At 72.6% G+C, this 114,379-nt stretch carries 96 protein-coding genes and 1 pseudogene (1 of these 97 cut by a window edge); 58 read left to right on the forward strand and 39 right to left on the reverse strand.

Annotation, left to right across the window (positions count from 1 at the left end; all coding sequences use genetic code 11):
- On the reverse strand, window positions 1–605 hold a 605-nt coding region (locus ACPXCS_RS06895), incomplete at its 3' end, for a cbb3-type cytochrome c oxidase subunit I (RefSeq protein ID WP_425970917.1).
- Window positions 602–1,567: an aa3-type cytochrome oxidase subunit II gene (gene coxB, locus ACPXCS_RS06900; protein ID WP_351357685.1), complete on the reverse strand. Its 966-nt coding sequence runs from the start codon at window positions 1,565–1,567 to the stop codon at window positions 602–604. The genes ACPXCS_RS06895 and coxB, both read right to left, overlap by 4 nt.
- A gap of 264 nt (window positions 1,568–1,831) precedes the next feature.
- On the opposite strand from coxB, the gene ACPXCS_RS06905 reads away from it, so the two are divergent.
- Window positions 1,832–3,214 (forward strand): cysteine desulfurase/sulfurtransferase TusA family protein, encoded by a 1,383-nt coding sequence (locus ACPXCS_RS06905; RefSeq protein ID WP_425945382.1) that lies wholly within the window; start codon window positions 1,832–1,834, stop codon window positions 3,212–3,214.
- A gap of 139 nt (window positions 3,215–3,353) precedes the next feature.
- On the opposite strand, the gene ACPXCS_RS06910 is transcribed toward ACPXCS_RS06905, so the two are convergent.
- Window positions 3,354–4,328, reverse strand: coding sequence for a carbohydrate kinase family protein (locus tag ACPXCS_RS06910; protein ID WP_425945380.1), 975 nt, complete (start codon window positions 4,326–4,328; stop codon window positions 3,354–3,356).
- A 132-nt stretch (window positions 4,329–4,460) separates the two neighbouring features.
- On the opposite strand from ACPXCS_RS06910, the gene ACPXCS_RS06915 reads away from it, so the two are divergent.
- The gene (locus ACPXCS_RS06915; protein WP_425945379.1) at window positions 4,461–4,670 is read left to right on the forward strand and encodes a hypothetical protein; all 210 of its coding nucleotides are present in this window, start codon (window positions 4,461–4,463) and stop codon (window positions 4,668–4,670) included.
- A 146-nt stretch (window positions 4,671–4,816) separates the two neighbouring features.
- Entirely contained in the window at window positions 4,817–6,793 is a 1,977-nt protein-coding gene (locus tag ACPXCS_RS06920; RefSeq protein WP_425945378.1) for a hypothetical protein, read from the forward strand.
- Between the two features lie 101 nt (window positions 6,794–6,894).
- On the opposite strand, the gene ACPXCS_RS06925 is transcribed toward ACPXCS_RS06920, so the two are convergent.
- Window positions 6,895–7,251, reverse strand: coding sequence for a HesB/IscA family protein (locus ACPXCS_RS06925; protein ID WP_010037217.1), 357 nt, complete (start codon window positions 7,249–7,251; stop codon window positions 6,895–6,897).
- A gap of 284 nt (window positions 7,252–7,535) precedes the next feature.
- On the opposite strand from ACPXCS_RS06925, the gene nadA reads away from it, so the two are divergent.
- Window positions 7,536–8,720 (forward strand): quinolinate synthase NadA, encoded by a 1,185-nt coding sequence (nadA, locus tag ACPXCS_RS06930; RefSeq protein WP_425945377.1) that lies wholly within the window; start codon window positions 7,536–7,538, stop codon window positions 8,718–8,720.
- An 18-nt stretch (window positions 8,721–8,738) separates the two neighbouring features.
- Here the strand turns inward: nadA and ACPXCS_RS06935 are convergent, their stop codons facing one another.
- The 6 genes from ACPXCS_RS06935 to ACPXCS_RS06960 form a co-directional block, all read right to left on the reverse strand.
- A complete protein-coding gene (locus ACPXCS_RS06935; protein WP_425945376.1) occupies window positions 8,739–10,973 on the reverse strand; it encodes a protein kinase domain-containing protein in 2,235 nt (744 codons plus the stop codon).
- A gap of 115 nt (window positions 10,974–11,088) precedes the next feature.
- Window positions 11,089–14,205 (reverse strand): efflux RND transporter permease subunit, encoded by a 3,117-nt coding sequence (locus tag ACPXCS_RS06940; protein ID WP_425945375.1) that lies wholly within the window; start codon window positions 14,203–14,205, stop codon window positions 11,089–11,091.
- A gap of 160 nt (window positions 14,206–14,365) precedes the next feature.
- Entirely contained in the window at window positions 14,366–15,049 is a 684-nt protein-coding gene (locus ACPXCS_RS06945; RefSeq protein ID WP_425945373.1) for a response regulator, read from the reverse strand.
- Window positions 15,046–16,266: a sensor histidine kinase gene (locus tag ACPXCS_RS06950; RefSeq protein WP_425945372.1), complete on the reverse strand. Its 1,221-nt coding sequence runs from the start codon at window positions 16,264–16,266 to the stop codon at window positions 15,046–15,048. Before ACPXCS_RS06950 ends, ACPXCS_RS06945 begins: the two co-directional genes overlap by 4 nt.
- Before the next feature lie 148 nt (window positions 16,267–16,414).
- Window positions 16,415–16,693 carry a PspA-associated protein PspAA gene (pspAA, locus tag ACPXCS_RS06955; protein WP_425945371.1) on the reverse strand — a complete coding sequence of 93 codons (279 nt, stop codon included), beginning with the start codon at window positions 16,691–16,693 and terminating at the stop codon, window positions 16,415–16,417.
- A 22-nt stretch (window positions 16,694–16,715) separates the two neighbouring features.
- A complete protein-coding gene (locus ACPXCS_RS06960; RefSeq protein ID WP_425945370.1) occupies window positions 16,716–17,501 on the reverse strand; it encodes a PspA/IM30 family protein in 786 nt (261 codons plus the stop codon).
- A 316-nt stretch (window positions 17,502–17,817) separates the two neighbouring features.
- Between ACPXCS_RS06960 and ACPXCS_RS06965 the strand changes: the two genes are divergently transcribed.
- Window positions 17,818–18,417: a DUF3043 domain-containing protein gene (locus ACPXCS_RS06965; RefSeq protein ID WP_425945369.1), complete on the forward strand. Its 600-nt coding sequence runs from the start codon at window positions 17,818–17,820 to the stop codon at window positions 18,415–18,417.
- 83 nt (window positions 18,418–18,500) lie between these two features.
- Complete coding sequence (locus ACPXCS_RS06970; protein WP_425945368.1) at window positions 18,501–19,202, forward strand: class I SAM-dependent methyltransferase; 702 nt, start codon at window positions 18,501–18,503, stop codon at window positions 19,200–19,202.
- A gap of 49 nt (window positions 19,203–19,251) precedes the next feature.
- On the opposite strand, the gene ACPXCS_RS06975 is transcribed toward ACPXCS_RS06970, so the two are convergent.
- Window positions 19,252–19,464: a hypothetical protein gene (locus tag ACPXCS_RS06975; RefSeq protein ID WP_425945367.1), complete on the reverse strand. Its 213-nt coding sequence runs from the start codon at window positions 19,462–19,464 to the stop codon at window positions 19,252–19,254.
- Between the two features lie 222 nt (window positions 19,465–19,686).
- Here ACPXCS_RS06975 and ACPXCS_RS06980 point away from each other — a divergent pair, with 222 nt between their 5' ends.
- Window positions 19,687–20,886, forward strand: coding sequence for a bifunctional adenosylcobinamide kinase/adenosylcobinamide-phosphate guanylyltransferase (locus ACPXCS_RS06980; RefSeq protein WP_425945366.1), 1,200 nt, complete (start codon window positions 19,687–19,689; stop codon window positions 20,884–20,886).
- 12 nt (window positions 20,887–20,898) lie between these two features.
- On the opposite strand, the gene ACPXCS_RS06985 is transcribed toward ACPXCS_RS06980, so the two are convergent.
- Window positions 20,899–21,954, reverse strand: a complete 1,056-nt coding sequence (locus ACPXCS_RS06985; RefSeq protein ID WP_425945365.1) for a class I SAM-dependent methyltransferase — start codon at window positions 21,952–21,954, stop codon at window positions 20,899–20,901.
- Between the two features lie 225 nt (window positions 21,955–22,179).
- On the opposite strand from ACPXCS_RS06985, the gene cobT reads away from it, so the two are divergent.
- A complete protein-coding gene (gene cobT / locus ACPXCS_RS06990) occupies window positions 22,180–23,349 on the forward strand; it encodes a nicotinate-nucleotide--dimethylbenzimidazole phosphoribosyltransferase (RefSeq protein ID WP_425945364.1) in 1,170 nt (389 codons plus the stop codon).
- 212 nt (window positions 23,350–23,561) lie between these two features.
- On the opposite strand, the gene ACPXCS_RS06995 is transcribed toward cobT, so the two are convergent.
- Window positions 23,562–24,326 carry a hypothetical protein gene (locus ACPXCS_RS06995; protein ID WP_425945363.1) on the reverse strand — a complete coding sequence of 255 codons (765 nt, stop codon included), beginning with the start codon at window positions 24,324–24,326 and terminating at the stop codon, window positions 23,562–23,564.
- A 60-nt stretch (window positions 24,327–24,386) separates the two neighbouring features.
- Here ACPXCS_RS06995 and ACPXCS_RS07000 point away from each other — a divergent pair, with 60 nt between their 5' ends.
- Complete coding sequence (locus tag ACPXCS_RS07000; protein ID WP_425945362.1) at window positions 24,387–25,169, forward strand: adenosylcobinamide-GDP ribazoletransferase; 783 nt, start codon at window positions 24,387–24,389, stop codon at window positions 25,167–25,169.
- A gap of 84 nt (window positions 25,170–25,253) precedes the next feature.
- On the forward strand, window positions 25,254–25,865 hold the full coding sequence (locus ACPXCS_RS07005; RefSeq protein WP_425945361.1) for an RDD family protein: 612 nt from the start codon (window positions 25,254–25,256) through the stop codon (window positions 25,863–25,865).
- On the opposite strand, the gene ACPXCS_RS07010 is transcribed toward ACPXCS_RS07005, so the two are convergent.
- The 5 genes from ACPXCS_RS07010 to ACPXCS_RS07030 form a co-directional block, all read right to left on the reverse strand.
- On the reverse strand, window positions 25,825–26,604 hold the full coding sequence (locus tag ACPXCS_RS07010; RefSeq protein ID WP_425945360.1) for an endo alpha-1,4 polygalactosaminidase: 780 nt from the start codon (window positions 26,602–26,604) through the stop codon (window positions 25,825–25,827). The two genes, ACPXCS_RS07005 and ACPXCS_RS07010, sit on opposite strands and share 41 nt — an antisense overlap.
- On the reverse strand, window positions 26,601–27,266 hold the full coding sequence (locus ACPXCS_RS07015) for a spherulation-specific family 4 protein (RefSeq protein WP_425945359.1): 666 nt from the start codon (window positions 27,264–27,266) through the stop codon (window positions 26,601–26,603). The genes ACPXCS_RS07010 and ACPXCS_RS07015 overlap by 4 nt, the downstream gene beginning before the upstream one ends.
- Complete coding sequence (locus ACPXCS_RS07020) at window positions 27,263–28,771, reverse strand: hypothetical protein (RefSeq protein ID WP_425945358.1); 1,509 nt, start codon at window positions 28,769–28,771, stop codon at window positions 27,263–27,265. Before ACPXCS_RS07020 ends, ACPXCS_RS07015 begins: the two co-directional genes overlap by 4 nt.
- Complete coding sequence (gene pelF, locus ACPXCS_RS07025) at window positions 28,768–30,291, reverse strand: GT4 family glycosyltransferase PelF (protein WP_425945357.1); 1,524 nt, start codon at window positions 30,289–30,291, stop codon at window positions 28,768–28,770. The genes ACPXCS_RS07020 and pelF overlap by 4 nt, the downstream gene beginning before the upstream one ends.
- A gap of 101 nt (window positions 30,292–30,392) precedes the next feature.
- Window positions 30,393–32,426 (reverse strand): hypothetical protein, encoded by a 2,034-nt coding sequence (locus ACPXCS_RS07030; protein WP_425945356.1) that lies wholly within the window; start codon window positions 32,424–32,426, stop codon window positions 30,393–30,395.
- 379 nt (window positions 32,427–32,805) lie between these two features.
- On the opposite strand from ACPXCS_RS07030, the gene ACPXCS_RS07035 reads away from it, so the two are divergent.
- From ACPXCS_RS07035 to ACPXCS_RS07065, 7 genes are all read left to right on the forward strand, one after another.
- On the forward strand, window positions 32,806–34,332 hold the full coding sequence (locus tag ACPXCS_RS07035; RefSeq protein ID WP_425945355.1) for a leucyl aminopeptidase: 1,527 nt from the start codon (window positions 32,806–32,808) through the stop codon (window positions 34,330–34,332).
- 284 nt (window positions 34,333–34,616) lie between these two features.
- A complete protein-coding gene (gene lpdA / locus ACPXCS_RS07040; protein WP_425945354.1) occupies window positions 34,617–36,005 on the forward strand; it encodes a dihydrolipoyl dehydrogenase in 1,389 nt (462 codons plus the stop codon).
- Between the two features lie 62 nt (window positions 36,006–36,067).
- Complete coding sequence (sucB, locus tag ACPXCS_RS07045; protein ID WP_425945353.1) at window positions 36,068–37,915, forward strand: 2-oxoglutarate dehydrogenase, E2 component, dihydrolipoamide succinyltransferase; 1,848 nt, start codon at window positions 36,068–36,070, stop codon at window positions 37,913–37,915.
- 234 nt (window positions 37,916–38,149) lie between these two features.
- On the forward strand, window positions 38,150–38,773 hold the full coding sequence (locus ACPXCS_RS07050) for a GntR family transcriptional regulator (protein WP_425945352.1): 624 nt from the start codon (window positions 38,150–38,152) through the stop codon (window positions 38,771–38,773).
- 267 nt (window positions 38,774–39,040) lie between these two features.
- Entirely contained in the window at window positions 39,041–41,743 is a 2,703-nt protein-coding gene (gene aceE / locus ACPXCS_RS07055; protein WP_425945351.1) for a pyruvate dehydrogenase (acetyl-transferring), homodimeric type, read from the forward strand.
- Between the two features lie 71 nt (window positions 41,744–41,814).
- Window positions 41,815–42,801 (forward strand): helix-turn-helix transcriptional regulator, encoded by a 987-nt coding sequence (locus tag ACPXCS_RS07060; RefSeq protein ID WP_425945350.1) that lies wholly within the window; start codon window positions 41,815–41,817, stop codon window positions 42,799–42,801.
- A gap of 56 nt (window positions 42,802–42,857) precedes the next feature.
- Complete coding sequence (locus ACPXCS_RS07065; protein ID WP_425945397.1) at window positions 42,858–43,376, forward strand: DUF4240 domain-containing protein; 519 nt, start codon at window positions 42,858–42,860, stop codon at window positions 43,374–43,376.
- Here ACPXCS_RS07065 and ACPXCS_RS07070 read toward each other — a convergent pair whose 3' ends face one another.
- Both ACPXCS_RS07070 and ACPXCS_RS07075 read right to left on the reverse strand, forming a co-directional pair.
- Entirely contained in the window at window positions 43,377–43,598 is a 222-nt protein-coding gene (locus ACPXCS_RS07070; RefSeq protein WP_425945349.1) for a hypothetical protein, read from the reverse strand.
- A complete protein-coding gene (locus ACPXCS_RS07075; RefSeq protein WP_425945348.1) occupies window positions 43,595–44,512 on the reverse strand; it encodes a peptidoglycan recognition protein family protein in 918 nt (305 codons plus the stop codon). The genes ACPXCS_RS07070 and ACPXCS_RS07075 overlap by 4 nt, the downstream gene beginning before the upstream one ends.
- 191 nt (window positions 44,513–44,703) lie before the next feature.
- Here ACPXCS_RS07075 and ACPXCS_RS07080 point away from each other — a divergent pair, with 191 nt between their 5' ends.
- Complete coding sequence (locus ACPXCS_RS07080; protein ID WP_425945347.1) at window positions 44,704–45,888, forward strand: MarP family serine protease; 1,185 nt, start codon at window positions 44,704–44,706, stop codon at window positions 45,886–45,888.
- Between the two features lie 19 nt (window positions 45,889–45,907).
- Here ACPXCS_RS07080 and ACPXCS_RS07085 read toward each other — a convergent pair whose 3' ends face one another.
- Entirely contained in the window at window positions 45,908–46,396 is a 489-nt protein-coding gene (locus ACPXCS_RS07085; RefSeq protein WP_425945346.1) for a GNAT family N-acetyltransferase, read from the reverse strand.
- Window positions 46,397–46,467: 71 nt separating this feature from the next.
- Between ACPXCS_RS07085 and ACPXCS_RS07090 the strand changes: the two genes are divergently transcribed.
- Together ACPXCS_RS07090 and ACPXCS_RS07095 are read left to right on the forward strand one after the other, a co-directional pair.
- Window positions 46,468–47,364: a TIGR01777 family oxidoreductase gene (locus ACPXCS_RS07090; protein ID WP_425945345.1), complete on the forward strand. Its 897-nt coding sequence runs from the start codon at window positions 46,468–46,470 to the stop codon at window positions 47,362–47,364.
- Between the two features lie 180 nt (window positions 47,365–47,544).
- Window positions 47,545–48,957 carry an NAD(P)/FAD-dependent oxidoreductase gene (locus ACPXCS_RS07095; protein WP_425945344.1) on the forward strand — a complete coding sequence of 471 codons (1,413 nt, stop codon included), beginning with the start codon at window positions 47,545–47,547 and terminating at the stop codon, window positions 48,955–48,957.
- Window positions 48,958–49,049: 92 nt separating this feature from the next.
- Here ACPXCS_RS07095 and ACPXCS_RS07100 read toward each other — a convergent pair whose 3' ends face one another.
- Window positions 49,050–50,528: a regulator gene (locus ACPXCS_RS07100; protein ID WP_425945343.1), complete on the reverse strand. Its 1,479-nt coding sequence runs from the start codon at window positions 50,526–50,528 to the stop codon at window positions 49,050–49,052.
- A gap of 238 nt (window positions 50,529–50,766) precedes the next feature.
- Between ACPXCS_RS07100 and lipB the strand changes: the two genes are divergently transcribed.
- The 4 genes from lipB (at window position 50,767) to ACPXCS_RS07120 (ending at window position 53,878) form a co-directional block, all read left to right on the forward strand.
- A complete protein-coding gene (lipB, locus tag ACPXCS_RS07105; protein ID WP_425945342.1) occupies window positions 50,767–51,567 on the forward strand; it encodes a lipoyl(octanoyl) transferase LipB in 801 nt (266 codons plus the stop codon).
- A gap of 95 nt (window positions 51,568–51,662) precedes the next feature.
- A complete protein-coding gene (gene lipA / locus ACPXCS_RS07110; RefSeq protein WP_425945341.1) occupies window positions 51,663–52,628 on the forward strand; it encodes a lipoyl synthase in 966 nt (321 codons plus the stop codon).
- Window positions 52,629–52,888: 260 nt separating this feature from the next.
- Window positions 52,889–53,101, forward strand: a complete 213-nt coding sequence (locus ACPXCS_RS07115; RefSeq protein WP_425945340.1) for a hypothetical protein — start codon at window positions 52,889–52,891, stop codon at window positions 53,099–53,101.
- A 75-nt stretch (window positions 53,102–53,176) separates the two neighbouring features.
- Window positions 53,177–53,878, forward strand: a complete 702-nt coding sequence (locus ACPXCS_RS07120) for a DUF4191 domain-containing protein (RefSeq protein ID WP_425945339.1) — start codon at window positions 53,177–53,179, stop codon at window positions 53,876–53,878.
- 131 nt (window positions 53,879–54,009) lie between these two features.
- On the opposite strand, the gene ACPXCS_RS07125 is transcribed toward ACPXCS_RS07120, so the two are convergent.
- Window positions 54,010–54,477, reverse strand: a complete 468-nt coding sequence (locus ACPXCS_RS07125; RefSeq protein ID WP_365086662.1) for an RDD family protein — start codon at window positions 54,475–54,477, stop codon at window positions 54,010–54,012.
- Between the two features lie 210 nt (window positions 54,478–54,687).
- Between ACPXCS_RS07125 and glnA (ACPXCS_RS07130) the strand changes: the two genes are divergently transcribed.
- The 3 genes from glnA (ACPXCS_RS07130) to ACPXCS_RS07140 all read left to right on the forward strand — a co-directional run bounded on the left by glnA (ACPXCS_RS07130) (window position 54,688) and on the right by ACPXCS_RS07140 (window position 58,360).
- Window positions 54,688–56,097 (forward strand): type I glutamate--ammonia ligase, encoded by a 1,410-nt coding sequence (gene glnA / locus ACPXCS_RS07130; RefSeq protein WP_094056588.1) that lies wholly within the window; start codon window positions 54,688–54,690, stop codon window positions 56,095–56,097.
- A 108-nt stretch (window positions 56,098–56,205) separates the two neighbouring features.
- Entirely contained in the window at window positions 56,206–56,541 is a 336-nt protein-coding gene (locus tag ACPXCS_RS07135; RefSeq protein WP_425945338.1) for a hypothetical protein, read from the forward strand.
- A 127-nt stretch (window positions 56,542–56,668) separates the two neighbouring features.
- Complete coding sequence (locus tag ACPXCS_RS07140) at window positions 56,669–58,360, forward strand: alpha/beta fold hydrolase (RefSeq protein ID WP_425945337.1); 1,692 nt, start codon at window positions 56,669–56,671, stop codon at window positions 58,358–58,360.
- Between the two features lie 390 nt (window positions 58,361–58,750).
- On the opposite strand, the gene ACPXCS_RS07145 is transcribed toward ACPXCS_RS07140, so the two are convergent.
- Window positions 58,751–59,374, reverse strand: a complete 624-nt coding sequence (locus ACPXCS_RS07145; protein WP_425945336.1) for a TetR/AcrR family transcriptional regulator — start codon at window positions 59,372–59,374, stop codon at window positions 58,751–58,753.
- A 94-nt stretch (window positions 59,375–59,468) separates the two neighbouring features.
- On the opposite strand from ACPXCS_RS07145, the gene ACPXCS_RS07150 reads away from it, so the two are divergent.
- A complete protein-coding gene (locus ACPXCS_RS07150; RefSeq protein WP_425945335.1) occupies window positions 59,469–60,524 on the forward strand; it encodes an aldo/keto reductase in 1,056 nt (351 codons plus the stop codon).
- A gap of 63 nt (window positions 60,525–60,587) precedes the next feature.
- On the opposite strand, the gene ACPXCS_RS07155 is transcribed toward ACPXCS_RS07150, so the two are convergent.
- Complete coding sequence (locus tag ACPXCS_RS07155) at window positions 60,588–60,902, reverse strand: hypothetical protein (protein ID WP_425945396.1); 315 nt, start codon at window positions 60,900–60,902, stop codon at window positions 60,588–60,590.
- Between the two features lie 229 nt (window positions 60,903–61,131).
- Here ACPXCS_RS07155 and ACPXCS_RS07160 point away from each other — a divergent pair, with 229 nt between their 5' ends.
- The 9 genes from ACPXCS_RS07160 to ACPXCS_RS07200 all read left to right on the forward strand — a co-directional run bounded on the left by ACPXCS_RS07160 (window position 61,132) and on the right by ACPXCS_RS07200 (window position 70,408).
- The gene (locus ACPXCS_RS07160; protein ID WP_425945334.1) at window positions 61,132–61,491 is read left to right on the forward strand and encodes an arsenate reductase family protein; all 360 of its coding nucleotides are present in this window, start codon (window positions 61,132–61,134) and stop codon (window positions 61,489–61,491) included.
- Window positions 61,492–61,609: 118 nt separating this feature from the next.
- The gene (locus tag ACPXCS_RS07165; protein WP_425945332.1) at window positions 61,610–62,302 is read left to right on the forward strand and encodes a hypothetical protein; all 693 of its coding nucleotides are present in this window, start codon (window positions 61,610–61,612) and stop codon (window positions 62,300–62,302) included.
- 357 nt (window positions 62,303–62,659) lie between these two features.
- Window positions 62,660–63,691 carry a glutamine synthetase gene (glnII, locus tag ACPXCS_RS07170; protein WP_425945331.1) on the forward strand — a complete coding sequence of 344 codons (1,032 nt, stop codon included), beginning with the start codon at window positions 62,660–62,662 and terminating at the stop codon, window positions 63,689–63,691.
- A gap of 85 nt (window positions 63,692–63,776) precedes the next feature.
- Window positions 63,777–64,697: a DUF6891 domain-containing protein gene (locus tag ACPXCS_RS07175; protein ID WP_425945330.1), complete on the forward strand. Its 921-nt coding sequence runs from the start codon at window positions 63,777–63,779 to the stop codon at window positions 64,695–64,697.
- A gap of 318 nt (window positions 64,698–65,015) precedes the next feature.
- Window positions 65,016–65,627 carry a winged helix-turn-helix domain-containing protein gene (locus tag ACPXCS_RS07180; protein ID WP_425945329.1) on the forward strand — a complete coding sequence of 204 codons (612 nt, stop codon included), beginning with the start codon at window positions 65,016–65,018 and terminating at the stop codon, window positions 65,625–65,627.
- Between the two features lie 64 nt (window positions 65,628–65,691).
- Window positions 65,692–66,696: an SDR family oxidoreductase gene (locus tag ACPXCS_RS07185; RefSeq protein WP_425945328.1), complete on the forward strand. Its 1,005-nt coding sequence runs from the start codon at window positions 65,692–65,694 to the stop codon at window positions 66,694–66,696.
- 69 nt (window positions 66,697–66,765) lie between these two features.
- A complete protein-coding gene (locus ACPXCS_RS07190; protein WP_425945327.1) occupies window positions 66,766–68,025 on the forward strand; it encodes a sensor histidine kinase in 1,260 nt (419 codons plus the stop codon).
- Window positions 68,016–68,669, forward strand: a complete 654-nt coding sequence (locus ACPXCS_RS07195) for a response regulator (RefSeq protein WP_425945326.1) — start codon at window positions 68,016–68,018, stop codon at window positions 68,667–68,669. The genes ACPXCS_RS07190 and ACPXCS_RS07195 overlap by 10 nt, the downstream gene beginning before the upstream one ends.
- Window positions 68,670–68,872: 203 nt before the next feature.
- Window positions 68,873–70,408 carry a DUF1996 domain-containing protein gene (locus ACPXCS_RS07200; protein WP_425945325.1) on the forward strand — a complete coding sequence of 512 codons (1,536 nt, stop codon included), beginning with the start codon at window positions 68,873–68,875 and terminating at the stop codon, window positions 70,406–70,408.
- An 80-nt stretch (window positions 70,409–70,488) separates the two neighbouring features.
- Here ACPXCS_RS07200 and ACPXCS_RS07205 read toward each other — a convergent pair whose 3' ends face one another.
- Window positions 70,489–70,920 (reverse strand): hypothetical protein, encoded by a 432-nt coding sequence (locus ACPXCS_RS07205; protein WP_425945324.1) that lies wholly within the window; start codon window positions 70,918–70,920, stop codon window positions 70,489–70,491.
- Between the two features lie 147 nt (window positions 70,921–71,067).
- On the opposite strand from ACPXCS_RS07205, the gene ACPXCS_RS07210 reads away from it, so the two are divergent.
- From ACPXCS_RS07210 to ACPXCS_RS07220, 3 genes are all read left to right on the forward strand, one after another.
- Window positions 71,068–71,595 carry a tetratricopeptide repeat protein gene (locus ACPXCS_RS07210; RefSeq protein ID WP_425945323.1) on the forward strand — a complete coding sequence of 176 codons (528 nt, stop codon included), beginning with the start codon at window positions 71,068–71,070 and terminating at the stop codon, window positions 71,593–71,595.
- A gap of 60 nt (window positions 71,596–71,655) precedes the next feature.
- Window positions 71,656–73,578, forward strand: coding sequence for a hypothetical protein (locus ACPXCS_RS07215; RefSeq protein ID WP_425945322.1), 1,923 nt, complete (start codon window positions 71,656–71,658; stop codon window positions 73,576–73,578).
- Between the two features lie 93 nt (window positions 73,579–73,671).
- Window positions 73,672–74,361: a TetR/AcrR family transcriptional regulator gene (locus ACPXCS_RS07220; RefSeq protein WP_425945321.1), complete on the forward strand. Its 690-nt coding sequence runs from the start codon at window positions 73,672–73,674 to the stop codon at window positions 74,359–74,361.
- A 6-nt stretch (window positions 74,362–74,367) separates the two neighbouring features.
- Here ACPXCS_RS07220 and ACPXCS_RS07225 read toward each other — a convergent pair whose 3' ends face one another.
- From ACPXCS_RS07225 to ACPXCS_RS07255, 7 genes are all read right to left on the reverse strand, one after another.
- Window positions 74,368–74,724 carry a 5-carboxymethyl-2-hydroxymuconate Delta-isomerase gene (locus tag ACPXCS_RS07225; RefSeq protein ID WP_425945320.1) on the reverse strand — a complete coding sequence of 119 codons (357 nt, stop codon included), beginning with the start codon at window positions 74,722–74,724 and terminating at the stop codon, window positions 74,368–74,370.
- An 83-nt stretch (window positions 74,725–74,807) separates the two neighbouring features.
- Window positions 74,808–80,210 carry a pullulanase-type alpha-1,6-glucosidase gene (gene pulA / locus ACPXCS_RS07230; protein WP_425945319.1) on the reverse strand — a complete coding sequence of 1,801 codons (5,403 nt, stop codon included), beginning with the start codon at window positions 80,208–80,210 and terminating at the stop codon, window positions 74,808–74,810.
- 186 nt (window positions 80,211–80,396) lie between these two features.
- On the reverse strand, window positions 80,397–81,770 hold the full coding sequence (locus tag ACPXCS_RS07235; protein ID WP_425945318.1) for an alpha-amylase: 1,374 nt from the start codon (window positions 81,768–81,770) through the stop codon (window positions 80,397–80,399).
- A gap of 120 nt (window positions 81,771–81,890) precedes the next feature.
- Complete coding sequence (locus ACPXCS_RS07240) at window positions 81,891–83,582, reverse strand: glycoside hydrolase family 13 protein (RefSeq protein ID WP_425945317.1); 1,692 nt, start codon at window positions 83,580–83,582, stop codon at window positions 81,891–81,893.
- Window positions 83,583–83,721: 139 nt separating this feature from the next.
- Complete coding sequence (locus ACPXCS_RS07245; protein WP_425945316.1) at window positions 83,722–84,633, reverse strand: sugar ABC transporter permease; 912 nt, start codon at window positions 84,631–84,633, stop codon at window positions 83,722–83,724.
- Window positions 84,634–84,646: 13 nt separating this feature from the next.
- Window positions 84,647–85,651 (reverse strand): carbohydrate ABC transporter permease, encoded by a 1,005-nt coding sequence (locus ACPXCS_RS07250; RefSeq protein WP_425945315.1) that lies wholly within the window; start codon window positions 85,649–85,651, stop codon window positions 84,647–84,649.
- Window positions 85,652–85,768: 117 nt separating this feature from the next.
- Window positions 85,769–87,037: an extracellular solute-binding protein gene (locus ACPXCS_RS07255; protein ID WP_425945314.1), complete on the reverse strand. Its 1,269-nt coding sequence runs from the start codon at window positions 87,035–87,037 to the stop codon at window positions 85,769–85,771.
- Between the two features lie 388 nt (window positions 87,038–87,425).
- Here ACPXCS_RS07255 and ACPXCS_RS07260 point away from each other — a divergent pair, with 388 nt between their 5' ends.
- On the forward strand, window positions 87,426–88,460 hold the full coding sequence (locus tag ACPXCS_RS07260) for a LacI family DNA-binding transcriptional regulator (protein WP_425945313.1): 1,035 nt from the start codon (window positions 87,426–87,428) through the stop codon (window positions 88,458–88,460).
- Between the two features lie 93 nt (window positions 88,461–88,553).
- Window positions 88,554–89,432, forward strand: a complete 879-nt coding sequence (locus ACPXCS_RS07265; RefSeq protein WP_425945312.1) for a phosphatase PAP2 family protein — start codon at window positions 88,554–88,556, stop codon at window positions 89,430–89,432.
- 46 nt (window positions 89,433–89,478) lie between these two features.
- On the opposite strand, the gene ACPXCS_RS07270 is transcribed toward ACPXCS_RS07265, so the two are convergent.
- Window positions 89,479–90,057 (reverse strand): TetR/AcrR family transcriptional regulator, encoded by a 579-nt coding sequence (locus tag ACPXCS_RS07270; RefSeq protein WP_425945311.1) that lies wholly within the window; start codon window positions 90,055–90,057, stop codon window positions 89,479–89,481.
- Between the two features lie 70 nt (window positions 90,058–90,127).
- Between ACPXCS_RS07270 and ACPXCS_RS07275 the strand changes: the two genes are divergently transcribed.
- Window positions 90,128–90,715 carry a dihydrofolate reductase family protein gene (locus ACPXCS_RS07275; RefSeq protein ID WP_425945310.1) on the forward strand — a complete coding sequence of 196 codons (588 nt, stop codon included), beginning with the start codon at window positions 90,128–90,130 and terminating at the stop codon, window positions 90,713–90,715.
- Between the two features lie 43 nt (window positions 90,716–90,758).
- Here the strand turns inward: ACPXCS_RS07275 and ACPXCS_RS07280 are convergent, their stop codons facing one another.
- Window positions 90,759–93,767 carry a bifunctional [glutamine synthetase] adenylyltransferase/[glutamine synthetase]-adenylyl-L-tyrosine phosphorylase gene (locus tag ACPXCS_RS07280; RefSeq protein WP_425945309.1) on the reverse strand — a complete coding sequence of 1,003 codons (3,009 nt, stop codon included), beginning with the start codon at window positions 93,765–93,767 and terminating at the stop codon, window positions 90,759–90,761.
- 149 nt (window positions 93,768–93,916) lie between these two features.
- On the opposite strand from ACPXCS_RS07280, the pseudogene ACPXCS_RS07285 reads away from it, so the two are divergent.
- From ACPXCS_RS07285 to ACPXCS_RS07295, 3 genes and pseudogenes are all read left to right on the forward strand, one after another.
- A pseudogene (locus ACPXCS_RS07285) lies at window positions 93,917–94,314 on the forward strand (pyridoxamine 5'-phosphate oxidase family protein); the annotation flags it as partial.
- A 51-nt stretch (window positions 94,315–94,365) separates the two neighbouring features.
- Window positions 94,366–94,815: a VOC family protein gene (locus tag ACPXCS_RS07290; protein ID WP_425945395.1), complete on the forward strand. Its 450-nt coding sequence runs from the start codon at window positions 94,366–94,368 to the stop codon at window positions 94,813–94,815.
- A gap of 71 nt (window positions 94,816–94,886) precedes the next feature.
- On the forward strand, window positions 94,887–95,513 hold the full coding sequence (locus ACPXCS_RS07295; RefSeq protein ID WP_425945308.1) for a glyoxalase: 627 nt from the start codon (window positions 94,887–94,889) through the stop codon (window positions 95,511–95,513).
- Between the two features lie 96 nt (window positions 95,514–95,609).
- Here the strand turns inward: ACPXCS_RS07295 and glnA (ACPXCS_RS07300) are convergent, their stop codons facing one another.
- Complete coding sequence (gene glnA / locus ACPXCS_RS07300; RefSeq protein ID WP_114257364.1) at window positions 95,610–96,971, reverse strand: type I glutamate--ammonia ligase; 1,362 nt, start codon at window positions 96,969–96,971, stop codon at window positions 95,610–95,612.
- 293 nt (window positions 96,972–97,264) lie between these two features.
- On the opposite strand from glnA (ACPXCS_RS07300), the gene ACPXCS_RS07305 reads away from it, so the two are divergent.
- Window positions 97,265–98,452 (forward strand): globin domain-containing protein, encoded by a 1,188-nt coding sequence (locus ACPXCS_RS07305; protein ID WP_425945307.1) that lies wholly within the window; start codon window positions 97,265–97,267, stop codon window positions 98,450–98,452.
- A gap of 456 nt (window positions 98,453–98,908) precedes the next feature.
- On the opposite strand, the gene ACPXCS_RS07310 is transcribed toward ACPXCS_RS07305, so the two are convergent.
- Window positions 98,909–99,349, reverse strand: coding sequence for an RrF2 family transcriptional regulator (locus ACPXCS_RS07310; protein ID WP_425945306.1), 441 nt, complete (start codon window positions 99,347–99,349; stop codon window positions 98,909–98,911).
- A gap of 187 nt (window positions 99,350–99,536) precedes the next feature.
- On the opposite strand from ACPXCS_RS07310, the gene ACPXCS_RS07315 reads away from it, so the two are divergent.
- From ACPXCS_RS07315 to ACPXCS_RS07335, 5 genes are all read left to right on the forward strand, one after another.
- Window positions 99,537–100,202 (forward strand): DUF3105 domain-containing protein, encoded by a 666-nt coding sequence (locus ACPXCS_RS07315; protein WP_425945305.1) that lies wholly within the window; start codon window positions 99,537–99,539, stop codon window positions 100,200–100,202.
- Complete coding sequence (locus tag ACPXCS_RS07320) at window positions 100,199–100,819, forward strand: DUF305 domain-containing protein (protein ID WP_425945304.1); 621 nt, start codon at window positions 100,199–100,201, stop codon at window positions 100,817–100,819. Before ACPXCS_RS07315 ends, ACPXCS_RS07320 begins: the two co-directional genes overlap by 4 nt.
- Window positions 100,820–100,917: 98 nt before the next feature.
- The gene (locus tag ACPXCS_RS07325; RefSeq protein WP_425945303.1) at window positions 100,918–102,672 is read left to right on the forward strand and encodes an NAD+ synthase; all 1,755 of its coding nucleotides are present in this window, start codon (window positions 100,918–100,920) and stop codon (window positions 102,670–102,672) included.
- A gap of 57 nt (window positions 102,673–102,729) precedes the next feature.
- The gene (locus ACPXCS_RS07330) at window positions 102,730–103,032 is read left to right on the forward strand and encodes an ArsR/SmtB family transcription factor (RefSeq protein WP_425945302.1); all 303 of its coding nucleotides are present in this window, start codon (window positions 102,730–102,732) and stop codon (window positions 103,030–103,032) included.
- Entirely contained in the window at window positions 103,029–103,421 is a 393-nt protein-coding gene (locus tag ACPXCS_RS07335) for a VOC family protein (protein ID WP_425945301.1), read from the forward strand. Before ACPXCS_RS07330 ends, ACPXCS_RS07335 begins: the two co-directional genes overlap by 4 nt.
- Before the next feature lie 79 nt (window positions 103,422–103,500).
- On the opposite strand, the gene panB is transcribed toward ACPXCS_RS07335, so the two are convergent.
- Complete coding sequence (gene panB, locus ACPXCS_RS07340; RefSeq protein ID WP_425945300.1) at window positions 103,501–104,373, reverse strand: 3-methyl-2-oxobutanoate hydroxymethyltransferase; 873 nt, start codon at window positions 104,371–104,373, stop codon at window positions 103,501–103,503.
- A gap of 198 nt (window positions 104,374–104,571) precedes the next feature.
- Between panB and ACPXCS_RS07345 the strand changes: the two genes are divergently transcribed.
- The 6 genes from ACPXCS_RS07345 to ACPXCS_RS07370 all read left to right on the forward strand — a co-directional run bounded on the left by ACPXCS_RS07345 (window position 104,572) and on the right by ACPXCS_RS07370 (window position 111,419).
- Complete coding sequence (locus tag ACPXCS_RS07345; protein WP_425945299.1) at window positions 104,572–106,173, forward strand: MFS transporter; 1,602 nt, start codon at window positions 104,572–104,574, stop codon at window positions 106,171–106,173.
- 44 nt (window positions 106,174–106,217) lie between these two features.
- Window positions 106,218–106,856 carry a TetR/AcrR family transcriptional regulator gene (locus ACPXCS_RS07350; RefSeq protein ID WP_425945298.1) on the forward strand — a complete coding sequence of 213 codons (639 nt, stop codon included), beginning with the start codon at window positions 106,218–106,220 and terminating at the stop codon, window positions 106,854–106,856.
- A gap of 281 nt (window positions 106,857–107,137) precedes the next feature.
- Complete coding sequence (locus tag ACPXCS_RS07355; RefSeq protein WP_425945394.1) at window positions 107,138–108,100, forward strand: endonuclease/exonuclease/phosphatase family protein; 963 nt, start codon at window positions 107,138–107,140, stop codon at window positions 108,098–108,100.
- A 136-nt stretch (window positions 108,101–108,236) separates the two neighbouring features.
- Entirely contained in the window at window positions 108,237–109,454 is a 1,218-nt protein-coding gene (locus ACPXCS_RS07360; protein WP_425945297.1) for an MFS transporter, read from the forward strand.
- Window positions 109,455–109,587: 133 nt separating this feature from the next.
- Entirely contained in the window at window positions 109,588–110,607 is a 1,020-nt protein-coding gene (locus ACPXCS_RS07365) for an ATP-binding cassette domain-containing protein (RefSeq protein ID WP_425945296.1), read from the forward strand.
- Window positions 110,604–111,419 carry an ABC transporter permease gene (locus ACPXCS_RS07370; RefSeq protein ID WP_425945295.1) on the forward strand — a complete coding sequence of 272 codons (816 nt, stop codon included), beginning with the start codon at window positions 110,604–110,606 and terminating at the stop codon, window positions 111,417–111,419. Before ACPXCS_RS07365 ends, ACPXCS_RS07370 begins: the two co-directional genes overlap by 4 nt.
- Window positions 111,420–111,440: 21 nt before the next feature.
- Here ACPXCS_RS07370 and ACPXCS_RS07375 read toward each other — a convergent pair whose 3' ends face one another.
- Window positions 111,441–114,379 carry the 3' portion of a BTAD domain-containing putative transcriptional regulator gene (locus ACPXCS_RS07375; RefSeq protein ID WP_425945294.1) on the reverse strand. 370 nt of this gene lie beyond the right edge of the window, so 2,939 of the gene's 3,309 nt are visible here — the last part of the coding sequence; the start codon falls outside the window, past its right edge — the gene reads right to left on this strand; the stop codon is at window positions 111,441–111,443.

Below are 114,379 nucleotides of genomic sequence, written 5' to 3' on the forward strand. Positions count from 1 at the left end.
GCGCGCATGCAGATGATCGTGGTGATGAAGTTGACCGAGCCGAGGATGGTGCCGAAGCCGGAGAAGGCCAGGCCCATGATCCACATGTCGGCGCCGATGCCCGGGGAGCGGACCGCGTCCGACAGCGGGCTGTAGGCGAACCAGCCGAAGTCGGCCGCGCCCTGCGGGGTGAGGAAGCCGCCCACCGCGATGAGCGAGCCGAACAGGTACAGCCAGTAGGCGAACATGTTCAGCCGCGGGAAGGCCACGTCCGGCGCGCCGATCTGCAGCGGCATGATCCAGTTCGCGAAGCCGGCGAACAGCGGCGTCGCGAACATCAGCAGCATGATCGTGCCGTGCATCGTGAACGCCTGGTTGAACTGCTCGTTCGACATGATCTGCAGACCCGGCCGGGCGAGCTCGGCGCGCATGAACAGGGCCATGACGCCACCGATGACGAAGAACGCGAACGACGTCACCAGGTACAGCGTGCCGATCGTCTTGTGGTCCGTGGTCGTCAGCCACTTGACCACGACACTGCCGCGGTTCTGGCGCCGGACCGGCAACTCGTCCTCGTAGTGGGACCCTGCCGCCGCGGCACCCTGAGGTTCGTTGAGGATGCTCACAGGATGTTCGACCTTCGGTTCTTCTCGGGGCCCGCCTGCTCGATGCCGGCAGGAACGTAACCGTTCTGCTGCTTGTCCACGAGCTCCTTGAGGTGCTGCTCGTAGCGCTCGGGGGAGACCACCTTCACGTTGAACAGCATCCGGGAGTGGTCGACGCCGCAGAGCTCGGCGCACTTGCCCAGGAAGGTGCCCTCCTTGTTGGGGGTCACCTCGAAGGCGTTGGTGTGGCCCGGGATGACGTCCTGCTTCATGAGGAACGGCACCACCCAGAAGGAGTGGATGACGTCACGCGAGGTCAGCACGAAGCGGACGGTCTTGCCCTTGGGCAGCCACAGCGTCGGGCCCGGGTTGTTGGTCTGCGGGTTCCGGGTGCCGGGGGTACCGCAGTCGTAGACACCGCCGGCGTCGGCCGGGAAGTCTTCCTTGAACCGGTCCGGGATCGCGTCGAGCTCCGGGGACTTCTTGGCGTCACCCGTGGAACCGGCGACCGGCTCGATGTAGTTGAAGCACCAGCTCCACTGGAAGCCGACCACGTTCACCGTGACGTCGGGCTTCTTCTTGAGGCTGAGCAGCTCGGACTCGTCGCGGGCGGTGAAGTAGAACAGCACCGAGACGATGATGAGCGGGACGACCGTGTACAGCGCCTCGATGGGCATGTTGTACCGGGTCTGCGGAGGAACCTCGACCTTGGTGCGGCTGCGCCGGTGGAAGAAAGCACTCCACAGGATCAGACCCCACACCAGCACGCCGACGGCGAGCGCAGCCGCCCAGGACCCCTGCCACAGGGAGAGGATCCGCGGAGCCTCTTCCGTGGTCGGGGTGGGCATACCAAGGCGGGGGAAGTCTTCCCAGTTGTACGAGCAACCGGTGGCTGTCGCCAAGACCAGGCCCGCGGTCAGTGCCTGCAGCAGCTTCCGCCGCATCGGGCGCCGCGGCGAGCGGTCGGAGCCGTTGGGACTCACGTAGCGCCTTCCCGAGAGTCTCGCCCGCGCGGTTCGGCTGCGGCCTGGCCTTCTCGCTGGTCGGTCGCCGCCCTGCGTCGGGCAGGGGTTTGGATGTTTATGCGGACCAAACCCTAGCCGACGCCCTCCGGGGGTTCTCGGGGAGGGGTGCCTACTCACTCGGGTGGTTCGCTGAATTGGCGGCTGCGGGTGGATTGTGGCCTTTCGCGCAGTTCCCCGTGCCCCTGAGGTCCGTTCCGCTTCCGGGCGTTCTAGCGTTGCGGTGTGGCCTACTTCGATGCTGCTTCCGCTGCTCCGCTCCATTCCGTCGCCCGCCAGGCGCTGCTGGCCTCTCTGGACGAGGGGTGGGCGGATCCCGCCCGGCTGTACCGGGAGGGGCGGCGGGCGCGGATGCTGCTGGACGCGGCGCGGGAGGCGGCCGCCGAGGCGGTGGGGTGCCGCGCGGACGAGCTGGTGTTCACCTCGTCCGGGACCCGTGCCGTGCACGCGGGGATCGCGGGCGCGTTGGCCGGGAGGCGGCGGATCGGACGCCACCTGATCGTGTCAGCGGTCGAACACTCTTCAGTACTCCATTCGGCCGAGGTGCACGAGGCGGCGGGCGGTTCGGTCAGTCAGGTGGCGGTGGACCGGGGCGGGTCGGTGGATCCGGCGGGGTACGCCGGTGCCCTGCGCGCGGACACCGCGCTGGCCTGTCTGCAGTCGGCCAACCACGAGGTGGGGACCGAGCAGCCGGTCGCCGCGGTGGCGGAGCTGTGCCGGGAGGCCGGCGTGCCGTTGCTGGTGGACGCGGCGCAGTCGCTGGGGTGGGGGCCGGTGGACGGGGACTGGTCGCTGCTGACGGCCAGTGCGCACAAGTGGGGCGGGCCGTCCGGGGTCGGGCTGCTCGTGGTCCGCAAGGGCGTGCGGTTCTCGGCGCAAGGGCCGGTGGACGAGCGCGAGGCGGGGCGGGCGCCCGGGTTCGAGAACCTCCCGGCGATCGTGGCGGCGGCCGCGTCGCTGCGGGCCGTCCGGGCCGAGGCGGCCGTCGAGGCGGCGCGGCTGCGGGAGCTGACGGACCGGATCCGGGCCCGCGTGCCGCGGCTGGTGCCCGATGTGGAGGTGGTCGGCGATCCGGTGCGCCGGCTGCCCGGCGTCGTGACCTTCTCCTGCCTCTACGTCGACGGCGAGGCGCTCCTGCACGAGCTGGACCGGGAGGGTTTCTCCGTGTCGTCCGGATCGTCCTGCACGAGCAGCACGCTGACGCCGAGCCATGTGCTGCGGGCGATGGGGGTGCTGAGTGAGGGCAATGTGCGGGTCTCGCTGCCGGCGGGGGCGGCCGAGGAGGACGTGGAGAGGTTCCTGGCCGTCCTTCCCGGGACGGTGGCGGCGGTTCGCGAGAAGCTGGGCGCTCCGGCGGCCTCCGCCGCGGTCGCCCGCGAGGAGGACGTCCTGGTCGTGGACTCCCTGGGCAAGCGGTGCCCGATCCCCGTCATCGAGCTGGCCAAGGTGATCGGCGACGTGCCGGTGGGCGGCCTGGTCCGGGTCCTGTCGGACGACGAGGCGGCGCGGCTGGACATCCCGGCGTGGTGCGAGATGCGGGGACAGCAGTACGTCGGGGAGGAACCGGCGGAACACGGAACGGCGTACGTGGTCCGCAGGACGAGCTGAACGTCCGGGGGCCGGAGGGCGACCCCGGGCGCGGGGAGCCGAGCGCCCCGGGGAGGGGAACCGGAGGGCGACCGGGGCGCGGAGGGCTGAGCGACCCGGGGGGCCGAGTGGCCGGCCCCCCGCCCGCACGACTCGGCGGTCAGGACAGGTGCGCCTGGACCTCCGCCGCGGCCTCGTCCCCGTAGGCCTTGGTGAAGCGCTCCATGAAGTGGCCCCGCCGCAGCTGGTACTCCTGCGTGCCCACCGTCTCGATGACGAGGGTCGCCAGCATGCAGCCGACCTGCGCGGCGCGCTCCAGGGAGACGCCCCAGGCCAGGCCCGAGAGGAACCCGGCGCGGAAGGCGTCGCCGACGCCCGTCGGGTCGGCCTTGCGCTCCTCGTCGGGCGTGCCGACCTCGACCGGGTCCTCGCCGGTGCGCTCGATGCGCACGCCCCGGGCGCCGAGGGTGGTCACCCGGTGGCCGACGCGGGAGAGGATCTCCTCGTCGCTCCAGCCGGTCTTGTTCTCGATGAGGCCCTTCTCGTACTCGTTGGAGAAGAGGTACGTCGCCCCGTCCAGGAGGATGCGGATCTCCTCGCCGTCCATGCGGGCGATCTGCTGGGAGAAGTCGGCGGCGAACGGGATGGAGCGGGCGCGGCACTCCTCGGTGTGCCGGAGCATGGCCTCCGGGTCGTCCGCGCCGATGGAGACCAGGTCGAGTCCGCCGACGCGGTCGGCGACGGTCTTCAGCTCGATGAGGCGGGCCTCGCTCATGGCGCCGGTGTAGAAGGAGCCGATCTGGTTGTGGTCGGCGTCGGTCGTGCACACGAAGCGGGCGGTGTGCAGCGTGTCGGAGATGCGGACGGAGTCGGTGTCGACGCCGTGCCGCTCCAGCCAGGCCCGGTACTCGTCGAAGTCCGCGCCGGCGGCGCCGACCAGGATCGGCCGGGTGCCGAGCTGCCCCATGCCGAAGGCGATGTTCGCGGCGACGCCGCCGCGGCGGACGTCCAGCTTGTCGACCAGGAACGACAGCGAGACCGTGTGCAGCTGGTCCGCTACGAGCTGGTCGGCGAAGCGGCCGGGGAAGGTCATGAGGTGGTCGGTGGCGATGGAGCCGGTGACTGCGATGCGCACGGCGGGGATTCTCCTGAGGGAGGCGGACCTTGACACTTCACGCTATCGGGTGGGCGGGGCCGCCCTGAAGGCAGCGAAACTACCCGATAGTAGATCTTTCTCCGTGAGTCCTGACGTGCCTACGGTGCCGGTATGACGAACCTCAAGGTCCACACCCCCGTTCCGGTCGATCTCGAAGGCGAGCTGGCGTCGCTGCCGGGGGACGGGGCGCGGATGGCTCCGCACTGGGCGGTGCCCGACCGGGTCGCCGCCCGGCCGGTGTCGCCGGCCCTGATCCACGGTGTGACGGTGCCGCCGTCGTCGGCGCGGCTGCTCGACGCCATGGCGGACTACGGGGACTGAGCGGCGCGCGCCCGGGAACCGCGAGCTCCCCCGCTGCGTCCCATCGCTGTCCCCCGTAAAGGGGAGGCGGGATACGACCCACCGACGGCCTGGATCCGGGCGGGCCGGGTCCCATGGGACAGCTGTGCAGCCGAAGGAGCGATGCGGTGAACACCGAGCGACCCGACAACGACGACGCCGGGGAAGCGGGCGGCGCCGGTACCGCGGACGTCCCGGAACCGGGTGTGGCGGAGGACGCCGGAGCACCGGCCGGGTCCGACGGGGTCGCCGGTACCGCCCGTGCCGACGACGCCCCGGAGGCCGCGGAGGCGGAGGCGGGCGCGTCGTCCCGAATCCAGGACCGGTCCGGGGCCGGACCGGAACCGGCCGAAGCCCCTGACGGCACCGCGGACGACACCGACGGCCCGGCACCGGCCGCCGGCCGCACCACCGGCGCGGACGGCCCCGGCGCCGCGGAGGGCGAGGGCGGCACGGCGGAGAGCGCCGGCGCCCGGGACGAGCGGGACGCCCCGGCCGGCTCCGCCGCGGCGGAAGGTTCCGGCACCCGGTCCCGGGGCGACTCCGCCGGACAAGGCCCGGGCGGTCCCGCCCCGGGCACCGCGGCCGAGGGCGCCGACGGGCGCCAGGGGCGTCCCGGATCCGCCCCCGCTCCCGTCCACGACCTGCCCCGGGACTCCGAGGACCGGGTCCGGCACGGCGGTGGGCGCCCGCGCACGCCCGCGATCATCGCCTCCGTCGCCGCCGCCGTGCTGCTGGTCGGCGGTGGTGGGGCCTGGCTCGCCTCCCACGCCTCCGGCGGGTCGGGCGGCGGGGCGACGTCCGGCGCGCCCGGTGGGGACGGCACTCCCCCGCCGCTCGCGCTCGACGGGTACTCCGACTCCACGAGCGGCGGCAACGGGATCGCACCCGGGGAGCCCAACCCCTACGGCGCCACCTACCGGGTCGCCGGCACCCTGCCGGAGGGACCCGGCGAGGCCCCGGTGTACCGGGCCCGGGGTGAGGTCGCGGCGGCCGACGTGGTCCGGCTGGCGAAGGCCCTCGGCGTCGAGGGGAAGCCCGTGGCGCAGGGCGGGGTCTGGCGGATCGGCGGCCAGGACGGTGCGGGGCCGGGCCTGCAGGTGAACCGGGAGGCGCCGGGCGCCTGGACGTTCAGCCGGTACGCCCCGGGCACCGACGACTGCAAGGGCACCGAGACCTGCACGCCCCCGCGCGACGGCGGCACGCCGGTCGGCGAGGACGTGGCGGAGAAGGCCGCGGCGCCGGTGCTCAAGGCGTTGGGTCAGGACGACGCGAAGGTCGACGCGAGCCAGGTCATGGGCGCCCGGCGGACGGTGAACGCCGCCCCCGAGATCGGTGGACTGCCCACGCACGGCTGGACGACCGGCATCACGGTCGGCTCCGGCGGCGAGGTCGTCGGCGGCAGCGGTCGGCTGAAGGCGCCGGTGAAGGGCGACACCTACCCCGTGGTCGGGGCGCAGAAGGCGCTGGAGCTGCTGGAGGGCCGGCCGAAGAGCGACCCCCGGACGGGCATCGGCGGCTGCGCGAGCCCCGTGCCGCTGGAGGAGGGGCAGGAGGAGCCCTGCGGAGCGTCGGCGAGCGGCACGCCGCGACCGGACACGGTGACGGTCGAGAACGCGGTGTTCGGACTGGCCGCGCACACCGTCGACGGCCGCCAGGCGCTGGTGCCGTCCTGGCTGTTCGAGGTGACGGCGCCGGGCGCGAAGGACCCGTTCACGGTGACGTACCCGGCGGTCGACCCGACGTACCTGGCCTCCCCCCGGTCGAGCGAGCCGGGCGACGGGACGGCGTCGCGGCCCGGGCCGCGTGAGGTGGAGGTGGACGGCTACCGGGCCGAGGGCGCGGAGCTGACCGTGACGTTCACGGGCGGGGTGTGCGCCGACTACGACGTGACGGCGGACGAGAAGGGCGGCGAGGTGACGGTCACCGTGACGTCGACGCCGTGGCGGGACAAGGTCTGCATCATGATCGCCAAGCAGTTCCAGGAGACGGTTGCGCTGGACGAGCCGCTCGGCGGCCGGAAGGTCGTGGACCAGGACGGCAAGGGCATCCCGCTGGCCCGCGAGGGCGCGCGGCTGCCGGCACCCCCCACGCGGGAGCGCTGAGCGGCCCGCGGACCGACCGCACGACGCGAAGGCGGCGGCCCCGTCGGAGGGGGCCGCCGCCTTCGTCGTGTCCGCTGCCGCCCTGGGGCGGTCCGGCGGGGTCAGCTGAAGGAGTCGCCGCAGGCGCAGGAACCCGTCGCGTTCGGGTTGTCGATCGTGAAGCCCTGCTTCTCGATGGTGTCCACGAAGTCGATCGTGGCACCGCCGAGGTACGGGGCGCTCATGCGGTCGGTGACGACCTTCACACCGCCGAAGTCCTTCTCGACGTCGCCGTCGAGGGACCGCTCGTCGAAGAAGAGCTGGTAGCGCAGGCCGGAGCAGCCGCCGGGCTGGACGGCGACGCGCAGCGCGAGGTCGTCGCGGCCTTCCTGGTCGAGCAGCGCCTTGACCTTGGACGCGGCGGCGTCGGTCAGGATGATGCCGTCGGTGACGGTGCTGGTCTCGTCCGATACGGACATCTACATCTCTCCCGGGTTGTACGGAGACTGCTTGCCGACGGTTCCAACCGGCGGGGCCGCGGATTCATTCCGGGCCGGACGCTCGATCTCGGCTTCCTTTTCATGCTCGCACACGTGCCGGGAACCGGAAAACGCCTCTTTCCCGGCCTTCCCGGGAATGAACGGCGCCCCGCCGGGATTCACGTCACACAGACGCTATGGGCATCGTCAAAGTGACGTGAAGCGGTTATGATAGATAGCGTCAAATCGACGAAAAGTCGCCGGAAACAGAAAGGGTGCGTGTCGTGACCACCGCCCAGACCCAGGAGCTCGACGTACAGCCGACGCCCCTCGCCCTGCTGCTCCTCGGCCGTGAGGCCGACCCGAAGAGCGAGCGCGGCGTGGAGTGTCCCGGCGACCTGCCCTCACCGTCCGACCCGGACCTGGTGGAGCGCGCTCGCCGGGCGAAGGAGAAGCTCGGGAACAAGGTCTTCGTGCTCGGCCACCACTACCAGCGCGACGAGGTCATCCAGTTCGCCGACGTGACCGGTGACTCGTTCAAGCTGGCCCGGGACGCGGCGGCGCGCCCGGAGGCCGAGTACATCGTGTTCTGCGGTGTGCACTTCATGGCGGAGTCCGCCGACATCCTGACGTCCGACGACCAGAAGGTCGTGCTGCCCGACCTCGCCGCCGGCTGCTCCATGGCCGACATGGCCACGGCCGAGCAGGTCGCCGAGTGCTGGGACGTGCTGACCGAGGCCGGCATAGCCGAGCAGGTCGTGCCCGTCTCGTACATGAACTCGTCGGCCGACATCAAGGCCTTCACCGGCAAGCACGGCGGCACGATCTGCACCTCCTCCAACGCGAAGCGGGCCCTGGACTGGGCCTTCGAGCAGGGCGAGAAGGTGCTGTTCCTGCCCGACCAGCACCTCGGGCGCAACACCGCGGTCCGCGACATGGGCATGTCCCTGGAGGACTGCGTCGTCTACAACCCGCACAAGCCGAACGGCGGCCTGACCGCCGACGAGCTGCGCGCGGCGAAGATGATCCTGTGGCGCGGCCACTGCTCGGTGCACGGCCGCTTCAGCCTGGACTCGGTGAACGACGTGCGCGAGCGCATCCCGGGTGTGAACGTCCTGGTCCACCCCGAGTGCCGGCACGAGGTCGTGGCCGCGGCCGACTACGTCGGTTCGACGGAGTACATCATCAAGGCCCTGGAGGCCGCCCCGGCCGGTTCCAAGTGGGCCATCGGCACGGAGCTGAACCTGGTCCGCCGCCTGGCGAACCGTTTCGCTCCCGAGGGCAAGGAGATCGTCTTCCTCGACAAGACGGTCTGCTTCTGCTCGACCATGAACCGCATCGACCTCCCCCACCTGGTCTGGGCCCTGGAGTCCCTGGCCGAGGGCAACCTGGTCAACCGCATCGAGGTGGACCAGGAGACGGAGGCGTTCGCGAAGCTGGCCCTGGAGCGGATGCTGGCGCTGCCGTAACCACGCTCCCGCCCCTCGTCACCCCGAGTGCGGTGTCCGCTCGGGGTGCGCGGGGTCGAGGCTGAAGACGGTGCCGTCGGGGGCGGCCGCGACCAGGGCGCCTTCGGCGAACCGCACCTTGGCGGCCCCCCAGTCGGTGTCGTTGCGCTCGGCCCGCGGCAGCGTCTCCCACAGCAGCGTGCCCTTCTTCGCGTCGAGCGCCCCGACCCGGCCGCTGGCACTGGCGAGGTACACGGCCGCGGTCCGCGGGTCGTGGACCACCTCACCGGGCTGCTCCAGGCTGGTCGGGGTCCGCCACAGCGGCCGGCCCGTGCGGACCGACACCGCGGTGACCCGCCCGCTGGAGGTGGCGAACCACAGGGTGCCGTCCGCCAGCGTCACCTGTCCCGCGTACTCCTCGGCCGGCTCCACCGTCCGCTGCGCACCGGTGACCGGGTCGACCAGCCGGATGCGCGCGTACGGGGTGTCCTGCCCGATGAGCAGATTCCCGTCCTCGTCCTCGGTCAGGTCGAGGAACACCAGCCGGCCGTCGAAGGCGCCGACGTACGTCGCGCTGCCCGGTACGGTCAGCCGGCGTGCCGTGCCGCCGCCCTGGCGCAACTCCCTGACCAGGGTGTCCTGTGTGCTCTCCATCAGGGTGCAGTTCAGGTAGAGCGTCCCGACGGCCTCCGTGATCCCGCAGACGTGCTGCGCGGGCAGCCGCTCCGTCCAGCGCCCGGCCCCGGTGCGCGGCGCGCGGGCCGTCACCGAGGTGCCGTCGCCCTCCGGGATCACGACGACGTCGCCGGCGAGGATCGCATCGACCCACTCGTCGTTCACCGCGCGGTCCCACAGCCGGTCACCGGTGGCGGTGTCGAAGGCGAAGACCCGGGTGGCCCCCTCGCCCGGCGGCTCCTGCTGGACCAGGACCGCGTCCTCCCGCACCCCGAGGATCTCGAACCGCGACGGATCGTCTCCGGTGACGGCCGCCGCCGGGCCGGCCCGCCAGACGGTCGCGCCGGTCCTCCCGTCCAGGCGCACGGGCAGGACCCCGTCGCCCGCGCAGTAGACCGCGCCCTCGTACACGTGGCACTGCGGTCCGCCCCGGCGCCCTCCGACGGGCTGCGGCCGCGGCGTCGTGCGCACTCCTCGCCCGGCCGTCTCGTACACCGTGGTCTGCCAGGGCTTCCAGCCGGCGGGCGGTGCCGCCCAGCGGGAGCTCGCGGACGGTGCGGAGCCGGGCCGGCCGGCGTCGCGCGCCCACCCGGGGCCGAGCGTCAGATAGGCCGTCAGACCGAGGGCGACGGCACCCACCGTGCCCGTCGCCGCGAGCAGCGGACGGATGCGGCGGCGCGGACGGACCGGATCCGGCGGGTCGGCGGCCGTGACCGGGTGGGCCGTGCCGCCGGTGTACAGCGGGCCGGCGCCGAGGTGCACGGTGGGCGGTTCGCCGTCCTCGCCCCGCTCGGGCAGCAGGGCCGCGAAGTCCCGGGCCAGTTCCTCCAGTACGGGCCGGTCGGCGGCGTCCTTGGCGAGGCAGCGCTCCAGCAGGGCCCGCAGCGGCTGTCCCACCCCGTCGAGCACGGGCGCGTCGTGGACCACCCGGTAGGCCGTGAGATAGGGGCTGTCCGTGTCGAACGGCCCCCGCCCCGCGACGGCGTAGGCCAGCAGCGACGCCAGGGAGAAGACGTCCGACGCCGGGCCGACCTCGCGGGCGTCGGCGAGCTGCTCCGGGGACATGAACGGCGGGGTGCCGATCATCTGGCCGGTCTCGGTGAGCGTCAGGTGGTTCTCCACCGCGCGGGAGATGCCGAAGTCGATGACGCGCGGGCCGTCCCCGGCGAGCAGCACGTTGGCCGGTTTCAGGTCCCGGTGGACCACGCCGGCCCCGTGGATGTCCCGCAGTGCCTCCACCAGGCCCAGGGCCAGCCCGCGCAGTTCGGCCGGGGAGAGGGCGCCGTGGTCGCGGACCCGCCGGGCGAGCGAGGGCCCGGGCACGTACTGGGTGGCCATCCAGGGGCGCGCCGCGTCCGGGTCCGCGTCCAGGACGGGGGCCGTGAAGGCGCCGCTGACCTTGCGGACGGCCGCGATCTCCTGCCGGAACCGGGTGCGGAACACCGGGTCCTCGGCGTACTGGGCGTGCACCACCTTCAGCGCCACGTCCCGTCCGGAACGCGCCCGGCCCCGGTAGACCACGCCCATGCCTCCGGCCCCGAGCCGGTCGACCAGCCGGTAGCCGCCGACCGACTTCGGGTCGTCCCTGTGCAGCGGCACGCGCGAAACCCCTTCACCCGTAAGGCCGTTCGAGCCCACAGGATACGGAACGGCACCACGGCAACGGCCGGGCACCGACCGATGAGGTCGGTGCCCGGCCGCGGGTGCCGGACCGTCACACGTTCGCGGGCTCCGGCTCCTGCGTGTCCGTCCGCTCGGGCGTGCGGCCCTTCTTCGCCGCCCGCTTCTTCGCCCGGCGCTCCTTGCGGAGTTCGACCATGGCGTACAGCGTCGGCACCAGCAGCAGGGTGAGCAGCGTCGAGGTGACCAGGCCGCCGATCACCACCACGGCCAGCGGCTGGGCGATGAAGCCGCCCTCGCCGGTGATGCCGAGCGCCATCGGGAGCAGCGCGAAGATGGTCGCCAGGGCGGTCATGAGGATCGGCCGCAGCCGGTGCCGGCCGCCCTCGACGACGGCCTCGACGATGCCGTGGCCCTGCTTGCGGTACTGGTTGATCAGGTCGATCAGCACGATCGCGTTCGTGACCACGATGCCGATCAGCATCAGCATGCCGATCATCGCCGGGACACCCATCGGGGTGCCGGTCGCCACCAGCAGGCCGATCGCGCCGGTGGCGGCGAACGGGATGGAGACGAGCAGGATCAGCGGCTGGACCAGGGACCGGAAGGTACCGACCAGCAGCAGGAAGACGATCGCGATGGCCGCCAGCATCGCCAGGCCCAGGTTGGCGAACGCCTCGTCCTGGTCCTCGGAGACACCGCCGATCGACGCCGTGGCGCCGGCCGGGAGCTTCAGCGCGTCGATCTTCGACTGGAGCTCGGTGCTGACCGCGCCGGTGTTGTCGCCGGTCGGCTTCGCGGTGATGGTGGCCGCGCGCTGGCCGTCGATGCGGGTCATGGAGACCGGCCCGTCGGTCAGCTTCACCGTCGCGATGTCGCCGAGCTTCACGGCGCCCAGGCGCAGGTCGCGGAGCTGCTCCAGGGTCGTGGCGGGCTTCGCCGAGCGGATGACGACATCACGCTCGGTGTCGTCCAGGACCGCCTTGGCCGCGGTGGTGCCGCGCACGGCCTGCGCGACGGCCGCGCCGAGGGTCTGGTCGTTGAAGCCGGCCGCGGCCGCCTTGCTGTTGGCCTTGACCGAGATGCGCGGGACGCTGGTCGCCAGGTCGCTGGTGACGTCCGTGACGTCGTCGAGGGAGGCGACCGTCCTGCGGACCTCCTCGGCCGCGGTGCGCAGGACGCCGGCGTCGGCGGCCTTCACCACGACGCTCAGGTCCTGGGCGCCGAAGCCGTCACCGGCGGCGATGGTGGTGGTGCCGACGCCCTTCAGACCGGCCAGGCCCTTCTCGATGCGGTCCTGGACGTCCTCGTAGGACGCCGAGTCCTCCAGCATCACCTGGTACGAGGCCTGGTTGCTGTCGGTGCCGCCGCCGAAGGCCGCCATGAAGCCGGACGAACCGATCGTGACCTGGTAGTCCTTCACGCCCTCGGTGGAGGCGAGCAGCTTCTCGACCTTCTTCGCCTGGGCGTCGGTCGCGGCCAGGCTGGTGCCGGGCTTCAGCTCCTGCTTGACGGTGAGGACCTCCTGCTCGCCCTGGTCGAAGAAGTTCGTCTTCAGCAGCGGCGCCATGCCGAACGTGCCGACCAGGACGACGAGGGCGATGGCCACGCTGGTGAGGCGGCGACGGGTCGCGAAGCGCAGCACCGGGACGTAGATGCGCTGCAGACGGCTCCTGGCCTCCTTCTCCTCGGCCAGCCGGCGAGCCTCGTCGGCGTCCTCGGGGGTGCCCTTGGGCGGCCGCAGGAACCAGTACGACAGGACCGGCACGACCGTCAGGGAGACGAGCAGGGAGGCCAGCAGCGCGGCCGTGACCGTGAGGCTGAACGAGCCGAACAGCTCGCCCACCATGCCGCCGACCAGGCCGATCGGCAGGAACACGGCGACCGTGGTGAGCGTGGAGGACGTGACCGCGCCCGCGACCTCGCGCACCGCGTTGAGGATGGCCGACTGGCGCTCCTCCCCGTAGCCGAGGTGGCGCTTGATGTTCTCCAGGACCACGATCGAGTCGTCGACGACCCGGCCGATGGCGATGGTCAGGGCGCCGAGCGTGAGGACGTTCAGCGACAGGTCGCGGGTCCACAGCACGATCAGGGCGAGGACCACGGACAGCGGGATGGACACCGCCGTGACGAGGGTGGAACGGATCGAGGCCAGGAAGACCAGGATCACCAGGACCGCGAAGAGCAGGCCGAGGGCGCCCTCGGTGGTCAGGCCCTTGATGGACTTGGACACGGCCGGGCCCTGGTCGCTGACGACCGTCAGGCTCGCGCCGGAGCCGAGGTCCTCGCGCAGGTCGGGGAGCTTGTCCTGGACGGCGTCGGAGATGGCGACCGCGCTGCCGTCGCGGTCCATCGTCACGGCGACGGCGAGGCTGGGCTTGCCGTCGGTGCGGGTGAGGGAGTCGGCCGGGGCCTCCTGCTGCTTCACCGTGGCCACGTCGGCCAGGCGCACCGGCTTGCCCTTGCCGGGCTCGCCCGTGACCATCAGGTCCTGGATCTGCCGCAGCGAGGTGAAGCCGCCGCCGACCTGGACGGTGCGGTTGGCGCCGCCCTCGTCGAAGGAGCCGGCCGGCACGGTCGCGCCGCCCGCCTGGAGCGCCTGGGCCAGGGACTGCGAGGTCAGGCCCGCCTTCGCGAGCTTCGCCTGGTCGGGCGTGACGCTGACCTGGAGGTCGCGCACGCCGTCGACGGTGACCTGGCCGACGCCGTCGATGCTCTTCAGGTCCGGCACGACCGTCTTGTCGAGCTGGTCGGCCAGGGCCTGCTGGTCGCGGCCGGAGGTGACGGCGAGGACGACGGTCGGGATGTCGTCCGTGGAGCCGGCGACGACCTGCGGGTCGACGTCGTCCGGGAGCTGCACGCGGGCCCGGTTGACGGCCTGCTGGACGTCGGCGACCAGCTGCTCGGTGTCGTTGCCGTAGTCGAAGGACGCCATGATCAGGGCGTTGCCCTCGCTGGCGGTGGAGGTGACGCCGCTGATGCCGTCGACGGCTTCGAGACTGTCCTCGATGGGTTCGACGACCTGCTTCTCGACCACGTCGGGGGACGCGCCCTGGTACGGCGCCAGCACGGACACCATGGGCAGTTCGATGGTGGGCAGCAGCTGCTGCTTGAGCTGGGGTATCGCGATCGCCCCGAAGACGAGCGCGATGATCGACATCAGCCCTATCAGGGCCCGTTGGGCGAGGCTGAATCTCGACAGCCAGGACATGGGTGAGGGTCTCTCTTCTGTTTAACGGCAGAAGCGGCAGCGGGCGCGCAGATGAGCGCCCGCCCCTACACCTTGAGCCATGGCCGGGGCCGGTTTCGTAGGCCCCAGGTCCCGTTCCTTATGCGGCGCCTACTCCGCCCGCAGTACGGCCGGGTCCGGTTCACTCCACCCTTGGACGGACCAGACCCGACTCGTACGCGATGACCACCAGCTGGGCCCGGTCGCGGGCGCCCAGCTTCGCCATGGCGCGGTTGACGTGCGTCTTCACCGTCAGCGGGCTGACCTCCAGCCGCTCGGCGATCTCGTCGTTGGAGTGTCCGCCGGCGACCTGGACGAGCACCTCGCGCTCCCGCACGGTGAGCGAGTCGAGCCGCTCGCCGCGGGCCGGGTCGCGGTCGTCGTCGGCGGGGTCGTTCTGGGCGAGGAAGCGGGAGATCAGGCCGGTGGTGGCCGCCGGGGACAGCAGCGCCTGGCCGCCGGCCGCGATCCGGATGGCGTTCAGCAGCTCCTCGGGCTCGGAGCCCTTGCCGAGGAAGCCGGAGGCGCCGGCGCGCAGCGACTGCACGACGTAGTCGTCGACCTCGAACGTCGTCAGGATCACCACGCGGACGCCGGCGAGGGCGGGATCGGCGCTGATCATGCGGGTGGCGGCGAGGCCGTCGGTGCCGGGCATGCGGATGTCCATGAGGACGACGTCGGCGCGCTGCTCCTTCGTCAGCCGGACCGCCTCCGCCCCGTCGGAGGCCTCGCCCACCACCTCCATGTCGGGCTCGGAGTCGACGAGCACGCGGAAGGCGCTGCGCAGCAGTGCCTGGTCGTCGGCGAGCAGGACACGGATGGTCATACGGGGTCCTCCCCGGTGGATGGGCGGCTCTTGACGGGCAGGATCGCATGGACGCGGAAGCCGCCGCCGTAGCGGGGACCGGTGGTGAGGGTGCCGCGCAGGGCGGTGACCCGCTCGCGCATGCCGAGCAGTCCGTGGCCGCCGCCGGTCCCGGGGGCCGCGTCCTCGCCGCTGCCGTCGTCCAGGACGGTGATCTCGATGTTCGGTCCGACGCGTACGACGCTGACCTCGGCCTTGGCCTGCGGCCCGGCGTGCTTCTGCACGTTGGTGAGGGCCTCCTGGATGATCCGGTAGGCGGCCAGGTCGACGGCGGCGGGCAGGGTGGTGTCCTGGTCGGCGCGGGCGACCTCGATGTGCAGGCCGGCGTTGCGGAAGGTGCCGGTGAGTTCGTCGAGGCGGTCCAGGCCCGGGGCCGGTTCGGTGGGGGCCTCGGGGTCGCCGGACTGGCGGAGCAGGCCGACGGTGGCGCGCAGTTCGTTGAGCGCGGAGCGGCTGGCCTCGCGCACGTGGGCGAGGGCCTCCTTGGCCTGGTCGGGGCGCTTGTCCATGACGTGGGCGGCGACCCCGGCCTGGACGTTGACCAGGGCGATGTGGTGGGCCACGACGTCGTGCAGGTCGCGGGCGATGCGCAGGCGCTCCTCGGCGACCCGGCGGCGGGCCTCCTCCTCGCGGGTGCGTTCGGCGCGTTCGGCGCGTTCCCGGATGGCCTGTACGAAGGCACGGCGGCTGCGCACCGCGTCGCCCGCGGTGGCGCCGATGCCGGTCCAGGCGAAGATCGCGAGGTTCTCCTGGGCGTACCAGGGCAGACTGCCGGCGGCCATGGCGGTGCCGGTCAGCACGGTCATGGTGAGCAGGCCCACGCGCCAGGTGGTGGGGCGGTCGGTGGTGGAGGCGACGGTGTACAGGGCGATGACCGCGGACATGGCGACGGGGGCGCGGGGGTCGCCGGTGACGGACTCGATGACGGAGACGGCGCCGGTGAGGGCGAGGACCGTCATCGGGGCGCGGCGCCGGAAGACCAGGGCGGCGGCGCCGAGGGCCATGAGGACGAGGCTGAGGGCGTCGGGGGTGCGCAGGACCCAGCTGACGCTGTCGCGGTGGCGGGGTTCGACGAACGAGCCGGCGACCATGCAGACCAGGACGGCTGCGGCGAGGACGGCGTCCAAGGCCAGGGGGTGCGCCTTGGCCCGGCAGCGGGCCCGCGCGAGGGTGCTCACGGGCATTCACGGTAGCCGGGGTGGGGGTGCGCGGATACGGGGCCGGGTGTGAGATGCACGGTGTCGTGACCGGGAGCGAGATGCACGGTGTCGTGGCCGGAGCGAGCGGTCCGCGGCCGGGCGGCACGCGTGCCCGCCGGTGCCGGCGTCAGCCCGGGATCAGGCCGTCGTCGCCGAGGAGCTCCCTGACCTCCTCCAGGGTGGCGTCCGGGGAGGGCAGGATCAGCTCCGAGGGTTCCAGGGACTCGTCGGGGAGGGGGTCTCCCAGGTCGCGGACCCTCGTCAGGAGGGCCTGGAGGGTGCGGCGGAAGCCGGGGCCGTCGCCGTTCTCCATTTCCGCCAGGAGCTCGTCGTCCAGCTTGTTCAGCTCGGCGAGGTGGCCGTCGGCCAGCCTCACCTGCCCCTCCCCCATGATCCGTACGATCATGTCGCCCTCCTAGGCGTGGGCCCTACTGCTTGTCGAAGCGCGGGGTGTCCTGCGACTGCTGCGGGGACTGCTGCCGGTCCGTGCCGCCTTCGATGGCCTGCTGCCCACCGCTGGAGCCACCGGCGAGCTCGGCCTTCATGCGCTGCAGTTCCAGCTCCACATCCGTACCACCGGAGAGCCGGTCCAGCTCGGCCTGGATGTCGTCCTTGTGCATGCCGGACGGGTCGTCCAGGGCGCCGGAGGCGAGCAGTTCGTCGATCGCGCCGGCGCGGGCCTGCAGCTGGGCCGTCTTGTCCTCGGCGCGCTGGATCGCCAGCCCGACGTCGCCCATCTCCTCGGAGATGCCGGAGAAGGCCTCGCCGATGCGGGTCTGCGCCTGGGCCGCCGTGTACGTCGCCTTGATCGTCTCCTTCTTCGTACGGAAGGCGTCGACCTTGGCCTGGAGCCGCTGGGCCGCGAGGGTGAGCTTCTCCTCCTCGCCCTGGAGCGTCGCGTGCTGGGTCTCCAGGTCGGTCACCTGCTGCTGGAGCGCGGCCCGGCGGGAGAGCGCCTCGCGGGCCAGGTCCTCACGGCCCAGCGCCAGCGCCTTGCGGCCCTGGTCCTCCAGCTTGGTGGACTGCGACTGCAGCTGGTTCAGCTGGAGTTCCAGGCGCTTGCGGCTGGTCGCCACGTCGGCGACGCCGCGGCGCACCTTCTGGAGCAGCTCCAGCTGCTTCTGGTACGAGTAATCCAGGGTTTCGCGCGGGTCCTCGGCCCGGTCAAGGGCCTTGTTCGCCTTCGCGCGGAAGATCATCCCCATACGCTTCATGACACCGCTCATGGGCTTCGCGCGCCCCCTTCTGACCGACTCCGGTTCCAGCTCCAGCGACAGAACCCACAGTACGGGCCCTGCATCCATTACCGCACTGTTCGGGGACGGATGCGCTCATCCCCAAGGACGACTGCGTACGCTCCCGATCCGGCGTAGGGAGTAGGTGATCCCCGGGGTCACCCGGGGTGTACGGCCCGGAGACGACCGGGTGCGTACACAACGTCCCCTCTGTCCCCTTACAGACGACTGGTGTTGCCGGATCGTTCCCCACCGGGCTGGGGTCCATGCCCGGAAGCCCTTACCCTTGGGTTTTGTGTTCCGTAGCCGTGCGAAGGATGAGAAGGCCCAGGACGCCGACAAGGCGCCGGTGAACTTCTCCAAGCAGCCCCGCGACCCCCAGGCCCCCAAGGGCCGCCCCACGCCGAAGCGCAGCCAGGCCCAGAGCCAGCGCCGCAGCGTGGCCAACACGTCGATGACGCGCAAGGAGGCCGCCAAGCGCCAGCGCGAGGAGCGCCGTGCCGCGCTGGAGCGCCAGCGCCAGGCGCTGGCCAGCGGCGACGAGCGGTATCTGCCCGCGCGTGACAAGGGGCCGGTGCGCCGGTTCGCGCGTGACTTCGTCGACTCGCGGTTCAACATCGCGGAGTTCTTCCTGCCGATGGCCGTGGTCATCCTCGTGCTGAGCATGGTGCGGGTGGCGGCGCTGCAGAACATCGCGCTGCTGCTGTGGCTCGTGGTGATCGTGCTGATCGTGCTCGACTCGTTCGTCACGGCCTTCCGCCTGAAGAAGCAGCTGAGCGAGCGCTTCGCGGGTGAGAACAGGCGCGGTGCGGTCGCCTACGCCCTGATGCGCTCGCTCCAGATGCGCCGGCTGCGGCTGCCGAAGCCGCAGGTCAAGCGTGGGGAGCGGCCCTGACCGCGACGCCGTTCTCCGGGGGTGCGGCACAGGCCTGGCTGGACCGGCTGGGCGGGCTGCGTGACGTCGTCCGGCAGGAGCTGGTGGCCCGCCAGCTGGACGAGCAGATAGTCGGGCGTTTCCCGGTCGGCAAGCGGCTGCGGGTGCTCGACGTGGGCATGGGCCAGGGCACGCAGGCGCTGCGGCTGGCCCGGGCCGGGCACCAGGTGACCGGTCTGGAGCAGGACGCGACGATGATCGCCGCAGCCCGGGAGTCCCTCGCCGGGGAGCCGGAGGGCATCCGGGAACGGATGCGGATCATCGAGGGGGACGGCCGGGACACCGGCGTGCACTTCCTGCCCGGCAGTTTCGACGTGGTGCTCTGCCACGGCGTGCTGATGTACGTGGAGGAGCCCGACCCGCTGCTGGCGGGGCTGGCCCGGATGCTCGCGCCGGGTGGGCTGCTGTCGCTGCTGGTGCGCAACGGCGACGCGCTCGCGCTGCGGCCGGGCCTGTCCGGCGACTGGTCCGGGGCGCTGGCCGCGTTCGACACGGTCGCCTACCGCAACCGGCTGGGGCTCGACGTACGGGCCGACCGGCTGAAGGACCTGACGGCGACGCTCGCGGGGATCGGGGCGCCGCTGCACGCCTGGTACGGGGTGCGCGTGTTCACCGACACGGCGGCGGACGGCGCCGAGCTCCCGGCCGACGTCGAGACGCTCCTCGCGGTGGAGGAGAAGGCCGGGCGGACGGATCCGTACCGCGGGGTGGCCGCGCTGCTGCACCTGTGCGGCGTACGGGGCTGAGGCACCCCGCGCGGCGGGTGGGCGAGGGCCGCCGGCCCCCGCCCCCGGCTCACGCCTCGGCCGCGTGCAGGCTCATCGGCCCGTAGATCTCCGTGGCGTCCTCGAACAGCCGCACCTGGTCGGCGCCGCCCTCCTTCAGATCCTTCCAGTGCTCCCCGATCCAGGACTCGGCGTCCCCCTGGGTGGGGAACTCCTCCGGCGGCACCGCGGGCTCGACCTCCGTCCCGTCGGTCTTCTCGAACCGCCACGTCCATGCCGCCATGTACGCCTCCCATGTGTGTGAGCACACTGCACAGCGAAAGCCGGATCCCGGTCCGGCTCCCGACCCGAGCCTATGCGCTCCGCCGGTGGGGCGTCACAGACCCTGCGGGAGCGCGGGGTGTGGGGCGGGTGCGGGTCGTGGGTGGTGTTCGCGCAGTTCCCCGCGCCCCTGGAGGGGCGTCTCCGTCACGCGCGTTGCAGGTGCAGGGGTGAGAATCGGGGCGTGGAACTGACTCTGCTCGGCACCGGCGCCCCCGCGGGACTCCCCCGCCCCGACTGTCCCTGCGCGGCCTGTGCGGCCGCCCTGGGCCCGGACGCGCGGGCGGCCACCGCGCTGCTGGTGGACGGGGTGCTGCTGCTGGACCTGACGCCCGGGGCGGCGTTCGCCGCCGCGCGCGCGGGCCGTTCCCTGACCGGGGTGCGGCAGGTGCTGCTGTCGCATCCGCACGACGGGCCGGCGGTGGAGGTGCCGGCGGGGCTGCCGCAGCCCGGACGGGTGCCGGACGGGCGGGAGTTGACCCTGCTGACCGGGCACCGGGTGCGGGCGGTGGCGCTGGACGCGCCGGGCACGGGCTACGCGGTGACCGGGCCGGAGGGACAGCGGCTGCTGTATCTGCCGCCGGGCGGGGCCCCGGCGGGTCTGGAGGAACCGGCCGCGCCGTACGACATGGTGCTGGCGGACGTCGTGGGGCGGCCGGACGCGCTGGCGAAACTGCGGGCGGTGGGGGCGGTGGGGCCGACGACCGACGTGGTCGCCGTGCACCTGGACCACGACGTGCCGCCGGGCCCGGAGCTCGGGCGGCGGCTGGCCGCGGCCGGGGCGCGGGCCGTGCCGGACGGGGCCACGCTGGCGGTCGGGGCGTACGAGGAGGTGCCGGACGTGCCGCGCCGGACGCTGGTGCTGGGCGGGGCGCGGTCGGGGAAGTCGGTGGAGGCCGAGCGGCGCCTGGAGGCCTTCCCCGGCGTGCTGTACGTGGCGACCGGCGGGTCGCGCGACGGGGACACGGAGTGGTCGGCGCGGGTGTCCGCGCACCGGGAGCGGCGGCCCGGGTCGTGGCGGACGGCCGAGACCTGCGATCTGGTGCCGCTGCTGCGGGAGCAGGGGCCGCCGCTGCTCATCGACTGCCTGTCGCTGTGGCTGACGGACGCGATGGACGCGGCCGGGGCGTGGGACGACGCGGTGTGGGCGGAGCGCGGCGAGAAGGTGCTGCGGGAGCGGGTGCGGGAGCTGACGGAGGCGGTGCGGGCCACCCGGCGGACGGTGGTCGCCGTGTCGAACGAGGTGGGGTCGGGGATCGTGCCGGCGACCGCGTCGGGGCGGCGCTACCGGGACGAACTCGGGCGGCTGAACGCGCGGTTCGCGGCCGAGTGCGAGCATGTGCTGCTGGTGGTGGCCGGACAGGCCGTGGCGCTGAAGGGCTGACGGCCGCGGCCCTCACCCGGCGGTGCGGGCGATCAGCCGGTACGCGTTGGCGAACCGGGTGCGGCGGGCCACCGGGGCGAGGAGGTGGTCGGCCACCGCCGCCAGGGCCACCAGCGGCACGCCCGCGCGGAGCAGGGCGCCCCGGGCGTGGCGGTGCGAAGGGGGCGGGGGGATCGCGCGCCAGGGCGTGTCGGGGGCCGGCAGGGCGTGCGAGAGGGACAGGGCCACGGCGCCGGAGAGGTCGTGCGGGACGTGGGTGGGGCGGTGGTCGACGGTGACGATCGTGCAGCCGGCCGCCTCCAGTTCGGCCCGCAGGTTGCGTGGGGGCATCAGGTGGAGGTGGCGCGGCTGGTCGTAGGGGAGCCACCAGCGGCCCAGGAGGGCGGCGAAGACGCTGCGGGGGTCCAGGGTCTCGACCAGGAGGTGGCCGCCCGGGCGCAGGACCTCCAGCGCCGCCCGGAGTTCGGCGCGCGGATCGGGCGTGCCCTCCAGGTGGTGGAGCATGCTGACCACGTCGTAGCGGCCGCGCAGGGGCGCGGTGAGACGGGGGTCGGTGAGGCGGCCGACGTGCGCCTCCTCGACGCGTTCGGCCGAGCGGGCCCGGACCACGCGGGGGGACGGGTCCAGGCCGTCGAACGCGGTGTAGGGGAAGAACTCCCGGGCGGTCGCCGGGAAGCGCGCGTGGCCCGTGCCGACGTCCAGCCAGCTCTCCGGTTCCCCGAGGCGCCGCATCGCGCGGGCGGCCGAGCGGTGCCGCCCGCGGCCGGCGCGCAGGGCGAGGAGCCCGTCGCTCGCCGGGTCCCTGGGCGCTCCGCGCACCGTCCGGTGGTACAGGGCGAGTCCCTCGGCGGTCAGGCGGGGGTTCTGGAAGGTGTGGCCGCAGTCCCGGCACTCGTCGACGGTGAAACCGCCCGGCTTGTACTGCCGCAGGTCACCCGTGCGCAGCCGGTTGCGCAGCCGGGCGGAACCGCACCAGGGGCAGTCCTCGCGGCGCGGTTCGTGGACCCGTGCGGTCGCTTGCGGGGCGTGGGCCGCGGAGGCGGCCGAGGGGGCGGGACGGGCGGGCATGGGCGGCTCCCGGGCGCGAGGGCATGGGCAGGGGACGGACGGCGGGGGTGGTGGACGACCGTGCGCGGTCACCGCCCGGTGATCCGCCGGGCACCTGCCGACCCTTCCGACATTTCACTGCAAAACGGAACGTATGGGATGCCGATCCCGGGTGCAACGACGTCGTCCCGGCGGTGTGGTGATGTGGCGCCGTGCTGTTCGATCGGGGCCGGTACTGTTCGGCGAATGAGCTCGCTTAATCTCGACGACTTCACCGATCTGATCGAGCGTCCGGACGGCGGGGTCCGCCGTGACGCCGAGGCGCGCCGGGAGCGGCAGATCGTGCCGCCCGGGTCGCTGGGCCGCCTCGACGACCTGGGCGAGTGGCTGGCGGCGGCGCAGTCGGCCGTGCCGGTGCGGCCGGTCGAGCGGCCGCGGGTGGTGCTCTTCGCCGGTGACCACGGCGTCGCCGAGCTGGGTGTCTCGGCCCGTGGGGCGGGCGGCGCCGGGGAGTTGGTGCGCGAGGTGCTGGAGGGCGGCCGGCCGGTGTCGGTGCTGGCGCGCCGGCTGGGCGTGCCGGTGCGGGTGGTCGACATGGCCCTGGACTCCGACCCCGGGTCCCTGCCCGCCGACGTCGTACGGCACCGGGTCCGGCGCGGCAGCGGGCGCATCGACGTCGAGGACGCGCTGACCCTCGAGGAGGCCGAGGCGGCGTTCCGGGCCGGGGTCGCGGTGGCCGACGAGGAGGCCGACTCGGGTACGGACCTGGTCGTCCTCGGCGATGTGAGCGTCGGCGGGACGACGGCGGCGGGCGTGCTGGTCGCGGCGCTGTGCGGGGTCGACGCGTCGGTCGTGACCGGGCGTGGCGGGCTGGCCATCGACGACCTGGCGTGGATGCGCAAGTGCGCGGCGATCCGGGACGCGCTGCGCCGGGCCCGGCCGGTGCTCGGGGACCAGCTGCAGCTGCTGGCCACGGTGGGCGGCGCCGACCTCGCCGCGATGACGGGCTTCCTGCTGCAGTGCGCGGTGCGCAAGCTGCCGGTGGTGCTCGACGGGGTCGTGACGGCCGCGTGCGCGCTGGTCGGGCAGCGGATCGCGTTCCGCGCCCCGGACTGGTGGCTGGCCGCGCACGACAGCGGGGAGCCCGGGCAGGCGAAGGCCCTGGACCGGATGGCCCTGGAGCCGCTCCTCCATCATGGGGTGACGGTCGGCGAGGCCACCGGAGCGCTGCTGGCCCTGCCCCTGGTCCAGGCGGCCGCGGCCCTGGCGGCGGAGCTGCCGGAGAGGCCGGCGGAGCCGGAGGACCCGGAGAAGTCCGAGAGCCCGGAAGGGCTTGGGGATGCGGAACAGCTCGGTGACTCGGCGCAGGGCATGCCCTCGGCGGGCTCCGGTGGGACGACGGGGTCGGTGACCTAGGCAAGGGCGGGGGATCCCGACCCGGCCCGAGAACCCCGCGCGAGTCGGGAACCCGGCCAGGGCCGAGAACTCCGCGCGGGTCGAGAGTCCGGCCAGGGCCGAGAACTCCGCGCGGATCGGGAATCCGGCCAGGGCCGAGAGCTCCACGCGGGTCGGGATCGGGAATCCGACCCGGGCCCGGGGGAGTCGCTGTGCGTCCTCGGCGAGTGGCGTCAGCGGCGTTCCAGGGACCGGACCGGCTCCGGGTCGGGCGCGCCGCCGATCCAGTCCTGGAAGGCCCGCCGCGGGCCCACCCAGCGACGGTCGTGGTGGTAGGCCCGCAGCCCGGCCCTGGCCCGCGCCCTGGGCCGGTTGCGGTAGAACCGCTTGGCCCACGGGGAGGCCGGACGGGCCAGCCGTACCGCGCCCACCAGGGCGACCAGCGGGACGATCAGGCCCACGACCGCGAGACGGAGCTTGCCCTTGAACAGGGCGATGAGGGCGAAGGCGAAGTTCACCAGGACGTTCGCCAGCACGGCGGCGCGGTTCTGCTCCTGGTCCTCGGACAGGTCGTCGACGCCCAGCGGGGAGAAGCCGAGCAGCAGCAGCCCCACGAGGGAGGCGGTGAGGACGACCATCTCCACGCTCTTGCGGCCGTCCGGCGTCCAGTAGACGTCGGCGAGGTGCAGGATCAGGGCGAACTCGTCCAGGACGAGGCCCGCGCCGATGCCGAAGAGGACCGCGGCCAGGCAGGAGCCGAAGCCGTGCTGACCGCCGGCGACCGCGCCGAAGCCGCCGATGAGGGTGAGGATGACGCCGGGGACGACGTGGTGGACGTGGACGCCACCGCTGCCGCTGATGTTGCGGAAGGGGCCCTTGCCCGCCCGGATGAGGCGCGTGATGACCCGCGTGATCACGAAGGTCAGCACGAACGCGAGGAGGGCGAGGAGCAGCGGAAGCTTGCCGGGCTCGATGATGTTCTGCTCCAGCCATCCCATATGTGAACTTTATCCTCGGCCGCCGTGTCCGCTCTCCTGACCGGCCGGTAGCCTGCGCCGATGACCGGAACCTCGCCCCTCGACGGTGTCCGCTTCGCCTTCGGCACGCTCACGGTGATCCCGGTGCGGGTGACCCGGTGGGACCGCGGGGCGGCGCGCGCCGGCATGCTGTGCGCTCCGCTGGCCGGTGTCGCGGTCGGCGCCGCGGCCGCCGCGGCCGGGCTGGTGCTGCTGTTCCTCGGCGCGGGCGCGCCGCTCGCCGCCGTCGCAGGTGTCGCCGTACCGGCCGTGCTCACCCGGGGGCTCCACCTGGACGGGCTCGCGGACACCGCCGACGGGCTGGGCAGCGGCAAGCCCGCCGAGGACGCGCTGCGGATCATGAAGCAGTCGGACGTCGGCCCGTTCGGCGTCCTCGCCCTCGTCCTGGTCCTGCTGGCGCAGGTCGCCGCGCTCGCCCAGGCCTACGAGGCCTCCTGGGCCCGGGGCGCGTGCGCCGCCGTCGTCTGCGCGACCGTCGCCCGGCTGGCCCTGACGCTGGCGGCCCGGGCCGGGGTGCCGGCGGCGCGGCCGGAGGGGCTGGGCGCTGCCGTCGCGGGTGTGGTGCCGGTGCGGGCCGCGCTCGGTGCCGCCCTCGCCGTCACGGCGGTGGCGGCGGCGGCCGGTGCCGCCTTCGGACCGTACGAGGCGGCCCGTATGGCGCTCGCGGCGCTGCTCGCCCTGGCCGCCGCCGAGGCGCTGCTGCGGCACTGCACACGGCGGTTCGGCGGGGTGACCGGCGACGTGTTCGGCGCCCTCGCGGAGACGGCCGCGACGACGGTGCTGGTCGTTTCGTCACTGGGCTGAAACGAACTCCCCGTCCCCCTCCTGTCCGGGCCGTCCAGCCGCTAGCTTCCTGCTCCGGACACATCACGTGATCGGGGGACGCTCATGCCGAAGCTGCGCCGCGCCGTGGCCTGGTCGATCGACTTCGCACTGGTGGTGGCGCTGGCCTCGGCGCTCGCCGTGCTCACCTTCCACCGGATATCGGCACTCGTCACCGACGTGCCGGAGCTGGCCGCCCGCGGCGGTCTCGATCTGCTGACCTCGCGCGGTGACGTCCTCGGCGCCTCGCAGGACATGGGGCTCACGCTGTGGGACAAGTCGGTGCTCTACGTCGAGCAGGCCTTCGGGCTGCTGGTGCTGACGGTGTTCCTCTACCAGTGGGCGTGCCTGGCGCTGGCCGGGCGCACGGTCGGCAAGGCCCTGGCCGGTCTGAAGGTCACCGCGCTCCCGGCGCGCCGGGCCCGGGCCGCCCGGCGGGCCGCGGTCACCACCGCGGCGGACGTCGCCGTCTACGCGGTGGCCTGTGTGCTGCTGGTGGAGGGTCAGGTCGTGCTGTCGGTGCTGGTGTGGGCGGTCGCCGTGGCGCTGTTCCTGCTGAACGCGCTGCCGGTCCTCTCCCCCGCCCGGCGCTCCCTCGCCGACCGGGTCGCGGGCACGGCGGTCACGGGCATCGGGCTCAGCACTCCCGCCGCCACGCGCCCAGTTCGTACTTCTTGAGCAGCGAACTCAGCTTCAGCCGGCGGGACTCGGGGCAGAAGCGCCCGGTGGGCACCTCGTACTCGACGTGGAAGACCGCCTTGTCCGCGTCGACGAACGGCTTCAGGGCGCCGCACTCGCCGTACTGGGCGCACTGCTCGTTGACGGCGAAGTCGAAGTCGCCGACCAGTTCCGGGATCTGGTCCAGGTCGTTCTTCAGCCCGACGGCCAGGCCCCGGTCGTGGGCCAGGCGGGCGACGAGGCGGTTGTAGCGGAGCTGGTCGGCCGCCGTGAGCGGGAAGCCCGTGTCGTTGCGGTAGCCGTCCATGTTGTCGGGCTCGACCGCGTCGAAGCCCTTGTCGCGGCACATGTCGATGCGGGCCGCCATGAGCGGTTCCAGCACGTCGGTGCGGCGGATGTCGAGCCAGCGCTCGCCGTCCCAGCCGTTGCCCCGGCCGAGGACGGACTTCGGGAACTTCTCGGCGTCCGGGCGGAACTCCTCCCAGGCGCCCGTCGACAGGTAGCAGATGACCTTGCGGCCGTCGTCGTGCAGTGCCGCGACCGTGTCAGCGGAGTGGTCGAAGCCGTCGATGTCGTAGACCGGCACGTCCACGGAGGTGTCCAGGCGCCCGCTGAGCTGCCACTGCCAGGCCGTGCCGGGGCGGGGCTGCCAGCGGGGACCGGGCTTGTCGTCGGGGGCCTGGGTGCAGCCGGCGAGCAGCAGGAGCAGCAGGGCGGCGGCCAACAGCGGGCGTCTCACGAGGTGTTCTCCGGGGTGTACGGCAGCGAGTACGGCAGGGTGCCCCAAGGATGATCCCCGGTTCCGGGCACCGCGCAGTGCACCGCCGCCCCCCGTGCCCGGGCGAGGCCGGCCGGGTCGGCGCCCTGCGGCACACCGTGCACGAGATGGCACAACCGTACGTCCGGGCCGCCGGGCCACGGCTGCGGGGGCAGGGTGCGGTACGTCTCCCAGGTGCCCTCGAAGGTGACGAGGACGTCGGCGACACGGGCGTAGCAGGGGTGCGGTGCCGTGCCGTGGTTGAGGACGAGGGTGCCGCAGCCCACGCCCCAGGCCGCCACGGCGAGCCGCTGGTAGTGCTCGAACTCCTCGGGCCCGGACGGCACCTGGTCGAGGAAGGCGCCGTCGGTGCCGTACCAGTCGCGGTGCCGGGTGAGGTCGCGGACGACGTCGGTGGCGGCGCGGCGGCCGTAGCCGGTGTCGGCGTACCCGAGGACCCGCACTCCCCCGGCGGCCCGCAGCCGGGCGGCCACCTCGGCGAACGCCGGGTCCCGGCGGTCGCCCGGCCCGTCGGCCGGGTTGAGGACCACCCCGTACAGGCGGGGCGCGGCCGCGACGATCGCGTCCCACTCGGCGGGGCGGACGGAGGGGTGCTCGTAGTACGGGACCAGAAGAGTGCTCATCGGTGGGCGGTTGCCCTCCCCAGCCGGGCGCACACCACGGCGGTCTGGACGACGGCCGCCGTGCCGTACACCACCGCGCCCGCCAGGTGCGGGTCGCCGGTGCGGGTGACCAGCAGCAGGGTCTGGGCGAGGGCCGCCGCGCAGCACACCGCCGCCGCGCCGGTCACCGCGCCGAACGACTGGAGCAGCAGGCCCGTCCACAGCACGGCGCCCAGCAGGAGCAGCCCGGCCGTGCGCACTCCGTCCGGCTGCGGGGCCCCGGGCCACAGGGCGGTGGCCGCGACACCCAGCGCGAGGAGCGCGGCGAGGTAGGCGGCCAGGCACCGCAGGACGGTGCGGACCGCCGTGCGCCGGAACTGCCGTGCGGTGGAGCTGGAACGCAGCCCGGCGAGACCGGCGCCGCGGAAGCGGTACAGCAGCCACTCGGCGGGCCCCATGCTGAGGGTGAGGGCCACGGCGGCGGGGGCGGCGACGGCGCCGCCGGAGGCGCCCGCGAGGACGTCGCCGAGCGCCGCGTGGAGCACGAGCACGCCGGTGGCCAGCCCGAACAGGGCGTAGGGCAGGGAGCCCGTGAGCCGGGGGCCGGCGGGGCGGTGGGCCGCGGGCGCGGTGCCGAACGCGCCGAACGGGAGCAGGGCGACGAGCCCCGCCGTCCAGCCGTCCGGGTCTCTCAGGGCGGGCGCCACCTCGCGCAGGGCGAGCGCCCCGGCCACGGTCAGGGAACCCGCCAGAAGGGCGAGGCTCGCCACCGCGGGCAGCGGATCGGCCAGGGACAGCACGGCGCCCGACGCCATCGGGGCGAGGGCGACGAGCAGGTGCCGTTCGCGGCCCATCACCAGCAGGACGGTCGCCGCGGCCAGGTAGCAGGACTGCCCGGCGGCGAAGGCGATCACGGCCGGGGGTGCGCCGCCCGCGCACGCCAGGGCGACCAGGGCGCCGAGCAGCGCGCCCGCCGGGGCGCCGAGCAGCAGGGCGCGCCGGGCGGCCGTGCGGTCGCCCAGGCCCAGCCAGGCGTACGCGCGGTGGGCGAGGCCCTGGTTCCAGGTCCAGCCGCACAGGGCGGCGGCCAGGAGCGGGACGGTGCCGGCGGGCAGGCCGTCGTCGCCCGGGCCGGTGAACAGGGAGGCGCCGAGGACGTAGGCGAGGCCGGGCAGGGCGAAGACGACACCGCGGAGCAGGCAGTCGAGCAGGCCGATCCGCCAGGGGTCGGGGGCGGGGCCGTCGGGTTCGGGGTAGCGGCGTTCGACGCGTGCGTAGAGGGTCTCGGCGAGCGCGAAGGAGTCCCGCACGCCGTACCGCTCGCGTATGCGGTCGTCGGAGAGGCCGTCGGACTCCAGCCGGGCGGCTATCTCGTCGGGGTGGACGGCGGCGGCCACGAAGTCGGCGAGTTCGCCCGCGAGTTCGTCGACGGGGTCGGGCAGGGCCCAGCCGGGGGTGCGCTGCCGGGGGACGCCGGGGAGGGTCTCCGGGCGGGATTCCCGGGGCAGCCGGACGCTGTCGCTCACCAGTCGGTCCCGTCCGTCGCGACGGCCGCGTACCAGGGGTCGCGCAGCTCCCGTGTCCAGTCGGCGACGGTCTCCAGCATCGGCTCGTACACCTCGTCCTCGCCCGCGAGTTCCTTGTAGATGGTGCGGAAGGCGTCCACCGAGCGGCGCAGCGTGAACCGGTCGATGACGCGCTGGCGCGCCGACCGCCCGAGTTCCAGGCGCCGCCCGTCGTCCTTGAGCAGGGTCAGCGCGGCGGCAGCCATCTTCTCGGGCTCGCGCGGCGGCACCACCAGGCCGGTGTCGCCGACGGCCTCACGCACGCCGCCGACGTCCGTGGACACCGTCGTACGGCCGCACGACATGGCCTCGATGACGGAGAACGGGAAGCCCTCGGAGATCGACGACAGCATGACGAGGTGGCCGGCCGCGTAGGCCCGCCAGACCTCGCTGACGCGGCCCTCGAAGGTGAGGCCGTCGGTGACGCCGAGTTCGGCGGCGAGTTTCTCCAGGCGGGTGCGGTAGGCCTCGCCGCCGGGCGGGACCGGGCCGAAGAGCCGCAGCCGGGTCGCGGGGATCTCGGCGCGCACCAGCGCGTAGGCGCGGATCAATGTCTCCAGGTCCTTGATGGGGTCGACCCGGCCGCACCAGGACAGGGTCGGGACCTCGGGCTCGGGGCCGGCGTGCGGGAAGGCGGCCGGGTCGACGCCGTTGTAGACCGTGCGGATCTTGTCGGCGTCGGCGCCGCCGCGCTCCTCCCAGCGGCGGTTGTACCGGTTGCACGGGGTGATCAGGTCGGCGGCCCGGTAGCCGTGGGAGTTCAGCTCGCGGTGGAAGCCGAGCATGCAGGCCTTCACGGGCCAGCGCTGGGCGTCGCCGCGCCGGCCGAGGTAGCGCTCGCGCAGGTAGATGCCGTGCTCGGTGAGCAGGAACGGCACGCCGTCCAGGTGGCGGGCGGCGAGCGCGGGCAGGGTCGCGAGGCCGCTGCTCACGGCGTGCGCCACGCAGTCCTCGGGCAGGCGTGTGCCGAGCGGACGCAGGGCGTGTTCCAGCAGGTCGGTGGCGGTGAGCGCGTCGTGCACGGTGGGGCGGGCGGCGGCCGTCGGCAGATGCGGCATGGTCCAGATCCACATCAGCGACCGCAGCGCCGACTCGGTGCGCAGGGCGGCTGTCAGGTGACCGTCCCGGGCCGGTTCGCACAGCTCGCGCAGGGACTCGCCGAAGTCGGCGTGCGAGCCGGGGTCGAGGAAGGAGAGCAGGAAACGCTCCCAGGTCTCGGTGAAGCGGCGGCGGGCCCTGCCGTAGGGAGGTCTTCCGCGGCCGGGGCGCGGGCCCCACAGCGGAACAGTGGTGTGCGCGCGGACGTTGGGCGGCAGCTCCCAGGCGACGGGCTCACGGCCGCTGCCGGTGAGCGAGACGAGGTGGAAGTCGACCTCCGGCATGCCCTTGACGAGCTGGTCGCACCAGGTGCTGACGCCCCCGTGGACATGCGGGTAGGTGCCTTCCGTGAGCATGGTGACATGACGGCCCGTTCGCCTCATGCGGTGTTTCCCCCTGTGGTGCGGATTCCGTGCGGGGAACTGCTGCCCCGGATCCCGGGTGCGGGTCCGTCGTGGCCGGTCGCGCAGTTCCCCGCGCCCCTCTAGGGCAGCTTCAAGGTGAGAGCCGACCGGAGTGCCTCCGGGGTCGTCCAGGCCGAGCGGGCCCCCGCGTAGGGGGTGCCGAACGTGGTGGTGCCCAGGACGAGTTGCTTCCTGGTGCCCTCCGGGGCGGTCACCGGGATCTGGGTGCCGGAGGGGGCGGTGACCGTGACGGTGCCGCCGATCCGGTACGCCGTCACGCGGTTGTTCTCCAGGGCCGTCCGCCAGGCGGCGCGGCGCTGCAGTTCGGTGCCGATGGCGCTGTGCCGCGGGTTCTCCAGCGGCGTGTTGTCGGCGAACAGCGCCCGGTGGTCGGCGAGCACCTTCTCCATGACCGGGTAGAGCAACCGGTCCTCGGCCAGGTTGGACTGGTGCGCGTAGTGCGGCCGGGGGTCGCCCGCGAGGACGTGCCCGAGGGCGGTGCGCGCCTCCTGCGGGACGATGTGCTCGGCGTAGCCGGTGGCCGCGTCGAGCGGCTCGTCGAGACACGTCGAGGTGGGGTTGTCCTCGCAGACGCCGCTGCCGCCGTCGGCCCGCGAGGTGTAGACCCAGTTGTACTCGTCGGCCATCTCGGCCGCCGTGCCCACGTTGTAGTACACGTTCATGGGGTGGCGCGGCACGGTCAGCGCCTTGCCGACGGCCCGCTGCCCGGGCTCGCGGGAGTTGTCCGAGGCGATCCACCGGACACCGGTGTCGGCGAGGGCGCCGGCCAGGTTCGGGTTGTCGTCCGGCTGCTGCGGCAGCGTCCTGAGGCCCGAGTGCTCACCGGTGACCAGCTCGGTGCGGTCGACGGCCAGGCCCTTGTTCACGGCCCAGGTGTGGTTGTCGCGGATCTGCGCGGCGATCTGGGCGCGGCTCATGTACTTCGTCGAGCCGTCGGCGTTCTTCGCGCAGCTCCACGGCACCCGGGAGGTGTCCTGGACGCAGCCGAGGAAGGGGTGCGTCCAGGTGTGGTTGATCCAGCGGTACTGCGCCTTGTCGGCGAGCAGCCGGGCGGTGAGGGCGTCGGTACCGCCGTGCTCGGTCTTCCACGCCTCGCCCGAGCCGGCGTTGAAGACCATGTCCATGGTGAAGCCGTGCGTGCGCTGCCACTGCGCGGCGTGGGCGGCGTCGTCCGCGGTCATGCGGATCGGCGTGGTGCCCTCGCCGTCGCCGTCCGGGCAGTCGAAGTCGCCCGGGGTGCAGTTGCGGGCGGTGTCCCAGCGGCTGTCCGGGGCGAACACGTCGTCGACGTGGACGGCGAAGGAGTTGCGCGTGCGGCCCAGGTGCACGCCCTGGGTGAGCCATTCGACGATGCCGCGGGCCAGCAACCGGAACTGCTGCTGGTTGCCGTTGTAGGCGAAGGTGACGACGAGTTCGCGGCGGCCGTCGTGCGCGTACTCGCCGACCAGGCTGCCGCGTCCGGTGCCGCCGGGCACGGGGATGTCGACGTAACTGGTGTAGCCGGTGCGCGGCCGGGCGACGTAGCCGTAGCTCTCCTGCACCGCGGCCGCGTTGTCCTCGAAGCGGAACGCGCCGTCGAGGTAGCCGAACCAGCCCGCCTTCCCGGCCGCGGTGACGGACGCCTCGCGCCCGTCGAGGCTGCCGGCCCAGCCGCCCTCGCTCGTGTAGTCGAGGCCGACCCCCGGGTGGGCCCAGGTGTAGGCGTCGACCTGCGGGATGCCGTACGTCCGCTCGTAGGTCTCCAGGGCCGCCTGCTCGGCGGAGCCGGCGCCGAACGGGGCCTCGTTCGGCAGGACGACGCCCTGGTACCTGGCACGCGGCCGGCCGTCGACCGTGTCGCTCAGGAACGCCGCGGTGATCTCGGGCCGGCCGCTGTCGTCGAGGTCGACCTTCGTGTACGGGATGCCCGTGGCGTCGAGGTGCGCGGCGACGGCCCTGACGGAGCTGTCGCCGTTGTCGACCACCAGCACCCTCAGGTCGACGCGCGGGTCCTGCGCGGCCGCCGCCCCCGGGGCCACCGCCCCGGCCGTGATCATGCCTGCCGCCGTCACGGCGGCGGCCGTGTCTCTCCACTTGCGCGCACGCGGCGCCATGGTGCCTCCCCCAGAAGATTCCCCGGGATCCCCTCGCGGCCGCCGCGGCGGCCGGACTCACGGCCGAAGCGGCCGGGCGCGAGGGGGATCCGGGGCATCACACAGAGCGGTGAGCAGGGCGCTCACCGGATCCCGACGAGTGTGACCCAGTTCACCGGTGTGAGGGATCAAGAAATGGCCACTACGCCACCGTCGGGTGAACGCCCGCAGGAATGAGCGAACGGGGCCACGCGCGTAGTCTCGTCGTCGAGTGTTCGCCGCACCGGGAAAGGCCCCGTGAGACCCGCTCTCAGCGGTCCGCATAGGGTCGGCTGTCGGGCCCGGTCGACCCACACCGTTCGACCATGCAACTTCACATCGGAAGCGAGATTTCACCACCGTGACTGCTCTCACTCTCAGCACCGCCGCGGCGCCCGGTCTGCGGGCCGACGCGATCGTGATCGGTGTCGCCAAGGGAGCCAAGGGGCCGGTCGTCGCACCGGGCGCCGAGGCCGTGGACAAGGCGTACGACGGCAGGCTCGCCGGCGTCCTGGAGACGCTCGGCGCCTCCGGTGCCGAGGGCGAGGTGACGAAGGTGCCGGCACCGTCCGGCTTCAAGGCCCCGCTCGTGCTGGCGGTCGGTCTGGGCACGGTGCCCGAGAAGGACGCCGCCTACGACACCGAGGCCCTGCGCAAGGCCGCCGGCGTCGCCGCCCGCGCCCTGACCGGCGCCCGCAAGGCCGCCTTCGCCCTGCCGGTGACCGACGCCGGCGACGCCGGTGCGATCGGGGAGGGCGCGCTGCTCGGCGCGTACTCCTTCGACGCCTACAAGGAGAACGGCAAGGACCCCAAGGCGAAGAACGGCAAGGCCCCGCTCGCCGAGGTCGCCCTGCTCGGCGGCAAGCCCCGCGACCGGGCCTACAAGGCCGCGGTCGAGCGCGCCGTCGCGGTCGCCGAGGAGCTCAACCGGGCCCGCGACCTGGTCAACACCCCGCCGAACGACCTGAACCCGGAGTCCTTCGCCGCGATCGCCCAGGCCGCCGCGAAGGAGCACGGCATCAAGGTGCAGGTGCTCGACGAGAAGGCCCTGGTCAAGGGCGGTTACGGCGGCATCCTCGGGGTCGGGGCCGGCTCGGCCGCCGGACCGCGCCTGGTGAAGCTGTCGTACACCTCGTCCAAGGCGAAGAAGCACCTCGCCTTCGTCGGCAAGGGCATCACGTACGACTCGGGCGGCATCTCGCTGAAGCCGGCCGGCCACAACGAGACGATGAAGTGCGACATGAGCGGCGCGGCCGCGGTGTTCGCCGCGGTCGTCGCCGCCGCGCGGCTCGGCCTGGAGGTCAACGTCACCGGCTGGCTCGCCCTGGCCGAGAACATGCCCTCCGGGTCGGCGACCCGTCCGGGTGACGTGCTGCGGATGTACAGCGGCAAGACGGTGGAGGTGCTCAACACCGACGCCGAGGGCCGGCTCGTGCTGGCGGACGCACTGTGGGCCGCGTCGCAGGAGAAGCCGGACGCGATCGTGGACGTGGCCACGCTGACCGGTGCGATGGTGCTGGCGCTCGGGAACCGGACCTTCGGGATCATGGGCAACGACGACGCCTTCCGCACGGCGCTGTACGAGGTGGCGGAGGAGGTCGGGGAGCCGGCGTGGCCGATGCCGCTGCCGGAGCACCTGCGCAAGGGGATGGACTCGCCCACGGCCGACATCGCGAACATGGGCGAGCGGATGGGCGGCGGGCTCGTCGCCGGTCTGTTCCTGCGCGAGTTCGTGGGCGAGGGCATCACCTGGGCGCACCTGGACATCGCCGGGCCGGCCTTCAACGAGGGCGGCCCGTTCGGCTACACGCCGAAGGGCGGCACGGGCAGCGGCGTGCGCACGCTGGTGCGGCTGGCGGAGCTGACGGCCGCGGGCGATCTGGGCTGACCCTCGCCTGAGAGCCCGGTCTCGCCGGCTGTGCGGCGAGTGCGGGGGCGTGGGGGCTGTTCGCGCAGTTCCCCGCGCCCCTTCGGGGCGCTTCCCCGAGCGGCTCATGTGAACGTGGGGTGTCTCACACCGCAGCCCGGCGTCTCCTTGTGTGCCGACAAGTGCGAAGATGGGGCACGGCAGGACAGGGCCCCACCGAAGGGCCGAAGAACGAGCGGCCGGACACCAGCCGCCTGCCGGTCACTGACGACCGGCTCACGGCGCACATGCATGGAGGACGTGACGTGGCGAACGACGCCAGCACCGTTTTCGACCTAGTGATCCTCGGCGGTGGCAGCGGTGGTTACGCCGCGGCCCTGCGCGGGGCGCAGCTGGGCCTGGACGTCGCCCTGATCGAGAAGGACAAGGTCGGCGGCACCTGCCTGCACCGGGGATGCATCCCCACCAAGGCCCTGCTGCACGCGGGCGAGATCGCCGACCAGGCCCGCGAGAGCGAGCAGTTCGGCGTCAAGGCCACCCTCGAGGGCATCGACATCGCCGGTGTCCACAAGTACAAGGACGGCGTGGTCGCGGGCCTGTACAAGGGCCTGCAGGGTCTGATCGCCTCCCGGAAGGTGACCTACATCGAGGGTGAGGGCCGGCTGTCCTCCCCCACCTCCGTCGACGTGAACGGCCGCCGCGTGGAGGGCCGCCACGTCCTGCTCGCGACCGGCTCCGTGCCGAAGTCGCTGCCGGGCCTGGAGATCGACGGCGACCGGATCATCTCCTCCGACCACGCCCTCGTGCTGGACCGCGTGCCGAAGTCCGCGATCATCCTCGGCGGCGGTGTCATCGGCGTCGAGTTCGCCTCGGCGTGGAAGTCCTTCGGTACCGACGTCACGATCGTCGAGGGCCTGAAGCACCTCGTCCCGGTCGAGGACGAGAACAGCTCCAAGCTGCTGGAGCGCGCCTTCCGCAAGCGCGGCATCAAGTTCAACCTGGGCACCTTCTTCGAGAAGGCCGAGTACACCCAGGACGGCGTCAAGGTCACCCTCGCCGACGGCAAGCAGTTCGAGGCCGAGATCCTGCTCGTCGCCATCGGCCGCGGCCCGGTCTCCCAGGGCCTGGGCTACGAGGAGCAGGGCGTCGCCATGGACCGCGGCTACGTCCTGGTCGACGAGTACATGCGCACGAACGTGCCGACCATCTCCGCCGTCGGTGACCTGGTCCCGACCCTCCAGCTCGCGCACGTCGGCTTCGCCGAGGGCATCCTGGTGGCGGAGCGTCTGGCCGGTCTGAAGACCGTGCCGATCGACTACGACGGTGTCCCGCGGGTGACGTACTGCCACCCCGAGGTCGCCTCCGTCGGCATCACCGAGGCCAAGGCCAAGGAGATCTACGGTGCGGACAAGGTCGTCGCTCTGAAGTACAACCTCGCGGGCAACGGCAGGAGCAAGATCCTGAACACCGCGGGCGAGATCAAGCTCGTCCAGGTCAAGGACGGTGCCGTGGTCGGCGTCCACATGGTCGGCGACCGCATGGGCGAGCAGGTCGGCGAAGCCCAGCTGATCTACAACTGGGAGGCGCTGCCCGCCGAGGTCGCGCAGCTGATCCACGCCCACCCGACGCAGAACGAGGCGATGGGCGAGGCCCACCTGGCCCTGGCCGGCAAGCCCCTCCACGCGCACGACTGACCCTCGGTCGACGAACGCGACGACACAGACTTCCGCACTTTCCGTAAGGAGCAACCGAAACCATGGCGGTTTCCGTAACCCTTCCGGCGCTCGGCGAGAGCGTCACCGAGGGCACCGTCACCCGCTGGCTGAAGGCCGAGGGTGAGCGCGTCGAGGCCGACGAGCCCCTGCTCGAGGTCTCCACCGACAAGGTCGACACCGAGATTCCCTCCCCCGCCTCCGGCGTGCTGTCCTCCATCAAGGTCGCCGAGGACGAGACGGTCGAGGTCGGCGCCGAGCTGGCGCTGATCGACGACGGCTCCGGCGCCCCCGCGGCCCAGGAGGCCCCGGCCGCCGAGCAGGCCCCGCAGGCCGAGCAGGTCGCCGAGCCCGCTCCGGAGCCGGCCGCGGCCGCCCCCTCCACCGAGCAGGCCGCCCCGGCGCCCGCCCCGACCGCCGACGCCGCCGCCGGCGGCGGCTCCGCCGAGGGCACGGACGTCGTCCTGCCCGCGCTCGGCGAGTCCGTCACCGAGGGCACCGTCACCCGCTGGCTGAAGTCGGTCGGCGACACGGTCGAGGCCGACGAGCCCCTGCTCGAGGTCTCCACCGACAAGGTCGACACCGAGATCCCGGCGCCCACCTCGGGCACCCTGCTGGAGATCGTGGTCGGCGAGGACGAGACCGCCGAGGTCGGCGCCAAGCTCGCCGTCATCGGCGAGGCGGGTGCCGCTCCGGCCGCCGCCCCCGCGCAGGAGGCCCCGGCCGCCCCGGCCCAGCCCGAGCCCACCCCGGCTCCGGCCCAGCCCGAGCCCACCCCGGCTCCGGCCCAGGCTGCGGCTCCGGCTCCGGCTCCCGCGCAGCCCGCCCCGGCCCCGCAGGCCCCGTCGGCCCCGGCCCCGCAGCAGCAGGTCACCCCGGCTCCCGAGCCGGCCCCGGCCGCTCCGGTGCCCGCTCCGGCTCCGGCCCAGGCCCCGGCCGCCGCCAAGCCGGCCGACGACGGCGCCTACGTCACCCCGCTGGTGCGCAAGCTCGCCGCCGAGCAGGGCGTCGACCTGTCCACCGTCAAGGGCACGGGCGTCGGCGGCCGCATCCGCAAGCAGGACGTCGTCGCCGCCGCGGAGGCCGCCAAGGCCGCCGCCGCTGCCCCGGCACCGGCCGCCCAGGCCGCCCCGGCCGCAGCGAAGAAGGCCCCCGCCCTGGAGGCCTCCCCGCTGCGCGGCCAGACCGTGAAGATGCCGCGGATCCGCAAGGTCATCGGCGACAACATGGTCAAGGCCCTGCACGAGCAGGCCCAGCTGTCCTCGGTCGTCGAGGTCGACGTCACGCGCCTGATGAAGCTGCGCGCCCGCGCCAAGGACGCGTTCGCGGCCCGCGAGGGCGTCAAGCTCTCCCCGATGCCGTTCTTCGTCAAGGCCGCCGCCCAGGCGCTGAAGGCGCACGCGCCGATCAACGCCCGGATCAACGAGGCCGAGGGGACCATCACCTACTTCGACACCGAGAACATCGGTATCGCGGTGGACTCCGAGAAGGGCCTGATGACCCCGGTCATCAAGAACGCCGGCGACCTCAACCTCGCCGGTATCGCCAAGGCGACGGCCGAGCTCGCGGGCAAGGTCCGGGCCAGCAAGATCACCCCGGACGAGCTGTCCGGCGCGACCTTCACCATCTCCAACACCGGGTCGCGCGGCGCGCTCTTCGACACGATCATCGTGCCGCCGGGCCAGGTCGCCATCCTCGGCATCGGCGCCACGGTCAAGCGCCCGGCCGTCATCGACACCGAGGACGGTCCCGTCATCGGCGTGCGCGACATGACGTACCTGACGCTGTCCTACGACCACCGCCTGGTGGACGGCGCCGACGCCGCCCGCTACCTGACGGCGGTCAAGGCCATCCTGGAGGCCGGCGAGTTCGAGGTCGAGCTCGGTCTCTGACCTTCCGTTCGCAGTCGCACGGTGCCCCTGTCCGGAAATCTCCGGGCAGGGGCACCGTGCCGTTTCAGGGGCGCGGGGAACTGCGCGAGCAACCACCCACCACCGTCGGCCGAACGACAGGCCGCACCGTCGGTGTAAGCCTCGTCTCACCTGCACCAGGACATCCCCACCTGCCCCACCCGCGGAGCGAACCGGCCGTATTGTCTAAGCGTCGATCCCGACCGAGGAGCCTTCATGACCGCGCCCGTCGTCCACTCGCTGCGCGAACAGATCCGCGAGCACATCCTGGAAGGGATCATCAGCGGACGCTGGCAGCCGGGCGAGCGGATCGTCGAACGCCGGATCGCCACCGAGCTGGAGGTCAGCCAGACCCCGGTCCGTGAGGCCCTGCGCGAGCTGGAGTCGCTGCGCCTGATCGAGTCCGCCCCGAACAAGGGCGTGCGCGTGCGGAACCTGACGGCCGCCGACCTGGAGGAGAGCTACCCGGTGCGGGCCGGTCTGGAGGCCATCGCCGCGGAACTGGCCGCCCGCACCCTCGCCGAGGACTGCTCGGCGCTGGAGCCCCACGTCAGCGCCCTGTACGAGGCCGACCGCCTGGCGGACGGCACGGCCCAGGTCCGGCACACCGTGGCCTTCCACCGCGAGCTGGTCCGCGCCGCCGGCAACTCCGTGCTGCTGCACACCTGGGAGGGCCTGGGCATCGAGGTGTTCACGGCCCTGTCGATCCGCTGGCTGGGCACGCAGCAGCAGTCGTACGCGGAGGAGCACGAGGAGCTGGTCGCGGCCTTCAAGCGCCGTGACCCCCGGATCGCGGAACTCGTCAAGGCGCACGTACTGGGTTGCGCGCCCCGGGCGTGACACCCGAGCGCGACCCCGCTCAAACGCCTCCGACCTGCGAAAACCACACCGAAACCCGTCACCGCGTGCCACCGGCGGAGGCACCGCGTGCCGACTTTCTCGTGATCAAGAGGTTTTATCCCTCAACCCTTTGATCGATCATCGATCAGGGAGTTACAGTCGCCGACGGGCTTGCCACCCGAGCCCCAGCCCTGTCCTGCCAAAGACAAAGGGCACCCCCGATCCCCTTACGTGAGGGAACCCCCTTCGACTGAGGAAGGCGGCGACATGACCGACCCCAACGCCATCCAGCCGAGCGAGCTCGACCAGCTCCCCGACCGGGACCCGGAGGAGACCGCCGAATGGCAGGCCTCCCTGGACGCGGTCACCAAGGCTGCCGGGCCGCACCGTGCCGCGTACCTGATGCGCCGCACGCTGGAGCGCGCCGAGGGCGCCGGCATCGCGCTGCCGAAGCTCCTCGAGACCGACTACGTCAACTCCATCCCCACCGCCGCCGAGCCGGACGTGCCCGGTGACGAGGCGATGGAGCAGCGGATCACCGCGTGGAACCGCTGGAACGCGGCCGCGATGGTGACCCGGGGCAGCAAATACGGTGTCGGCGGCCACATCGCCACCTTCGCCTCCGCCGCCTGGCTCTACGAGACCGGCTTCAACCACTTCTTCAAGGGCAAGGAGGCCGACGGCTCCGGCGACCAGCTCTACATCCAGGGCCACGCCTCCCCCGGCATCTACGCCCGCGCGTTCCTCGACGGCCGGCTCAGCGAGGAGCAGCTCGACAACTTCCGCCGCGAGTCGGGCGGCAACGGTCTGCCCTCCTACCCGCACCCGCGCCGCCTGCCCTGGCTGTGGGAGTTCCCGACCGTCTCCATGGGCCTCGGCCCGCTGTCGGCCATCTACCAGGCGCGCTTCAACCGCTACCTGACCAACCGCGGCATCAAGGACACCTCCGCCTCGCACGTGTGGGCGTTCCTCGGCGACGGCGAGATGGACGAGCCCGAGTCGACGGCGGCCCTGGCGCTCGCGGCCCGTGAGGAGCTCGACAACCTCACGTTCGTCATCAACTGCAACCTGCAGCGCCTGGACGGCCCGGTCCGCGCCAACTTCAAGATCGTGCAGGAGCTGGAGGCCCAGTTCCGCGGCGCCGGCTGGAACGTCGTCAAGACGCTGTGGGGCACAGCCTGGGACGAGCTGTTCCAGCTCGACACCACGGGCGCGCTGGTACGCCGCCTGCGCCAGGTACCGGACGCGCAGATCCAGACGTACCAGACCCGCGACGCGGCCTACATCCGCCAGGACTTCTTCGGCGCCGACCCGGCGCTTGCGGAGCTGGCGAAGCTGCTGAGCGACGACAAGATCCTGGAGTGCTTCCACTTCTCGCGCGGTGGCCACGAGGCGCGCAAGGTCTACGCCGCGTACAAGGCCGCCGTCGAGCACAAGGGCGCGCCGACCGTGATCCTGGCCCAGACGGTCAAGGGCCACACCCTCGGCGAGGGCTTCGCGTCGAAGAACGCCAACCACCAGATGAAGAAGCTCTCGGTGGACGAGTTCAAGAACATGCGCGACCTGCTCGGCCTGCCGATCAAGGACAGCGACTTCGTCGACGGCGTGGTCCCCTACGGCCACCCGGGCGCCGACTCCCCCGAGGTCCGCTACCTCCAGGAGCGGCGTGCCGCCCTCGGCGGCCCGGCCCCGGCCCGGCGCGTCCACCCGGTCGCCCCGCTGCCCGCCCCGGCCGAGAAGGCGTTCGCCTCCTTCGACAAGGGCTCCGGCTCGCAGAACGTGGCCACCACCATGGCGTTCGTCCGCCTGGTCAAGGACCTGGTCCGCGACAAGGAGACCGGCAAGCGCTGGGTGCCGATCGTCCCGGACGAGGCCCGTACCTTCGGTATGGAGTCGCTGTTCCCCTCGCTCGGCATCTACTCGCCCAAGGGCCAGACGTACGAGCCGGTCGACCGCGACCAGCTGATGTACTACAAGGAGGCCAAGAACGGCCAGATCCTCAACGAGGGGATCACCGAGGCCGGTTCGATGGCCGACTTCATCGCCGCTTCCACGTCGTACGCGACGCACGGCGAGACGATGATCCCGTTCTACATCTTCTACTCGATGTTCGGCTGGCAGCGCACGGCCGACCAGATGTGGCAGCTCGGCGACCAGCTCGGCCGCGGCTTCCTCGTCGGCGCCACGGCCGGCCGCACCACCCTGACCGGTGAGGGCCTGCAGCACGCCGACGGCCACTCCCCCGTCATCGCCGCGACCAACCCGGCGGCGCTGACGTACGACCCGGCGTTCGCCTACGAGGTCGCGGCCATCGTCAAGGAGGGTCTGCGCCGGATGTACGGCGAGGCCGCCCCGGGCGAGGACCAGGACGTCTTCTACTACCTGACCGTCTACAACGAGCCGCTGCCCCAGCCGGCGAAGCCGGCCGTCGCCGGGATCGACGAGGGCATCGTCAAGGGCCTGTACCGCTTCAACACGGCGGAGTCGGCGGGTGTGACCGTGCCGGCGAACGCCCCGCGGATCCAGCTGCTCGGCTCCGGCACCGCCATCCACTGGGCGCTCAAGGCGCAGCAGCTGCTGGCCGACGAGTGGGGCGTGGCGGCCGACGTGTGGTCGGCGACGTCCTGGAGCGAGCTGCGCCGGGACGCCCTGGAGGCCGACGAGGCGCTGCTGCGCGGCGAGGAGCGGGTGCCGTTCGTCCGGCAGGCGCTGCAGGGCGCCGAGGGCCCGGTGCTGGCGGTCTCCGACTACATGCGCCAGGTCCCGGACCAGATCGCGCAGTGGGTCGAGCAGGACTGGTCCTCGCTGGGCGCCGACGGCTTCGGCCTGTCGGACACCCGTGAGGCGGCCCGCCGCCACTTCGGGGTCGACGCCGAGTCGATCGTCGTCGCGGCCCTGGCCCAGCTCGCCCGGCGCGGCGAGGTCAAGGCGGCGTCCGTGAAGGAAGCGCGCGACACGTACGGTCTGTGAGTCCTCCCCCGTACACGGACCGTTGATCGGCAGGCCCCCGCCCCGGCGGGGGCCTGCTGCATGATGTGGCCATGCGCGCTGCCCGGTTGATCAAGATGGTGTTGCTGCTCCAGTCCCGGCCCTCCATGACGGCCGCCGAGCTCGCCCGGGAGCTGGAGGTGTCCGAGCGGACGGTGACACGGGACGCGCAGGCGCTGTCGGAGGCGGGGGTGCCGGTCTACGCGGACCGGGGCCGGGCCGGTGGCTACCGGCTGGTCGGCGGGTACCGCACGCGGCTGACGGGACTGCACCGCGGCGAGGCCGAGGCGCTGTTCCTGTCCGGGGTGCCGGGGGCGCTGCGCGAGATGGGCCTGGAGGACGCGGCCTCGGCGGCCCGGCTGAAGGTGTCGGCGGCGCTGCTGCCGTCCCTCAGGGACGCCTCCCGGACGGCGGCGCAGCGCTTCCACCTGGACGCCCCGAGCTGGTTCAAGGAGCCGGAGACGCCCGCGCTGCTGCCGGCGGTCGCGGACGCCGTCTGGGACGACCGGCGGATCAGCGCGCGCTACCGGCGCGGGGAGGAGGAGGTCCAGCGGGAGCTGGATCCGTACGGGCTCGTGCTGAAGGCGGGCGTCTGGTACCTGTGCGCACGGGTGGCCGGGGGCGGGTCCTTCCGGGTGTACCGGATCGACCGGTTCACGGCGGTGGAGGCGGGCGCGGAGCGCTTCGAGCGGGAGCCGGAGTTCGACCTGCCCGCGTTCTGGGAGGAGCGGGCCGAGCAGTTCGCACGGTCCATCCTGCGGGCGCGGGTGGTGGTGCGCCTGTCCCCGGAGGGGGTGCGCAGGCTGCCGTACGCCCTGGACTCGCTGTCCGCCGGGGAGGCCCTGGCGGAGGCGGGCGCCCCGGACGGCGACGGGTGGGTGACGGTGGATCTGCCCGTCGAGTCCGAGGAGGTCGCCCACACGCAGCTGTCGGCGCTGGGCCCGGAGGTGGAGGTGCTGGCGCCGGAGGGCCTGCGGGAGCGGTTCGCGGCCGACGCGGCACGGCTGGCCGGCCTCTACCGGAGCCGGGACGGCGCATAACGATCCCGCCCACTCCGGGTGCGCCCCCGTGCCCCAGGGCCGATGCTTGACCCGTGATGGACGAGACGGAGTTCTGGGAGCTGGTGGACGACGCCCGGGAGGCCGCCGAGGGCGACCCGGAGGAGCAGGCGGACCTGCTCGTGGAGCGGCTCGCCCAGTTGGACCCGGACTCGGTCCTGGACTTCGCCCGGCACTTCGAGTCCCGCTACAACCGCGCCTACCGCTGGGACCTGTGGGGTGCCGCCTGGGTGCTGCTCGACGGGGCCAGCGACGACGCCTTCGACTTCTTCCGGTGCTGGCTGATCGGGCAGGGCCGGGAGGTCTTCGAGGGTGCCCTGCACGACCCGGACGCGCTGGCCGACCTCCTCGGCGACTTCGACGAGGAGATCGACGGCGACGGCGAGGAACTCGGGTACGCGGCCGACGAGGCGTACGAGCAGCTCACCGGCGTGGTCGCGTCCGATCTGGGGATCCCGCCCGCCCCCGCGGAACCGGAGGGCACCCCGCTCGACTTCGAGGACGAGCAGCTGCTCGCGGAGCGCTACCCCCGGCTGTGGGAGCGCTTCAGGGGCTGATCAGCCGGCCCGGCGAGGGCCGGTGCCGGACGGGACGTACGCGTGGTTCCGCTCCGGCTCCACGGCGTGGAGCGGCGGCGCCGCGTTGGCCTGGTCCAGGGCGGACGCCGTGACCGCGGCCGGGCCCAGGACGACGGCGACGGCCGCGCAGAGCACCGCCCAGGGGCCCCGGGCGGCTCCCCGGGTGCGTGCCGCCGTGTTCCGCGTACCGCTGCTGTTCATGGTCCCCACCTCCGGTCGGCTGTCTGTGGCCCCGACCGTAGGGGGTCCGGTTGTGACGACACCGCGCGTTCGCTGTGGCTCTCCTGGGTGTGCGCGGGCCGGCCCTGGAGGCGGGCCGCGAGCTGCCGGATCCCGGGCAGGCGGGCCTGCAGAGCGGCGCCCGGGCAGCTGGTCATGTAGCCGTCGTTGTGGCCGGCCACGGCGGGCAGCCGGGCGGTGGTGCCGGCCGCGTAGCGGCTCAGCCCGTTGCTGGAGACCAGGCGGACGCCGGCCCGCGGGTCGATGCCGGTCAGGCCCAGTTTCCAGGCGGACAGCGCGGCGATGGCGCGGATCATGGGCGCGGGCACGGGCAGGCCCTCGGTGAAGGTGCCGAGGGCGGCGATGCCGCTGGTGCGGTGGTTGAAGCCCTGGGTGTGGGCGCCGGTGACGGCCCGTTCGACGCCGCCGGCGCGGCCCTCGTAGACGGTGCCGCAGCGGTCGACGACGAAGTTGTAGCCCAGGTCGTCCCAGTCGCGGCCGCCGGTCTGGCCGGTGTAGAGGTCCCGGAGGATGCGGGGCGCGTCGGCGCAGTCGTAGTCGTTGGGCGAGTCGGTGTGGTGGACGAAGACGGCGGCGACGTGGTCGTCGTAGCGCGGGCGGGGCTGGGGGCGGGCGGCGTCGCCCAGCCAGTGCGAGCGCGGCACGATGGGCGGCCGCGGGGCGGTGTACGGCCGGGCGGCCCGGTCCGGGGCGGCGCGGGCGGTGGTCTCGGCGGCGTTCTCCACGCCGTGGGCGCACAGCACCAGCGCGACGACGGCGGCGACGCCCGGCAGGCAGCCGAGCGCCACCCGCGCCGCGCGCGGCAGGCCGGCGGCGCCGGGTGCCCGGACGGCGCGGCGCCCCCGCGCACCCCGCCGCCCTCGGAAGACACGCATGGTCCCACTGTCGGCCCGATCCGGTCCGTCCGCGATGTGTGGTGTGCCACCCGGTGGAACCATCGTCACGGTCCGCGACGTTTCTCCGAGTGCACGCGCGCGTGGCCGGTTCCGATCATCCGCGCGCGGGTGACTGATCACCGGGCCCTTCCCCCACGTACTGGAGGGTTCCGAGAGAAAGGCGGCGTTGCGTGGACCTGCTCGACATCCTGCTGTTGCTGGTCGTCCTCGCCTACGCGGCGTCCGGGTACCGGCGCGGGCTGGTGGCCGGCTGTGTGTCGCTGGCGGGCTTCGTGGGCGGCGCGGTCGTCGGCGTGTGGATCCTGCCGTGGGTGATGGACCTGGTCGAGCCGGGCACCACGCGGGCGACGGTGACGGCGGTGTTCACGGTGCTGCTGCCGGCGGTGGTGGGCCACGAGCTGGCGGGGCGCCTCGCGCTGCGGCTGCGGCGGGAGCTGGACCGCGGGCCGCTGAGGGTGGCGGACGGGATCGGCGGGGCCGTGGCCAACTCGGTCGCCGTGCTGATCGTGGCGTGGGTCGTCGCGAGCGTCCTGGGCGCCTCCTCGTCGCCGCTGGTCACCTCGGCGATCCGGGACTCAAGGCTGCTCGGCGCGGTGCAGCGGACCATGCCGGACACGACCCCGGCCTGGTTCTCGGAGGCCACGTCCGCGCTCACCCAGGCGGGCTTCCCGCAGGTCTTCAACCCGTTCGAGAACGAGTCGACGGCCGAGGTCGCCCGGCCCTCGGGCGACAGCGTCACGGCGGCCGCGACGAACGCCGCCAAGCGGAGCACGGTGAAGGTCGAGGGCGTCGCCGGCACCCAGGGGCGCGAGGGCAGCGGCTTCGTGTACGCCCGGGAGCGCGTGATGACCAACGCCCACGTGGTGGCCGGCATCGACGAGCCGACCGTGCAGATCGGCGGGGTCGGGCGGACGTACGAGGCGCGGGTGGTGCTGTTCGACCCGAGCAAGGACGTGGCCGTGCTGTACGTGCCGGGTCTGAAGGCGCCCGTGCTCCGCTTCGACGACGACGCCGGGCGCGGCGATTCGGCGGTCGTCGCGGGCTATCCCGAGGACGGCGACCTGAACCTGCAGGCGGCCACGGTCGCGAACCGGGTGCGGGCGACGGGCCAGAACATCTACAACGACGGGACGGTCACGCGCGAGATCTACTCGATCCGCTCCACGGTCCGCCCCGGCAACTCGGGCGGTCCCCTGCTCACCACGGACGGGCGGGTGTTCGGCGTGGTCTTCGCCCGCTCCACCTCGGACGCCGAGACGGGTTACGTGCTGACGGCGGACGAGGTCTCCTCCGAGGCGGAGCGGGCGGCCCGCGCGACGGCGCCGGTGGACACGGGCGAGCCGGCGGCGTCGTAGCCCGCGGCACCGGGCCGGATCACAGGAAGCGGCCCATGAAGACGTCGTCGACGTAGGCGCCGTCGAGGAAGAACTCCTCGGGCAGGACGCCCTCCACGGCGAAGCCCTCGGACGCGTAGAGCGCGCGGGCCGGGGCGTTGTGCGCGAGCACGCGCAGGGTGAGGCGCCGGGCCCCCAGCCGCCGGGCCTCCTCCGCCGCCGCCCGCAGCAGGGCCCGGGCGACGCCCTGCCCGCGCGCCTCCTCCGCGACGGCCAGCCCCCGGATCATCCGGACGTGGGCGTTGCACGCGAGCGGCGTCGCGCTCCCCAGCCGGAGGTAACCGGCGAGCGTTCCGTCGAGCTCGGCCACGAGGCACTCCGCCACCGCGTCCCGCTCGCTGAAGAAGGGGCCGTACGGCGGCTCGGGGCGGGGCTGGACGGCGTGCAGCGGCGACCAGGTGGCTCGGTCGAGCCGGCCCAGCGCCTCCTCGTCCTCGGGGCGTGCGGGGCGTATGTGCGCAGTCGGCATGGGGGCACGTTACGTCGGCGGCACGCCCTCCCGGCAGGGGTTTTATCCCGCCCTGAGGGCAAGATTGAGCCATGCGACGCATCGCGGTGACCGGCGCCTCCGGTCTCATCGGCAGCGCCCTGGTGCGGTCCCTGACCGCGGACGGGCACGAAGTGGTGCGCCTCGTGCGCCGTACTCCCCGCACGGAGGACGAGGTCCGGTGGGACCCCGAGGGCGGGCACGCGGACGCGGCCGGTCTGGCCGGCTGCCACGCGGTGGTCAATCTGGCGGGTGCGGGGGTCGGCGACCGCCGCTGGACGGACGCCTACAAGCGGCGGATCCGCGACAGCCGGGTGAACGGCACGGCGGCGCTCGCCCGGGCGGTCGCCTCCCTGGACGAGGAGGTCAGGCCCCGGGTCTTCGTGAACGGCAGCGCCATCGGCTACTACGGCGAGACCGGCGACCGGGCGGTGGACGAGGACGCGCCCCCCGGGCAGGGCTTCCTGCCCGAGCTGTGCGTGGAGTGGGAGGCGGCGACGGGACCCGCCCGGGACGCCGGTGTCCGCACCGTGTTCACCCGGACCGGACTGGTCGTCTCCCGCCACGGCGGGGCGTGGGGGCGGCTGTTCCCGCTGTTCCAGGCGGGGCTGGGCGGGCGGATGGGGGACGGGCGGCAGTACTGGTCGTTCGTCGCGCTGCACGACGAGGTCGCCGCGATCCGCCATCTGCTGGACACCGACGGCCTGTCCGGGCCGTTCAACCTCACCGCCCCGAACCCGCTGACGAACCGTGAGATCACGGCGGCGATGGGGCGGGTGCTGCACCGGCCGACCCTGTTCCCGGTGCCGGCGCCCGTGCTGCGGTCCGTGCTCGGCGAGATGGCCGGGGACGTCCTGGGCAGCGCCCGGATCCTGCCGACGCGGCTGCTGGAGTCGGGTTTCCGGTTCGCGTTCCCGGACATCGAGGGGGCGATCCGGGCGGCTCTGTGACCCCTGCGACCACTTCACACCCACACGGCCGCCGTATGCGACCGCTGTGCGACCGTGCCCTGTCGATGCGCGACTCCCCCTGACCGATCACGGCCCTACCCTCGACCAGAACTCGCGTATCCCTGCGGCCTGTTGAGGGCATGACGTCTCCAGCGCCCGCGCAACCTCGAGGAGGGGCACGTGCTTGAGCCCGCGTACCAGGCGGACGTGGTCGTCGTGGGGGCCGGGGTCGCCGGACTCTCGGCCGCGCACCGGCTGACCAGCGCAGGAGTGACGACCATGGTCCTGGAGGCCGCCCACGGCGTCGGCGGCCGCATGGCGACGGAGAAGATCGACGGCTTCCGGCTCGACAGGGTGGGCCAGTTGCTGTCCACCGCGTATCCCGAACTACGGCTGACACCCGGCCTCGGCGCGCTGGCCCTGCGGCCCTTCGCGCCCGGTGTCCTGCTGCACGGCGACGGCCGCCACCACCGCGCCGGCGTCCAGCCGGGCGCAGGGGGCGCACGGGGCGCACTGCACGCGGTGCGCGCGCTGGCCAGTGCGCCCAGGTCACCGTCCGCCAGGCCTCCCCGGTACCCCAGGAGGCCGGCGGCCGTGCCCGGCCGGCAGGTCTCCGTGCCCAGGAGCCGCTCCGGCGCCCCGCTCGGCACGGCCGTGGACCAGGCCCGGCTGGGTGCCGCGCTGACCCGGCTGGCCGCCACCCCGGCCGAACGGCTGCTGGCCCGACCGGAGTTGCCCGCGGGTGAGGCCCTGGCGGCCCGCGGGCTGCCCGCCCGTACGATCGACGGCTTCCTGCGTCCGCTGCTCGCCGCCCTGCTGTGCGACCCGGACCTGAGGACGTCCAGCCGGTGCGCGGACCTCGCGCTGCGCGCCTTCGCCGGCGGCCGGCTGTGCGTGCCGGAGGGCGGTGCCGAGGCCCTGCCGGAGCGGCTGGCGCAGATGCTGCCGGCGGGCACGGTGCACACGGGCGTGCGCGTCACCTCCGTCTCGACCACCTCGGTGACCACCGCGGAGCACGGGGAGATCCGCTGCCGGGCGGTGCTGGTGGCGACGGACGCGCGGGCCGCGGCCGCGCTCCTGCCCGGGTTGCGGGTGCCGGACTTCCACCCGGTGACGGTGGTGCACCACACGACCGACGAACCGCCGGGAACCGGGGCGTCGTTGCTGCTCGACGCGGATCTGGGCGGGCCGGTCGCGCACACGGCGGTGGTCAGCCGGGTCGATCCGTCCCGGGCCCCGGCGGGGCGGGCGCTGGTGTCGTCGACCGTGCTGGGACGGCCCCCGGGAGATGTCGACACGGCCGTGCGGACGCATCTGGCGCGGCTGTACGGGGTGTCGACCGCGCGGTGGGAGACGCTGGCGGTGCATCACACGGCGGAGGCGGTGCCGGCGATGCGGCCGCCGCACGATCTGCGGCGGCCGGTGCGGTTGCTCGCCGGCCTGTACGTGTGCGGGGATCACCGGGACACCAGTACGGTCCAGGGCGCTCTGCACTCGGGGCATCGGGCGTCGGCGGCGATCCTGGCGGACCTGGGGGCGGGCCGGTCGATGCACGTCGCCGATCCCGCGCCGTCCGTGCCACGGGCCGCATAGGTGATGCGCCGGGTGCGGGCCCGTCGTGGCTGTTCGCACCCACGCGGCGAAGCCGCACATCGGCATGGCCCCGCGCCCCCGGGGCGGGGCCCTCACCCCAGCGCCGCCACCTTGTCGCGGTAACTGCGCACCGGGGCCGCGTCCTTGTACGGCTCCAGTCTGCGCTCGAAGTCCCGTACGTACTCCACCGCCCGTACCGAGCGCATCTCCGCCGCCTGGCCCGCCGCCTCCGCGGCCAGCTGGCAGGCCTGGTCGAGCTCGCCCAGGCCCAGCCGGGCGGTGGCGAGGACGACCCGGCAGAACAGGCGGCTGCGGGCGTAGGACGGGGCCCGCAGCTGCAGGGAGCGTTCCGCGTGCTGGGCGGCGGCGCGGAACTGCTGCAGGTCGCGGTGGCAGTGGCCGAACTCGTCGGCGAGCTGCGCCTCGTCGAAGAACTTCGCCCAGTGCGGCACGTCGTCGCCGGACCGGGCCGTCTCCAGGGCGCGCTCGGCCCGGACCAGGGCCGCGGTGCAGGCCCGCACCTCGCCGAGCACGCCGTGCCCGCGCGCCTCGGAGGCGTGCAGCAGGGCCTGGACGACGGGCGGGCCGGAGGTGCCGACGCCCTGCTGGGCGACGCGGGCCAGCTGGACGGCCTCCCGCCCGTGCCCGAGGTAGACGGCCTGCCGGCTCATGGTGACCAGCACGTACGCCCCGTACGCCCGGTCCCCGGCCGCCTGGGCGAGCCGCAGCGCCTGCACGAAGTAGCGCTGGGCCAGTCCGTGCGCGGCGATGTCGTACGACGTCCAGCCGGCGAGCCGGGTCAGGTCGGCGGCGGCCGCGAACAGGCGGCGGCCGGTCTGCTCGCCGTAGGTGCCGCGCAGCATGGGCTCGCACTCGTGCTCCAGGTAGCGCACGAGGGCCTGGCGGGCGTGGCCGCCGCCGTAGGCGTCGTCGAGGGTGCGGAACAGCTCGCCGACCGAGCGCAGGGCGGCGATGTCCCCGCCGGTGACCCGCTGGCCGGGTCCGCGCTCGGCCTGGCCGCGCTGGCGGGGCAGGACGGGCACGCCCTGCTCGGCCGTGCCCGGGAAGCGGGCGGCGGGGCGGCCCTGGGCCGGGACGCGGGAGGACGTCTGCTCGCCCCGGGCCACCTTCTCGTCGGCCCGGCCGATCAGCCAGTCCCGGCTGGGCACGACGAGCCCGGCCGGGGTGAAGGCGATCTTCCGCAGCTCGGCGTGGCTGCCGGAGTCCTTGCGCCACAGCCCGCTGACGATGTCGACAGCCTCCTCGGGGGTGGCGGCGAACTCCAGGCCGGCGTAGACCGGGGCGCAGGCGTCCAGGCCGAGGTCCTGGGCGGTGAGGCGGCGGCCCAGGCGCCGGGTGAAGACCTCGGCGATCAGTGCGGGGGTGGTGCCGCGGGGCTGCTGGCCGCGCAGCCACCGGGTGACGGATGTCTTGTCGTATCTGAGGTCGAGCCCGTGTTCGAGACCGAGCTGGTCCACGCGACGGGCGAGTCCCGCGTTGGAGAACCCCGCTTCTGCGATGAGCGCGGCGAGCTGTCGGTTGGGGGTGCGCTGCGCGGGTCGTTCCGTCATCTGCGGTGCGGTCTCCTGCCTTCCGGCCTCAGTGATGTGCGCGGATTGCCTGTGAGCAGGCCTTATGCCTTGCTGGACGGCGCGAATGTAGCGGAGAGTAAGCACTCGATCACACATTTTCCCGGACATTCATCCGATCGTGTGAGGATTGACCCCGGGACTGACGCGTACGGGCCGGACGTACAGTGGCTTGGGCGCGATACGTGCCTTACACACCCGTTCGAGGGAGGCGCTTGCCGTGAGTGAGTTGCGGTTCGTCCGTATGGGTTTCGGTGACGAGGCCGTCGAGTACCAGGAGGCGTGGGACGAGCAGCGCCGGGTGCACGCGGCGCGCTTCGCCGACGAGGTCCCCGACACCGTACTGCTCCTGGAGCACCCCCCGGTCTACACGGCCGGCCGGCGCACGGCGGACAACGAGCGGCCCCTGGACGGCACGCCGGTCGTCGACGTGGACCGCGGCGGCAAGATCACCTGGCACGGCCCCGGCCAGCTGGTCGGCTACCCGATCCAGAAGCTCCCGCGCCCCGTGGACGTCGTGGCCCACGTCCGGCGCCTGGAGGAGGCCCTGATCCGCACCTGCGCCGACTTCGGTCTGGAGACGACCCGGGTCGAGGGGCGCAGCGGCGTCTGGGTCCTGGGCGACCCGGTCGAGCAGCGCCCGGCGCTCGGCGGCTTGTCCCTGGACTTCGACCCGCGGCTGCAGGACGAGGAGTTCGATCCCCGGCTGAACGGCCCGGAGTACGCGCCCTCCAACGCCGGCCAGCGCCGTGAGGACCGCAAGATCGCCGCCATCGGCATCCGGGTCGCCAAGGGCGTCACGATGCACGGCTTCGCGCTGAACGTGAACCCGGACAACAAGTGGTTCGACCGCATCATCCCCTGCGGCATCCGTGACGCGGGCGTGGCCTCCCTCGCCGGCGAGCTGGGCCGGGACGTGACGATCGGGGAGGTCCTGCCCGTGGTGGAGCGCCATCTGCGGGACGTCCTGGAGAACGCGGAGCTGAAGCCCCGGGAGATCGAGAGGACGCCGGCGGCATAAACGCGCGCGGGAAGGGGCTGACACCGCACAGAGGCATTCAAATCCACGGGCGTACCCTTGAGGACGCCGAAGAATCAAACGCTAGGGAGCCGGTCGTGTCCGCAGTCGCACCCGACGGACGCAAGATGCTGCGCCTGGAGGTCCGCAACAGCCAGACCCCCATCGAGCGCAAGCCCGAGTGGATCAAGACCCGGGCGAAAATGGGCCCCGAGTACACCAAGATGCAGAACCTCGTGAAGAGCGAGGGCCTGCACACGGTCTGCCAGGAAGCCGGCTGCCCGAACATCTACGAGTGCTGGGAGGACCGCGAGGCGACCTTCCTCATCGGCGGCGACCAGTGCACCCGGCGCTGCGACTTCTGCCAGATCGACACCGGCAAGCCCGAGGCGCTCGACCGCGACGAGCCGCGCCGCGTGGGTGAGTCCGTGGTCACGATGGACCTGAACTACGCCACGATCACCGGCGTCGCCCGCGACGACCTGGCCGACGGCGGCGCCTGGCTGTACGCCGAGACCGTGCGTCAGATCCACCAGCAGACCGCCGGCCGCGAGGGCGGCCACACCAAGGTCGAGCTGCTGGCCCCCGACTTCAACGCGGTCCCCGAGCAGCTGGAGGAGGTCTTCTCCTCGCGCCCCGAGGTCTTCGCGCACAACGTCGAGACGGTCCCGCGGATCTTCAAGCGCATCCGCCCCGGCTTCCGCTACGAGCGCTCCCTGAAGGTCATCACCGAGGCCCGCGACTACGGCCTGGTCACCAAGTCGAACCTGATCCTCGGCATGGGCGAGACCCGCGAGGAGGTCAGCGACGCGCTGAAGCAGCTGCACGACGCGGGCTGCGAGCTCGTCACCATCACGCAGTACCTGCGGCCCTCCGTGCGGCACCACCCGGTGGAGCGCTGGGTCAAGCCGCAGGAGTTCGTGGAGCTGCAGCAGGAGGCCGAGCAGATCGGCTTCTCCGGTGTGATGTCCGGCCCCCTGGTGCGCTCCTCGTACCGCGCCGGGCGGCTCTACCGGATGGCCATGGAGCAGCGGGACGCACGGATCGCCGCCCAGGCCGTCTGACGAACCGTCACCGCCCTTCCCCGCCCGCGGCGGGACAAGCGTGTGAATTCGCGCACAAGACGCTACCCGTCGGTAGCGACCGATAGGACGCGGTCCCGGCCGTCCTCGCAGTTGAGGGCGGGTGCCGGGGCCGCGTCGGCGTTCCGCCGCTCCCCGCCGGGGCTTCATGGGTGTTTGACCGGTCGGTCACGCCCTGGTAACACCAAACAGTGACGCTGGACTCACAGCACGTACACCCGCTCCGAGGGGGGACCTCACCCATGCAGGCCGCGCCCGTTCGCGCCACCGCGATCCCGTCCTTCACGACCGCCCTGCGCGCCGTGGAGTCGCTGCTGATGAGCAGTGGTCAGCGCACCGCCCGCCGTAACGCCTGGACCTCCGTGCTGGAGGACCGCCGTCGGGCCAAGGACCGGGTCGAGGCGCAGCGCGTCCTCGAGCAGTCCCTTTCCCGGTCCGTCTCCGTCCGTCCCTGAGCCCGGGCCCTCCCCCGCGGGGCCCCGCGGACACTGCCGTCGTCCGCGCTTGTGGGGACACGTAGACTTCGGGGCATGGCGAGGAAGGAAACCGCAGCGGACGCTGCGAACACCGGGCGACTGAAGCAGATCGCCCTGACCTACAAGATGACCCGCAGGGCCGACAAGAAGATCGGTCTTGTACTCGCGGCTGTCGGAATCGTCACCTTCGGTGTCTTCCTCGCGATCGGTTTCTTGATCGGTCACCCCATCTATCTCGGCATCCTGGGCCTCCTGCTCGCCTTCCTCGCGACGGCGATCGTGTTCGGGCGCCGGGCCGAGCGGGCCGCCTTCGGGCAGATGGAGGGACAGCCCGGCGCCGCGGCGGCGGTGCTCGACAACATCGGCCGGGGGTGGACGACGACCCCCGCGGTGGCGATGAACCGCAACCAGGACGTGGTGCACCGCGCGGTCGGCAAGGCGGGCATCGTGCTGGTCGCCGAGGGCAACCCGAACCGGGTGAAGTCCCTGCTGGCCGCCGAGAAGCGGAAGATGAACCGCATCGTCGCGGACGTCCCCGTGCACGACCTGGTCGTGGGCACGGGCGAGGGCCAGGTCGAGCTGAAGAAGCTGCGCACGACCATGCTGAAGCTGCCGCGCGTGCTGACCGGCCCGCAGGTCACCGCCACCAACGACCGGCTGCGCGCCCTGGGTGACCTGATGAGCAACATGCCGCTGCCGAAGGGGCCGATGCCGAAGGGCATGCGGCTGCCGAAGGGCGGGCCCAAGGCCCGCTGACCCCCGCACCCGTACGACGAAGGGGCGCCCGGACCACTCCGGGCGCCCCTTCGTCGTACGTCGTACGCGGGAATCAGCCGGTCGCACGCGTGGCGGAGACGGTCCTGCGCGGGGATCGGATGCCGCAGGGATCAGATGCGGACCTCGACCGTGCCCGCGAGCCGGTCGTGCAGGCCGCGGCCGTCCCGGTCCCAGATCAGGGCGGGGATCGCGAGGAAGAGCAGGACCGTGCGCAGGGCGGAGCGCCAGGGGCTGACCCGGCCGGTCTCCAGCGCGAGCACCCGCAACCCGAACAGGCGCTTGCCCGGGGTGAAGCCGACCGTACCGACCGTGAGCACCATCAGGGCGAACATGATGAGCGGCGCCCAGATCTGCGCCGCCTCGTTGTAGCTCTGGGTGATGAGGCCGTATGCGATCAGGAGGCTCAGGCCCCAGTCCACGGCGAGGGCGCCGAGGCGGCGGCCCGGACGGGCGATGGAGCCCGGCCCCTCCTCGGGCAGACCGAGCTGCTCACCCCGGTATCCGAAGTCGACACCGGCCTCTTCCGCGGCCGCGCGGGGCCCGGAGAGCCACGATCCGAGTGCTTGCCTGTTGTCCACCCGTCCACGGTACTGCGCCCGTATATGACCGGGGCACGGCGGGGTGTGCCGGGGCTACGGTGGGAGGAGAGCCGGTTAACTTGTGCGAAACAAATGAGTCACGCCCGAGAAATCACCCGTCCCTAGGGTCGAGGTCAGCGTGTGCCACCCGCACTGGCCGCACGATCGAACTACCACCCCGGCGGGACGGTCGGGAGTAGGAGGAGCTGGATGTTCCAGAACGCCGACGAGGCCAAGAAGTTCATCGCGGACGAGGACGTCAAGTTCATCGACGTCCGCTTCTGCGACCTCCCGGGCGTGATGCAGCACTTCACGGTGCCTGCGGAGGCGTTCGACGCCGACGAGGAGCTCGCCTTCGACGGCTCCTCGATCCGGGGTTTCCAGGCCATTCACGAGTCCGACATGGCGCTGCGCGCCGACCTGTCGACCGCCCGGGTCGACCCGTTCCGCCGTGACAAGACGCTGAACATCAACTTCTTCATCCACGACCCGATCACGGGCGAGCAGTACTCCCGTGACCCGCGCAACGTGGCGAAGAAGGCCGAGGCCTACCTCGCCTCCACCGGCATCGCCGACACGGCGTACTTCGGTCCCGAGGCCGAGTTCTACGTCTTCGACTCCGTCCGCTTCGCCACCAGCGCGAACGAGTCCTTCTACCACATCGACTCCGAGGCGGGCGCCTGGAACACCGGTGCGCTGGAGGACAACCGCGGCTACAAGGTCCGTTACAAGGGCGGCTACTTCCCGGTCCCGCCGGTCGACCACTTCGCCGACCTGCGTGCCGAGATCTCCCTGGAGCTGGAGCGGGCCGGCCTGAAGGTCGAGCGCCAGCACCACGAGGTGGGCACCGCCGGCCAGGCCGAGATCAACTACAAGTTCAACACGCTGCTCGCCGCGGCCGACGACCTCCAGCTCTTCAAGTACATCGTGAAGAACGTGGCGTGGAAGAACGGCAAGACCGCGACCTTCATGCCGAAGCCGATCTTCGGTGACAACGGCTCGGGCATGCACGTCCACCAGTCGCTGTGGACCGGCGGCCAGCCGCTCTTCTACGACGAGGCCGGATACGCGGGCCTGTCGGACACCGCCCGCTACTACATCGGCGGCATCCTCAAGCACGCCCCGTCGCTGCTGGCCTTCACCAACCCGACGGTGAACTCCTACCACCGTCTGGTGCCCGGCTTCGAGGCCCCGGTCAACCTGGTCTACTCGCAGCGCAACCGCTCCGCGGCCATGCGCATCCCGATCACCGGCTCGAACCCGAAGGCCAAGCGCGTCGAGTTCCGCGCGCCCGACTCCTCCGGCAACCCGTACCTGGCCTTCTCCGCGCTGCTGCTGGCGGGCCTGGACGGCATCAAGAACAAGATCGAGCCGGCCGAGCCGATCGACAAGGACCTCTACGAGCTGGCCCCCGAGGAGCACGCGGGCGTCCCGCAGGTCCCGACCTCGCTCCCGGCGGTCCTGGACTCCCTGGAGGCCGACCACGAGTTCCTCCTCCAGGGCGACGTCTTCACGCCGGACCTGATCGAGACGTGGATCGACTTCAAGCGCACGAACGAGATCGCGCCGCTGCAGCTGCGTCCGCACCCGCACGAGTTCGAGCTGTACTTCGACGTGTGATCGGCGCCTGACCGAGACGTGTCCGCCCGTGCCCCGCTGCGCTCCGCGCAGCGGGGCACGGGCGTCTGTTCTATTCTTCAGAGAGGACCACACGGGGGTGGAGCGGCGATGCCCGAGCACGAACAGGACGGCCAGGAGCGCGAGTTCGACCTTCGCTGGGCGGACGGCGCCGAGCACAAGGAGCCCTCGGCGCGGGCCCGTATGCTCGCCGCGCGCTGGAAGCAGAACCCGCCCGGACCCGTGCCGTTCCGCCCCGACCCGGACCACGGCCGCCCGCGACGCCGCCTGTCACGCTTGTCCCGGTCCTCCCAGTTTTCCCAGTTCTCCCGGCCCTCGCGGCCCTCGCGGTCCTCGCGGTCTTCCTGGGTCTCGGTGGCCTTGGTGTTCGGGTGCATGGCTGGGCTGATCGTGCTGCTGGGGTACCTCGATTTCCGGGTCCCGTAGACGTGGAGCGGCGGGGGCGGCCGCTGCTCGACGACACCGGGCTCGGTGGGGTTCGGTGCGGGGAGCGCCGGGCCGGTGACCGTGTGATCGCCGCTCACGGGACCGTGCCGCGTGAGTCAATGGCCGCATGAGTGAGCTGATGCCCCGCACGCTGACCGAGTTCACGCACAGCGCCGACGGTGAACGGCTCAGCGGGTACCTCGTCGACGCGGGAGCCGGAGCGGACGAGTACGGAGCCGGCGAGTACGGAGCCGAGGGCGTAGGTGCGGTGACCGTCGTCCTGTTGCACGGCGCGGGCAACGGGAGCGCGGAGCGGCTGCTGCCGATGGTGGAGGAGTTCGCCGCGCGGGGGTGCCGGGTCCTCGCCTTCGACTTCTCGGGGCACGGGCGGAGCACCGGCCGGCTGCGGGACCTGAGCCTGCGCCGCCGCCTCGACCAGGCCGTCTCCGTCATCGACGCCCGCGCGGGCGCGGACCGGCCGCTGGTCCTGGTCGGCTTCAGCATGAGCGGCCAGACGGTGGCCGACCTGGTGCGGCACTACGGGGACCGGGTGGCGGCGCTGGGGCTGTGCGCGCCTGCCGTGTACGCGGCCGAGGCGTGGGACGTGCCGTTCGGCGACGGGGACGGGCGGTTCAGCGAGCTGATCCGGCGTCCGGGCAGCTGGCGCGAGTCGCCCGCGCTGGAGGTGCTGCGCGCCTACGAGGGGCGGGCGGTGCTGGCGGTGCCGGGCACGGACGAGGTCATCCCGCCGGCCGTGACGGAGGCCGTCTCGGCGGCGCTGGCCCGGCGCGCGCAGTTCACCCACGAGGAACTCCCCGACGCGGGACACCGGTTGGCCGTGTGGTTCCGCGACCACCCGGCCGACCGGCGGGAGTTCGTCACGTCCCTGCTGACCGGGCTCGGCGAGCAGGGCTGGGCGGCCACGCGCGCGTGGGTGGCCGGACGGCTCCCCGAGGATCGCCGGGTCGTGGGGTCCGCCTTCCTGACGGGCGGCTGGAGCGCCCAGCTGCGGCGGCTCACCCTCGACGACGGCAGCGCCCTTGCACTGCGGAGCTTCGTGAGGCCCTTCTTCCGACGGCACGCGCCCGGGCTGCTGGCCCGCGAGGCGGCCGTGCTCACCCTGCTGGCCGGGCAGCGGGAGGTGCCCGCGCCGGGACTCCTCGGCGTGGACCCGGCCGCCGAGCACTGCGACCATCCGTCCCTGCTGATGACGGTGGTGCCGGGGCGGGTCGGGGTCGACGAGGAGGACCTCGGCCCGCGCGTGGCACTGCTGGCGGCCCAACTGGCCGCGATCCACCGGGTCGTCCCCGGGCAGCGGCCGCGCACCTACCAGGCGTGGACGTCACCGGAGCGGGTGAACGCGCCGCGGGGCAGGGTGTGGGAGCGGGCGGTGGACGTGATCCGCCGCGCTCCTCCCCCGTACGAGGGCTGCTTCCTGCACCGCGACTTCCACCCCGGGAACGTGCTGTTCACGGGCGCGGGGGCGGGTCTGCGGATCAGTGGTGTCGTCGACTGGGTGGAGACCTCGTGGGGCCCCGCCGACCTGGACGTGGCCCACTGCTCGACGGCGCTCGCGCTGCTGTACGGCGCGGAGTACGGCCTCGGGTTCCGGGAGCACTACGCGGCGCGGGGCGGCCGGCCCCTGGCCGACGGCCCGGACCATCTGTACTGGCGGCTGCTCGACGCGCTCGCCTACGCCCCGGACGCGGCGAAGCTGGCGGAGCCCTGGCGGGAACTGGGCCGGACAGACCTCACGCCGGGGGTACTGCGAGAGCGGCTGGAGGCGTACGTGACGGGGCTGCTCCAGCGGTACGCCTGAGGGACGCCGGGCCGGGCAGGCTCGGCAGCCCCCTGCGGCGGGCCGGGCAGGCACGTCAGCTCCCGGCGGGCCAGGCAAGCACGTCAGCCCCCGCAGCAAGCCGGGCAGGCACGTCGGCTCCCCGCAGCGGGCCGGGCAAGCACCTCAGCCCCGGCGGCGAGCCGGGCAAGCGCAGCAGCTCGCCGCAACGGGCCAAGCAAGCACGTCAGCTCCCCGCAGCGGGCCGGGCAAGCACCTCACCCCCCGCCGGCGGGCCGGGCAAGCACCTCAGCCCCGGCGGCGAGCCGGGCAAGCGCAGCAGCTCGCCGCAACGGGCCGAGCAAGCACGTCAGCTCCCCGCAGCGGGCCGGGCAAGCACCTCACCCTCCGCCGGCGGGCCGGGCAAGCACCTCAGCCCCCGCCGGCCTCCCGTACGTACACTCCCGCTCGCGTCGCGGCCTCCGCGGCTCTGGCCGACCGGTCGGCCAGGGCCGCGTCCAGTCGGCCGCCGCTGATGAGCAGGTGGTAGTAGAGCGGCGCGGAGACGGCGCGGATCACCTCGTGCGCGTCGGTGCCCTCGGGTGCCTCGCCCCGGTCGACCGCCTGCCGGACGCAGGGTGCCCACTCCCGGACACGGATGTCGTAGAAGCGGTGCAGTGCCGCCGCCGTCCTCTCGTCGCCGGTCGCCGCGGCGATCAGCGCCCTGAACAGCGGCCCCTGGCGAGGATCCGTCAAGGTGCGGTGCACGAGCCGGGCGTTGGCCGTCAGGTCGCCGAGCAGGGAGCCCGTCTCGGTCCGGGGCGCGGAGTGTTCGGCCATGTCCGCCAGCAGGTCGGCCACCAGCCCGGGCACCGTCCCCCAGCGGCGGTAGACGGTCGTCTTGCCCACCCCGGCGCGGCGGGCGATGTCGGCCAGGTCCAGGCCGGTGAGGCCCTGCTCGGTCAGGGCGTCCTCGGCGGCACGCAGCACCGCCTCCCGCACCCGCGCCGTCCGCCCGCCGGGCCGCAGCGTCCCCGGCTCGCCTCCGTCAGCCATAACGGCACTCCTGTTCCATTAACCGTTCCGCCCTGCTACCTTAGTGGCCACTAACGGAACCACAGACCCGTTAGGTTGATCGAGGAGGTTCGCGATGGAATACAGGCGAGTGGGCGCGTCCGGGCTGCTGGTGCCCGCGCTGAGCTTCGGCGCCGGCACGTTCGGCGGCCGGGGCCCGCTGTTCGGGGCCTGGGGCACGACCGACGCGCGGGAGGCGCGCCGCCTGGTGGACATCTGCCTGGACGCCGGGATCACGATGTTCGACACCGCCGACGTCTACTCCGCCGGCGCCTCCGAGGAGGTGCTCGGGCAGGCGATCAAGGGCCGCCGGGACCAGGTGCTCGTCTCCACGAAGACCGGCCTGCCGATGGGCGAGGGGCCGGGCGACGCGGGTTCCTCGCGCTCCCGGCTGATCGCCGCCTGCGAGGACGCCCTGCGCCGGCTGGGCACCGACCACATCGACCTGTTCCAGCTCCACGCCTTCGACGCCGGCACCCCTGTCGAGGAGGTGCTGGACACCCTGGACACACTCGTCCGGGCGGGCAAGGTGCGCTACACCGGCGTCTCCAACTTCTCCGGCTGGCAGCTGATGAAGTCCCTCGCGGCGGCGGACCGGCACGGCCACCCGCGCCCTGTGGCGCACCAGGTGTACTACTCCCTCGTCGGCCGGGACTACGAGTGGGAGCTGATGCCGCTCGCGCGGGACCAGGGTGTCGGCGCGCTGGTGTGGAGCCCGCTCGGCTGGGGCCGCCTCACCGGCCGGATCCGCCGCGGCACACCGCCGCCCCCCGGCAGCCGGCTGCACGACACCGCCGGCTACGGCCCGCCGGTCGACGACGGGCTCCTCCACGACGTGGTCGACGTACTGGACGAGATCGCGCGGGAGACGGGCCGCGCCGTCCCGCAGATCGCGCTGAACTGGCTGCTGCGCCGCCCCACGGTCGCCTCCGTCATCATCGGCGCCCGTGACGAGCGGCAACTGCGCCAGAACCTCGGCGCCGTCGGCTGGAGCCTCACCCCCGAGCAGGTGGCCAGACTCGACGCGGCCAGCCATCGCCCGGCCCCTTACCCCTACTTCCCCTACGAGCGCCAGGAGGGTTTCGCCCGCCTGAACCCGCCGGCGTTCCCGGCGCCGGACCGGGCGGCATGACGAAGCGCCGGGCACCCCGCGGCGGGGCACCCGGCGCTCGCGCCCGGCTCGGGTCGGCTCGGGTCAGCGCGCGTACCTCATGAACGCCCGCACCATGTGGCACGTCGTGTCCGACGGCGGGTGGACACCGATCAGCTCCGCCGTGTCGCGGATCGTCTCGTTGTGCGCCTGGTTCGGCATGTGGACACCGGAGTCGAGCAGGGCGATGGCCAGACGCATCGCCTTCAGGCGGCGGTTGTGCGTCACGTACCACTCGCGGGGCCGGCCCGGCGGCAGCGGCCGCTTCTCCACGGGCGCGTACGGCAGGTCGAGCGGGACGGGACGCTTCGCGGTGGACTGGGTGGGCAGCGGCTTCGGCTTCAGGGCGGCAGCGGGCACAGGCATCCTCCTGTCGCGGTCGGGCGGTCCGCCGAAGACGTCGGCGTCTTCGGCGCCACCCTCGAACACTGCTTACAGTCTACCGCCGGGCACTGACAACGGGGAGTCCGCAGCGACGCACAAAAGCCCAGGTGGAGACGGAAATTGGCGTTCCGTCACAACAGCTGCCGCAGGGGCGCTTGGGGCGGCAGAAAATCGAACAGAGCCGGGGCCGCGTACGGTGGGCGCCATGGAGATCTGGATCAATCCGGCCTGCTCGAAGTGCCGCAGTGCCGTGCAGCTGCTCGACGCCGAGGGCGCCGACTACACCGTCCGCCGCTACCTGGAGGACGTGCCGGACGAGGACGAGATCCGTGACGTCCTCACGCGCCTCGGTCTCGAACCGTGGGACATCACCCGGACCCAGGAGGCGGCCGCCAAGGAACTCGGGATCAAGGAGTGGCCGCGCGACGCCGAGGCGCGCGACCGGTGGATCAGGGCGCTCGCCGAGCACCCGAAGCTGATCCAGCGCCCGATCATCACCGCGGACGACGGCACCGCGGTGGTGGCCCGCAGCGAGGAGGCCGTACGCGACGCGCTGGGCCGTTGACGCCGCCCAACGGCCGTGTGGCGCAGGTCACTTGAATGACTCCTGCAACCGCTGAGCAACCCCGTTCGGTATCTCGTACATAGCGGCGTACGCTCCCCTACCTCTTCAGGAGGCGCGCATGTCGCGCAGGAGAACTCTCGGCACGAAGAAGAAGATCGCGCTCCTCGTGAGCGCGGCGACGGTGGCGGGAGGCGGGGCCTTCGTCATGGCGAGCACGTCGAACGCCGCCCCGACTCCCAAGTCGGCGTCGGAGTCGACGGTCTGCCTGGGCCTCGCCACCGCCCTCGGCAACAACCAGAAGTTCATCGCGGACCAGCGGGCCGCACCCGACGCCCAGTCCGAGGCCAGGATCGCCAACCGTGAGGCGGTCGTCGCGGAGATCAAGCGCAAGCAGGAGGCGTCGGGGTGCGTGGTGGGGGAGTCGGCTCAGGACTCCCAGGCCGCGCAGCCCGCCCAGCCGTCGGCTCCGGCGGCGTCCGCCCCGGCCGCCCCGCCGGCCGCGTCCGCTCCGCCCGCCGCGTCCGCCCCGGCGGGGAACGCCGGCGGCGGTGGAGCGGCCGCCGGGCAGCAGGTCTGCAACGGCTCCACGGTCACGCTCTCCGGCGAGGGCGGCGCGCCCGCCGCGTCCAGCAACCAGTTCCCGGCCGGCACGAAGCTGAAGGTCACCAACCTGGACAACAACAAGTCCACGACGGTGGAGGTCACTTCGGTCTCCGGCAGCTGTGCGCTGCTCAACAACGCGGCCTTCGAACAGGTCCGCGAGCCCGGCAAGTTCCTGATCCGCCGGGCTCTGATCGAGAAGGTGGGGTGAGGCCGGACGGTCGACCGAGCCACTGAGGCGGCGGCCACCCCCTCGGCCGCCCCTCGTACGTGTCACCGGTCCTGCCGCTCCCGGCCAGGGGCGGCGGGACCGGCGCGTCAGGGCCGCGCGGCGGCGGTCACCGGCTGGACGGAGGGGAGCCGGTGACCCGCCCCCGCCGCGGGGGACGACGTCCTCACAGCGTGCGGCGGAGCACAGCGCTACCAGGTAACACGGGGTTCACATTCGGGCAATGGCCGGGAAATCGCCCGTTGCGAGGCTGCCGGGCAGCACCGCGCGGCGTTTCAGTGCCGCAGCGCCGCAGCACCCGCGATACGCGCCCAGACACACCCCCGAAGGATGTGGCCCGTGACCTTCAAGGCTGAGTACATCTGGATCGACGGCACCGAGCCGACGGCCAAACTGCGTTCCAAGACCAAGATCATCACGGGTTCGCCCGCCGGTCTCGACGCGCTGCCGATCTGGGGTTTCGACGGGTCCTCCACCAACCAGGCCGAGGGCCACGCCTCGGACTGCGTGCTGAAGCCGGTCTTCACCTGCCCGGACCCGATCCGCGGCGGCGACGACGTACTGGTCCTGTGCGAGGTGCTGAACATCGACCTCACCCCGCACCCCACCAACACCCGTGCGGCGCTGGCCGAGGTGGCGGAGAAGTTCGCGGCGCAGGAGCCGATCTTCGGCATCGAGCAGGAGTACACGTTCTTCAAGGACGGCTACCCGCTCGGCTTCCCCAAGGGCGGCTTCCCGGCCCCGCAGGGCGGCTACTACTGCGGCGTCGGCGCCGACGAGATCTTCGGCCGTGACGTCGTCGAGGCCCACCTGGACAACTGCCTGAAGGCGGGCCTCGGCCTGTCCGGCATCAACGCCGAGGTCATGCCCGGCCAGTGGGAGTTCCAGGTCGGCCCGCTGGCCCCGCTGGAGGTCTCGGACCAGCTGTGGGTGGCCCGCTGGCTGCTGTACCGCACCGCCGAGGACTTCGACATCGCCGCCACCCTCGACCCGAAGCCGGTCAAGGGCGACTGGAACGGCGCCGGCGCGCACACCAACTTCTCCACCAAGGCGATGCGCGAGTCCTACGACGCGATCATCACCGCCTGCGAGTCCCTCGGCGAGGGCTCCAAGCCGCTCGACCACGTCAAGAACTACGGCGCCGGCATCGACGACCGGCTGACCGGCCTGCACGAGACCGCCCCGTGGAACGAGTACTCCTACGGTGTCTCCAACCGTGGCGCCTCGGTCCGCATCCCGTGGCAGGTCGAGAAGGACGGCAAGGGCTACATCGAGGACCGCCGTCCCAACGCCAACGTCGACCCGTACGTGGTGACCCGCCTGCTCGTCGACACCTGCTGCACGGCGCTGGAGAAGGCCGGCCAGGTCTGACCCGTCACGCACCGCTCCGGGGGGCGCTCACCGTTCGCGGTGAGCGCCCTCTCGCGTCGTCGGTGCGGCGTGCCATCGTGGGGACATGGAGATCGACGGGGGCCTTCCCCTCAAAGTGCTGACGGAGAGCGGGCGGACACACGCGCGGGTGCCGGAGCGGGAGCTGCGGGAGCTGGTGGAGCGGATCGGCGCGGAGGGCGACCACTTCCTGGTCGCGCAGCGCATACCGGACCGGCCGATGGTCTTCATCCAGACGGCGCGCGCCGAGGGCGGGGCGTACGACCTGCAGCACCGCACGGGCTCCGTCCCGCACCTGTGGGTGACCCGGGTGGCCGACCCGCGGCTCGTCGCCGACGTGATGGTGCGCTGGGCCCGGCAGGAGGACGGCTGGGACGCGGGGGTGAGCTGGGAGCGGGAGGAGTTCGGGCTCCCGGAGAAGGCCCCGGCGCCCGCCCCGGAGACCGCCGCGCCGGCCGAGGGGCACGTCCGGGAGATGCTCGTCGACGGTTACCTCGGCATCGACGCCCTCATCGGCGAGACGGTGTACCTCCTGGAGGACGGTCTCTCCCCCGCCCAGGCCCGCGAGATCGTGGAGCGGCTGTGGCTGGAGCGGGTGGACGAGCAGGAGCGGTGGCCGGGGCCGACCGATCCGGACCGCCTGGAGCGGGCCTTCGCGGCGCTGGAGGGGCGGGGCGTCGTCGCCCGCGAGCACTTCACCTGCTGCCGGAGCTGCGGCATGACCGAGATCGGCGCGGAGGCCGAAGGCCGGGACGGGGTGCGGGGGTTCGTCTTCTTCCACCGCCAGGGCACGCGCGCCGCGGCGGAGGGGCACGGTCTGTCCCTCTACTACGGCGGGTTGGACGGCCGCGAGGAGACCACCACGTCCGTCGGCCACCAGGTCGTCGCGGAGCTCACCGCGGCCGGCATGTCCGCCCAGTGGGACGGCGATCCGGGCACGGCGATCACGCTCACGCCCCTGACCTGGCGCAAACGGCTGGTGGGGTGACGCATCCGACAGCGCCTCGCTGTCCAAGCAGTGAGAGAAGGGTCCCGGCGGCCGGTCCCCGTCTGCTTCAATGGGCCCATGGCCAGCTACCAGAAGCACACCGCGACGGGTCGCCATGACCTCGAGCCCTTCTGGCCGTCCCGTCAGCACCACGACTTCGACCGGGTGTGTTGCCGCGCGACGAACGCGCGGGCCCTCTAAAGCCGTACACCCCGGCCTTCGGCCAGCGCGAACCGCGTACGTCCTCGGCGAGCCCGACCACGAACTCGCGGCCGTCGACCTCCCGACGAACCCCTCGCGCGAAAGAGCTGACCTCTCATGGCGACCACTCGTTCCCTGTCCACCGCCACCCTCGACTCCCCCGCCTCCCACGGCTCCCGGCACCGGCTGCGCGCCGTCGACCGGGACGAGGTGGTGACGGTCGCGGATCTGCTGCCTCCCGGGGCCACCTGGCTGCCGGCCCCGCAGCACACCTTGCCGACGCTGCCCGGGCAGCCGCCGATGATCGGCTACCTGGTGCTCGTCCCGGCCGACCAGCAGCCCCCGTTCCCGGTGGCGGTCCCCGCCCGGCCCGCCCCGACCGGCGCCGAGGACGGCTCCGAGGACGGCTCCGAGGACGGGCCCGAGCCGGGCGGCGAGCCGCTGATCCGGGTCGACACCGTGCAGCGCACCGCCGAGGTGGCGGGGCGGCCGCTCGACCTCACGTACCTGGAGTTCGAGCTCCTCGCCCACCTGGTGGCCCACCCGGGCCGGGTGCACACCCGCGACCAGCTGGTCGGCACGGTGTGGGGCTACGGCCACGTGGGCGACGGCCGCACGGTCGACGTCCACGTCGCCCGCCTGCGCCGCAAGCTGGGCGCGGAGCACCGCGACACGATCCGCACCGTGCGCCGCGTCGGCTACAAGTACGTGCCGCCGACGGGCCGGTGACCGGGGATCTGCCGACAGCAGATCCCCGTTCCCCCGCGCCGCCGCACCGGGCAGAGTCACCGGTATGAGGCTTCTGATGCTGGGCGGTACGGAGTTCGCGGGACGGGCCGTCGTCGAGGCGGCGCTCGCACGGGGCTGGGAGGTGACCGTCTTCCACCGGGGGCGGCACCAGGCACCACCGGGTGTGCGGTCGCTGCTCGGCGACCGCACAGCGCCCGGCGGGCTCGCGGCGCTCGCCGGGGACACCGGCGCGTGGGACGTCGTCGTCGACACCTGGTCGGCGGCGCCGCGCGCCGTACGGGACACGGCGCGGCTGCTGCGGGGCCGCGCCGGCCGGTACGTGTACGTGTCGAGCTGCTCGGTGTACGCCTGGGCCCCGCCCGCCGGGTACGACGAGGACGCGCCCCTGGTGCGGGACGCGTCGGCCGACGCCGGGCAGACCGACTACGCCCGGGACAAGCGGGGCGGCGAGCTGGCCGTCCTGGACGCCTTCGGCGCGGACCGGTCGGTGCTCGTGCGGGCCGGGCTGATCCTCGGCCCGTACGAGAACATCGGCCGGCTGCCCTGGTGGCTGGGGCGCACGGCCCGCGGCGGCCCCGTGCTGGCCCCGGGCCCGCGCGAGCTGCCGCTGCAGTACGTGGACGTGCGCGACCTGGCCGCGTGGGTGCTGCACGCCGCCGAGCAGTCCCTGAGCGGGCCGTACAACCTGGTGGGCCCGCAGGGCCACGCCACCATGGGCACGCTGCTGGAGGCCTGCGCCCGGGTCACGGGCGGTGGCGCCGAGCTCCGCTGGACCGCGCCCGAGGTGATCCGGGAGGCGGGCATCGCCCCGTGGACCGAACTGCCCGTGTGGGTACCGCCGGGCAGCGACCTGTACGACGCCCTGCACAGCGCGGACGTCTCCCGCGCGGTCGGGTCGGGGCTGCGCTGCCGGCCCGTCGAGGAGACCGTGGCGGACACCTGGCGGTGGCTCCGGGACCTCGGCGGGGTGGCGCCCCAACGGCCGGACCGGCCGCACCCGGGCCTCGACCCGGCGGTGGAGGCGAAGGTGCTGGCGGCCGGGGTGTAGGTAGCACCACCCCCGGGCCGGGGGCCGGGCCCCGTGACCGGGCCCCCGCGCTCGACCAGACTGAACGCCATGACCATCGACACGAAGAACGGCGGCGTGCGGGCGACAGGGCGGGGCATCGGGCTCGCCGCGGTGCGGGGACTGGCGCTGGCCCTCGTCTCCCTGCCGGGGGCGGTGCTGTGCTTCTGCCTGTCCCTGGTCTCGATCGCGCTCATCCCCATCGGGGTCGGGCTCGTCACCACGCCGTACGTGCTGACGGGGGTGCGGACGTTCGCGAACTGGCGGCGGGTGCTCGCCGCCGAGTGGGGCGGGGTGCGGATCCCTCCGGCGTACCGGCCGCTGCCGAAGGGCGCGAACCCCTGGGCCCGGACGTTCGGGATGCTGGGCGACCCGGCGACCTGGCGGGACCTGAGGTGGCTGCCGGTCGACATGACCGCCGGGTTCGTCACAGCGCTGCTGCCGGCGGCGCTGCTGCTCTACCCGCTGGAGGGGTTCGCGCTCGCCGTCGGCCTGTGGCGGGTCTTCCCCGACGGGTACTGGTACGGGTTCGTGCCGGTCACCGGGCAGGCCTCCGCCTTCGGCGCGGCCGCCCTGGCCCTGGTGCTGCTGTTCCTCGCGCACTTCCTCACCCCGCGCCTGCTGGAGGTGCACTTCCGGCTCACCCGGGCGGTGCTCGGCAGCGACCAGGAGCAACTGGCCGAGCGGGTGCGGGTGCTGACCGAGACCCGGCGGGACGCCGTCGACGCCTCCGCGGCCGAACTGCGGCGCATCGAACGGGACCTCCACGACGGGGCGCAGGCACGGCTGGTCGCGGTCGGCATGGACCTGGGCACCATCGAGGCGCTCCTCGACACGGACCCGGCCAAGGCCAAGGAGCTGATCGCGCAGACCCGCACGTCCTCGGTGGAGGCCCTGACAGAGCTGCGCGAACTGGTGCGCGGCATCCACCCGCCGGTGCTCGCCGAGCGCGGCCTCGGCGACGCGGTGCGGGCGCTGGCGCTGCGGCTGCCGGTGGCCACCGAGGTGAGCGTGGATCTGCCCGGGCGGGCGGAGGCGCCCGTGGAGTCGGCCGCGTACTTCGCCGTGAGCGAGGTGCTCACCAACGCCGTGAAGCACTCGGGCGCGGACCGGATCTGGGTCGACCTGCACCAGGCGGACGGCATGCTGCGGGCGACCGTCACCGACAACGGCCGGGGCGGCGCGGTGATCGGGGCCGGTTCGGGCCTGGCCGGGGTCGAGCGGCGGCTCGGTACATTCGACGGCGTCCTGGCCGTCAGCAGCCCCGCGGGCGGCCCCACCATGGTCACCGTGGAGATCCCTTGCGCGTAGTCCTGGCCGAAGACCTCTTCCTGCTGCGCGACGGGCTCGTCCGGCTGCTGCAGGCGCACGGCTTCGAGATCGCGGCGGCCGTCGAGTCCGGTCCCGAACTGGCCGCCGCGCTGGCCGAGCTGGAGCCGGACGTCGCCGTGGTCGACGTGCGCCTGCCGCCCACGCACACCGACGAGGGCCTGCAGTGCGCGCTCGACGCCCGCCGCAGGCGGCCCGGGCTGCCGGTGCTGGTGCTCTCCCAGCACGTGGAGCAGCTGTACGCGCGCGAGCTGCTCGCCGACGGCAGCGGCGCCGTCGGCTATCTGCTGAAGGACCGGGTGTTCGACGCCGAGCAGTTCGTGGACGCCGTGCGGCGGGTGGCGGCCGGCGGTACGGCGATGGACCCGCAGGTCATCCAGCAGCTGCTGGCGCGGCAGTCGGGCGGCGACCGGCCGCTGGCGCGGCTGACGCCGAGGGAGCTCGAGGTGCTGGAGCTGATGGCGCAGGGCCGGTCCAACGCGGCGATCGCCGGGAAACTGGTCGTGACGGAACGGGCGATCGCCAAACACACCGCGAACATCTTCGCCAAACTGGGCCTTGAGGTCTCGGACGACGACAACCGCCGCGTGCTGGCGGTTCTCGCGTATCTCGACCACGGCCGGTGAAAGCGGACCCGCCCGTGCACCGACGGTGCGGGATCAACAACTCCCGGTACTGCATGGGCTGTTGAGCACACAGAGTCCGCACGAATCTCGCATCGATTTCCGTGACCCCTGAACACCTGCGGGGCGGCCTCCGTATGGAAGGGCGCCGCTTCACTCCTGTCGGGCGCCTCGATGCCCCCGAAAAAGGAAGTCAGAGGAGTTCCATGGGACGCAACACAAGAAAACGCCGTACGCCGCTGGCCACCAAGGCCATAGCCGCATCGGCGGCCCTAGCGCTCGGTGGGGGCGGGCTGATCTGGGCAAACTTCTACGCCTCGGCGCACGAGGAGAACTCGGCGAACCGGACGAAGGCCGCGGGCACGCAGATCGCCACGATTCAGTGCCCGGACGTCGGTCAGAAACTGACCAAGGTGCCCAAGCGTGCCCGGCGGGGGGTGGACCGGGAACTGGCGAACCTCGACAAGCAGATCAGCGAGGCGTACGCGCGGCTCGCCTCCACGCGCCGGGCCCAGGCCGGTGACCCCGGCTTCGTCAACAACGCCATCCTCGGCCCGCTGAAGTCGAAGCGGACCGCGGCCCTCGACCGGATCGGCATCAACATCCGGCGGGTGGGCGGCAAGGCACCCGACCTCGGCCGGTTCGCCGGGTGCAAGGGCATGGCCGCGAACCCGAACACCAACGACGGCAACGCCGGAGGCGGCCAGAACGACGGCGGCCAGAACAACGACGGCCAGGACCAGGGCCAGAACAACGGCGGCCAGGGCGGCAACGGCGGCCAGGACAACGGTCAGGGCGGCAACGGCGGTCAGGCCGGCAACGGTCCCGCGGCGGCGGACTTCATCAACATCGAGGACGTCCAGCCCAACTCCCGCAACCTGCCCAACGGCCTCGCCGCGAACGGCGACGGCGGCTCCACCGGCTCGTTCACCACGAACTGCGGCACCAACGAGAACGAGAACCGCAACTCCGACAACGTCATCGTGGCGCCCGGCGTGTCCAACGGCGCGCAGCACCAGCACGACTACGTCGGCAACCAGAGCAACAACGCCTTCGCGAGCGACGAGGACCTGGCGAACGCCCAGACCACCTGCCAGAACCAGGGCGACAAGTCCTCGTACTTCTGGCCGGTCCTGCGCATCCAGGACGGCTCGCAGGACATCGACCAGGGTCAGCCCGGCGGTGGCCAGGACGGCAACGTCGGCAAGATCGTCGAGCCGGCCGAGGCGCAGCTGAAGTTCGTCGGCAACCGCACCAGCGACGTCGTGGCCATGCCGAAGGCCCTGCGCATCATCACCGGTGACGCCAAGTCCTTCACCAACGGCCTGAACAACGCCAACACCTCCTGGAGCTGCACCGGCTTCGAGGACCGCCAGGTGACGGACAAGTACCCGATCTGCCCGCAGGGCAGCTCCGTGGTGCGCACGTCCAACTTCCAGAGCTGCTGGGACGGCCAGAACATCGACAGCGCCAACCACCGCACCCACGTGGACTTCGTGGAGGCGGACGGCACCTGCTCGAACGGCTTCCAGGCCATCCCCCAGCTCCAGGTCCGCCTGGTCTACGACGTCCAGGCGCCGCAGATCAACAACGGACAGGTGCAGAACGCCTTCGCGGTGGACTCCTTCCCGGAGCAGCTGCACAAGCCGATCACGGACCACAACGACTTCATCAACTTCTTCGACGAGAACGTGATGAACGAGATGGTCCAGTGCATCAACAACGGCGAGGACTGCCAGTAGTCCGGACCGGGTGAGAAGCCGGCGGTGGGAATTCCCACCGCCGGCTTTCGCTTGCCCGGCATTCCCCGGATTGCGCCCGGTCAGCCGTGGTGGCCGCCCTTGTTGTGGCTGCCGCCGGGGTTCATGTGCTCGGAGCCCTCCTCCATGGTCCCGCCGAGGGTGCTCTGGAGCGCCATGACGGTCTTCTCCTGGCCGACGGCGACCCATTTGCGGCCGACGAGGTAATAACCGCCGTAGTCCTTGGCGCTGTTGAGCCATTCCCGCTGGCCGCGGTCGGTGGCGAAGGTGGCGAGGACGTACTTGTCCTCGCCCTTCTTGCAGATGGCCTGACGGATGGTGTCGGCGTCGGTCTGCATGTTCGGCTTGCACTCGGCCTCGGCCGCGATGTGCTCCAGGCTGCCGGTCACCGCCTCCGGCACGGCCGCCTCGTGCTCGCCGCCGGATCCGCAGCCGGCCAGCGCCAGTATCGCCACCGCGCCGCTCAGCGCGAGCATCGGTCGGGTCACCCTCATCTGTTCCTCCGGTCCTTGTCACGGCACGGTCCGGACGCATGCCGCACGGAGCCCTGGCACGAGGCTCTCGCCTTCGATACGGCCGCGGGGCCCGGACTGCTCAAAATCCAGCTGCCCCGGTGGGCACGCCCGTGCGAGGGTGGGCCGGTGAACCAGGACTGGGAAGACCGTGTGGCCGCCCTGTGGGCCCGTTTCGACGACTACGCCGAGACGGAGGAGGACGAGGCCCGCTTCCGCGCCGATGTCGACGCCCTCGTGGCCGAGCTGCCCGAGGGCGGCCCGCTGGGCCCGTTCGAGCAGGCCTGCGCCTGGGACTCGACCGGCCACTCGGACCGGGCGGTCCCGCTGTACCGGCAGGCGCTGGACCGGGGTCTGGCGGAGGTCAGTCCCTACAAGGCCCGGCGGACCGCGATCCAGCTGGCCAGCTCGCTGCGGAACACCGGCCGTGCGGAGGAGGCCGTGGCGCTGCTGACGCCCGAGCTGGACGCGCCGTCGGACGAGCTGGACGACGCCGTGCGCGCCTGCCTCGCCCTGTGCCTGTCCAGCCTCGGCCGGGACCGCGAGGCCCTGTCGCTGGCGCTGGGCGCCCTCGCCCCGCACCTGCCGCGCTACCAGCGGTCGATGGCGAACTACGCCCGGCTGCTCGTCGAGCCCGCCGAGCGGCCGGTGGCCTGAACCTGCCGCGCCCGTGGCGCGGTCAGGTGACCATCCACCGATTCGCTCGTTCTGCTGAACGTGCAGTCACAGGATGTCGCCCAGCGCCCCGCACCCTCCTCCCCCGCCGGCCCGGTCGTCGACGTCGAGCAGGCCGAGGCCGCCCTCGTCGAGCACTATCCACGACTGGTCCGGCTGGCCTACCTGGTGCTGCCGCCCGGCCTGGGCCGCAGCAGGCGCGTTCTGACCGCACACGCCCTCACCCAGCGCGCGCTGCCCCGCAACCGCACCCCGGCGCCGGTGATCCCGGCCCAGTCCACCGGCCGGGACGGCGACCCGGGCTACGCCCTGGTCCGGCTCCAGGTGCTGCGCACGGCCCTGGAGGCGGGGCTGCCGCTGCGGCTCAGGGCCTGGCCCAAGCGGTCCCAGCTGCCGCCCCTGCTGCCGCAGGTGTGGGGCCTGAAGCTCTTCCCGCGCTCCGGCGGCGCCGACGAACTCGCCCTGGACCAGCGGCTGTCCACGCTGTCGGGCCCGGCCCGGGCCGCGTACGCGCTGCGCGGCCTGGAGCGGCTGGGCGAGGACGGTGCGCGCAAGGTGCTCGCGGCCGCGGGCGTCGCCGACCCGGACGGTGCGCTGCTGGAGGCCGGCGGCGTCCCCGAGCAGTTCGGCCTGCTCGACTCGCCCGAGTTCGACCCCTGCTCGCTGCAGGCCCGGCCCACCGACCTGATGCGGCGCCGCCAGCACCTGAAGGCTGCGCTGGCGGCCGGGGCGGCCCTGCTGGTGTGCGGGGCGCTGCTCGGGCTGCCCGGCGAGGGCTGGGGCCCCGACGGTGCCGCCGCCCCGCCGTACGCGCGGAACCCGGCCGCCCAGGCCGCCCTCGACCCGGCGAAGCTGACCCGGGTCTCCCCCGACGCCTGGCGCATCTCGGCGCGCACCGACTTCTCCGTGTGGCCCGCCCGGGGCGACCTCACCGGCGACGAGGCCCTGCTGCGCCGCGCGCTCGCGGTCTGGGCCCGCCCCGGTGGGACGGTCCAGGTCTCGGCGACGCCCGGCACCCCGTCCGGCGGCCCGGCCGGTCCGCCCCAGCTGCTGTACGCGGGGACGGTCGACGCCGCACGCGTGGTGATCCTGTACGACGGTCTGCGCATCGCCCGGTACGCCGAGCCCAGGGACGGCACGCAGGGCGCCGCCCTCGACTTCGCCCGCGTCGACGGGGCTTCCCGGGGCGAGGCGGGCGCGGTGGTCCTGGGCCGGGCCGACGGCAACGTCCGCTATCTGACGGCCCCCTGGGTCGAGAAGGCGGCCGAGCGGGATCTGCTGAAGCCGGGCGCGGGCGCGATGGACCTGGCGCTCACCGACGGGGTGACGGCGCCGCTGGCCAGCCCGGCCCTGCGCGGCGGCCCCTGCACCTCCTGGAACGTGCTGCAGCTGACCGACGGCGGCCGCAGCCGGCTGCTGACCGACCTCGGCGAACTGGTCCCGGCGCGGCTCACCGCCGGCCGCCCGGGCTCCCCCGGCGAGGTGTCCGGTGCCGCGGCGCTGCGCACCTGGCAGCCCTTCGCGTGCTCGCTGGGCACGGTCCGCTCGGCGGGAGTGCGGACCGTCAACGCCTGGTCGTTCAACGCGCAGCCGCTGCCCGACGCCAGCGGTTCGGCGGCGTGGGTGTGCACACGGGCGGAGACCTGGCGGGGCGGCGGGGCGCGGGTGCTGGCGCAGTTCCACACGCCCGGCGGGGCCCAGGGGGCGGTGGCGGCGCAGGCCGAGAACGTCCCGGCGTGCGGAGCGCGGGATCCGCAGGTGCTGGCCGGGGTGCTGTGGAAGTCGAAGGCGGGTGGCTGGTACCTGCTGGCCGCGGGCAACCGGGCGACCGCCTCGATCCGGGCGACGGGCGGGGTCGAGGGTTCGGCGCGGGGCAGTCTGCTCACCGTCCCGGCCGAGCAGGGCGCGCAGGCCGAGTTGAAGGGCACGCTGAAGGACGGGCGCCCGGTCGGCGGGCTGCGCTGACCGGCTGACTCCGTGACGGCCCGGGAGTCCCGGGCGCGTCTCGGCGATCGAACCGGACCGTTGACGGCCGGAATCGATCGGTAAGGTGTTCGTATGACTACCGGGGTACGCCGCAGGATGGGAGTCGAGGAGCGACGGCAGCAGTTGATCGGCGTCGCCCTCGAACTGTTCAGCCGCCGCTCGCCCGACGAGGTCTCGATCGATGAGATAGCGTCGGCCGCGGGCATCTCACGGCCGCTGGTCTACCACTACTTCCCCGGCAAACTCAGCCTGTACGAGGCCGCGTTGCAGCGGGCCTCGGACGATCTGGCGGCCCGGTTCGTGGAGCCGCACGAGGGTCCGCTGGGGGCCCGGCTGCTGCGCGTGATGCGCCGCTACTTCGACTTCGTGGACGAGCACGGGCCCGGTTTCTCCGCCCTGATGCGCGGCGGCCCGGCGGTCGGGTCCTCGACGACGAACGCGCTCATCGACTCCGTACGGCAGGCCGCGTATGTCCAGATCCTTTCGCACCTGGGCGTGACCGATCCGCCCGCGCGGCTGGAACTGGTCGTGCGGTCCTGGATCTCGCTCGCCGAGTCGACGGCGCTGATCTGGCTGGACGGCCGGCGCATCCCGCGCGAGGAGCTGGAGCCGCAGCTCGTCAACGACTTCGCCGCGCTCGCCGCCGTCAGCGCCGCCCACGACGAGGAGATGGCGGCGCTGCTGCGCCGCATCATGAAGGACGAGCCGGCCGACGGCCCGTTCGCGGACCTGGCCGGCCGGCTGCTGGCGCTGGCGACCTGAGGGCGCTCAGCTCTCGGACTTGGCGTACGACGGGTCCAGGTCGCGGACCTCGGCGGACGCGTGCAGCGCGACGCCCGCGGCGGGCTTCAGGTGGCTGCGCAGCAACTCCAGCGCGGCCTGGGTGAGCCGGGCCTTGGTCTCGTCGGTGCGGCCGGCGAGCAGCGCGATGTGGACGTGCACATGGGCGTGTCCGGTGGTGTCGGGGCCGACCACGATGTCCTCGGTCCGGCGGAACCGGGTCTTGCAGGCCGGCGGCTTGGCCGCCGCGATCTCGACCGTCGCCTCGTGCAGCGCCCTGGCGAAACCGGGCCGGTCGAAGCCCTCCGCGAGGTCGGCGGAATAGTCGACGGTGATCTGCGGCATCAGCACTCCTGTTCCAGGTCGGTGCGCTCACCCTAGCCGCAGACGGGGCGGACCGCCGGTCGCGGTCCGCCCCGCCCCGTGCGTTATCCCGCGGTCCGGGAGAAGACCGCGACCGTGCGCGCCGGAACGGTGAACGTGCCGGACTTCTCCGCGTAGGCGGAGGACTTCACGGTGGCGTCGGCCCCCGCCGCCTGCACCGGGTGCAGCCGGTAGCCGGTCCCGGCCAGGGCGGCCACGCGCTGCTCCTGCCGCTCCGGGGTGGCGTTGAAGACGACGACGAGGTCACCGAGCCGCATGGTGATCACGCCGGGCGTCTCGTCCGTGCCGGACAGCGGGAAGGAGAGCCGGGACTGCACCTGCTCGGCCGTGCCGAGGGAGAAGTCCCGTTCGGCGGCGCGGATCCGCAGCAGGTCGCGGTAGGCCGCCGAGGCCCCCTCGATCTGCTCGCAGCCCACCCGGACCGTGCTCAGCAAGGGTTTGGCGTACGGCCACTTGTCCGCGTTGTCGGCCGCCATGGGCAGTCCGCGGCCGAAGCCGTTGCCGTCGCGGCAGTCCCAGTGGACGGCGTTGAACCAGTCGCCGCTGTCGTAGGAGTTGCGGTCCAGGGACTTGGAGCGCAGCAGGTCGCTGCCCGCCTGGGAGAGGGCCGGGCCCTGCGAGAGGGTGGCCGTCGCCATGGCCAGGACCTGCATCCGGGCCCGGTCGGAGGCGTTCACCGAAGCGGGCAGCTTGAAGGCGAGCGCGTCGAACAGGGACTCGTTGTCGTGCGCGTCGGCGTAGGCGAGGGCGTCGCCGGGGGCGTCGGCGTAACCGGCCGGGGCGCCGTTGTAGTCGACCTCGGAGCCCCTGACCTGCTTGCCGCCGGTGTCGGTGAAGGTGTACCGGGCGAGGTTGCCGCTGAGCCCGACCTTGATCAGGTCCTGGTAGTGCAGCAGCCGGGCCTTCTGCTCGGCCGGGGTGCCGTTGGCCTTCGAGGAGTTGGGCTCCGTGTACAGCCCGGACGCGAAGCCCTGGACGCCGGGGTCCTCGTCGAAGGGGCCGCCGCCGCGCACGGCGTCGCGGGCCCGGTCGGAGAAGGTGGCGATGCCGGTGCCGGCCATGTTCTTCTGCGTGGCCTGCACGAACCGGGCGTCGTCGGCGACCTCGCCGAAGTTCCAGCCCTCGCCGTAGAGGATGATCTTCTTGCCGTCGACGCCGTCCTTCGCGAGGGTCAGCTCGTCCAGGGCCTTGCGCACGGCCAGGATGTTGGCCTTCGGGTGGTGGCCCATGAGGTCGAAGCGGAAGCCGTCGACCTTGTACTGCTTGGCCCAGGTGACGATCGAGTCGACGACGAGCTTGCCCATCATGGCGTTCTCGGTGGCGGTGTTGGCGCAGCAGGTGCTGTTGGCGACCGAGCCGTCGGCGAGCAGGCGCTGGTAGTAGCCGGGCACGATCCGGTCGAGGACGCTCGTCCGCTCCTGGCCGGCGGCCGCGGTGTGGTTGTAGACGACGTCCATGACGACGCGCAGGCCGTCGTCGTTGAGGGCCTTGACCATCCTGCGGAACTCGACCGTGCGGGCGGTGCCGTCGGGGTCGGTGGCGTAGGAGCCCTCGGGGACCGTGTAGTGGTACGGGTCGTAGCCCCAGTTGTAGGCGTCCTTCGCGGCGATCTTCCCGACGCACTCCTGCTGCTTGTCGGAGTCGGCCGGGTGGGAGGCCAGATCGCAGTCGGTGCGCGCCTGGTCCGCCTTCCTCTCGGGGATGGTGGCGATGTCGAAGGCGGGCAGCAGGTGCACGTAGGAGGTGCCGGCCTCGGCCAGCTCGCGCAGGTGCCTGCTGCCGTCGCTCGCCGTGTCGGTGAAGGCGAGGTAGGTGCCCGGGTGCTTCGCCGTGCGGTCCTCGACGGAGAAGTCCCGGATGTGCAGTTCCTGGATCTGGGCGTCCCGCAGCGGTACGGCCCTGGGCTTGGTGTAGGTGGACCACCCGGCCGGCTTGAGGGCCTTGTCGTCCAGGTCGACGACGAGGCTCCGCTCGGAGTCGGTGGTCAGGGCGAGGGCGTAGGGGTCGGTGACCTTGTTGGTGACGACCTTGCCGGCGCTCGGGGCCCAGACCTTCACGACGTAGCGGTAGGGCTTGTTCTTCCAGGACGCCGGGCCGGTGACGGACCAGACGCCGGTGGCGGAGTCACGCCGCATCGCGGCGGTCGTGCCGCCGATCTCCAGGGACACGGACTGCGCGGTGGGCGCCCACACGGCCAGCGTGGGGCGGCTCCCGGAGAACGTCGGCCCCAGGTCGGCACCGGTCGCGTCGTAGAGGTCGTCGAGGACCCCGGCGAGCTGGACGCCGGTCGCCGCGAGGACGGCCCCGTTGGAGGCGTGCTGGGTGGCGACGACCTGGCCGCGCAGGGCCTCGCGGACCCGGTCGCGGTCACGGGGGTCGACGGTCCAGGCGTCGTACTCCTTCAGGTGCGGGAACTTCGCCTTCTGGGCGTCGGTCAGCTCACCCTTGGACAGGCGCAGCCACTTCGCGTCGCCGGTCAGCGCGCCGTCCTCGACCTTGATCGAGCCGTCGCGGGAGTACTGCAGCTGCGTGGAGGCGGCGGCCTCGGAGCCGTTCCAGGCGAGGGTGTTCCGGTCGATCCAGACCGCCTTGGAGGTGGTCGGGTCGAGGGCGGCGGCGCTGCCCGCGGGCTGCGGGAGCAGGTACTTCTCCTGGCCGCTCACCAGCCACACCTCGTGGCCGTTCGCCTTGAGGTCGAGCGACTGGTCGCCGGGCAGGTCCTTCTCGTCGCCCTTGTGGAGGATGTAGCTGAGGCTGGTGGCCCCGTCGGTGAGCGGTACCTCGAAGACTGCGCCATAGGCATCAGTCTCGACCGGCTTCAAGGGGTTCGACCAGTCGGTGGGGTCCGCGGCGCCGGTCCACACGTGCAGGCCCCAGCCGTCGTAGTTCCCGTCGGCCCGGTGGTAGTGCAGGACCGCCTTGCTCCTGTCGGGCGCCGGGTAGGCGGGCCGCTCGGTGGTGACGGTCTCCTTGCCCTGCTCGATCCAGATCTCGCCGGTCCTGGTGACGTCGATCGTGCGGTCGGTGGAGACGTCCTTGGTGCCGTCCTTGTCGATGACGAGGAAGCCGACGTTCGAGGCGCCGGGCTTGAGCTTGACCCAGGCGAAGGCGCCGTAGGCGTCCCGGCCGGTGAAGGGGTGGCTCTTGGGCCACTCGGTGGCCTCTCCCTCGGCGAGGTCGCCCCAGGCGTACAGGCCCCAGTCGGCGTAGTCGCCGTCCGCGCGCTTGTAGTGGACGATCGCGTAGTCGCGGGAGGACGCGGTGGGCGGCTCCTGGACGGGCGGGGTGCCGGTGGTGGAGGCGGCCAGGGAACTCGCGGTGCGGCCGGCCGAGTCGACGACGACGGCCTTGTAGCGCAGGGCGGTGCCCGGGGCCACGTCCTTGCCGATGGTGTGGGTGACCTTGTACGGGGCGTGGTCGGCGGAGCCGAGGACCCGCCACGTGCCGTGGCCGGTCTGGGCGGCGAAGACGACCCGGTTCAGCTGCCCGCCGTCGACGTCCGCGGAGATCTCGACGGTGCCGGTGGCGCCGGCCGCTGGGGCCTTGAGGGTGAGGGACGGCACGGTGGCGGGCTTGGCGAGCCGGCCCGCGGCCTTGAGGACGATCGCCGAACCGGCCGGGACCGTCACGGTGAGCTTCTTGTCACCGTCGCTCCTGGCGGAGACGTCGGTGCCGTACAGGCCGCGGAAGGTCATGCCGGCCGATCCGGTCGCGAAGGTCGCGCTCTTCGGCTCGGCGGCGTTGTTGAAGGCGACGACGTACTCGGTGCCGGTTTTCGCGTACGTGCGGGAGAAGGCGTAGACGCCCGGCCCGTCGGCCGCGTACCGCTGCTGCTGGACGCCGTCCGTGAGGGCCGGGTGGGCCTTGCGGAGCTTGGCGAGCGCGCTGATCTGCCGGTAGAGGGGCGCCTTGGTGTCGTAGGCGTCCTCGGCGTGCGTGGCGTCGGTGCCGATGCGGTCGTCGTCGAGGTAGTCGGCGGTGCGCGAGGCGAACATGGTCTGCCGGGCGTCCTTGTCGCCGCCCGCGCCGGCGAAGCCCTGCTCGTCGCCGTAGTAGACGACGGGGTTGCCGCGGCTGAGGAACATCAGCTCGTTGGCGAGCCGGTCCTTTTTCAGCAGTTCGGCGTCGGAGGCCTTCGGGTCGTCCTGCTTCAGGAAGTGGCCGATCCGGCCCATGTCGTGGTTGCCGAGGAAGGTGACCTGCTCGTAGGCGTTCGCCGTGCCGGTCGTGTACTTGTAGTCGTCGCCGAAGACCCCCGCGAGCTGCTGGGCGCTGCCGCCCTGCGAGGCGTACCGGCGGGCCGCTTCCTGGAAGGGGAAGTCGAGGGTGGCGTCGAGCCGTCCTTGGGTGACGTAGGGGGCGGTGACGTCCGTGTCGGCCGAGTAGACCTCGCCGAACATGAAGAAGTCGTCCCGGCCCCGCTTCGCGGCGTACGCGTCGAGGGCGGTGGCCCACTGCGTCCAGAACTCCATGTCGACGTGCTTCACGGTGTCGATCCGGAAGCCGTCGATGTCGAAGTCCCGCACCCAGCGCTGGTAGATCCTCTCCATGCCGCTGACGACCTCGGGCCGCTCGGTCCACAGGTCGTCGAGCCCGGAGAAGTCGCCGTGGGTGGAGCTCTCGCCGGCGAAGGTGGAGTCGCCGCGGTTGTGGTACATCGTCGGGTCGTTCAGCCACGACGGGACCTTGACGTTCTTCTCGGCGGCGGCGACGGCCGGGGTGCGCGGGAAGGAGTCGCGGTCGACGGCGGGGAAGTCCCGCCGCCCGTCGGCGTAGTCGGCGTCGTCGAAGGGCCTGCCGTCCTTCGTCAGGTACGGGAAGGCGCCCTTGGAGAGGTAGTCGTAGGACTTCTCCTCGTAGTCGACGACGTCGGCGGTGTGGTTGGTGATGACGTCGAAGAAGACCTTCATGCCCTTGTCGTGGGCCTTGTCGATGAGGGTCTCGAGGTCCTCGTTGGTGCCGAAGTGCGGGTCGACCTGGGTGAAGTCGGTGATCCAGTAGCCGTGGTAGCCAGCGGAGGCGTTCGCGCCGGTGCCCTGCACGGGCCGGTTCTTGAAGATCGGGGCCATCCACAGGGCGGTGGTGCCCAGGCCCTTGATGTAGTCGAGCCGCTCGGTCAGGCCCTTGAGGTCGCCGCCCTGGTAGAAGCCCTTGTCGGTGGGGTCGTAGCCGGTCGACAGGCGCGAACCGGTCAGGCCGCCCTTGTCGTTGCGCGGGTCGCCGTTGGCGAAACGGTCCGGCAGGACGAAGTAGAACTGCTCACGGGTGGCGTCGTGGCGGGCCGGCTGGGCGGCCAGCGCGGCATCGGACGGCGGTGCCGGCGGGGTGGCGGCCCCGGCGGCGAGCGGCTGGACGAGTGTGGCGGCCAGGGCGGCGGCGGTGACCGCCGCGACCCGTCCGGCACGGGCGGTTCGGCGCCTGGACGGCACCGGCCATCTCGGTATCACAGATGGGCTCCTAGCGATTGCGGCTCTCTCGGGTCCGACCCCGCGCGACCGTATCGCCGCCGAAACCTTTACAGCAAGAGTTGTGAAACCATTGGAAAGAACTTTCAACGACCGGAGTCGGCCCGGCACGGCGGCCCCGGCCGCCACGCGGGGTGGCGTTCGGGGCCGCGCGCACGGGAGTCGCGGCTAGCAGCCGGACTTGCCCGCGTAGATCGCCAGGGCGGTGTTCGAGCCGAGCGTGGCGGTGAACTGGCCACTGGCGTTCACCGTCACCGGCGTGTTGTTCTGCACGTTGCAGTACGTCCCCGCCGGCAGCGAGGTCTGGTAGGTCCGGGTCAGGGAGCCGGACTCGTGGTTGATGGCCACGAAGCCCTTGCTGCCCCGGCCGAAGGCGATGGCGTCGCCGCCGTTGTCCCACCAGTTGGTGACCGCCTGGCCGCGCGTGGCGTTGCGGAAGGCGACCATGGACTTGATCTCCGGCCAGTTGTGCTGGCACTTCCAGCCGTCCTGCCAGCAGGCGTTCACCTGGCCGCCGTTCGGCGGGCCGGCGTCGTGGTCGGTGAACTCGTAGCCGGAGTTGATGTCCGGGGCGCCGTAGGGCCAGGCCAGCATGAAGACGTTGGCCAGGGTGTAGGTGGCGCCGTCCTTGTAGCTGAGCGTGGAGCCGTTGCGCTCGGTGTCGTGGTTGTCGACGAAGACCCCGGAGACACCGCTGTTCATGTAGCCCCAGCCCTCGCCGTAGTTCTTCAGGTAGGCGAGGTTCTCGTTGATGAAGACCCGCTTGAGGTCGAAGGCGTAGCGGAACTCCTGGACGTCGCCGTTGCCGGTGTACTCGGCGGGCTGGACGGCCTCGCCGGCGCCGAAGATGGCCTCCTGCTTCCAGTACACCGACGGGTTGCTCAGCCGGGACTTGATGTTGGCGAGGTCCCCGGCCGGCATGTGCTTGGCCGCGTCGATGCGGAAGCCGTCGACGCCGAGGGAGAGCAGGTCGTTCAGGTACCCGGCGATGGTCCTGCGGACGTAGTCCTCGCCGGTGTCGAGGTCGGCGAGGCCGACCAGTTCGCAGTTCTGGACGTTCCCGCGGTCCTGGTAGTTGCTGATCTGCGCGGTGCAGTTGTCGAAGTCGTACGAGGAGTACAGGCCCGGGTAGTTGTACTTCGTGTACGACGAGCCGCCGGTGCCGGTGCCGCTGCCGGCCGACATGTGGTTGATGACGGTGTCGACGACGACCTTCACCCCGGCCGCGTGGCAGGTGTTCACCATGTTCTGGAAGGCCGCGCGGTCCCCGAGCCGGCCGGCGATCCGGTAGCTCACCGGCTGGTACGAGGTCCACCACTGCGCGCCCTGTATGTGCTCGGCAGGTGGGGAGACCTGCACGTAGCCGTATCCGGCGGGGCCGAGGGTGGTGGTGCACTCGCGGGCGACGGAGGCGAACTTCCACTCGAAGAGGACGGCGGTGACGTCCTTGGTGCCCGGCGGGGAGGCCTGTGCGCTCGTCGGGTTCATGACAACCGCAGCCGCGGCGAGCGCGACGGCGGCGGAGAGGTGTCTGCGTGCCATGTGGGGTTTCCTTCTTCGTTGAAGGTTCTTGCTGCAAGGTTCAGAAACCTTGCGGTGACGCAGATGTTAAAGGCCCGCCACCCGAAAGGGCAGCGGGCCGTACGAAATTCAAAGAAAAAATCAGGCCGTGGTCGCGGTGCTCCACCACACCGTGGTGTCGGCGGGCACCTTCGCCTCGTCGTCGACCTGCACGATCTCACTGCTCGCGACGAGCACCCGGCCGTACGCCGGCAGCGCCACCGACTCCGAGGTGGTGTTGGCGACGCAGACGAACTCCCCGCGCCGGAAGGCGAGGACGCCCTCGGGCGCGCGCAGCCACTCCACGGACGTGCCGGCGCCGAGGTCGGGCTGCGCGCGGCGCGCGGCGAGCGCGGCCCGGTACAGCTCCAGCGTCGAGCCGGGCACGCCGGTCTGCGCCTCGACGCTCAACTCGCCCCACCCCTCCGGCTGCGGCAGCCAGCTGCCCCCGTCGCCGAAGCCGTACGACGACCCGGTCCTGGTCCACGGGATCGGCACCCGGCAGCCGTCGCGGAAGCCGTCCTGGCCCGCGCCCCGGAAGTACGCCGGGTCCTGGCGCACCTCGTCGGGCAGGTCGACGACGTCGGGCAGGCCGAGCTCCTCGCCCTGGTAGACGTAGGCCGAGCCGGGCAGTGCCAGCATCAGCAGGCTCGCGGCCCGGGCCCGGCGCAGGCCGAGCTCCCGGTCACCGGCCAGCCGGATCTGGGTGCCGAGGCCGGGCGGGTTGGCGAACCGGGTGGCGTGCCGGGTGACGTCGTGGTTGGACAGCACCCAGGTGGCCGGGGCGCCGACCGGGCGCATGGCCTCCAGGGTGCGGTCGATGACCTCGCGCATCTCGGCCGCGTCCCAGTGGGTGCTCAGGTACTGGAAGTTGAAGGCCTGGTGCAGCTCGTCCGGGCGGACGTAGTGCGCGGTGCGCTCGATGGTCGGCGTCCACGCCTCGGCGACGAAGATGCGTTCACCCGCGTACTCGTCGAGGATCAGCCGCCACTGGCGGTAGATCTCGTGCACCCCGTCCTGGTCGAAGAACGGCATGACATCGTTGCCCAGCAGCTTCACCTGGTCGTGGGATCCCAGGTCGGGCAGACCGTCCGCCTTCACCAGGCCGTGGGCGACGTCGATCCGGAAGCCGTCGACGCCCATGTCGAGCCAGAACCGCAGGATCGAGCGGAACTCGTCGCCGACGGCCGGGTGGTTCCAGTTGAAGTCGGGCTGCTCCGGGGCGAAGAGGTGCAGGTACCACTCGCCGGGCGTGCCGTCGGGCTCGGTGACCCGGGTCCAGGCCGGGCCGCCGAAGATCGACTCCCAGTCGTTGGGCGGCAGTTCGCCGCTGTCACCCTTGCCGGGGCGGAAGTGGTAGCGGTCCCGCAGCGGCGAGCCCGGGCCCTCGGCGACGGCCCGCTTGAACCACTCGTGCTGGTCCGAGGAGTGGTTGGGCACGAGGTCGACGATGATGCGCAGACCCAGCCGGTGGGCGTCGCGGATCAGCGCGTCGGCGTCCAGGAGGTTGCCGAACATCGGGTCGACGGCCCGGTAGTCGGCGACGTCGTAGCCGGCGTCGGCCTGCGGCGAGGCGTAGAAAGGGCTGAGCCACACGGCGTCCACGCCGAGGTCGCGCAGATACGGCAGACGGGTGCGGACACCCTCCAGGTCGCCCATGCCGTCACCGTTGCTGTCGGCGAAGCTGCGCGGGTACACCTGGTAGATCACCGCGTCCCGCCACCAGTCGCGGCGCTTGGCGACGGCCACGGCGGAGGCGGGGGTGGGGGCAGGTGCAGCTGAGTGCTGGCTCATGTCGTCCTTGATGCGTAACTGGGGTGTGGTCATGGGACGTGAGGGGGTACGAGGCGGCCGCGGCACAGCGGGGTCGGATGGGCGCCGCGGCCGCCTCGGGCTGGTGGAGGCCGTTCGGCGACGGCCCGGGGGCGCCGGATCAGCCCTTGGTGCCGCCGGCGGTGAGCCCGGTCACCAGGTTCTTCTGCACGAGGTAGAAGAACGCGGAGACGGGTATCGCGATGAGCACCGCGGTCGCGGCCATCAGGTTGCGCTGGGCGTCGTGCTCGCTGATGAAGCTCTGCAGGCCGACGGCGAAGGTGTACTTCTCGTCGTCCAGCATGAACACGGTGGCGAAGGCGACCTCACCGAAGGCGGTGATGAAGCTGTAGAAGGCGGCCACCGCCAGACCGGGCCGGGCGAGCGGCAGGATCAGCCGGAAGAACGTCCCGAAGGGCGTCAGTCCGTCGACGCGGCCGGCCTCGTCGATCTCGAACGGGATGGTGTCGAAGTAGCCCTTCAGCAGCCAGGCGCAGTAGGGCACCGCGGTGGAGCAGTAGACCAGGACCAGCCCGAAGTAGGTGTCGACGAGCTGCAGGCTCGACAGGATCTGGTACATCGGCACGATCAGCACGGCGATGGGGAACATCTGCGTGCACAGCAGGACCCACATGAACTTCTTGTAGCCCGGGAAGCGCATGCGGGACACGGCGTACCCGGTCGTGGCGGCGATGACCACTCCGATGACCGTGGTTCCCAGGGACACGATCAGCGTGCTCTGCAGCCAGTGGAAGAAGGCGGTCTCCTGCAGCACGAAGCTGTAGTTGTCCAGGGTCATCTTCGACCAGATGCCGCCCGGGTGCAGGTAGTCGTCCTTGTCCGGGCCGAGGGACAGGAAGATCAGCCAGGCGATCGGGAAGAGCGCGATCAGGCTCGCGATGATCAGCAGGCCGTGGGAGAGGAGGTTCCCGGCCGCGCCGCGCCGGCCACGCCGGCGCACGGGGGCGGGCGCGGGGGCGACGGCGGGGACCGGGGTCCCGCCCGCGGACTGCTGGACGGTCGTGGTGCTCATGGGGACTCCTGCCTCAGATCGCGAGCTGCTGCTCATCGCGGTTCAGCCAGCGGCGGTAGAAGGAGGTGAAGACGATCAGGATGCCGAGCAGCAGGATGCCGTAGGCGGCCGACTGCGCGAAGTCGCGCGGCTGCTGTCCGAAGCCGAGCTGGTAGGCCCAGGTGACGAGGATCTGCGCGTCCGGGGCGGTGTTGCCGAACAGCAGGAAGATGATGGCGAACTGGTTGAACGTCCAGATGACGCCGAGCAGCACCACGGTGGAGCTGACCGACCTGAGGCCCGGCAGGGTGACGTAGCGGAACTGCTGCCAGCGGCTGGCGCCGTCCATCTCGGCGGCCTCGTAGAGGGAGGAGTCGATGGACTGCAGGCCGCCGAGCAGGGAGACCATCATGAACGGCACGCCGCACCAGGTGTTGACCATGATCGCGGCGAAACGCTGCCAGAAGGTGTCCTCCAGCCACGCCGGGGTCGGCAGGTGCAGCATCTCCAGGCCGGAGTTGATGATGCCGGAGTCGGCGAGCATGAAGCGCCAGCCGAAGACGGTGACGAAGGTCGGCACGGCCCACGGCAGGATGAGCATCAGCCGGTAGAAGGTGCGCCCGCGCAGCTTCTGGTTGAGCAGCAGCGCCAGGCCCAGGCCGATGGAGTAGTGCAGGGCGACGCACAGGGCCGTCCACACGATCGTCCAGATGAAGTGGGACCAGAAGCGGTCGTAGGCGGTCTCGCCCCACAGGATGTCGGCGTAGTTGTCGAAGCCGATGAACTTGTAGGTGGCCTCGATCTCGTTGACGCCGATCGTCCGGGCCGTGTTCAGGCTGGTCGCGTCGGTGAGCGTCAGGTAGAAGCCGTAGGCCAGGGGGTACAGCACGAGGACGCCGAGCACGACGGCCACGGGCGCGATCATCGCGTAGGCGTACCAGTGCTTCTGGTAGCTGTGCTTGAGACGCCGGCCCAGCCCGGACCGGGGACCGCGGTCACCGCTCCGCTTGCCGGTCGCTCGGTCGATGGCGACTGTCATGTTCGACAACCTTCTTCGCGAACTGGAGATCAGCTGGAGATCAGGGGATACGGCACACAGGCCGACGGCCGCCGGATCCTTCCCCCTCTGTGCTGGAGGATCCGGCGGCCACGGGGCCTACTTGCTGTAGTCCGGGAGCAGCTTGGCGATGGAGGTCTCGGCGCTCTTGAGCCCCTCGTCCAGGGACTTCTTGCCACCCGCGATCGCGAGCAGCTCGTCGTCCAGCGGCGTCCACAGCGAGCTGTACTCGGGCAGCTCCGGCCGCGGCTGGGCGGCGGCGAGGACGCCCTGGTAGCCGGCGATGCCCGGGTCGGCCTTGACCTCGGCGGTGTAGGCGTCGCCGCGCGTCGGCAGCGTGTTGTTCTTCAGCGCGATGGTCTCCTGGGCCTTGGCCGAGGTCATGAACTTCACGAACTTCAGCGAGGCCTCCTGGTGGGCCTTGTCCGAGCCCGCGTACACCGAGAGGTTGTGGCCGCCGGTCGGGGCGCCCGCCTTGCCGCTGGAGCCGGCCGGGACGGTGGCGATGCCCAGGTTGGCCTTGTCCTTGAACGCCGAGCCCTTGTAGAAGTTCGTGATCTCCCACGGGCCCTGGATGATCGAGGCGACCTTGCCGCTGACGAACGCCTCCTGGATGTGGGCGTAGGCGTCGGCGGTGGTGTCGGCCTTGTGCAGACCCTTGCCCTTGAACAGGCTCAGCCAGGTGCCGTAGGCCTTCTCGGCCGCGGGCGAGGTGACCGTGATCTTCTTGGCGCCGACGTCGACGGTGTCGGCGCCCTCGCCGTAGAGGAAGGAGTGGGCGTAGTAGGACTGGGTCGAGCCCCAGTAGCCGTCGACGCCGGTCTTGTCCTTGATGGTGGCGGCGGCCTTCTTCAGGTCGTCCCAGGTCTTGGGCGCCTCGACGCCGGCCTTCTCGAACAGGGCCTTGTTGTAGACCAGGGCCAGGGTGTCCGTGGTGAACGGGACGCCGTAGGTCTTGCCCTCGTACTGGGCCTGCTTGATCAGGTTCGACTGGAACTTGTCCTGCTCGGCGAGGGCGTCGGTGCCGTCCAGCGGCAGGAAGAAGCCCTTCTTGGCGAAGGCCGGGGTCCAGCCGACCTCGGAGCGCAGCACGTCGGGGGCACCCTTGGAACCGGCGGCGGTGTCGAACTTGTTCTGCGCCTGGTCGAAGGGGACGTTGACGTACTTGACCTTGACGTCCTTGTTCGCGGCCTCGAACTCCTTGACGAGGGCCTTGTAGGTAGGCGCCTCGTTGGTGGCGTTGGAGGTGTCCCACCAGGTGATGGTCACGGGACCGTCGGCATTGTCGCCGCTGTCGCTTCCGCCGCACGCCGTCGCTGCCAGGGCGAGGGACGCCACCAGCGCGGTGGCCGCTATGCCACGCCGCATGAGTTCTCCTTGAGGGTGAAGCCCGTTGTGCTGCCGACTGCGCCGTTGGCCGCCGGGCGACGGTGACATTAACCTCGCCGCAACGTGTTGCGAAAGACCTTGCAGCAAAAAGTTGCAAGAGGTGCGGATGGTTATCCCGCCGTGACCTCTCCTCGATCGCCTTGATCCCTTGATTTACCGCTGTTCGACGGGGAGTCGGACAGTTGTGCAAGACTCTGCAAGCACTTGCCATCCGTTACCGCCGGGGGAATCATCCGTTGCGGAGCGGACGCCGACACGACTTCGAGGGACCGCGATGACCAAGCAACCCGCGACGGGACGCGCGCCGGCCCGCACCCGGCGTCCCGTCGGTGTGCAAGCCGAAGTCCGGCCGCTACAGTCCAGTGCTGTGACCACACGGCTTGCGGACATCGCTTTGCAGGCGGGGGTGAGCGAAGCGACCGTCAGCCGCGTCCTCAACGGCAAGCCGGGCGTCGCCGCCACGACCCGCCAGTCCGTGCTGGCCGCTCTCGACGTGCTGGGCTACGAACGCCCGGTGCGGCTGCGGCAGCGCAGCGAGGGCCTGGTCGGCCTGATCACCCCGGAGCTGGAGAACCCGATCTTCCCGGCCCTGGCCCAGGTCATCGGCCAGGCGCTGACGCGGCAGGGCTACACGCCGGTGCTGGCCACGCAGACCCCGGGCGGCTCGACCGAGGACGAGCTGACCGAGATGCTGGTCGACCGCGGTGTCGCCGGCATCATCTACGTCTCCGGGCTGCACGCGGACACCACCGCCGACATGCAGCGCTACGACCGGCTGCGCGCGCAGGGCGTGCCGTACGTCCTGGTCGACGGTTTCTCGCCGAAGGTGCAGGCGCCGTTCATCTCCCCCGACGACCGCGCGGCGATGAGCCTGGCCGTGACGCACCTGGCGTCCCTGGGGCACACGCGGATCGGACTGGCGCTGGGGCCCAAGCGGTTCGTGCCCGTGCAGCGCAAGATCGAGGGGTTCGTGCGGGCCATGCAGGAGCAGTTGGGCCTGGGCGCCGAGGCCGTCGAGTCGGAGCTGGTGCAGCACTCGCTGTACACGCTGGAGGGCGGACAGGCCGCCGCCGTCGCCCTGATGGAACGGGACTGCACGGCCGTGGTGTGCGCCAGCGACATGATGGCCCTGGGCGCGATCCGGGCGGCCCGGCAGCGCGGTCTTGACGTGCCGAAGGACATCTCCGTGGTCGGGTTCGACGACTCCCCGCTGATCGCCTTCACCGACCCGCCCCTGACGACCATCCGCAAGCCGGTCCCGGCCATGGGGCAGGCGGCGGTGCGCACGCTGCTGGAGGAGATCGGCGGGACGCCCGCCCCGCACAGCGAGTTCGTGTTCATGCCGGAACTGGTGGTACGCGGTTCGACCGCGTCGGCGCCCGGGGACCGGATGCGCTCGTGAGGTTCGCGGCTTGATGTCGCCGTAGGACATGCGGCCCGGGCCGAGCCGCGGGATGATCGGTGGGGAAGTCCTTTTCTGGCAGACTTTGTGCCTATGGGTGATGTGACCGTGACGCAGCCGGAGGGCCTGGAAGCGGCCCTCCCGCCCCCCGTTGCGGCCGATCGGGAGCCGGGTGCCCTGCACCGGCTGCGCAGCCCGCGCCGACCCCGCTTCTGGTTCGAGATCCTGCTGATCGCGGTGAGTTACTGGACGTACTCGCTCGTCCGCAACGCCGTGCCCGAGCAGCGGGCCGAGGCCCTGCGCAACGCCGACTGGATCTGGCAGGCCGAGCAGCGGCTGGGCATCGCCGTCGAGGAGACGGTCAACCACGCCGCCAACTCGGTGACTTGGCTCATCATCGGGATGAACTACTACTACGCGACGCTGCACTTCGTGGTCACGCTGGGTGTGCTGGTGTGGCTGTACCGTCGCCACCCCGGCCGGTACGCGGCGACCCGCCTGGTGCTCTTCGCGACCACCGCCGTCGCCCTGGTCGGTTACTACCTGTATCCGCTCGCGCCGCCGCGGCTGATGAACGGCGGCGACTTCGTCGATACCGTCATGGTCCACCAGACCTGGGGCTCCATGGCGTCCGGCGACCTGAAGAACATGTCCAACCAGTACGCGGCGATGCCGTCGATGCACATCGGCTGGTCCGTGTGGTGCGGGTTGACGATCTTCGCGCTGGCGACGATCCCGTGGGTGCGGGTGCTGGGCCTGCTGTACCCGGCGCTGACCCTGGTGGTGATCGTCGCCACGGCCAACCACTTCTGGCTCGACGCGGTCGGCGGCGTGCTGTGCCTGGCCTTCGGGTTCGGAACGGCCCGGCTGTGGTACGGCCGGCTGCCGTACACGCTGCCGAAGGTGGTGCCGGCGCGCGAACCGGCGGAGACCTCCGGCAGGGGCACGCCGGCGGAGCGGACCAGGTCCTGACGGCCCGCCCACCCGGCACGACCCGGCACACCGGGCGTCCGCCCGGCTACGGCGCGGACACGAGGCGCTCGACGGCCGCCGCCACCAGGCGCTCGCGCTCCTCCTCCGAGAAGACGTCGGGCAGGGTGAGTTGCTCGACGATGAGCCAGTTCAAGGTCAGGATCAGCAGTTTGACGGCCATGGCGTCGCCGGGGAGGCCGGAGGCCTCGTGGTGGGCGATGTTCGCGTCGATGTCGGCGCGGACCCGCTCGGTGAGGACCTTGCGCAGTTCCGGGCGGCGGGTGGCCTCCAGTCGCAGTTCGAGCAGGGCGAGGTAGCCGCTGCGGAAGGCGGCGACCCGGCCGACGATCTCCCGCATCACCTCCGCATAGGCTTCCCGGTCGCGCCCGGCCGGACGCCGGTCGGCGCTCGTCTCTTCCAGGGACTGCAGCCGCTCGTAGACCCGGGCACCGGCCTGGGTCAGTACGTCGTCCCGGTTGGCGAAGTAGTTGGACGCCGTCCCGGCGGGCACGCCGGCCTCGGTGTCCACCGCCCGGAACGTCAGGCCCCGGGCACCCTCCCTGGCCAGGACCTCGATCGCCGCGTCCACGAGGGCGGCGCGCCGCTGGTCGTTCCGTCTCACCATTGACACCACTCCAGACGTAGTACTAACTTCAGAGCACTACATACAGAGTACTACGGATGGAGTCCATCACGTGCGAAAGCTCGTCTACTTTGTCGCTCTCACCCTCGACGGCCGGATCGCCGGCCCCCGCGGCGAGTACGACTTCTTCCCGGCCGGTGACGAGGAGCAGAGCGCGGCCTACGGCGCCTGGGTCAACGCCCTGTACCCGGAGACCGTCCCGACCGCCTACCGCGCCGCCGTCGGCCTCACCGACGCACCCAACCGCCACTTCGACACCGTCCTCATGGGCCGCACCACCTACCGCGACCCGAACGGGAGCACCAGCCCGTACGGGCACCTGCGCCAGTACGTGGTCTCCAGCACCCTCGAAGCGGACGTCGACCCGGAGGTCACCGTCGTGCCGCGCGAGCCGCTCGCCCTCGTCCGCGCGCTCAAGCGGGAGCCGGACACCGGCTTGGACATCTGGCTCTGCGGCGGCGGCAAGCTGGCCGGGGCCCTGCTGCCCGAGATCGACGAGCTGGTGGTCAAGAGCTACCCGGTCGTCGCCGGCGCGGGCACCCCGGCCTTCGACGGCGCCTTCGATCCCACCGTGTTCCGCGTCGCCGAGCGCACCGCCTTTCCCAACGGCGTCACCCTCACCCGCCTCGCCCGTCGCTGAGCCAGTCGTGGCCCGAGGCGGGAGCGCCCCGGGCGGAGGCGGGTCAGCGTTCGGCGATGCCGTAGAACAGCTCCTCCACCACGCCGCGTGCCCGGCGGGCCGTGCGGCGGTAGGCGTCGAGCATGTCGCCGACGTGGCCCGGGTTGTAGCCCAGGTACCGGCCGACGGCGGCCAGTTCGCGCGGGTCGGAGGGGAACGTGTCGCCGGCCCGGCCGCGTACCAGCATCACCGCGTTGCGGACCCGCGTCGCCAGGACCCAGGCCTCGTCGAGCGTCGCGGCGTCCTCGTCGGTGATGAGCCCGGCCGACCGGGCGGCGGCCAGGGCCTCACGGGTGCGGGTGGTGCGCAGACCGGGTTCCCGGGCACCGTGCCGCAGCTGGAGCAGCTGCACGGTCCACTCCACGTCGGACAGCCCGCCCGGGCCGAGCTTGGCGTGCAGCTTCGGGTCGGCGCCGCGCGGCAGCCGCTCCCGCTCCATGCGGGCCTTCAGCCGCCGGATCTCCCGCACGGCCTCGTCGCCCAGACCGTCCGCCGGGTAGCGCAGCGGATCGATCAGCTCGACGAAGCGGCGCCCCAGGTCCTCGTCGCCGGCGACCGGCTCGGCCCGCAGCAGGGCGTGCGACTCCCAGGTCAGGGACCACCGGCGGTAGTACGCCGCGTACGAGGTCAGGGTGCGCACCAGCGGTCCCGACTTACCCTCCGGGCGCAGGTCGGCGTCGATGAGCAGGGGCGGGTCGGCGCTGGGGATCTGCAGCAGGCGGCGCATCTCGGAGACGACCTTGTTCGCCGCCTGGGACGCCTCCCGCTCGTCGACGCCCTCGCGCGGCTCGTGCACGAACAGCACGTCCGCGTCGGAGCCGTAGCCCAGTTCATGGCCGCCGAACCGGCCCATGCCGATGATCGCGAACCGGGTGGGCAGCTCGTCGCCCCAGCCGTCCCTCACGACCGCGCGGAGCGTGCCGGCCAGGGTCGCGGCGGTCAGGTCCGACACCGCCGCCCCGACCCGGTCCACCAGGGCGCCCTGGTCGGCCTCGGCGGGCTGCTCCTCGGTGCCGTAGGAGCCGACGATGTCGGCGGCGGCCGTGCGGAACAGTTCGCGGCGGCGCACTCCGCGCGCGGCCGTGACCGCCTGGGCGGCTCCGTCGGCCCGGTTCACCGCGGCGCGTATCTCCTGCTCCAGATGGGCCCGCGGCCGGGGCTCCAGACCGCTGCCGTCCCCGTCGCCGAGCAGCGCGACCGCCTCGGGCGCCCGCATCAGCAGGTCGGGGGCGAGACGACCGGCGGACAGCACCCGGGCGAGGTTCTGCGCGGCGGCGCCCTCGTCCCGCAGCAGCCGCAGGTACCAGGGCGTCTTGCCGAGGGCGTCGGACACCTTGCGGAAGTTGAGCAGGCCCGCGTCCGGATCGGCCGAGTCGGCGAACCAGCCGAGCAGCACGGGCAGCAGGGTGCGCTGGATGGCGGCCTTGCGGGTGACGCCGGAGGCCAGCGCCTCCAGGTGGCGCAGGGCGGAGGCCGGGTCGGCGTACCCGAGGGCGACCATGCGTTCCCGGGCCGCCTCGGCGCTCAGCCGGGCCTCACCGGTCGCGAGCTGGGCGACCGCGTCGAGCAGCGGCCGGTAGAACAGCTTCTCGTGCAGCCGGCGCACCACGGTGGCGTGCCGCCGCCACTCGCGGTGCAGCTCGGCGACCGGGTCGGTGCGCAGGCCCAGGGAACGGCCGATGCGGCGCAGCTCCGCCTCGTCCTCCGGCACGAGATGGGTCCGCCGCAGCCGGAACAGCTGGATGCGGTGCTCCAGGGTGCGCAGGAAGCGGTAGGCCTCGTCGAGCTGCGCGGCATCCGCCCGGCCGACGTAGCCGCCGGCGGCGAGGGCCTTGAGGGCGTCGAGGGTCGTGCCGCTGCGCAGCGAGGTGTCGGCGCGGCCGTGCACGAGCTGGAGCAGCTGCACGGCGAACTCGACGTCCCGCAGGCCGCCCGGCCCCAGCTTCAGCTGGCGGTCGACCTCGGCGGCGGGGATGTTCTCCACGACCCGGCGGCGCATCTTCTGCACGTCCGGGACGAAGTTCTCGCGCTCGGCGGCCTTCCACACCAGGGGCTGCACGGCGTCGACGTACTCCGCGCCGAGCTCCGGGTCGCCGGCGACCGGGCGGGCCTTGAGCAGCGCCTGGAACTCCCAGGTCTTGGCCCAGCGCTGGTAGTAGGCGAGGTGGCTGGCCAGGGTCCGCACCAGGGGGCCGTTCCTGCCCTCGGGTCGGAGGTTGGCGTCGACGGGCCAGATGGAGCCCTCGACGGTGGTCTCCGAGCAGATCCGCATCATGTGCGAGGCCAGCCGGGTCGCGGCGCGGATCGCCTTGGTCTCGTCGGCCCCCTCGGCGGCCTCCCCGACGAAGATGACGTCGACGTCGGAGACGTAGTTCAGCTCGTGGCCGCCGCACTTGCCCATCGCGATGACGGCGAGCCGGCACAGCGCGTCGTCCTCGGGCGCGGCGGCCCGGGCGAGGCCGAGGGCCGCGCGCAGGGTGGCGGTGGCCAGGTCGGCGAGTTCGGCGGCGGACTCGGCGACGCCGGTCGTGCCGCACACGTCGCGGGCGGCGATGGACAGCAGGCAGCGCCGGTAGGCCACGCGCAGCGTCACCGGGTCGGTGGCCTGCGCGAGGGAGGCCTCGAACTCCGCCACCCCGGGGTGCAGGTCCCGCGCCTCGTAGGTCACGAGGGCCTGCCAGTCGTCCGGGTGCCGGGTGAGGTGGTCGGCGAGGGCGGTGGAGGCGCCGAGGACGCCGAGGAGCCGGTCGCGCAGCGGCTTGGCCGAGATCAGCGTGTCGAGCAGTTCCCGGCGGGCGCCCTCGTGCGGCTGGGCCTCCAGCAGCCGGACGAGGCCGAGCAGCGCGAGATCGGGGTCCGCGGTCGCGCCCAGCGCGTCCAGCAGCACCGGGTCGTCGCGCAGGGGCGCGAGCTCGACGCTGTCCAGGAGCCGCTCGGCGGCGGAGGCGTCGGTGAAGCCGTGCCGCAGCAGCCGTGTGAAGGTACTGCTCCTGCGCCCCGGGGCCGCCGTCATCCGGGCCTCCCTCGCACTCTTTCTCGGGCCTGCATCGGATCAAGGTCGTACGGCTTTGAGCCTAACCGCAGGTCCCGGGGGAAGCGCCGATGAGTTCGGCAGGCGGACGGGGTCCCCCTGGAGAGGACCACAGGCCTGGCGGTTTCCCCATGACCACCCCGCACCCGCGGACCCGCCCGCACCGGCGGTACAGCGGCAAGACGGCCTCGGCCGCGGCCTGGGAGGAGGCGCGGGCCCGGCTCGTGGCGGCCGAGCTGTTCCGGATCTCGACCGTACGGCCGGACGGACGCCCGCACGTCGTGCCGACCACAGGTACCAGGGCTACGGCCTGGTGGTCGAGGGTGGGGCGGTGCGGGTGACGGACGAGGCGCGGCTACGGCACCTGGCCACCGGGTGGGAGGAGAACTACGGCGGCTTCCGGCACGTCGAGGTACGGGAGGGCCATTTCCACCACGGCCCGGGGCGCGCGGCCGTCTACTCGGTGGCGCCGCGGACCGTTTTCGGCTTCGGTGAGGGGGAGCCGTTCAGCCGGACGCGGTGGCCGTTCGACCGACGCCCGGCGCCCGGCGCCGATGCCGCCCGACGAAGGAGTCACGCCGTGGACATCACCCTCGAAGTCATCCCGCTGCCCGTGACGGACATCGACCGGGCCCGGGACTTCTACCGGGACAAGGTCGGCTTCCACGTGGACATCGACCAGGAGGTCATGCCGGGGATGCGGATCGTCCAGCTGACGCCTCCGGGTTCCGGCTGCTCGATCGCCCTCGGCGACTCGCTCTGGGAGATGACCCCGGGCCCGACCCCGGCCCCCGGCTCCTACCAGGGCCTGCAGCTGTGCGTCGCGGACATCAAGGCGGCGCACGCCGAGTTCGTGGCCCGCGGCCTGGAGATCTCGGAGCCGGTCCAGTACACCCCGGACGACGGCGCCACGTTCATGCACTTCCAGGACCCGGACGGCAACGGCTGGGCGGTGCAGGAGTACCGGCGGCGGGCGTCGGAGCCGCTGCACGAGCTGCTGGCGAACCAGAAGCGGCAGCGGGAGGCCTGAGGGGCGGGGTGCGGTCCGACCGGTCAGGAATCGAGAAGCGGCACGCGCGGGCCGCCCGTAGCGTCGCGGTCATGACCTCCATCGCACGCGTCACCCTCGAAGTGGCCGACCCCGCCGCCGCCGAACGCTTCTACGCCACCGCCTTCGGCCTGGACGGCCAGCTGGGCCTGCGGGCCTCCCAGGCGCCGACGACCGGCTTCCGCGGTTTCACGCTGTCCCTCGTGACCTCCCAGCCGGGCAACGTCGACGCCCTGGCCGAGGCGGCCGTGGCGGCCGGTGCCACGACGCTGAAGCCCCCCGCGAAGTCCCTGTGGGGCTACGGCGGCGTGGTGCAGGCCCCGGACGGCACGATCTGGCAGCTCGCCTCGTCGTCGAAGAAGGACACCGGCCCGGCCCGGCGGGAGTTCGACGAGATCGTGCTCCTGCTCGGCGTGGCGGACGTGAAGGCGTCCAAGCGGTTCTACGTCGAGCACGGCCTCGCCGTGGGGAAGAGCTTCGGCGGCAAGTACGTCGAGTTCGAGACCGGGCCGGGCCCCGTCAAGCTGTCGCTCTACAAGCGCAGCGGCCTGGCCAAGGTCGCCGGCGTCTCCCCCGACGGCACCGGCTCCCACCGCCTGGTCATCGGCGGCGACGCCGGGGCGTTCACGGACCCGGACGGTTTCGCGTGGGAGGCATCACCGCAGACGGCGTCGCTGTGACGGCCGGGGCCCGGACAGAGCCTTCGGAGGGGGCCGACGGTCCGCGACCGCCGGCCCCCTCCGCCGAGTCGGCGGGAAACCCGCCTCGGCCTGCCCTTACAGCGCCGGAAGGTTCTTCCGCAGCTCGAACGCCGTGACCTCGCTGCGGTACTCCTCCCACTCCTGCCGCTTGTTGCGCAGGAAGAAGTCGAACACGTGCTCGCCCAGGGTCTCGGCGACCAGGTCGCTGCGTTCCATCAGGGTCAGGGCCTCGCCCAGGTTCTGCGGGAGCGGCTCGATGCCCATCGCGCGGCGCTCCGCGTCGGACAGGGCCCAGACGTCGTCCTCCGCGCCCGGCGGGAGTTCGTAGCCCTCCTCGATGCCCTTGAGGCCGGCGGCCAGCAGGACGGCGTAGGCGAGGTAGGGGTTCGCACCGGAGTCGAGGGAGCGGACCTCGACGCGGGCCGAGCCGGTCTTGCCGGGCTTGTACATCGGGACCCGGACCAGCGCCGAGCGGTTGTTGTGGCCCCAGCAGATGTACGACGGCGCCTCGCCGCCCGCGCCCGCCGTGCGCTCCGCGCCGCCCCAGATGCGCTTGTAGGAGTTGACCCACTGGTTGGTGACCGCGGAGATCTCCGCCGCGTGCCGCAGCAGGCCCGCGATGAAGGAGCGGCCCACCTTGGAGAGCTGGTACTCCGAGCCCGACTCGTAGAACGCGTTGCGGTCGCCCTCGAAGAGGGAGAGGTGGGTGTGCATGCCGGAGCCCGGGTGCTCGGAGAACGGCTTCGGCATGAACGTGGCGTGGACGCCCTGCTCCAGCGCCACCTGCTTCATGACCAGGCGGAACGTCATGACGTTGTCGGCCGTGGAGAGCGCGTCGGCGTACCGGAGGTCGATCTCCTGCTGGCCGGGCGCGCCCTCGTGGTGGGAGAACTCGACCGAGATGCCCATCGACTCCAGCATCGTGATGGCCTGGCGGCGGAAGTCCATGCCGACGTTGGTCGGGGTGTGGTCGAAGTAGCCGGAGTTGTCGGCCGGGGTGGGGCGGGAGCCGTCCAGCGGGCGGTCCTTCAGCAGGAAGAACTCGATCTCCGGGTGCGTGTAGAACGTGAAGCCCAGGTCGGAGGCGCGGGCCAGGGCGCGCTTGAGCACGTAGCGCGGGTCGGCGAAGGACGGGGAGCCGTCCGGCATGAGGATGTCGCAGAACATGCGCGCCGTGCCCGGGGCCTCGGCGCGCCAGGGCAGGATCTGGAAGGTCGACGGGTCCGGCTTGGCGATCATGTCGGACTCGTAGACCCGGGCGAAGCCCTCGATCGCGGAGCCGTCGAAGCCGATGCCCTCGTCGAACGCCTGCTCCAGCTCGGCCGGGGCCACGGCGACGGACTTGAGGAAGCCCAGCACGTCCGTGAACCACAGGCGTACGAACCGGATGTCGCGCTCCTCCAACGTCCGGAGCACGAACTCCTGCTGCTTGTCCATCTTCCGCTTCCCCATCCTTGCTGGTCAGGCCGCCTGTCTTCCGTACCACGGGAGGCGGTCGGGCACCTGAGCATCCCACCACACCACCATTTCGTACGCGTTGCGGACCATGATCGCCCGACCCGCGGGGACCGGACGACCCGCGTACGGCGGGTGGACTGCTCTTCCGCCCATGGTGCCTGCTCGCGCCGACATCCGTAACGGCCGGTCCGCTTCGCTCCCCCGGCCCCTAAAGTTGCATCTCATATGCAACTTTAATTAGCGTGCGCGCAGTCGAGTCGTGAGGAGCCCCGATGCTGTCCGAGCAGTCCGCCGCCACCGTCCGCGCCACCCTGCCCGCCGTCGGCGCGGCCCTGGAGACGATCACCGAGCGCTTCTACGCCGGCCTGTTCGAGGCCCACCCCGCGTTGCTGCGCGACCTGTTCAACCGGGGCAACCAGGCCTCCGGCACCCAGCGGCAGGCGCTGGCCGGTTCCATCGCCGCCTTCGCCGCGCACCTGCTGGACCACCCGGAGCAGCGGCCGGACGCGATGCTGCACCGCATCGCCCACAAGCACGCCTCCCTGGGTGTCACCCCGGAGCAGTACGGCATCGTCCACGAGCACCTGTTCGCCGCCATCGCGGTCGTGCTCGGCGACGCCGTCACGCCCGAGGTCGCCGCCGCCTGGGACGAGGTCTACTGGCTGATGGCGAACGCGCTGATCGCCGTCGAGCAGCGGCTGCGCGAGGAGCGCGGCGGGCCGGCCTGGCGACCCTGGGAGGTCGTCGAGCGGGTCCCCGAGACCCCGGACGTCGTCACGTTCCGGGTGCGCCCCGCCGACGGCGGCCCCGTGCGGGACTTCCGCGCCGGGCAGTACGTCTCCGTGCGCGTCGCCCTCCCGGACGGCGCCCGGCAGATACGGCAGTACAGCCTCTCCGGGGCGCCGGGGCCCGACCTGCGGCAGATCAGCGTGAAGCGGGTGGACGGCGGCGGCGCCCCCGACGGCGAGGTCTCGCACCACCTGCACGCGCGCGTGCACGTGGGCGATGTCCTGGAGCTGTCCGAGGCCTACGGCGACCTGGTCCTGGACGCCGGCCCCGACACGCCCCTGCTGCTGGCCTCGGCGGGCATCGGCATCACCCCGATCACCGCGATGCTGGCCCATCTGGCCGACTCGGGGCACCGCGCCCCGGTCACCGTCGTGCACGGCGACCGCTCCCCCGCCACGCACGCCCTGCGCGCCGACCACGCCTCCTGGGCGGGCAAGCTGCCGGACGCGGCCGTGCACCTCTGGTACGAGCAGGACGCCCCGGCCGGCGCCCGCACCGGCCTGGTGGACCTCGCCGGGGTCCCCGTCGCCCCGGGCACGCGCGCGTACCTGTGCGGCCCGCTGCCGTTCATGCGGTCCGTCCGGGCCCGGCTGATCACCAAGGGCGTGGCCCCGGCCGACGTCCACTACGAGGTGTTCGGCCCGGACCTGTGGCTGGCGGGGCGGGACTGAGCCATCCGGGGGGGCCGGCCGTCCCTCGGGAGCCGGCGGCAGACGGGGGCCGGCCGCCACCCGGGTACCGGCCGCCACCCGGGTACCGGCCGCCATGCGGGAGCCGGCCGTCCGCGAAGGGCCTGCACCAGGGGGCCGTCCGCCGCCGACAATCCAGCCTCGCGGGAGGGCCGCCCGGGAGCCAGCCGCCCCCCGGGAGCCGACGGCCACCGAAGGACCCGTTGCCACCCGGGAGCCCGCCGCGGGGGAGCCACCCGGCAACCGGCGTCCGCCGAAGGGCCCGCCGGCACCAGGGGCCCGCCGCCACCACGGGGCCCCTTGCCACCACGGGGCCCCTTGCCACCACGGGGCCGTCCGCCTACAGAGGGCTCTCCGCCATGGGTCTTCCGCCACCAAGGGGCCGCCCGCCGCCGAGGAGCCGTCCCCCTGCCGCCACCAGAGGGCCCGCCCGCCCTCCTAGGGCCGGTCGCCCCGCGAGATCCCCAGGAGGAGCGTCCCGGTCGGTTCCGCCGCGATGTCCGCCACGGTGATCGGGTCCAGGGAGGCGAAGAAGGCCTCCTGGGCCCGGCGCAGGGCGCCGCGCAGGCGGCAGGCGGAGTTCAGGGGGCAGGGGGTCGGGCCCTCGCAGTCGACGACGTCGCCGTCGCCCTCGAAAGCGCGGACCACGGCGCCCACGGACGCCGCGCGGCCCCGCTCGGTGAGGGCGAGTCCGCCGCCGCGCCCGCGGCGGGCCGTCAGCAGCCCCCGGTGCTGCAGCTCGGCGACGACCTTCGCCAGGTGGGTGTACGGCACGCCCATGCCGTCCGCGACCTCCCGGGTCGTCGGACTCGACTCGCCCGCCACGGCGAGCCGCATCAGGACCCGCAGGGCCAGGTCGGTGGAGCGCAGCAGCCGCATGCGGGCAGCCTAGGTAAATGGGTATGGCCGGTTCAAATTATCCGGGTCGCGGCGGTCCGAAGCTGTCGGGCAGCTGTCGGTGCCGTATCGATTCGGCCCTTTCCCGCGGCCGCTCTACGAGGGCCCCCGCCTCCCCCATTACGATCAGGCCACCCGACCGTCCCACTTTTCCCGCGAAGGACACCTCATGGGCTCCGCCAAGAAGAGCAACACGGCACGCAAGGCGCGGATAGAGGAGATGCGGCGCGCCGAGCAGGCCCGTGAGCGCCGCAACCGGATCCTCACCATCGTGGCCAGCGTCGTGATCGTCGGCGGCCTGGTCGCCGGCGGCGTCGTGCTCGTGCGGTCCCAGGACGACGGCGGCAGCGGCACCGCGGCGAGCGACTCCTCGGGCAAGGGCAGGTTCGTCACCGGCAAGGACGGCGTGAAGACCTGGGAGGGCGAGCTCGCCCGTAACCACGTCGCCAAGGCCGTGAAGTACGCCACCCAGCCGCCGGTCGGCGGCGATCACAACCAGGTGTGGATGAACTGCAACGGCGACGTCTACACCAAGGAGATCAACAACACCAACGCGGTGCACTCGCTGGAGCACGGCGCGGTGTGGGTGACGTACAACGCCGCCGCGAAGAAGGCCGACGTCGACGCGCTCGCGGCGAAGGTGAAGAAGACGCCGTACACGCTGATGAGCCCGATGGACGACCAGAAGGACCCGATCATGCTCTCGGCGTGGGGGCACCAGCGCACCGTGACGGGCGCGGACGACCCGAACGTCGACAAGTTCTTCGAGAAGTTCGTCCAGGGCGAGCAGACCCCCGAGCCGGGTGCCGCCTGCACCAACGGGCTGTCGCAGTGAGGCAGGTCGGTCTGGTCGCCGGGGCCGCGGCGACGGCGCTCGTCGCGGCCGGTGCGATCACCTACGCCGTCGCCGGGGACGACGGCGGCACCACCACCCCCTCCGCCGCGTCCGCGGACGCCGGGTTCGCGCGTGACATGGCGGTGCACCACCAGCAGGCCGTGGAGATGTCGTACATCGTGCGCGACCGCACGAAGGACGAGGAGGTCCGGCGTCTCGCCTACGACATCGCGCAGACCCAGGCCAACCAGCGCGGCATGATGCTGGGCTGGCTCGACCTGTGGGGCCTGCCCAAGGTGTCCTCCGAGCCGCCGATGACCTGGATGGACATGGGCGCGACGGCCTCCGGCAAGGACGGCGCGCTGATGCCGGGCATGGCGACGAACACCGAGATGAAGAAGCTCGGCGAGCTCAGCGGCAAGCAGGCCGAGGTCTTCTACCTGCAGCTGATGACCGACCATCACCGGGGCGGCATCCACATGGCGCAGGGCTGTGTGGACAAGTGCACGGTCGGGGTGGAGAAGCGGCTCGCGCAGGGCATGGTGGACGCGCAGCAGTCGGAGATCGCCCTGATGGCGGACCTGCTCACGGCACGCGGCGCCGAGCCCCGGTCGTAGGGCGCAAGCCCCGCTTCGCCCTTCCGTGTGCCCTGAAGGGTGGTGTGGGATGGCCCACACCACCCCATTGTGTCGCTCTGACGATTACACTGAGCCTCGTGCCTCAACTACGTCTCGCCCTGAACCAGATCGACTCGAGCGTCGGCGACCTCGCCCAGAACGCCGAGGCGATCGTCCGCTGGACCCGGCACTCCGCCGAGCAGGGAGCGCATCTCGTGGCGTTCCCGGAGATGGCGCTGACCGGGTACCCCGTCGAGGACCTGGCCCTCAGGTCGTCCTTCGTGGAGGCCTCCCGGGCGGCGCTGCGCACGCTCGCCGCCCGGCTGGCCGACGAGGGCCTCGGCCGGCTGCCGGTGATCGTCGGCTATCTCGACCGCAGCGAGACCGCCCAGCCGAAGTACGGCCAGCCCGCCGGCGCGCCGCAGAACGCGGGGGCGGTGCTCCACGGCGGCGAGGTGGTCCTCACCTACGCCAAGCACCACCTGCCCAACTACGGCGTCTTCGACGAGTTCCGCTACTTCGTGCCCGGCGACAGCATGCCGGTGCTGCGCGTGCACGGGGTGGACGTCGCCCTGGCCATCTGCGAGGACCTCTGGCAGGACGGCGGCCGCGTCCCCGCCGCCCGTTCGGCGCAGGCGGGCCTGCTGGTCTCCATCAACGCCTCCCCCTACGAGCGCAACAAGGACGACACGCGTCTGGAGCTGGTGCGCAAGCGGGCCCAGGAGGCCGGCTGCACCACGGCGTACCTGGCCATGATCGGCGGCCAGGACGAGCTGGTCTTCGACGGCGACTCGATCGTCGTCGACCGGGACGGCGAGGTCGTGGCGCGGGCCCCGCAGTTCGCCGAGGGCTGCGTGGTCCTGGACCTGGACCTGCCCGCGGCGGCCGCCGACGCCCCGACGGGCGTGGTCGACGACGGTCTGCGCATCGACCGCGTGGTGCTGTCGGAGGAGCCGCTGCCCGCCTACGAGCCCGAGCTGACGGGCGGCTACGCGGACCGCCTGGACGACGACGAGGAGGTGTACTCGGCGCTGGTCGTGGGCCTGCGGGCGTACGTCGCGAAGAACGGCTTCTCGTCGGTCCTGATCGGCCTGTCCGGCGGCATCGACTCGGCCCTGGTCGCGGCGATCGCCTGCGACGCGCTCGGCGCGGAGAACGTGTACGGCGTGTCGATGCCGTCGAAGTACTCCTCGGACCACTCCAAGGACGACGCGGCCGAGCTGGCCCGCCGCACGGGCCTGAACTACCGCACGGTCGCGATCGAGCCGATGTTCGACGCCTACATGGGCTCGCTGGGCCTGACGGGCCTGGCGGAGGAGAACCTCCAGTCGCGCCTGCGCGGCACGCTGCTGATGGCGATCTCCAACCAGGAGGGCCACATCGTCCTCGCCCCCGGCAACAAGTCGGAGCTGGCGGTCGGCTACTCCACGCTCTACGGCGACTCCGTCGGCGCCTACGGCCCCATCAAGGACGTGTACAAGACGTCGGTCTTCCGGCTGGCGGAGTGGCGCAACCGGGCGGCCCGGGAGCGCGGCCAGACCCCTCCGATCCCCGAGAACTCCCTCACCAAGCCGCCGAGCGCGGAACTGCGCCCGGGACAGGTCGACACCGACTCGCTGCCCGATTACCCGGTGCTCGACGCGATCCTGGAGCTGTACGTCGACCGGGACCGCGGCGCGGACGAGATCGTCGCGGCCGGCTACGACCGGGAGCTGGTCGTGAAGACCCTGCGCATGGTCGACACGGCCGAGTACAAGCGGCGGCAGTACCCGCCGGGGACGAAGATCTCCCCGAAGGGCTTCGGCAAGGACCGGCGCCTGCCGATCACGAACGGCTGGCGCGAGTCGGTCTGAGGAGCGGGCGCGCGGGGGTGCTTGATAGGCAAGTGAATACTTGCCTATGCTGGGGTCGTGGCCGACGACGTCTTCAAAGCCTTGGCCGACCCCACCCGTCGCACCATCCTCGACGAGCTCGCGGAGAAGTCCGGGCAGACCCTGTTCGAGATCTGCTCGCGGCTGAGCATGAAGCACCGGCTCAGCCTCTCGCGGCAGGCGGTCTCCCAGCACCTCGCGATGCTGGAGGCCGCCGGGCTGGTCGAGACCCGGCGGGAGGGCCGCTACAAGTTCCACGACCTGAACACGGCCCCGCTCCGGCAGATCACCGAGCGATGGCCGGCGCCCGACTCCTCCCGAGCCGAAGAGAGCACCCCATGAAGATCCACCTGACCAGCGTCTTCGTCGACGACCAGGCCGAGGCCCTGCGCTTCTACACCGAGATCCTCGGCTTCGTGAAGAAGTACGACGTCCCCGTGGGCGAGCAGGACCGGTGGCTGACCGTGGTCTCCCCGGAGGAGCCGGGCGGCACCGAGCTGCTGCTGGAGCCCGCCGGCCACCCGGCGGTCAAGCCCTACCGCGACGCCCTGGCCGCCGACGGCATCCCGCTGATGCAGTTCGCCGTCGCCGACGTGCACGCCGAGTACGAGCGCCTGCGCGCCCTCGGCGTCCACTTCACCCAGGAGCCCTTGGAGATGGGCCCCGTCACCACCGCCGTCTTCGACGACACCTGCGGCAACCTCATCCAGATCGCGACGCAGCCGGAGTAGTCCCCGCGCCCCGGGCCCGGAAGGGGAACAGCCCCGCCGACGGGGGAAGATCGGCGGGGCTGTGTGGTACCGCAGTGGCTCAGTGGACGGAGTGCTCCTCCTGCGGGAACGTTCCGCCGACCACGTCCTCGGCGAAGGCCTTCGCCGCGTTCCCCATGACCTCACGCAGGTTCGCGTACTGCTTCACGAACTTCGGCACGCGGCCGCCGGTCAGGCCCAGCATGTCGGTCCACACCAGCACCTGCGCGTCCGTCTCGGAGCCCGCCCCGATCCCCACGGTCGGGATGTGCAGCACGCGCGTCACCTCGGCCGCGAGCTCGGCGGGAACCAGCTCCAGGACGACGGCGAACGCGCCCGCGTCCTGCACCGCCTTGGCGTCCCGCAGCAGCTGCTGGGCCGCCTCCTCGCCCCGGCCCTGCACGCGGTAGCCCATCGCGTTGACGGACTGCGGGGTCAGCCCGATGTGCGCCATGACCGGGATGCCGGACTCGACGAGCAGCCGGATCTGCTCGTGCGACCGCTCGCCCCCTTCCAGCTTCACGGCCTGCACGCCCGCCTCCTTCACCAGCCGGGTCGCCGAGCGCAGCGCCTGCACCGGACCCTCCTGGTAGGAACCGAAGGGCAGGTCGCCGACGATCAGGGCACGGGAGGTGCCCCGTACGACCGCCGCCGACAGCATGGTCATCTCGTCGAGGGTGACGGGCACGGTGGTCTCGTACCCCAGGTGGCAGTTGCCCGCCGAGTCGCCGACGAGCATGACCGGGATGCCGGCCTCGTCGAAGACGGACGCGGTCATCGCGTCGTAGGCGGTGAGCATGGGCCACTTCTCGCCGCGCTCCTTGGCGGCGGCGATGTCGCGCACGGTGATGCGGCGGGTGCCCTTGCCCCCGTACAGCGTCTTGCCGCCGTCGGAGGCCTTGTGAGCAGTCTGGGCAGCCGGAAGCTGCGTCATTGCACGGCTCCTAACACGTCATCTCGAGGCGCCCTGACGGCGTCCCCGGACCACGTCCATGGTGGCACCTCGTGCCATCGAGGGCTAGGGGAGCCCCTGTGAGTTCCGCCCGGACCGGACACCCGGCGCCCGTAAGAACTCGGTAAGAGGATCCGATACGAGACGGTCTCGTATCGTAAAGGGCCTACGCTCGACGGCATGACCACACCTGCCGACGGCGCCGCCCCCACCGGCCGCCGCATACCGGAAGCGGTGCACCGGCGCCGCTGGGCGATCCTCGGCGTGCTGATGCTGAGCCTGCTGATCGTCGTCCTGGACAACTCGATCCTCAACGTCGCCATCAAGACGATCTCCACTCCCGCCCCGACCGGCCTCGGGGCCACGCAGAGCGAGCTGGAGTGGGCGATCAACGCCTACACCCTGGTCTTCGCCGGGCTGCTGTTCACCGCCGGACTGCTCGGCGACCGGCTGGGCCGTAAAAAGGTGCTGCTCGGCGGCCTCGTCGTGTTCGGCGTCGGCTCGGCGTTCGCCGCGTTCTCCGGCTCGCCGGGCGAGCTCGTCACCTTCCGGGCCGTGATGGGCCTGGGCGCCGCGTTCGTGATGCCGGCCACCCTCGCCGTCCTGATGCACGTCTTCGAACGCGACGAGCAGCCCAAGGCCATCGGCATCTGGGCGGGCGGCGTCGGTCTCGCCATCGCCATCGGCCCGATCACCGGCGGCATCCTGCTCGACCACTTCTGGTGGGGCTCGGTCTTCCTCATCAACGTGCCGATCGTGCTGCTCGCCCTCGCCCTGATGCTGTGGCTGGTCCCCGACTCCCGCGACCCGAAGCCGGGCCGGCTCGACCCGGTCGGCGTGGTCCTGTCGGTCGTCGGCCTGGTCCTGCTCGTCTACGGCATCATCAAGGGCGGCCAGCTCGCCGACTTCACCGACGGCACGGTGCTGGCGACGATCGGTGCCGGTCTCGCCGTGCTCGTCGCCTTCGTGGTGTTCGAGAAGCGCAGCGCCCACCCGTCCATCGACGTCACGTACTTCGGGAACAAGGTCTTCTCGGCCGCCATCGCCGCCATCGCGCTGGTGTTCTTCGCACTCATGGGCGTGACGTTCTTCTCCGTCTTCTACACCCAGAGCGTGCGCGGCTACTCGCCGCTGGAGACCGGCCTGCTGATGCTGCCGCTGGCCGCCGCCCAGATGATCTTCGCGCCGCGCGCCCGGCTGCTGGTCGACCGGTTCGGCAACAGGGCCACCACGACGGCGGGCCTGCTGGTCATCGCCGCCATGCTGGCCGCCTTCGCCACCCTGGACGCCGACACCCCCATCTGGGTCCTGGAGGTCGTCTTCTTCCTGATGGGCACGGGCATGGCGCACATCATGACGCCGGTCAGCGTCGTCATCATGCAGGCCCTGCCCCGCGAGAAGGCCGGCTCGGCCTCCGCGCTCAGCAACACCTTCCGGCAGGTCGGCGGCGCCCTCGGAATCGCCGTGCTCGGCTCGGTGCTGTCGACGGCGTACCGCACGGGCATCGAGGACAGGCTCGGCGCCCTGCCGCCCGGCCTGAGGCACACCGCGGGCGAGTCCATCGAGGCGACCCTCGGCGTCGCGGCGCGGCTCGGCCCGCGGGGCCGGGACCTGATCGCCCCGGCCCACGACGCGTTCCTGCACGCGATGCACGTCACCGCCCTGTGGGGCGCGGGCGTGGCGCTGGCCGGCGCGGTGGTCGTGGCGCTGTTCCTGCCCGGCAGGCAGCCGGCCGGGCAGACGGGCGAGGAGCAGCGGGAGTTGACGGGCGCACGGCCGTAGGGCTGCGAGAATCGGTCCACCCCGGTCAGGAAGGACGCAGCGACGTGAGCCTCGCCGAACGGCAGCCCCGGCACGACGGCCCCCCGAGGGGCCGCCCCAGAAGCGAGGCCGTCGAGCGCGCCATCATCGAGGGCGTGATGAAGCTCCTGGAGGAGGGCGTGCCGCTGGCGGAGCTGTCCATCGAGCGCGTGGCCCGGACCGCCGGGGTGGGCAAGGCCACCATCTACCGCCGCTGGAGCGGCAAGGAGGAGCTCTTCGTCGACGTCGTGCGCGCCGCCGAGCCCTCCGACCCACCGCTGCCCGGCACGTCCATGCGCGACGACCTCGTGGTGCTGCTGGAGCAGATGCGCCGGCGCGGGCTCGCCAAGCGCTCGTCGGCGATCCTGCACAGCGTGCACGCCCAGATGAAGAGCAGCCCCAAGATCTGGGCGGCCTACCACGCCATCGTCGTCGAACCGCGCCGCCGCCTGGGCCTGGAGGTCCTGCGCCGGGGCCAGGAGAACGGCGAACTGCGCACGGACGTCGACCTGGAGCTGCTGAGCGACCTGTTCGTCGGCCCGCTGCTGGTGCGCTCCGTGCTGCACGCGGACGCCGACCTGCCGGAGGGCCTCGCCGAACAGGTCGTCGACACGCTGCTGCAGGGCCTCGGCCCGACGGGCTCACCCCCCGTCAGTTCCGCGTGAGGGCGGCCCCAGTGTGCGCGTTTCGTCACAGAGCGCGCTTTCGTCGGCCGCGGCCGGAACTCGGCGGACGGGCTCGAACGTCCTCGCCCCCGTACGGCCGTCGCGGGACGGCGGGAACGGAACGGATCATCCCCTAGGGTCGTAAGGACACGGGGGGCGATGGTGTGCACGGCAGGTAGTGAGGCGACGGTATGGCGCAGCAGGCGTACATGACGGAGACGGACAACGGCGGCTCGGGGCCCGAGCACCGCGGAACCCGGCTTCGGCGCCTGTTCGACCGGCTGGTGAGCGGCTGGCGGGGCGATCCGAGAATGTGGCGGCGCGGCCTGGTGGTGGCCGGTTGCGCGGTGCTGCTGGCCGTCGTCATGCTGCTGCACGCGCAGATCCCCAACGCCATCGGCAACCTGGGCAGCCTCATCGAGACGTTCCTGCCCTGGCTCGGGCTGTTCGTGCCGGTGTTGCTCCTGCTGGCGCTGGTGCGCAGGTCCGCGACGGCGCTGATCGCGGTGCTCGCGCCGACCGTGGTCTGGTTCAACCTCTTCGGCGGGCAGCTCAGCGACAAGACCGCCGGCGGCGGCGACCTCACCGTGGTCACGCACAACGTCAACGCCGAGAACCCGGACCCGTCCGGCACCGCCCGTGACGTGGCCGCCTCCGGCGCGGACGTGCTGGCCCTGGAGGAGCTGTCCCCGGCCGCGGTGCCGACGTACGAGAAGGCGCTGGCGTCGACGTACCGCTACCACGCGGTGGAGGGCACGGTCGGCGTGTGGAGCAAGTACCCGCTGAGCGGCGTCCGGGCCGTCGACCTCGACATGGGCTGGACGCGGGCGATGCGCGCCACCGTGACCGCCCCGACCGGGCAGGTCGCCGTCTACGTCGCCCATCTGCCGTCGGTGCGCGTGAAGATGGAGGCCGGCTTCACGGCGCGGCAGCGCGACCGCAGCGCCGACTACCTGGGCGAGGCCATCGCGCACGAACCGCTGCCGGACGTCGTGCTGCTCGGCGACCTGAACGGCACGATGAACGACCGCGCCCTCAACGCCGTGACCTCCCAGATGCGTTCCACGCAGGGCGCGGTGGGCAGCGGCTTCGGCTTCAGCTGGCCGGCGTCGTTCCCGATGGCGCGCATCGACCAGATCATGGTCAGGGGTCTCGAACCGCAGAGCTCGTGGACCCTGCCGCAGACCGGAAGCGACCATCTGCCCGTCGCCGCCCGTGTGAGGGTCACCACAAGCGGTTCCTGAAAACCGCAGGTCAGAAGCTTCTCGACGCGTTTTCGCAACGTCGGCTTCACCTGGCGGAATTTCGCGCCTGCGAGACTTTGTTCCGTACTTGAACATACGACGTACGGATCACTCGGCAAGTCTCGAAAGGTTCTTCATGCCCCTGGCCCTGCTCGCCCTCGCCGTGGGTGCCTTCGGCATCGGCACCACCGAGTTCGTGATGATGGGGCTGCTGCCCGATGTCGCGGACGACCTGGGCATCTCCATACCCGCCGCCGGCCACCTGGTGTCGGCGTACGCCCTCGGCGTCGTCATCGGCGCCCCCCTGCTGGCCGCGGTCACCTCCCGGATGTCCCGCCGCACGGTCCTGATCGGGCTGATGGGGCTGTTCGTCGCGGGCAACGCCCTGTCGGCCCTCGCGCCCGACAACGGCTGGCTGCTGGCCGCCCGGTTCCTGAGCGGGCTGCCGCACGGCGCCTTCTTCGGCGTGGGCGCCGTCGTGGCCACGGACATGGTCGCCCCCGAACGCAAGGCCCGCTCGGTCTCGCTGATGTTCCTCGGCCTGACGGTCGCGAACGTCGCGGGTGTGCCGGTCGCGACCCTCATGGGCCAGCACCTCGGCTGGCGGGCGACCTTCCTCGGGGTCAGCGCCATCGGCCTGGCGGCCATCGCCGCGCTCGCCCTGCTCATCCCGCACGACCACCGGCACGCCACCGCCCAGGGCCTGCGCGGCGAACTCGCCGCCCTGCGCTCGGTCCCGGTCTGGCTGTCGCTCGGCACCACCGTCGCGGGCTTCGGCGCCCTGTTCGCCACCTACAGCTACATCACGCCCATGCTCACGGACGCCGCCGGCTACGCCGGGGCCAGCGTGACCCTGCTGCTGGCGTTGTTCGGCGTCGGCGCGACCGCGGGCAACCTGCTCGGCGGCCGGCTGGCCGACCACTCCCTGCGCGGCACGCTGTTCGGCGGCCTGGCCTCGCTGGTGGTGGTCCTGGCGCTGTTCCCGCTGCTGATGCGCACGCAGCTCACCGCCGCACTCGCGGTGACCGTGCTCGGCATGGCGGCCTTCGCCACCGGCTCCCCGCTGCAGCTGATGGTCATGGAGAAGGCCTCCTCCGCCCCCTCGCTGGCCTCCTCGGCCAACCAGGCCGCCTTCAACCTGGCCAACGCCGGCGGCGCCTGGATCGGCGGCCTGGCCCTGGCCGCCGGCTTCGGGGCCACCTCCCCCGCCCTGGCCGGCGCGGCCCTGGCCGTCCTCGGTCTCGGGGTGGCGTCGCTGGCCGCCGTGGTGGACCGGCGCCGGGCCCCGGTCGCCGGGCGCGAGCGGATCGTGGCCGGCCACGTCCCCCGGGAAGCCGAGGCGGTACGCCACTGACGGTTCCCGGCGCACGGCGGCGGGTGGGTCCGGACCCACCCGCCGCCGTCGCGTCCGCCGCCGCGGGCCGCCGGGGACGGGCTGTCGGCCGTCTGTCGGTGTTTTGTCGGTGGCGGCTGGCACCGTCGGGGGCATGACGCGAATCGACAAGAACACCGGCGGCGCCGCTGTGACCGTGCGGGGGCTGGTGAAGCACTACGGCGAGACCAAGGCGCTGGACGGGGTCGACCTGGAGGTGCGGGAGGGCACCGTGATGGGCGTCCTCGGGCCGAACGGGGCCGGGAAGACGACCCTGGTACGGATCCTGTCCACCCTGCTCGCCCCCGACGCGGGCCGCGCCACCGTAGCCGGCTACGACGTCGTGCGGCAGCCCCGGCAGCTGCGGCGGGTGATCGGGCTCACGGGGCAGTACGCCTCCGTGGACGAGAAGCTCTCCGGCTGGGAGAACCTCTACATGATCGGGCGGCTGCTCGACCTGCCCCGCAGGGACGCCCGCGGCCGGGCCGACGAGCTGCTGGAGCGCTTCTCGCTGACCGAGGCGGCCAAGCGGCCGGCGGCCACGTACTCCGGGGGCATGCGGCGCCGGCTGGACCTGGCGGCGTCCATGATCGGGCGGCCCGCCGTGCTCTTCCTGGACGAGCCGACCACCGGCCTCGACCCGCGCACCCGCAACGAGGTGTGGGACGAGGTCAAGCGCATGGTCGGCGACGGGGTCACCGTGCTGCTCACCACTCAGTACATGGAGGAGGCCGAGCAGCTCGCCACCGAGCTGACGGTCGTCGACCGCGGCCAGGTCATCGCCGGCGGCGCCATCGAGGAGCTGAAGGCGAAGGTCGGCGGCCGCGCGCTGCGGATCCGCCCGGCCGATCCGACGCAGCTGCGGTCCCTCGCCGGCGCCCTGGACGAGCTGGGGATCACCGGGCTCGCCACCACGACCGTGGACACCGACCGGGGTGACGTCCTCGTGCCGATCCTCAGCGACGAGCAGCTGACGGCCGTGGTCGGCGCGGTCACCGCGCGCGGCATCACGCTCTCCTCCATCACCACCGAACTGCCCAGCCTGGACGAGGTGTTCCTGTCCCTCACCGGCCACCGTGCCAGTGCCCCGCAGGACGCCATGCCCGCCGAAGACCTTCAGGAGGCCGCCGTATGAGCGCCGTCACCGTCCACGACGCCGCCACGGACGCCCGTATCCCGCTGCGCGGGCACCTGCGCCACACCGGGGCCCTGATCCGCCGCAACCTGCTGTGGATCCGCAAGGACCCGGAGTCGATGGCCGACGCCCTGCTGATGCCGGTCATCTTCACCCTGCTGTTCGTGTTCGTCTTCGGCGGCTCGATCGGGCAGGCCCTGGGCGGCGGGCAGGACCGGTACGTGCAGTACGTGATCCCCGGCATGATCGCGATGATGAGCATGACGCTGTCCCAGGGCGTGGGCACCGGCTTCAGCCAGGACTTCAACTCCGGGGTCATGGACCGCTTCCGGTCCCTGCCGATCGGGCGCGGTTCGGTGCTGTTCGCGAAGATCTCGGTGGAGCTGCTGCGGATGCTGTTCGCGACCGCCGTGCTGATGATCGTCGCCGTCGCGGTCGGGTTCGACATCACGAACTGGCCGGGGCTCCTGGCGACCGTGGCCCTGTCCACGGCGTTCGCCTCGTCCATCATGTGGGTGTTCCTCACCCTGGGCGTGGTCCTGAAGAACGCCCAGTCCGTGCAGGCGATGGGCTTCCTGGTGCTGTTCCCGCTCCAGTTCGGCTCGTCGATCTTCGCGCCGACGACGTCGATGCCGGGCTGGCTGCAGGCGTTCACCGACTACAACCCGCTGTCGACCCTGGCGGACGCCGCGCGCGGTCTGATGATCGGCGGGCCGGTCGCGCACGACCTGTGGGTGACGCTCGGCTGGTCGGTGGCGATCACGGCCGTGATGGCGCCGGTGGCGATCCACAAGTTCCGCACGAAGAACTGACCGGGCGGGACCGGATCCGCGTCACAGCAGGGCGGTGGCCTCCTGAAGCGAGAGGCCGCCGCCCTGCGCGTACGCGCTCTCGTAGGCAGCGTCGCCGAGCACCCTCCGGGCGTGCCGCTCCGCCTCCTCACGGGTCCGGCGCTCCTGGCGCTGGGCGACGTGGCGGGGTGGCAGCAGGGCGTCGGCGGCGCCGAGGCAGCGGGCCGCGTCGGCGGCGCGCCGCCCTGCCTCGTGGACGGACAGGGCGCGGGCAGCGACGGTCAGGAACACCGCCCGCATGTGGGGCGCGATGGCCTCGGACACCGGGTCCCCCGCCCGCTCCAGTGCCTTGCGGGTGCGGTCCAGACAGTCCTCGTACCGGCCGTCCTCGGCGTCCAGCCAGGCCTCGGAGCCGAGGATGAACGCGTCGAAGACGATGAAGTGGGAGATCGAGAAGTCCTCACGCAGTCGCCGCAGTTGGTCACGGGCCTCGCACGTGCGGCCGGTCATGCCGAGCCGGCCGGCGAGGAAGAGCCGGGCGGCGGGCATGGCCTCGCTGTGCGAGTTCTCGTGCTGGGCGATCACCTCGCGCAGCAGCCGTTCGCCGCGTTCGGTCTCCCCCGCCTCCAGCAGGGCCCCGCCGAGCCGGGCCGTCAGGACGGCCGCCTGGGCGCGGGCGCCGAGCTGCTCGGCGTGGGCGATGGCCAGCTCGTAGTCGGCGGCGGCCAGGGCGTGGTGGCCCCGGCGCTCATGGGCCTCGGCGCGGGCCGAGAAGGCCTCGGCGGTGCCCCAGGCGTCACCGAGGCGCCGGTAGATCTCCAGTGCCTCGTCGGCGTCGCGGGTGGCGTCGCCCGCCCAGTCGGTGCGGTTGGCCAGGAAGTTGGCGCGCATCTGCAGGCCGGAGGCGAGCTCCCAGTCGAAGCCCGGGGTCGCCCGGCAGGTGCGGATGGAGGCGTCCATGATGACGCGCAGCCGTTCCATGTCGCCGGTCAGCATCACGGCGAAGAACCACAGCAGTCCGGGGAGCCGGCAGTTCTGCGGCAGGCCGGGCTCGTAGGTCAGCGAGATGGCCCGCAGCTTCTGCTGGGAGCGCGGGTTCTGCCAGGCGTCCAGTTCGGTGTCCATGCAGGCGAGATGGGCCAGGTGGATCCCGCGCCGGGCCTCCCACAGGACCTCGCCGGCCATGGGGGGCGGGGCGTCGGTGCAGCGCTGCCAGACGGGGGCGGCCCGGCGGACGGGCTCGGCGAACGGGTCGGGGCCCAGCGCCATGACCTCACGGCACCAGTTGCGGGCCTCGATGCGCAGGTCGCGCATCTGCCAGTACCAGACCAGGGACAGGGCCAGGCACAGCGCCTCCTGCTCGTCGCGCCGGGCGACGGCGTGCCGCAGGGCGGTGCGCAGGTTCTCGTACTCCCGCTCCAGGCGGCGGATGGCGGCGAGCTGGTCCGGGCCGCGCAGCAACGGGTCGGTGGTGCGGGCGAGCTCGCGGAAGTACGTCAGGTGGGCCCGCTCGGCCTCGGCGCGCCGCCCGGACTCCTCCAGCCGCTCGGCGGCGTACTCGGCGACGGTCTCCAGCAGCCGGTAGCGCATCTCGCCGTCGGCCGGGTCGCCGGGCGGGTCGGCCACGACCAGGGAGCGGTCGACGAGCGAGCCGAGCGCCTCCAGGGCGACCGGCCCGCACACGGCCTCCGCCGCGGCCAGGTCGCAGCCGCCGGCGAACACCGAAAGGCGCCGCAGGACGTCCCGTTCGTCCTCGTCGAGCAGGTCCCAGGACCAGTCGACGACGGCTCTGAGGGTCTGCTGGCGGGGCAGCAGGGTGCGGCTGCCGGAGGTGAGGAGGCGGAAGCGGTCGTCGAGCCGGTCGGCGATCTGGCGGGGGGTGAGCATCCGCAGCCGGGCGGCGGCGAGTTCGATGGCCAGGGGCAGGCCGTCCAGGCGGCGGCAGATCTCGGCGCAGGCACCGGGGTCGTCCTCGACGCGGAAACCGGGCCGGGCCGCCGCACCGCGCTCGGCGAGCAGCCGCAGCGCGACCGGCTCGGGCAGGGGCTCCACGGGCCGCAGCAACTCGCCCGGGACGCCGAGGGGTTCGCGGCTGGTGGCGAGGACGGTCAGGCCCGGGCAGCGCTCCAGCAGTTCCTCGGTGAGGCGGGCCGCGGCGTCGGCGACGTGCTCGCAGTTGTCCAGGATGAGCAGCATGCCGGGGCGGGAGCAGTGCTCGGCGAGGCGTTCGACGGGGTCGTCGAGCCGGTCCGTGACGGCGGCCCGGATGCCCTCGGCGCCCGCGCCGTACAGGACGGTCTCGCGGGCGCCGACGGCGGTGAGCACGGCCTCCGGGACGGCGGCCGGGTCGTCGACCGGGGCGAGTTCGGCCAGCCACACCCCGCCGGGCAGGGTGTGCCGCACGCTCTCGGCGGCCTCCTGCGACAGGCGGGTCTTCCCGGCGCCGCCGGGGCCGAGCAGCGTGACCAGGCGGGCCGCCGCGAGATCGCCGCGGATGGTCTCGATGTCGGCCTCGCGGCCGATGAAGGAGGTCAGGCGGGCGCGCAGGTTGCCGGGGGCGGGGGCGGCCGGGGACGCCGTGGGCGTCGCCGCGGCGGCCGGGCCCGGGGCGGGGCGGGGGCCCTCGCCGTCCGGCGCGGCCAGCAACTCCTTGTGCAGGGCGCGCAGTTCCGGGCCGGGGTCGGTGCCCAGCCGGTCGGCGAGGAGCCGGCGTACCTCGTCGTAGGCGGCGAGGGCCTCGGCGGCGCGGCCGGCGTCGCGCAGGGCCCGCAGGCGCAGCGCCTGGAGGGATTCGTCCAGGGGGTGGCCGTCGCACAGGGCGGTCAGCTCCGGCAGCGCCTGTTCGGCCTGGCCGAGGGCGAGGGCGGCGCCGTGGCGGGCGCGCAGCACGTCCAGGCGGCGGGCGTCCCGGCGGGCCGCCTCGGCGGTGCGGTCGGGGAGGTCGGCGAGGACGGGGTCGCGCCACAGGGCGAGGGCGTCGT

The organism is Streptomyces sp. DT190 (genome assembly GCF_049846985.1).
Lineage (GTDB): Bacteria > Actinomycetota > Actinomycetes > Streptomycetales > Streptomycetaceae > Streptomyces.

Excerpts from the sequence above, each read along its gene's own strand:
- ACPXCS_RS06915 (WP_425945379.1), top strand. The coding sequence starts at position 4,461 with ATGACGAACCTCAAGGTCCACACCCCCGTTCCGGTCGATCTCGAAGGC.
- ACPXCS_RS06925 (WP_010037217.1), bottom strand. The coding sequence starts at position 7,251 with ATGTCCGTATCGGACGAGACCAGCACCGTCACCGACGGCATCATCCTG.
- ACPXCS_RS06940 (WP_425945375.1), bottom strand. The coding sequence starts at position 14,205 with ATGTCCTGGCTGTCGAGATTCAGCCTCGCCCAACGGGCCCTGATAGGG.
- ACPXCS_RS06945 (WP_425945373.1), bottom strand. The coding sequence starts at position 15,049 with ATGACCATCCGTGTCCTGCTCGCCGACGACCAGGCACTGCTGCGCAGC.
- pspAA (WP_425945371.1), bottom strand. The coding sequence starts at position 16,693 with ATGATCGTACGGATCATGGGGGAGGGGCAGGTGAGGCTGGCCGACGGC.
- ACPXCS_RS06960 (WP_425945370.1), bottom strand. The coding sequence starts at position 17,501 with ATGAAGCGTATGGGGATGATCTTCCGCGCGAAGGCGAACAAGGCCCTT.
- ACPXCS_RS06975 (WP_425945367.1), bottom strand. The coding sequence starts at position 19,464 with ATGGCGGCATGGACGTGGCGGTTCGAGAAGACCGACGGGACGGAGGTC.
- ACPXCS_RS06985 (WP_425945365.1), bottom strand. The coding sequence starts at position 21,954 with ATGCCCGCCCGTCCCGCCCCCTCGGCCGCCTCCGCGGCCCACGCCCCG.
- cobT (WP_425945364.1), top strand. The coding sequence starts at position 22,180 with ATGAGCTCGCTTAATCTCGACGACTTCACCGATCTGATCGAGCGTCCG.
- ACPXCS_RS06995 (WP_425945363.1), bottom strand. The coding sequence starts at position 24,326 with ATGGGATGGCTGGAGCAGAACATCATCGAGCCCGGCAAGCTTCCGCTG.
- ACPXCS_RS07000 (WP_425945362.1), top strand. The coding sequence starts at position 24,387 with ATGACCGGAACCTCGCCCCTCGACGGTGTCCGCTTCGCCTTCGGCACG.
- ACPXCS_RS07005 (WP_425945361.1), top strand. The coding sequence starts at position 25,254 with ATGCCGAAGCTGCGCCGCGCCGTGGCCTGGTCGATCGACTTCGCACTG.
- ACPXCS_RS07015 (WP_425945359.1), bottom strand. The coding sequence starts at position 27,266 with ATGAGCACTCTTCTGGTCCCGTACTACGAGCACCCCTCCGTCCGCCCC.
- pelF (WP_425945357.1), bottom strand. The coding sequence starts at position 30,291 with ATGAGGCGAACGGGCCGTCATGTCACCATGCTCACGGAAGGCACCTAC.
- ACPXCS_RS07030 (WP_425945356.1), bottom strand. The coding sequence starts at position 32,426 with ATGGCGCCGCGTGCGCGCAAGTGGAGAGACACGGCCGCCGCCGTGACG.
- sucB (WP_425945353.1), top strand. The coding sequence starts at position 36,068 with ATGGCGGTTTCCGTAACCCTTCCGGCGCTCGGCGAGAGCGTCACCGAG.
- ACPXCS_RS07050 (WP_425945352.1), top strand. The coding sequence starts at position 38,150 with ATGACCGCGCCCGTCGTCCACTCGCTGCGCGAACAGATCCGCGAGCAC.
- aceE (WP_425945351.1), top strand. The coding sequence starts at position 39,041 with ATGACCGACCCCAACGCCATCCAGCCGAGCGAGCTCGACCAGCTCCCC.
- ACPXCS_RS07060 (WP_425945350.1), top strand. The coding sequence starts at position 41,815 with ATGCGCGCTGCCCGGTTGATCAAGATGGTGTTGCTGCTCCAGTCCCGG.
- ACPXCS_RS07065 (WP_425945397.1), top strand. The coding sequence starts at position 42,858 with ATGGACGAGACGGAGTTCTGGGAGCTGGTGGACGACGCCCGGGAGGCC.
- ACPXCS_RS07070 (WP_425945349.1), bottom strand. The coding sequence starts at position 43,598 with ATGAACAGCAGCGGTACGCGGAACACGGCGGCACGCACCCGGGGAGCC.
- ACPXCS_RS07075 (WP_425945348.1), bottom strand. The coding sequence starts at position 44,512 with ATGCGTGTCTTCCGAGGGCGGCGGGGTGCGCGGGGGCGCCGCGCCGTC.
- ACPXCS_RS07085 (WP_425945346.1), bottom strand. The coding sequence starts at position 46,396 with ATGCCGACTGCGCACATACGCCCCGCACGCCCCGAGGACGAGGAGGCG.
- ACPXCS_RS07090 (WP_425945345.1), top strand. The coding sequence starts at position 46,468 with ATGCGACGCATCGCGGTGACCGGCGCCTCCGGTCTCATCGGCAGCGCC.
- ACPXCS_RS07100 (WP_425945343.1), bottom strand. The coding sequence starts at position 50,528 with ATGACGGAACGACCCGCGCAGCGCACCCCCAACCGACAGCTCGCCGCG.
- ACPXCS_RS07115 (WP_425945340.1), top strand. The coding sequence starts at position 52,889 with ATGCAGGCCGCGCCCGTTCGCGCCACCGCGATCCCGTCCTTCACGACC.
- ACPXCS_RS07120 (WP_425945339.1), top strand. The coding sequence starts at position 53,177 with ATGGCGAGGAAGGAAACCGCAGCGGACGCTGCGAACACCGGGCGACTG.
- glnA (WP_094056588.1), top strand. The coding sequence starts at position 54,688 with ATGTTCCAGAACGCCGACGAGGCCAAGAAGTTCATCGCGGACGAGGAC.
- ACPXCS_RS07135 (WP_425945338.1), top strand. The coding sequence starts at position 56,206 with ATGCCCGAGCACGAACAGGACGGCCAGGAGCGCGAGTTCGACCTTCGC.
- ACPXCS_RS07140 (WP_425945337.1), top strand. The coding sequence starts at position 56,669 with ATGAGTGAGCTGATGCCCCGCACGCTGACCGAGTTCACGCACAGCGCC.
- ACPXCS_RS07145 (WP_425945336.1), bottom strand. The coding sequence starts at position 59,374 with ATGGCTGACGGAGGCGAGCCGGGGACGCTGCGGCCCGGCGGGCGGACG.
- ACPXCS_RS07150 (WP_425945335.1), top strand. The coding sequence starts at position 59,469 with ATGGAATACAGGCGAGTGGGCGCGTCCGGGCTGCTGGTGCCCGCGCTG.
- ACPXCS_RS07160 (WP_425945334.1), top strand. The coding sequence starts at position 61,132 with ATGGAGATCTGGATCAATCCGGCCTGCTCGAAGTGCCGCAGTGCCGTG.
- ACPXCS_RS07165 (WP_425945332.1), top strand. The coding sequence starts at position 61,610 with ATGTCGCGCAGGAGAACTCTCGGCACGAAGAAGAAGATCGCGCTCCTC.
- ACPXCS_RS07175 (WP_425945330.1), top strand. The coding sequence starts at position 63,777 with ATGGAGATCGACGGGGGCCTTCCCCTCAAAGTGCTGACGGAGAGCGGG.
- ACPXCS_RS07180 (WP_425945329.1), top strand. The coding sequence starts at position 65,016 with ATGGCGACCACTCGTTCCCTGTCCACCGCCACCCTCGACTCCCCCGCC.
- ACPXCS_RS07185 (WP_425945328.1), top strand. The coding sequence starts at position 65,692 with ATGAGGCTTCTGATGCTGGGCGGTACGGAGTTCGCGGGACGGGCCGTC.
- ACPXCS_RS07190 (WP_425945327.1), top strand. The coding sequence starts at position 66,766 with ATGACCATCGACACGAAGAACGGCGGCGTGCGGGCGACAGGGCGGGGC.
- ACPXCS_RS07200 (WP_425945325.1), top strand. The coding sequence starts at position 68,873 with ATGGGACGCAACACAAGAAAACGCCGTACGCCGCTGGCCACCAAGGCC.
- ACPXCS_RS07205 (WP_425945324.1), bottom strand. The coding sequence starts at position 70,920 with ATGAGGGTGACCCGACCGATGCTCGCGCTGAGCGGCGCGGTGGCGATA.
- ACPXCS_RS07220 (WP_425945321.1), top strand. The coding sequence starts at position 73,672 with ATGACTACCGGGGTACGCCGCAGGATGGGAGTCGAGGAGCGACGGCAG.
- ACPXCS_RS07225 (WP_425945320.1), bottom strand. The coding sequence starts at position 74,724 with ATGCCGCAGATCACCGTCGACTATTCCGCCGACCTCGCGGAGGGCTTC.
- ACPXCS_RS07235 (WP_425945318.1), bottom strand. The coding sequence starts at position 81,770 with ATGGCACGCAGACACCTCTCCGCCGCCGTCGCGCTCGCCGCGGCTGCG.
- ACPXCS_RS07240 (WP_425945317.1), bottom strand. The coding sequence starts at position 83,582 with ATGAGCCAGCACTCAGCTGCACCTGCCCCCACCCCCGCCTCCGCCGTG.
- ACPXCS_RS07245 (WP_425945316.1), bottom strand. The coding sequence starts at position 84,633 with ATGAGCACCACGACCGTCCAGCAGTCCGCGGGCGGGACCCCGGTCCCC.
- ACPXCS_RS07250 (WP_425945315.1), bottom strand. The coding sequence starts at position 85,651 with ATGACAGTCGCCATCGACCGAGCGACCGGCAAGCGGAGCGGTGACCGC.
- ACPXCS_RS07255 (WP_425945314.1), bottom strand. The coding sequence starts at position 87,037 with ATGCGGCGTGGCATAGCGGCCACCGCGCTGGTGGCGTCCCTCGCCCTG.
- ACPXCS_RS07265 (WP_425945312.1), top strand. The coding sequence starts at position 88,554 with ATGGGTGATGTGACCGTGACGCAGCCGGAGGGCCTGGAAGCGGCCCTC.
- ACPXCS_RS07270 (WP_425945311.1), bottom strand. The coding sequence starts at position 90,057 with ATGGTGAGACGGAACGACCAGCGGCGCGCCGCCCTCGTGGACGCGGCG.
- ACPXCS_RS07280 (WP_425945309.1), bottom strand. The coding sequence starts at position 93,767 with ATGACGGCGGCCCCGGGGCGCAGGAGCAGTACCTTCACACGGCTGCTG.
- ACPXCS_RS07295 (WP_425945308.1), top strand. The coding sequence starts at position 94,887 with ATGACCTCCATCGCACGCGTCACCCTCGAAGTGGCCGACCCCGCCGCC.
- glnA (WP_114257364.1), bottom strand. The coding sequence starts at position 96,971 with ATGGACAAGCAGCAGGAGTTCGTGCTCCGGACGTTGGAGGAGCGCGAC.
- ACPXCS_RS07305 (WP_425945307.1), top strand. The coding sequence starts at position 97,265 with ATGCTGTCCGAGCAGTCCGCCGCCACCGTCCGCGCCACCCTGCCCGCC.
- ACPXCS_RS07310 (WP_425945306.1), bottom strand. The coding sequence starts at position 99,349 with ATGCGGCTGCTGCGCTCCACCGACCTGGCCCTGCGGGTCCTGATGCGG.
- ACPXCS_RS07315 (WP_425945305.1), top strand. The coding sequence starts at position 99,537 with ATGGGCTCCGCCAAGAAGAGCAACACGGCACGCAAGGCGCGGATAGAG.
- ACPXCS_RS07335 (WP_425945301.1), top strand. The coding sequence starts at position 103,029 with ATGAAGATCCACCTGACCAGCGTCTTCGTCGACGACCAGGCCGAGGCC.
- panB (WP_425945300.1), bottom strand. The coding sequence starts at position 104,373 with ATGACGCAGCTTCCGGCTGCCCAGACTGCTCACAAGGCCTCCGACGGC.
- ACPXCS_RS07345 (WP_425945299.1), top strand. The coding sequence starts at position 104,572 with ATGACCACACCTGCCGACGGCGCCGCCCCCACCGGCCGCCGCATACCG.
- ACPXCS_RS07360 (WP_425945297.1), top strand. The coding sequence starts at position 108,237 with ATGCCCCTGGCCCTGCTCGCCCTCGCCGTGGGTGCCTTCGGCATCGGC.
- ACPXCS_RS07365 (WP_425945296.1), top strand. The coding sequence starts at position 109,588 with ATGACGCGAATCGACAAGAACACCGGCGGCGCCGCTGTGACCGTGCGG.
- ACPXCS_RS07370 (WP_425945295.1), top strand. The coding sequence starts at position 110,604 with ATGAGCGCCGTCACCGTCCACGACGCCGCCACGGACGCCCGTATCCCG.